Source organism: Sphingopyxis microcysteis, assembly GCF_012274265.1.
In the GTDB taxonomy this organism is placed as follows: Bacteria; Pseudomonadota; Alphaproteobacteria; order Sphingomonadales; family Sphingomonadaceae; genus Sphingopyxis; species Sphingopyxis microcysteis.
The window spans coordinates 223,507-334,242 of sequence record NZ_JAANYY010000004.1; the positions used below are offsets into that span (position 1 = coordinate 223,507).

114 protein-coding genes and 3 pseudogenes (2 of these 117 cut by a window edge) are annotated in these 110,736 nt (G+C 65.7%); 81 read left to right on the forward strand and 36 right to left on the reverse strand.

Translation table 11 applies throughout. The features are described from left to right. Positions 1–808, reverse strand: the 5' end (the start) of a protein-coding gene (locus tag G9408_RS12435; RefSeq protein WP_168454319.1) for a putative bifunctional diguanylate cyclase/phosphodiesterase. It extends 836 nt beyond the left edge of the window; only the first 808 of its 1,644 coding nucleotides appear in the window; its start codon is at positions 806–808; its stop codon lies off the left edge, out of view. A 249-nt stretch (positions 809–1,057) separates the two neighbouring features. Here G9408_RS12435 and ffh point away from each other — a divergent pair, with 249 nt between their 5' ends. From ffh to G9408_RS12455, 4 genes and pseudogenes are all read left to right on the forward strand, one after another. Then, positions 1,058–2,515 carry a signal recognition particle protein gene (gene ffh / locus G9408_RS12440; RefSeq protein ID WP_168454320.1) on the forward strand — a complete coding sequence of 486 codons (1,458 nt, stop codon included), beginning with the start codon at positions 1,058–1,060 and terminating at the stop codon, positions 2,513–2,515. 41 nt (positions 2,516–2,556) lie between these two features. Then, positions 2,557–3,012 (forward strand): annotated as a pseudogene (gene rpsP / locus G9408_RS12445) (30S ribosomal protein S16); the annotation flags it as partial. A gap of 199 nt (positions 3,013–3,211) precedes the next feature. Beyond that, on the forward strand, positions 3,212–3,706 hold the full coding sequence (gene rimM / locus G9408_RS12450; protein WP_235957778.1) for a ribosome maturation factor RimM: 495 nt from the start codon (positions 3,212–3,214) through the stop codon (positions 3,704–3,706). Positions 3,707–3,820: 114 nt separating this feature from the next. Then, positions 3,821–5,329, forward strand: coding sequence for a serine hydrolase domain-containing protein (locus G9408_RS12455; protein WP_168454323.1), 1,509 nt, complete (start codon positions 3,821–3,823; stop codon positions 5,327–5,329). 116 nt (positions 5,330–5,445) lie between these two features. Here G9408_RS12455 and G9408_RS12460 read toward each other — a convergent pair whose 3' ends face one another. Together G9408_RS12460 and G9408_RS12465 are read right to left on the reverse strand one after the other, a co-directional pair. Further along, positions 5,446–6,690 carry a GGDEF domain-containing protein gene (locus G9408_RS12460; protein WP_168454324.1) on the reverse strand — a complete coding sequence of 415 codons (1,245 nt, stop codon included), beginning with the start codon at positions 6,688–6,690 and terminating at the stop codon, positions 5,446–5,448. Positions 6,691–6,911: 221 nt separating this feature from the next. Then, on the reverse strand, positions 6,912–7,091 hold the full coding sequence (locus tag G9408_RS12465; RefSeq protein ID WP_168454325.1) for a hypothetical protein: 180 nt from the start codon (positions 7,089–7,091) through the stop codon (positions 6,912–6,914). A 103-nt stretch (positions 7,092–7,194) separates the two neighbouring features. Between G9408_RS12465 and G9408_RS12470 the strand changes: the two genes are divergently transcribed. The 10 genes from G9408_RS12470 to G9408_RS12515 all read left to right on the forward strand — a co-directional run bounded on the left by G9408_RS12470 (position 7,195) and on the right by G9408_RS12515 (position 14,259). Further along, positions 7,195–8,115 (forward strand): LysR substrate-binding domain-containing protein, encoded by a 921-nt coding sequence (locus G9408_RS12470; protein WP_168454326.1) that lies wholly within the window; start codon positions 7,195–7,197, stop codon positions 8,113–8,115. 46 nt (positions 8,116–8,161) lie between these two features. Continuing rightward, positions 8,162–8,527, forward strand: a complete 366-nt coding sequence (locus tag G9408_RS12475; protein WP_168454327.1) for an AbrB/MazE/SpoVT family DNA-binding domain-containing protein — start codon at positions 8,162–8,164, stop codon at positions 8,525–8,527. After that, complete coding sequence (locus G9408_RS12480; protein ID WP_168454328.1) at positions 8,524–8,901, forward strand: type II toxin-antitoxin system VapC family toxin; 378 nt, start codon at positions 8,524–8,526, stop codon at positions 8,899–8,901. The genes G9408_RS12475 and G9408_RS12480 overlap by 4 nt, the downstream gene beginning before the upstream one ends. After that, positions 8,898–9,635, forward strand: a complete 738-nt coding sequence (trmD, locus tag G9408_RS12485) for a tRNA (guanosine(37)-N1)-methyltransferase TrmD (RefSeq protein ID WP_168454329.1) — start codon at positions 8,898–8,900, stop codon at positions 9,633–9,635. Before G9408_RS12480 ends, trmD begins: the two co-directional genes overlap by 4 nt. Before the next feature lie 5 nt (positions 9,636–9,640). After that, positions 9,641–10,018 carry a 50S ribosomal protein L19 gene (rplS, locus tag G9408_RS12490; RefSeq protein ID WP_120217283.1) on the forward strand — a complete coding sequence of 126 codons (378 nt, stop codon included), beginning with the start codon at positions 9,641–9,643 and terminating at the stop codon, positions 10,016–10,018. 270 nt (positions 10,019–10,288) lie between these two features. After that, complete coding sequence (locus G9408_RS12495) at positions 10,289–10,906, forward strand: DUF1287 domain-containing protein (protein WP_168454330.1); 618 nt, start codon at positions 10,289–10,291, stop codon at positions 10,904–10,906. Between the two features lie 39 nt (positions 10,907–10,945). Beyond that, positions 10,946–11,971 carry an aspartate-semialdehyde dehydrogenase gene (locus tag G9408_RS12500; protein ID WP_168454331.1) on the forward strand — a complete coding sequence of 342 codons (1,026 nt, stop codon included), beginning with the start codon at positions 10,946–10,948 and terminating at the stop codon, positions 11,969–11,971. 169 nt (positions 11,972–12,140) lie between these two features. Beyond that, positions 12,141–12,920, forward strand: a complete 780-nt coding sequence (locus G9408_RS12505) for a dimethylarginine dimethylaminohydrolase family protein (RefSeq protein ID WP_168454332.1) — start codon at positions 12,141–12,143, stop codon at positions 12,918–12,920. 109 nt (positions 12,921–13,029) lie between these two features. Next, positions 13,030–13,650: a DUF2238 domain-containing protein gene (locus G9408_RS12510; RefSeq protein ID WP_168454333.1), complete on the forward strand. Its 621-nt coding sequence runs from the start codon at positions 13,030–13,032 to the stop codon at positions 13,648–13,650. A gap of 3 nt (positions 13,651–13,653) precedes the next feature. Further along, positions 13,654–14,259 (forward strand): hypothetical protein, encoded by a 606-nt coding sequence (locus tag G9408_RS12515; protein ID WP_168454334.1) that lies wholly within the window; start codon positions 13,654–13,656, stop codon positions 14,257–14,259. Positions 14,260–14,483: 224 nt separating this feature from the next. On the opposite strand, the gene G9408_RS12520 is transcribed toward G9408_RS12515, so the two are convergent. Then, positions 14,484–15,329 carry a hypothetical protein gene (locus G9408_RS12520; protein ID WP_235957780.1) on the reverse strand — a complete coding sequence of 282 codons (846 nt, stop codon included), beginning with the start codon at positions 15,327–15,329 and terminating at the stop codon, positions 14,484–14,486. Between the two features lie 224 nt (positions 15,330–15,553). Here G9408_RS12520 and G9408_RS12525 point away from each other — a divergent pair, with 224 nt between their 5' ends. After that, positions 15,554–15,922: a hypothetical protein gene (locus G9408_RS12525; RefSeq protein WP_168454335.1), complete on the forward strand. Its 369-nt coding sequence runs from the start codon at positions 15,554–15,556 to the stop codon at positions 15,920–15,922. A 34-nt stretch (positions 15,923–15,956) separates the two neighbouring features. Here G9408_RS12525 and G9408_RS12530 read toward each other — a convergent pair whose 3' ends face one another. The 3 genes from G9408_RS12530 to G9408_RS12540 form a co-directional block, all read right to left on the reverse strand. Further along, complete coding sequence (locus tag G9408_RS12530) at positions 15,957–17,546, reverse strand: MDR family MFS transporter (RefSeq protein WP_168454336.1); 1,590 nt, start codon at positions 17,544–17,546, stop codon at positions 15,957–15,959. Between the two features lie 277 nt (positions 17,547–17,823). Next, a complete protein-coding gene (locus G9408_RS12535) occupies positions 17,824–18,942 on the reverse strand; it encodes an HlyD family secretion protein (protein ID WP_168454337.1) in 1,119 nt (372 codons plus the stop codon). Next, entirely contained in the window at positions 18,942–19,388 is a 447-nt protein-coding gene (locus tag G9408_RS12540; protein ID WP_168454338.1) for a MarR family winged helix-turn-helix transcriptional regulator, read from the reverse strand. The genes G9408_RS12535 and G9408_RS12540 overlap by 1 nt, the downstream gene beginning before the upstream one ends. 147 nt (positions 19,389–19,535) lie before the next feature. Here G9408_RS12540 and G9408_RS12545 point away from each other — a divergent pair, with 147 nt between their 5' ends. The 4 genes from G9408_RS12545 (at position 19,536) to G9408_RS12560 (ending at position 23,734) form a co-directional block, all read left to right on the forward strand. Beyond that, positions 19,536–20,183, forward strand: coding sequence for a 2-hydroxychromene-2-carboxylate isomerase (locus G9408_RS12545; RefSeq protein WP_168454339.1), 648 nt, complete (start codon positions 19,536–19,538; stop codon positions 20,181–20,183). Positions 20,184–20,225: 42 nt separating this feature from the next. Continuing rightward, on the forward strand, positions 20,226–20,978 hold the full coding sequence (locus tag G9408_RS12550; RefSeq protein ID WP_168454340.1) for an alpha/beta fold hydrolase: 753 nt from the start codon (positions 20,226–20,228) through the stop codon (positions 20,976–20,978). A 75-nt stretch (positions 20,979–21,053) separates the two neighbouring features. Further along, positions 21,054–22,901, forward strand: coding sequence for a M2 family metallopeptidase (locus G9408_RS12555; protein ID WP_168454341.1), 1,848 nt, complete (start codon positions 21,054–21,056; stop codon positions 22,899–22,901). Continuing rightward, on the forward strand, positions 22,898–23,734 hold the full coding sequence (locus tag G9408_RS12560; protein ID WP_168454342.1) for an arylamine N-acetyltransferase family protein: 837 nt from the start codon (positions 22,898–22,900) through the stop codon (positions 23,732–23,734). The genes G9408_RS12555 and G9408_RS12560 overlap by 4 nt, the downstream gene beginning before the upstream one ends. Here G9408_RS12560 and G9408_RS12565 read toward each other — a convergent pair. Beyond that, positions 23,713–24,075 (reverse strand): ArsR/SmtB family transcription factor, encoded by a 363-nt coding sequence (locus G9408_RS12565; protein ID WP_168454343.1) that lies wholly within the window; start codon positions 24,073–24,075, stop codon positions 23,713–23,715. The genes G9408_RS12560 and G9408_RS12565 overlap by 22 nt on opposite strands. A gap of 48 nt (positions 24,076–24,123) precedes the next feature. Between G9408_RS12565 and G9408_RS12570 the strand changes: the two genes are divergently transcribed. Further along, complete coding sequence (locus tag G9408_RS12570) at positions 24,124–24,606, forward strand: SRPBCC family protein (RefSeq protein ID WP_120217271.1); 483 nt, start codon at positions 24,124–24,126, stop codon at positions 24,604–24,606. 105 nt (positions 24,607–24,711) lie between these two features. Beyond that, complete coding sequence (locus tag G9408_RS12575) at positions 24,712–25,533, forward strand: hypothetical protein (RefSeq protein WP_168454344.1); 822 nt, start codon at positions 24,712–24,714, stop codon at positions 25,531–25,533. A gap of 234 nt (positions 25,534–25,767) precedes the next feature. Here the strand turns inward: G9408_RS12575 and G9408_RS12580 are convergent, their stop codons facing one another. Further along, positions 25,768–27,249 carry an AMP nucleosidase gene (locus tag G9408_RS12580; RefSeq protein WP_168454345.1) on the reverse strand — a complete coding sequence of 494 codons (1,482 nt, stop codon included), beginning with the start codon at positions 27,247–27,249 and terminating at the stop codon, positions 25,768–25,770. Positions 27,250–27,424: 175 nt separating this feature from the next. Next, entirely contained in the window at positions 27,425–27,907 is a 483-nt protein-coding gene (locus G9408_RS12585; protein ID WP_120218317.1) for a peroxiredoxin, read from the reverse strand. A 334-nt stretch (positions 27,908–28,241) separates the two neighbouring features. On the opposite strand from G9408_RS12585, the gene G9408_RS12590 reads away from it, so the two are divergent. After that, a complete protein-coding gene (locus G9408_RS12590; RefSeq protein WP_168454346.1) occupies positions 28,242–28,673 on the forward strand; it encodes a hypothetical protein in 432 nt (143 codons plus the stop codon). 73 nt (positions 28,674–28,746) lie between these two features. After that, positions 28,747–29,757, forward strand: a complete 1,011-nt coding sequence (locus tag G9408_RS12595; RefSeq protein WP_168454347.1) for a ParA family protein — start codon at positions 28,747–28,749, stop codon at positions 29,755–29,757. On the opposite strand, the gene G9408_RS12600 is transcribed toward G9408_RS12595, so the two are convergent. After that, on the reverse strand, positions 29,758–30,726 hold the full coding sequence (locus G9408_RS12600) for an IS1595 family transposase (RefSeq protein WP_408021882.1): 969 nt from the start codon (positions 30,724–30,726) through the stop codon (positions 29,758–29,760). It abuts the gene before it with no gap. 92 nt (positions 30,727–30,818) lie between these two features. On the opposite strand from G9408_RS12600, the gene G9408_RS12605 reads away from it, so the two are divergent. Then, entirely contained in the window at positions 30,819–31,058 is a 240-nt protein-coding gene (locus tag G9408_RS12605; protein ID WP_168454349.1) for a DUF6471 domain-containing protein, read from the forward strand. Positions 31,059–31,108: 50 nt separating this feature from the next. Here the strand turns inward: G9408_RS12605 and G9408_RS12610 are convergent, their stop codons facing one another. Continuing rightward, the gene (locus G9408_RS12610) at positions 31,109–31,978 is read right to left on the reverse strand and encodes a hypothetical protein (RefSeq protein ID WP_168454350.1); all 870 of its coding nucleotides are present in this window, start codon (positions 31,976–31,978) and stop codon (positions 31,109–31,111) included. Between the two features lie 194 nt (positions 31,979–32,172). On the opposite strand from G9408_RS12610, the gene G9408_RS12615 reads away from it, so the two are divergent. After that, entirely contained in the window at positions 32,173–32,736 is a 564-nt protein-coding gene (locus G9408_RS12615) for a YqgE/AlgH family protein (RefSeq protein WP_168454351.1), read from the forward strand. Between the two features lie 51 nt (positions 32,737–32,787). Here the strand turns inward: G9408_RS12615 and G9408_RS12620 are convergent, their stop codons facing one another. Further along, the gene (locus G9408_RS12620; RefSeq protein WP_137870565.1) at positions 32,788–33,063 is read right to left on the reverse strand and encodes a hypothetical protein; all 276 of its coding nucleotides are present in this window, start codon (positions 33,061–33,063) and stop codon (positions 32,788–32,790) included. Between the two features lie 99 nt (positions 33,064–33,162). On the opposite strand from G9408_RS12620, the gene G9408_RS12625 reads away from it, so the two are divergent. Further along, positions 33,163–34,338 (forward strand): DUF481 domain-containing protein, encoded by a 1,176-nt coding sequence (locus G9408_RS12625; RefSeq protein ID WP_328804455.1) that lies wholly within the window; start codon positions 33,163–33,165, stop codon positions 34,336–34,338. On the opposite strand, the gene G9408_RS12630 is transcribed toward G9408_RS12625, so the two are convergent. From G9408_RS12630 to G9408_RS12665, 8 genes are all read right to left on the reverse strand, one after another. Beyond that, positions 34,335–34,793: a VOC family protein gene (locus G9408_RS12630; protein ID WP_168454352.1), complete on the reverse strand. Its 459-nt coding sequence runs from the start codon at positions 34,791–34,793 to the stop codon at positions 34,335–34,337. The two genes, G9408_RS12625 and G9408_RS12630, sit on opposite strands and share 4 nt — an antisense overlap. Then, positions 34,790–36,325 (reverse strand): M20/M25/M40 family metallo-hydrolase, encoded by a 1,536-nt coding sequence (locus G9408_RS12635; RefSeq protein ID WP_168454353.1) that lies wholly within the window; start codon positions 36,323–36,325, stop codon positions 34,790–34,792. Before G9408_RS12635 ends, G9408_RS12630 begins: the two co-directional genes overlap by 4 nt. A 170-nt stretch (positions 36,326–36,495) precedes the next feature. Further along, a complete protein-coding gene (locus G9408_RS12640; protein WP_168454354.1) occupies positions 36,496–36,786 on the reverse strand; it encodes a GIY-YIG nuclease family protein in 291 nt (96 codons plus the stop codon). Between the two features lie 272 nt (positions 36,787–37,058). After that, positions 37,059–38,582: a fumarate hydratase gene (locus tag G9408_RS12645; RefSeq protein WP_168454355.1), complete on the reverse strand. Its 1,524-nt coding sequence runs from the start codon at positions 38,580–38,582 to the stop codon at positions 37,059–37,061. Positions 38,583–38,654: 72 nt separating this feature from the next. Next, a complete protein-coding gene (locus G9408_RS12650) occupies positions 38,655–39,425 on the reverse strand; it encodes a hypothetical protein (RefSeq protein ID WP_168454356.1) in 771 nt (256 codons plus the stop codon). 34 nt (positions 39,426–39,459) lie between these two features. Further along, positions 39,460–39,924, reverse strand: a complete 465-nt coding sequence (locus G9408_RS12655) for a Fur family transcriptional regulator (RefSeq protein ID WP_168454357.1) — start codon at positions 39,922–39,924, stop codon at positions 39,460–39,462. Between the two features lie 123 nt (positions 39,925–40,047). Then, positions 40,048–40,482: a MerC domain-containing protein gene (locus G9408_RS12660; RefSeq protein WP_328804456.1), complete on the reverse strand. Its 435-nt coding sequence runs from the start codon at positions 40,480–40,482 to the stop codon at positions 40,048–40,050. 86 nt (positions 40,483–40,568) lie between these two features. After that, complete coding sequence (locus G9408_RS12665; protein WP_168454358.1) at positions 40,569–41,021, reverse strand: RrF2 family transcriptional regulator; 453 nt, start codon at positions 41,019–41,021, stop codon at positions 40,569–40,571. Positions 41,022–41,105: 84 nt separating this feature from the next. On the opposite strand from G9408_RS12665, the gene G9408_RS12670 reads away from it, so the two are divergent. Genes G9408_RS12670 through G9408_RS12680 form a run of 3 tightly spaced genes read left to right on the forward strand, consistent with a single transcriptional unit; the run spans position 41,106 to position 42,326 of the window. After that, a complete protein-coding gene (locus G9408_RS12670; protein ID WP_168454359.1) occupies positions 41,106–41,573 on the forward strand; it encodes a group III truncated hemoglobin in 468 nt (155 codons plus the stop codon). After that, positions 41,563–42,006: a hypothetical protein gene (locus G9408_RS12675; RefSeq protein WP_168454360.1), complete on the forward strand. Its 444-nt coding sequence runs from the start codon at positions 41,563–41,565 to the stop codon at positions 42,004–42,006. Before G9408_RS12670 ends, G9408_RS12675 begins: the two co-directional genes overlap by 11 nt. Further along, the gene (locus G9408_RS12680; RefSeq protein WP_168454361.1) at positions 42,003–42,326 is read left to right on the forward strand and encodes a DUF1971 domain-containing protein; all 324 of its coding nucleotides are present in this window, start codon (positions 42,003–42,005) and stop codon (positions 42,324–42,326) included. The genes G9408_RS12675 and G9408_RS12680 overlap by 4 nt, the downstream gene beginning before the upstream one ends. Here G9408_RS12680 and G9408_RS12685 read toward each other — a convergent pair. Beyond that, a complete protein-coding gene (locus tag G9408_RS12685; RefSeq protein ID WP_168454362.1) occupies positions 42,323–43,993 on the reverse strand; it encodes a long-chain-fatty-acid--CoA ligase in 1,671 nt (556 codons plus the stop codon). The genes G9408_RS12680 and G9408_RS12685 overlap by 4 nt on opposite strands. 134 nt (positions 43,994–44,127) lie before the next feature. Here G9408_RS12685 and G9408_RS12690 point away from each other — a divergent pair, with 134 nt between their 5' ends. The 12 genes from G9408_RS12690 (at position 44,128) to G9408_RS12745 (ending at position 58,378) form a co-directional block, all read left to right on the forward strand. After that, complete coding sequence (locus tag G9408_RS12690) at positions 44,128–44,682, forward strand: hypothetical protein (protein WP_168454363.1); 555 nt, start codon at positions 44,128–44,130, stop codon at positions 44,680–44,682. Between the two features lie 36 nt (positions 44,683–44,718). Continuing rightward, complete coding sequence (gene pabB / locus G9408_RS12695; RefSeq protein WP_210423360.1) at positions 44,719–46,539, forward strand: aminodeoxychorismate synthase component I; 1,821 nt, start codon at positions 44,719–44,721, stop codon at positions 46,537–46,539. Between the two features lie 223 nt (positions 46,540–46,762). Then, positions 46,763–47,974 carry a pyridoxal phosphate-dependent aminotransferase gene (locus G9408_RS12700; RefSeq protein WP_168454364.1) on the forward strand — a complete coding sequence of 404 codons (1,212 nt, stop codon included), beginning with the start codon at positions 46,763–46,765 and terminating at the stop codon, positions 47,972–47,974. A 423-nt stretch (positions 47,975–48,397) separates the two neighbouring features. Further along, positions 48,398–49,087, forward strand: a complete 690-nt coding sequence (gene msrA, locus G9408_RS12705; protein WP_168454365.1) for a peptide-methionine (S)-S-oxide reductase MsrA — start codon at positions 48,398–48,400, stop codon at positions 49,085–49,087. Between the two features lie 127 nt (positions 49,088–49,214). Further along, the gene (locus G9408_RS12710; protein WP_168454366.1) at positions 49,215–50,372 is read left to right on the forward strand and encodes a serine hydrolase; all 1,158 of its coding nucleotides are present in this window, start codon (positions 49,215–49,217) and stop codon (positions 50,370–50,372) included. Between the two features lie 6 nt (positions 50,373–50,378). After that, positions 50,379–50,684: a hypothetical protein gene (locus G9408_RS12715; protein WP_168454367.1), complete on the forward strand. Its 306-nt coding sequence runs from the start codon at positions 50,379–50,381 to the stop codon at positions 50,682–50,684. 215 nt (positions 50,685–50,899) lie between these two features. Beyond that, entirely contained in the window at positions 50,900–52,108 is a 1,209-nt protein-coding gene (sucC, locus tag G9408_RS12720) for an ADP-forming succinate--CoA ligase subunit beta (protein WP_120217253.1), read from the forward strand. Between the two features lie 268 nt (positions 52,109–52,376). Next, positions 52,377–53,126 carry an electron transfer flavoprotein subunit beta/FixA family protein gene (locus G9408_RS12725; RefSeq protein ID WP_168454368.1) on the forward strand — a complete coding sequence of 250 codons (750 nt, stop codon included), beginning with the start codon at positions 52,377–52,379 and terminating at the stop codon, positions 53,124–53,126. 117 nt (positions 53,127–53,243) lie between these two features. Then, the gene (locus G9408_RS12730) at positions 53,244–54,173 is read left to right on the forward strand and encodes an electron transfer flavoprotein subunit alpha/FixB family protein (protein WP_168454369.1); all 930 of its coding nucleotides are present in this window, start codon (positions 53,244–53,246) and stop codon (positions 54,171–54,173) included. A 13-nt stretch (positions 54,174–54,186) separates the two neighbouring features. Then, positions 54,187–55,539, forward strand: coding sequence for a TIGR00341 family protein (locus G9408_RS12735; protein ID WP_168454370.1), 1,353 nt, complete (start codon positions 54,187–54,189; stop codon positions 55,537–55,539). A gap of 112 nt (positions 55,540–55,651) precedes the next feature. Further along, positions 55,652–56,995 (forward strand): phosphotransferase family protein, encoded by a 1,344-nt coding sequence (locus G9408_RS12740; RefSeq protein ID WP_168454371.1) that lies wholly within the window; start codon positions 55,652–55,654, stop codon positions 56,993–56,995. A 93-nt stretch (positions 56,996–57,088) separates the two neighbouring features. Further along, positions 57,089–58,378 (forward strand): acyl-CoA dehydrogenase family protein, encoded by a 1,290-nt coding sequence (locus tag G9408_RS12745; RefSeq protein WP_168454372.1) that lies wholly within the window; start codon positions 57,089–57,091, stop codon positions 58,376–58,378. A 151-nt stretch (positions 58,379–58,529) separates the two neighbouring features. On the opposite strand, the gene G9408_RS12750 is transcribed toward G9408_RS12745, so the two are convergent. Then, positions 58,530–58,841: an alkylphosphonate utilization protein gene (locus tag G9408_RS12750; protein ID WP_168454373.1), complete on the reverse strand. Its 312-nt coding sequence runs from the start codon at positions 58,839–58,841 to the stop codon at positions 58,530–58,532. A 4-nt stretch (positions 58,842–58,845) separates the two neighbouring features. Further along, positions 58,846–59,595: a class I SAM-dependent methyltransferase gene (locus G9408_RS12755; protein ID WP_168454374.1), complete on the reverse strand. Its 750-nt coding sequence runs from the start codon at positions 59,593–59,595 to the stop codon at positions 58,846–58,848. A gap of 125 nt (positions 59,596–59,720) precedes the next feature. On the opposite strand from G9408_RS12755, the gene G9408_RS12760 reads away from it, so the two are divergent. Continuing rightward, entirely contained in the window at positions 59,721–61,460 is a 1,740-nt protein-coding gene (locus tag G9408_RS12760) for an N-acyl-D-amino-acid deacylase family protein (RefSeq protein WP_168454375.1), read from the forward strand. Between the two features lie 151 nt (positions 61,461–61,611). Further along, a complete protein-coding gene (locus tag G9408_RS12765) occupies positions 61,612–62,619 on the forward strand; it encodes a zinc-dependent alcohol dehydrogenase family protein (protein WP_168454376.1) in 1,008 nt (335 codons plus the stop codon). 96 nt (positions 62,620–62,715) lie between these two features. On the opposite strand, the gene G9408_RS12770 is transcribed toward G9408_RS12765, so the two are convergent. From G9408_RS12770 to nhaA, 3 genes are all read right to left on the reverse strand, one after another. Further along, positions 62,716–63,480 carry a tryptophan 2,3-dioxygenase family protein gene (locus G9408_RS12770; RefSeq protein WP_168454377.1) on the reverse strand — a complete coding sequence of 255 codons (765 nt, stop codon included), beginning with the start codon at positions 63,478–63,480 and terminating at the stop codon, positions 62,716–62,718. A 246-nt stretch (positions 63,481–63,726) separates the two neighbouring features. Further along, positions 63,727–65,082 (reverse strand): hypothetical protein, encoded by a 1,356-nt coding sequence (locus G9408_RS12775; RefSeq protein ID WP_235957782.1) that lies wholly within the window; start codon positions 65,080–65,082, stop codon positions 63,727–63,729. Next, positions 65,079–66,365: a Na+/H+ antiporter NhaA gene (nhaA, locus tag G9408_RS12780; RefSeq protein WP_168454378.1), complete on the reverse strand. Its 1,287-nt coding sequence runs from the start codon at positions 66,363–66,365 to the stop codon at positions 65,079–65,081. Before nhaA ends, G9408_RS12775 begins: the two co-directional genes overlap by 4 nt. A 133-nt stretch (positions 66,366–66,498) precedes the next feature. Here nhaA and G9408_RS12785 point away from each other — a divergent pair, with 133 nt between their 5' ends. The 6 genes from G9408_RS12785 (at position 66,499) to G9408_RS12810 (ending at position 73,416) form a co-directional block, all read left to right on the forward strand. After that, positions 66,499–67,923, forward strand: a complete 1,425-nt coding sequence (locus tag G9408_RS12785; protein WP_168454379.1) for a glycosyl transferase family protein — start codon at positions 66,499–66,501, stop codon at positions 67,921–67,923. Further along, positions 67,920–69,056, forward strand: coding sequence for a hypothetical protein (locus G9408_RS12790; protein WP_168454380.1), 1,137 nt, complete (start codon positions 67,920–67,922; stop codon positions 69,054–69,056). Before G9408_RS12785 ends, G9408_RS12790 begins: the two co-directional genes overlap by 4 nt. Before the next feature lie 104 nt (positions 69,057–69,160). Next, on the forward strand, positions 69,161–70,069 hold the full coding sequence (locus G9408_RS12795) for a sulfite exporter TauE/SafE family protein (RefSeq protein ID WP_120217240.1): 909 nt from the start codon (positions 69,161–69,163) through the stop codon (positions 70,067–70,069). Next, complete coding sequence (locus G9408_RS12800) at positions 70,066–70,839, forward strand: TIGR02186 family protein (RefSeq protein ID WP_120217239.1); 774 nt, start codon at positions 70,066–70,068, stop codon at positions 70,837–70,839. The genes G9408_RS12795 and G9408_RS12800 overlap by 4 nt, the downstream gene beginning before the upstream one ends. Positions 70,840–70,910: 71 nt before the next feature. After that, a complete protein-coding gene (locus tag G9408_RS12805) occupies positions 70,911–72,623 on the forward strand; it encodes an ATP-binding protein (protein WP_210423361.1) in 1,713 nt (570 codons plus the stop codon). Between the two features lie 130 nt (positions 72,624–72,753). Beyond that, entirely contained in the window at positions 72,754–73,416 is a 663-nt protein-coding gene (locus G9408_RS12810) for a hypothetical protein (RefSeq protein ID WP_168454381.1), read from the forward strand. On the opposite strand, the gene G9408_RS12815 is transcribed toward G9408_RS12810, so the two are convergent. Both G9408_RS12815 and G9408_RS12820 read right to left on the reverse strand, forming a co-directional pair. Next, on the reverse strand, positions 73,413–73,799 hold the full coding sequence (locus tag G9408_RS12815; RefSeq protein ID WP_168454382.1) for a VOC family protein: 387 nt from the start codon (positions 73,797–73,799) through the stop codon (positions 73,413–73,415). The two genes, G9408_RS12810 and G9408_RS12815, sit on opposite strands and share 4 nt — an antisense overlap. A gap of 42 nt (positions 73,800–73,841) precedes the next feature. Continuing rightward, positions 73,842–74,990, reverse strand: a complete 1,149-nt coding sequence (locus G9408_RS12820; RefSeq protein ID WP_235957784.1) for a cell wall hydrolase — start codon at positions 74,988–74,990, stop codon at positions 73,842–73,844. 188 nt (positions 74,991–75,178) lie between these two features. Here G9408_RS12820 and G9408_RS12825 point away from each other — a divergent pair, with 188 nt between their 5' ends. Further along, positions 75,179–75,685 carry a hypothetical protein gene (locus tag G9408_RS12825; protein ID WP_168454383.1) on the forward strand — a complete coding sequence of 169 codons (507 nt, stop codon included), beginning with the start codon at positions 75,179–75,181 and terminating at the stop codon, positions 75,683–75,685. A gap of 73 nt (positions 75,686–75,758) precedes the next feature. On the opposite strand, the gene G9408_RS12830 is transcribed toward G9408_RS12825, so the two are convergent. Beyond that, positions 75,759–75,965 carry a cold-shock protein gene (locus tag G9408_RS12830; protein WP_168454384.1) on the reverse strand — a complete coding sequence of 69 codons (207 nt, stop codon included), beginning with the start codon at positions 75,963–75,965 and terminating at the stop codon, positions 75,759–75,761. A 412-nt stretch (positions 75,966–76,377) separates the two neighbouring features. Between G9408_RS12830 and G9408_RS12835 the strand changes: the two genes are divergently transcribed. The 16 genes and pseudogenes from G9408_RS12835 to gp17 all read left to right on the forward strand — a co-directional run bounded on the left by G9408_RS12835 (position 76,378) and on the right by gp17 (position 90,978). Then, positions 76,378–76,908 carry a hypothetical protein gene (locus tag G9408_RS12835; RefSeq protein ID WP_168454385.1) on the forward strand — a complete coding sequence of 177 codons (531 nt, stop codon included), beginning with the start codon at positions 76,378–76,380 and terminating at the stop codon, positions 76,906–76,908. A 174-nt stretch (positions 76,909–77,082) separates the two neighbouring features. Further along, complete coding sequence (rimP, locus tag G9408_RS12840) at positions 77,083–77,628, forward strand: ribosome maturation protein RimP (RefSeq protein ID WP_168454386.1); 546 nt, start codon at positions 77,083–77,085, stop codon at positions 77,626–77,628. After that, positions 77,628–79,253 (forward strand): transcription termination factor NusA, encoded by a 1,626-nt coding sequence (gene nusA, locus G9408_RS12845; protein ID WP_168454387.1) that lies wholly within the window; start codon positions 77,628–77,630, stop codon positions 79,251–79,253. The genes rimP and nusA overlap by 1 nt, the downstream gene beginning before the upstream one ends. After that, entirely contained in the window at positions 79,234–80,004 is a 771-nt protein-coding gene (locus tag G9408_RS12850) for a DUF448 domain-containing protein (RefSeq protein WP_235957785.1), read from the forward strand. Before nusA ends, G9408_RS12850 begins: the two co-directional genes overlap by 20 nt. A 17-nt stretch (positions 80,005–80,021) precedes the next feature. Then, complete coding sequence (gene infB / locus G9408_RS12855) at positions 80,022–82,544, forward strand: translation initiation factor IF-2 (protein ID WP_168454388.1); 2,523 nt, start codon at positions 80,022–80,024, stop codon at positions 82,542–82,544. A 36-nt stretch (positions 82,545–82,580) separates the two neighbouring features. Beyond that, positions 82,581–83,138: a DUF1697 domain-containing protein gene (locus G9408_RS12860; RefSeq protein WP_168454389.1), complete on the forward strand. Its 558-nt coding sequence runs from the start codon at positions 82,581–82,583 to the stop codon at positions 83,136–83,138. Then, complete coding sequence (gene rbfA, locus G9408_RS12865) at positions 83,135–83,545, forward strand: 30S ribosome-binding factor RbfA (RefSeq protein ID WP_168454390.1); 411 nt, start codon at positions 83,135–83,137, stop codon at positions 83,543–83,545. Before G9408_RS12860 ends, rbfA begins: the two co-directional genes overlap by 4 nt. A gap of 167 nt (positions 83,546–83,712) precedes the next feature. Continuing rightward, positions 83,713–84,189, forward strand: coding sequence for a hypothetical protein (locus G9408_RS12870; RefSeq protein WP_168454391.1), 477 nt, complete (start codon positions 83,713–83,715; stop codon positions 84,187–84,189). After that, positions 84,186–85,505: a DNA-packaging protein gene (locus tag G9408_RS12875; protein ID WP_168454392.1), complete on the forward strand. Its 1,320-nt coding sequence runs from the start codon at positions 84,186–84,188 to the stop codon at positions 85,503–85,505. Before G9408_RS12870 ends, G9408_RS12875 begins: the two co-directional genes overlap by 4 nt. Positions 85,506–85,718: 213 nt before the next feature. After that, positions 85,719–86,618, forward strand: coding sequence for an SDH family Clp fold serine proteinase (locus G9408_RS12880; protein WP_168454393.1), 900 nt, complete (start codon positions 85,719–85,721; stop codon positions 86,616–86,618). Between the two features lie 48 nt (positions 86,619–86,666). Then, positions 86,667–87,785 carry a phage portal protein gene (locus G9408_RS12885; RefSeq protein ID WP_168454394.1) on the forward strand — a complete coding sequence of 373 codons (1,119 nt, stop codon included), beginning with the start codon at positions 86,667–86,669 and terminating at the stop codon, positions 87,783–87,785. Positions 87,786–87,895: 110 nt separating this feature from the next. Beyond that, positions 87,896–88,204: a DUF6127 family protein gene (locus G9408_RS12890; protein ID WP_168454395.1), complete on the forward strand. Its 309-nt coding sequence runs from the start codon at positions 87,896–87,898 to the stop codon at positions 88,202–88,204. Between the two features lie 140 nt (positions 88,205–88,344). Further along, a complete protein-coding gene (locus G9408_RS12895; protein WP_168454574.1) occupies positions 88,345–88,800 on the forward strand; it encodes an HK97 family phage prohead protease in 456 nt (151 codons plus the stop codon). A 17-nt stretch (positions 88,801–88,817) separates the two neighbouring features. Continuing rightward, positions 88,818–89,183, forward strand: a pseudogene (locus G9408_RS16755) (phage major capsid protein); the annotation flags it as partial. Positions 89,184–89,218: 35 nt separating this feature from the next. Continuing rightward, entirely contained in the window at positions 89,219–90,589 is a 1,371-nt protein-coding gene (locus G9408_RS16760; protein WP_456242928.1) for a phage major capsid protein, read from the forward strand. Then, positions 90,586–90,978 carry a tail completion protein gp17 gene (gene gp17 / locus G9408_RS12910; RefSeq protein ID WP_168454397.1) on the forward strand — a complete coding sequence of 131 codons (393 nt, stop codon included), beginning with the start codon at positions 90,586–90,588 and terminating at the stop codon, positions 90,976–90,978. Before G9408_RS16760 ends, gp17 begins: the two co-directional genes overlap by 4 nt. Before the next feature lie 86 nt (positions 90,979–91,064). On the opposite strand, the gene G9408_RS12915 is transcribed toward gp17, so the two are convergent. Further along, a complete protein-coding gene (locus G9408_RS12915) occupies positions 91,065–91,394 on the reverse strand; it encodes a hypothetical protein (protein ID WP_168454398.1) in 330 nt (109 codons plus the stop codon). Positions 91,395–91,441: 47 nt separating this feature from the next. Here G9408_RS12915 and G9408_RS12920 point away from each other — a divergent pair, with 47 nt between their 5' ends. From G9408_RS12920 to G9408_RS12970, 11 genes and pseudogenes are all read left to right on the forward strand, one after another. After that, positions 91,442–91,849, forward strand: a complete 408-nt coding sequence (locus G9408_RS12920) for a phage major tail protein, TP901-1 family (RefSeq protein WP_168454399.1) — start codon at positions 91,442–91,444, stop codon at positions 91,847–91,849. Continuing rightward, positions 91,846–92,160, forward strand: a complete 315-nt coding sequence (locus G9408_RS12925) for a gene transfer agent family protein (RefSeq protein WP_168454400.1) — start codon at positions 91,846–91,848, stop codon at positions 92,158–92,160. The genes G9408_RS12920 and G9408_RS12925 overlap by 4 nt, the downstream gene beginning before the upstream one ends. Before the next feature lie 216 nt (positions 92,161–92,376). Continuing rightward, positions 92,377–92,607, forward strand: coding sequence for a phage tail assembly chaperone (locus G9408_RS12930; protein WP_168454401.1), 231 nt, complete (start codon positions 92,377–92,379; stop codon positions 92,605–92,607). Continuing rightward, on the forward strand, positions 92,594–93,163 hold the full coding sequence (locus G9408_RS12935) for a tail tape measure protein (RefSeq protein ID WP_168454402.1): 570 nt from the start codon (positions 92,594–92,596) through the stop codon (positions 93,161–93,163). The genes G9408_RS12930 and G9408_RS12935 overlap by 14 nt, the downstream gene beginning before the upstream one ends. Before the next feature lie 62 nt (positions 93,164–93,225). Next, positions 93,226–95,549, forward strand: a pseudogene (locus tag G9408_RS12940) (phage distal tail protein, Rcc01695 family). Between the two features lie 113 nt (positions 95,550–95,662). Next, positions 95,663–96,493 (forward strand): DUF2163 domain-containing protein, encoded by an 831-nt coding sequence (locus tag G9408_RS12945; RefSeq protein ID WP_235957786.1) that lies wholly within the window; start codon positions 95,663–95,665, stop codon positions 96,491–96,493. Beyond that, positions 96,462–96,911: an NlpC/P60 family protein gene (locus G9408_RS12950; protein ID WP_235957788.1), complete on the forward strand. Its 450-nt coding sequence runs from the start codon at positions 96,462–96,464 to the stop codon at positions 96,909–96,911. Before G9408_RS12945 ends, G9408_RS12950 begins: the two co-directional genes overlap by 32 nt. Before the next feature lie 3 nt (positions 96,912–96,914). After that, entirely contained in the window at positions 96,915–99,092 is a 2,178-nt protein-coding gene (locus G9408_RS12955) for a phage tail protein (protein WP_168454403.1), read from the forward strand. 11 nt (positions 99,093–99,103) lie between these two features. Beyond that, positions 99,104–99,556, forward strand: a complete 453-nt coding sequence (locus G9408_RS12960; RefSeq protein ID WP_168454404.1) for a DUF2793 domain-containing protein — start codon at positions 99,104–99,106, stop codon at positions 99,554–99,556. 130 nt (positions 99,557–99,686) lie between these two features. Then, positions 99,687–100,766 carry an OmpA family protein gene (locus G9408_RS12965; RefSeq protein WP_168454405.1) on the forward strand — a complete coding sequence of 360 codons (1,080 nt, stop codon included), beginning with the start codon at positions 99,687–99,689 and terminating at the stop codon, positions 100,764–100,766. A gap of 286 nt (positions 100,767–101,052) precedes the next feature. Further along, positions 101,053–101,475: an ExbD/TolR family protein gene (locus G9408_RS12970; protein WP_168454577.1), complete on the forward strand. Its 423-nt coding sequence runs from the start codon at positions 101,053–101,055 to the stop codon at positions 101,473–101,475. 351 nt (positions 101,476–101,826) lie between these two features. On the opposite strand, the gene G9408_RS12975 is transcribed toward G9408_RS12970, so the two are convergent. Together G9408_RS12975 and G9408_RS12980 are read right to left on the reverse strand one after the other, a co-directional pair. Next, a complete protein-coding gene (locus G9408_RS12975; protein ID WP_168454406.1) occupies positions 101,827–102,363 on the reverse strand; it encodes a DUF1993 domain-containing protein in 537 nt (178 codons plus the stop codon). 29 nt (positions 102,364–102,392) lie between these two features. Beyond that, complete coding sequence (locus tag G9408_RS12980; RefSeq protein ID WP_168454407.1) at positions 102,393–104,192, reverse strand: ABC transporter transmembrane domain-containing protein; 1,800 nt, start codon at positions 104,190–104,192, stop codon at positions 102,393–102,395. 222 nt (positions 104,193–104,414) lie between these two features. Between G9408_RS12980 and G9408_RS12985 the strand changes: the two genes are divergently transcribed. Next, positions 104,415–105,635 carry a polyhydroxyalkanoate depolymerase gene (locus tag G9408_RS12985; RefSeq protein ID WP_168454408.1) on the forward strand — a complete coding sequence of 407 codons (1,221 nt, stop codon included), beginning with the start codon at positions 104,415–104,417 and terminating at the stop codon, positions 105,633–105,635. Between the two features lie 271 nt (positions 105,636–105,906). Here the strand turns inward: G9408_RS12985 and G9408_RS12990 are convergent, their stop codons facing one another. Beyond that, entirely contained in the window at positions 105,907–106,302 is a 396-nt protein-coding gene (locus G9408_RS12990; protein ID WP_168454409.1) for a YkvA family protein, read from the reverse strand. A 138-nt stretch (positions 106,303–106,440) separates the two neighbouring features. Between G9408_RS12990 and G9408_RS12995 the strand changes: the two genes are divergently transcribed. Further along, on the forward strand, positions 106,441–107,427 hold the full coding sequence (locus tag G9408_RS12995) for an enolase C-terminal domain-like protein (protein WP_168454410.1): 987 nt from the start codon (positions 106,441–106,443) through the stop codon (positions 107,425–107,427). Between the two features lie 159 nt (positions 107,428–107,586). On the opposite strand, the gene G9408_RS13000 is transcribed toward G9408_RS12995, so the two are convergent. Both G9408_RS13000 and G9408_RS13005 read right to left on the reverse strand, forming a co-directional pair. Further along, entirely contained in the window at positions 107,587–108,051 is a 465-nt protein-coding gene (locus G9408_RS13000; protein WP_168454411.1) for a pyridoxamine 5'-phosphate oxidase family protein, read from the reverse strand. Positions 108,052–108,117: 66 nt separating this feature from the next. After that, positions 108,118–109,164, reverse strand: coding sequence for a type 1 glutamine amidotransferase domain-containing protein (locus G9408_RS13005; RefSeq protein ID WP_168454412.1), 1,047 nt, complete (start codon positions 109,162–109,164; stop codon positions 108,118–108,120). 153 nt (positions 109,165–109,317) lie between these two features. On the opposite strand from G9408_RS13005, the gene G9408_RS13010 reads away from it, so the two are divergent. Beyond that, complete coding sequence (locus G9408_RS13010) at positions 109,318–110,004, forward strand: response regulator transcription factor (protein ID WP_235957789.1); 687 nt, start codon at positions 109,318–109,320, stop codon at positions 110,002–110,004. Beyond that, positions 110,001–110,736, forward strand: partial view of a sensor histidine kinase gene (locus G9408_RS13015; protein WP_168454414.1) — the 5' portion only. The gene runs 536 nt beyond the window's last position; the window shows 736 of its 1,272 coding nt (coding positions 1–736); the start codon lies at positions 110,001–110,003; its stop codon lies off the right edge, out of view. The genes G9408_RS13010 and G9408_RS13015 overlap by 4 nt, the downstream gene beginning before the upstream one ends.

The window sequence follows — 110,736 nt, forward strand, 5'->3', positions numbered from 1 at the left end:
TGCGGACCTGCACCGCCATCTCCATGCCGGCCTCGAACCAGCAAAAGCGGTTCCGTCCCTCGTCCTTGCAATGATACATCGCGATATCGGCCTGGCGGACCATGGTTTCCATCGTCACGCTGGCATCGTCGGCAAGCGCGATGCCCAGCGACGCGCCGATGCGGATCTGCTGCGCATCATGGGCGACCGAATTTTCGAGCGCGGCGACCAGTTCGGCGGCGAGCGCGTCGATCGTCGCGCGGGCGGACGGCTCGAACGCCAGCATCGCGACAAATTCGTCGCCGCCCAGCCGCGCCTTGGTGGCATTGGGGGGCAGGATCGCCGAAATTCGTTCGGCGGCGACCTGCAGGACGCGGTCCCCCGCGGCGTGGCCGTGGATGTCGTTGACGGTCTTGAAATGATCGAGGTCGAGCAGGAACAGCGCGACGTGGCGCTTGCCCGCGATCGCATCGACGATCTGCTGCTGGCCGGTGGCGAGCAGCGAACGGCGGTTGAGGAAGCCGGTCAGCGGATCGGTATCGGCCAGATAGCGCGCGCGCTGCTCGGCTTCGGTCCGTTCGCGAATCTCGCGGTGCAGATCGTCATAGCGGCGCCACCCGAACAGGATCAGCGCGACGTTCAGCACCATCGCTGCGGCCAGCGCGCGGTCGGGGCCGCCGCCGATTCCGACCATCGTGTTCACGACCGCCTGCATCACCGTGCTGCCGGTGCCGACGAACAGCAGGATCGCGGCAACGACGATGCCGCCGGCGACGATGTCGCGTTTGGCCCCGGTGCTGCGGTCCGGCTGTTTCGGCGTATCGATCATTTGGCTTTTCCCCACCATCCCGGCTGTAATGCACGCAAAGCGGTGAAATTTGGGTTAAGTCGGACCCGGCGTCGCTTGCTTGCCTTTGCCGGGTGATCGGTGTAATGGCGCGCCGTTCGACCGCGTCTTGCGAGCGAACATATCGATGTCCGCGACGGAAAGTCTGTCCACGGATAGCCGCTGGTTGGCGAGGTTTCGCTCACCGGCGTCTTTTGCGTTGCGGGCCTCGAAAACAAGGATTTGAGGCGCATGTTCGACAGTCTGAGCAATCGGCTTGGCGATGTTTTCGGGAAGCTCCGCGGCCGCGGCGCGCTGACCGAGGCCGACGTGCGCGCCGCGATGCGCGAAGTGCGAATCGCCCTGCTCGAGGCCGACGTCGCGCTGCCCGTCGTGCGCAGCTTCGTCGATCAGGTCACCGAACTTGCGATCGGCCAGAACGTCCTGCGCTCGGTCACCCCGGGGCAACAGGTGGTCAAGATCGTCAGCGATGCGCTGACCGAAATGCTCGGTTCCGAAACCGCCGAGCTCGACCTCAATGTCGCTCCGCCCGCCGTGATCATGATGGTCGGCCTGCAGGGCTCGGGCAAGACGACCACGACCGCGAAGATCGCGAAGCGGCTCAAGGACAAGGAGCGCAAGAAGGTGCTGATGGCGTCGCTCGACGTCAATCGCCCCGCCGCGCAGGAACAGCTCGCCGTGCTCGGCAGCCAGATCGACGTCGCGACCCTCCCGATCGTCGCAGGCCAGCAGCCGGTCGAAATCGCGCAGCGCGCCATGCAGGCGGCGAAGCTGCAGGGCTTCGACGTGCTGATGCTCGACACCGCGGGCCGCCTCCACGTCGACCAGCAGCTGATGGACGAGATGCAGGCGGTGTCGCGTACGGCGAACCCCGCCGAAACCCTGCTCGTCGTCGACAGCCTGACCGGTCAGGACGCGGTGCAGGTCGCGCAGCGCTTCACCGATCAGGTGCCACTCACCGGCGTCGTGCTCACCCGCATGGACGGCGACGCGCGCGGCGGTGCGGCGCTTTCGATGCGCGCGGTCACCGGCAAGCCGATAAAATTCGCGGGCACGGGCGAGAAACTCGACGGGCTGGAACTCTTCCAGCCGTCGCGCATCGCGGGCCGCATCCTCGGCATGGGCGATGTCGTCAGCCTCGTCGAACGCGCCGCCGAAACGATCCAGGCCGAAGAGGCCGAGGCGATGGCGGCGAAGATGGCCAAGGGCCAGTTCGACCTCAACGACCTCCGCACCCAGCTCAATCAGATGCGCCGCATGGGCGGCCTCGGCGCGCTCGCTGGCATGATCCCCGGCATCAAGAAGGCGCAGGCCCAGATGGCTGCGGGCGGCGCCGACGACAAGATGCTCATTCATTTCGACGCGATCATGGGGTCGATGACCCCCAAGGAACGCGCGAAGCCCGAAATCCTGACCGCGAAGCGCAAGATCCGCATCGCCAACGGGTCGGGGACCACCGTGCAACAGGTCAACAAGGTGCTGAAGATGCATCAGGAAATGGCCAGCGCGATGAAGAAGATCCGCAAGATGGGCGGCCTCAAGGGGCTCGGCGCGCTGTTCGGCAAGGGCGGCGGCATTCCCGGAATGGGCGGCCCAGGCGGTTTGGGCGGCAGCGGCGGCCTCCCCGGCCTTGGTGGAGGCGGATCGATCCCGCCCGAACTCGCCAATTTGATGAATAAAAAGAAGTAATTACACCCGAATTTGAACACTAAACTCTGAAGGAAAATATCATGGCAACCTCCATTCGCCTCGCACGCGGCGGTTCGAAAAAGCGTCCCTATTACAAGATCGTCGTTGCTGACTCGCGCAGCCCGCGCGATGGCCGCTTCATCGAACGTATCGGCAGCTACAACCCGCTGCTCGCCAAGGATAATCCCGAGCGCGTCAAGCTCGACGCTGACCGCGCGAAGCATTGGCTGAGCGTCGGCGCCCAGCCGAGCGACCGCGTTGCCCGCTTCCTCGACGCCGCGGGCGTCAAGGAACGCGCCGCGCGCAACAACCCGAACAAGGGTGTCCCGGGCGAAAAGGCGAAGGAACGCGCCGAAGAAAAGGCCCAGAAGATCGCTGATGCCGCCGAAGCGGCTGCCGCTGCCGCCGCCGCTCCGGCGCCGGAACCCGAAGCTGCTGAAGAAGCCGCTCCGGAAGTGGCCGCCGAAGAAGCTGCTGCGCCCGAGGCCGCAGAATCGGACGCGACCGGTTCGGTGAAGAGCGAAGAAACCGCCGAAGCCGTTGCCGAAGCCGTCGCCGACGAAGTCCCCGCCGACGCGACTGCCGAAGATGCGACCGCGATGGCCGAACAGGCAGCTGAAGGTGGCCCGGCCGAAGAAGCTCCGGCTGCCCCCGCCGCCGAAGAAGCTGGCGAAGAAGAAGCCAAGGCCTGAACCCTTGGCTGACGCAAATCGCCCCGTCACCTTGGCCGCCATCGCCGGCGCGCATGGGGTGCGGGGCGAGGTGCGGCTGAAACTGTTCGGCGAAGGCGCGGAGTCTCTCCGCGCCTTTTCCGTTTTCAACGCGGGCGACCGCACGCTGACCCTCAAATCGGTGCGCCCGGCCAATCAGGGCGCGGTCGCGACCTTTGCCGAGGTGGTTGACCGGAGCGCCGCCGAGGCGCTCCGCGGCACCGTCCTCACCGTCCCGCGCTCGGCGCTGCCGCCGCTCGGCGAGGGCGAATATTATCACCACGACCTCATCGGCCTCGCCTGCGTGTCGACCGACGGCGCCGCGATCGGCCAGGTCGTCGCCGTCGAGAATTTCGGCGCGGGCGACATCCTCGAAATCGAGAAGCCCGGCGGCAAGCGCTTCATGGTGCCGATGAATGCGCGCGCGGTCCCGGTGTGGACCGACCATGGCGTGACGATCGACGCGGCGTTCGTCGAATAGAGCCACTCCTTAACGAAATCCGTTCGTCCTGAGCTTGTCGAAGGGCCGTTCTTCCTTTCTATGTTGCAAAGAAAGAACAGTGCTTCGACAAGCTCAGCACGAACGGAGGTTTGAATGCGCGCAAGATTGGGTATGCTTCTGGCGGCAGCATTGGCTGCACCGCTTCCCTCCATGGCGCAAGAAACTGCTCCCCAAACCCTCGGACAAATCACCCCCGAAATCGATGCGCTGTTCGCCAAATATCAGGCCGACGCGCATATCCCCGGCATGGTCTATGGCGTCGTGCGCGACGGCAAGCTCGCCTATGTGAAGGGCATCGGGGTCCAGAACCTCGACGACAAGAGCGCCGTCACCGCCGACAGCCGCTTCCGCATCGCGTCGATGACCAAGGCGTTCACCGCGCTCGCGATCCTGAAACTGCGCGACGATGGCAAGCTGCGCCTCGACGACCTCGCCGAGGACCATGTTCCCGAAATGAAGGGCTGGGTCTATCCCACCAAGGACAGCCCGCGCATCCGCATCCGCGACCTGCTCCACCATGTCGGCGGGCTGGTCACCGACGATCCATGGGGCGACCGCCAACAGATTTTGTCGCAGGATGCCTTCACCAAGATGATCGCCGCCGGAGTGCCGTTCAGCCGCGTCCCGCAATCCGCCCATGAATATTCGAACTACGGCTATGCGCTGCTCGGCCGGATCATCGCCAATGCATCGGGCATGGCGTACACCGACTATATCCAGCGAACGATCCTGACCCCGCTCGGCATGACGAGCAGCGGCTTCGACGTCACCAAGACGCCAAAGGCGGTCTATGCGCGCGGCTATCGCTGGGAAAATGACGCGTGGTCGCCCGAGCCCGAGATGATCGACGGCGCCTTCAACGCCATGGGCGGGATGCAGGTCAGCGCCAGTGACTATGCCAAATGGGTCGCCTTCCTGCTCGCTGCATGGCCCGCGCGCGACGACGCCGACACCGGTCCGGTCAAGCGCGCGACGGTACGCGAAATGGCGCAGGGGCTGAACTTTGTGACCGTCGCGAACCGTATCGGCGCGAGCGGCGCCACCGCGTGCAAACAGGCCGCCGCTTACGCCATGGGCTGGCGCGTCGCGCAGGATTGCGATCTGGGGCTGACGCTCGCGCATGGCGGCGGCTATCCCGGCTACGGCAGCCATGTGATGCTGATGCCCGATCATGGCGTCGGGGTGTTTGCGCTGTCGAACCGCACTTACGCCGGACCGTCGGCGCCCGCGTGGGACAGCGCGGTTGCGATGGACAAGGCGGGCCTGCTCACCGGGCGCGCGGTGCCGATCACTCCCGCGGTGGCGGACGCCTATGCCGCAGCGCGCGCCGCCTATGCGGCGGGCAATCTGGCTCCGCTCGACGGCAAGCTCGCGATGAATTTCCTGCTCGACCGGTCGGCGGCAAACTGGGCCGCCGAATTCGCGCGGCTGAAGTCGGAGGTCGGCGACTGCCCGACCGCCGAGCCGCTGAACCCGACCGGCGCGATGTCGGCGACCTTCCGCCTCAATTGCAGCAAGGGCCAGCTCGACGGGGCGCTGCTGCTCGCGCCGACGACCCCGGCTACGGTGCAGGCGCTGCGCTTTCGTGTTGTGACGCCATAGCTTGTGCTCCGTTCCATCGCCGTAGCCCTAAGCTTGTCGAAGGGCGCTTGTCGACGATAGTCGCCCTTCGACAGGCTCAGGGCTGCGGTTCGATTGCTTTTGCTCGCGTGCGCGGATCACGCCGCCTCAATAAACACCACCCGGTTGCGCCCGCTTTCCTTGGCGGCGTACAGATTGATGTCGGCCGATTTCATCGCCGCGCCAAAGCTGGTGTCGCGGCCGATATGGACCAGCCCCATGCTCGCGGTCACCGGGCGTTCGAGCAGCGGCACCATCTGCGCGACATAGGCGCCGATCCGCTGGCGCAGCCGCTCGGCCTCGATCGCGACCGCGGCGGGGGCGCCGCGGAACAGCAGCGCAAATTCCTCGCCGCCGACGCGCGCCGCCATCGCCGTTCCCGACCCCAATGCGACCCCGGCGGCAAAGATCACCCGGTCGCCGACATCATGGCCATGATGATCGTTGATCGCCTTGAAATGGTCGAGGTCGACCAGCGCGATCGCGACCGGCGGCTCGTCGTTGAAACTTTCTTCGATCGCCCGTCGGTTGGGCAGGCCGGTCAGCGGGTCGGTGTGCGCGATGATCCGCATCGCCTCGGCCTGTGCGCGCGCCTCTTGCCGTTCGCGGCGCAGGCGGACGAGGCGGTCGAGAATGCCAAGCGCGGTGAGCATCACTTCCAGCCCGAGCGCGGGGAACAGCAGGAACAGGAAATTGTCGAACGGCTGGCCAAGGACAAGGTCGTGGAACAGGCTGACCCCGTAAACCCCGCCGATGCCGCTCCACGCCGCCGCCTGATAGCGCGCGGTGCGGCTGCCCCGCGTCAGTGCGATCACCACCGCCGATGCACATAGCGCCAGCATCGCGACCAGCACCGCACTGCGCAGCATCATATAGGTGGTCGCGTCGGGCATGACCGTCGCCGGGGTGGTGAGCAAGATCAGGACCGGCGGCCAGCCGAGCCAGCGATGCAGCCGCGGACCGATCATCCCGGGTTCGAGATAAGACCGCAGGAACACGCCCGACACGACCAGGCTCAGGTCAAAGAATATCGTGATCCAAACCTGCCGCGCAAAACTGTCGGGGGCCAGCCACGCCCCCATGGCGAGCGGCGACAGGCCGATGACGAGCGCGAAATAGGACAGCGCGCGGACGCTCTGCCAGATCAGAAAGCGTTCGCGCAGCAGCCGGTAAAAGACCGCATTATAGGCCAGCGAAAACAGCAGCAGGCCCAAAAAGATGCCGGTGAGCACCCCGTCCCACGTCATGCTGGTCGCATCGGCGAACGACGATTGCGCGCGCGCCGGTGCGGCGGCGGCCAACAGCCCCGCGCCCAACGCCAAAATTCGCGCACCTCGCGCCATGCGATCCCCGTTATGTTTAACGGGGAACGCTAGGCGCAGAGCGGCTGATTTTTGGTTAACGGAGCGTTGGCTATCGGCGGTCTTTTGCAAACCATAGCCGCAAGCTGGACGAAGGGCACCTGTCAGGTAGAGAGGGGGAACCTTCGGGCGGGGACTCCCTTCGGCCAGCTTGCGGCTATGGCATGTCCGTTGTGATCATTAACCAGCCTTGTGCCTGACGGTCATCCGGCATCGCGCTGGGTCACCGGCAAAGGCTGTGCGCCCGACATGGGGGCAGGCCGCGCAACCCGGCCAGTGATACGGCGGAACGACGCGAGCAGCCATGCCAGTCCGCGGTGCAAATCATTGCTGAAATGCGGATGGCCGTCGTTCCACGTCCGCATCCAAAACTCGTCTTTCATCGCTCATCTCCTGCTGATCCGATGGTCAGCAGATGCGCCTTTGCGACGCTCGCCGCCAACAAAAGCTTTGCGCTATGTCATAAGTCTGGCTTATATAATGGCGATGCCCAAGCTGCCGCCTCTTGCCGCGATCCGGACCTTCGAAGCCGCCGGAAGGCTGCAAAATTTCTCGCGCGCGGCCGAGGAATTGGGGCTGACGCAGGCGGCGGTCAGCTATCAGGTGCGCCAATTGGAGGACCGGCTGGGCCGCGCGCTGTTCGTGCGCGAAAAGGGGCGCGTGCGGCTGTCCGAGACGGGCCAGCGGCTGCTCCCGGCGATCTCGGGCGCCTTTGGCGCGATGGGCGATGCGTTCGCCGCATTGGGCAATGACGAGGCCGATGTGCTGACGATCAGCGCGATGACGACCTTTGGCGGCACCTGGCTCAGCGCGAGGATCGGTGGGTTCCAGCTCGCCTATCCCGACCTTGCGGTGCGGATGTTGATGAACAATGACCTGGTCGATTTCAACGCCACCAATGTCGATGTCGCGATCCGGGTTGGGCGCGGGCATTGGCCCGGCCTGCGGGCCGACTTTCTGTACCGCAGCCACATCACCCCGATTTGCGCGCCCGGCTTTCTGGATGTGAACCATATCGCGGCGCCCGCTGATCTGCTCAACGTCGATCGGCTGGCGCCCAACGATCCCTGGTGGGCGGGCTGGTTCGCCGCCGCCGGGGTCGCCACCGTGCCGCCGCCGCGGCGCAGCGGCATCGAACTCGACAGCCAGTTGCAGGAGGCGAGCGCAGTGCAGAGCGGTTACGGCATCGCGTTGATGACGCCGCTGCTATGGCGCGCCGAACTCGACGCCGGGCGGCTGGTCCAGCCGTTCGAGGCGTTGTTCCAACCCGGCACCGCCCACTATCTCGTCCACCGCGAAAACCGCGTCGGCGTCCGCAAGATCGAACGCTTCCGCGAATGGCTGAACGCCGAGTTGGCGAAGGATCGCCACCGGCTGGCGCCTGAACTTTGGGAGCCGCTGGGTTGACCGTGCTGCGTGCCGTATATACATGATGTATATACGGAGATAGGCGATGACGAAGCGCAGTGAAGTAAACGAAGAGCGGCGGACCTTCGCTTTGGATCGAGTATTCGGCTCTGCCCCTTGGTTGAAGCCGTCTGACAAAGCCCGGCACAAGGTAAAGGTGTTCAAATCGGGCAATTCGTTGGCTGTGCGAATCCCAGCAGGAACAAAGTTGGTGGCAGGAACCGAAATGGATCTAATTGTCGAGCACGGGCAATTTCTTTGCTACGAGCCTGCCAATCAGCCGAAACGCAAATTCAACATCGCAAAGGTGGCCGGGTCTGCCACCGACCTGCACCTTATCGCGCCGGAAGACAGGGTGTTCGAGGATCGGGCGCCGCGTTCGGGTGGGGACGATGGGGCTGACGGCGCGTGAAGTATCTGCTGGATAGCAATGCCATCATTGCGCTGGTCATGAACCTCGATGCCCGTCTGGTGTCGCGGGCAGGGGAGTGTGACGAGGGTGACCTGGTCACCTCCGCCATCGCTTATGCCGAGGTTGCGCATGGTTCGACGCGCGGCAAGTCACCCGCCTTCGATCAGTTGCAAGCCTTCGTCGAGGAAGTCCGCGTGCTGGATTTCGACTATAAGGCGGCGCTGGCCTATGCAGCGTTGCCATTCCGGCGTGGGAGCTACGACCGGTTGATCGCAGCCCATGCGCTATCGCACGACATAATACTCGTCACTGCGAACGAAGCCGATTTCACCGACGTGCCGGGCTTGAGGGTCGAGAATTGGACGCTGCCATGACCTTCACCGCCGTCCCACTCACCCTCTATCCCGACATGTTCCCCGGCCCGCTCGGCCACAGCATGGCGGGGCGCGCGCTCGAAAGCGGGACATGGGCGTGTGCGCCGGTGCAGATTCGCGATTTTGCGACCGACAGGCATCGCACCGTCGATGACACGCCCGCGGGCGGCGGCGCGGGGATGGTGCTGAAGGCCGATGTGCTGGGGGCTGCCGTCGACCATGCGGTCGCCGCGCATCCGGGCCTGCCGATCCTCGCAATGACCCCGCGCGGCACGCCGATGACGCAGGCGCGCGTGCGGCAGCTCGCGGCGGGACCGGGGGCGATCATCCTCTGCGGCCGGTTCGAGGGATTCGATGAGCGCATCTTCGACGCGCGGCCGATCGAACAGGTGTCGATGGGCGACATCATCCTGTCGGGCGGCGAGATGGGGGCGCTGCTGCTCCTCGACGCTTGCATTCGGCTGCTTCCCGGCGTAATGGGCGCGGCTTCCAGCGGGGACGATGAGTCGTTCGAAAACGGCTTGCTCGAATATCCGCACTATACCCGGCCCGTCACATGGGAAGGGCGCACGATCCCCGAAGTGCTGCGATCGGGGGATCATGCGACGATCGCCGCCTGGCGGAAACAACAGGCGGAGGAGATTACACGGTTACGCAGGCCGGACCTTTGGGAGCGCCATGAGGGCGCTCGGGCCCGACCTGCCTCTGGCGCGCGGCGAAAAGAAAAGGACTAGAGGACATGAACCTCATCCAGACGATCGAAGCCGAAGAAATTGCCAAGGCTGGCAAGACGGTCCCCGAATTCCGCCCCGGCGACACGCTGAAGGTCGGCGTGAAGGTCGTCGAAGGCGAACGCACCCGCGTCCAGAATTTCGAAGGCGTGTGCATCGCCCGCTCGAACAAGGGCATGGGCTCCAACTTCACCGTGCGCAAAATGTCGTTCGGCGAAGGTGTCGAGCGCGTGTTCCCGCTGTACTCGCCCAACATCGATTCGATTACCGTCGTCCGCAAGGGCGCTGTCCGTCGTGCGAAGCTTTACTATCTGCGTGGGCGCACTGGTAAATCGGCACGTATTGCGGAGCGCCGCGATTACCGGTCGGAAGCCGGCGAAGGCTAAGGAGAGCTTCTCCTCTACAAAGCCGAAACAGCTTTCAAAAACGACCGGTTCCGCCAACAGGCAGAGCCGGTCGTTTTTCGTTTCAGACATAGGCCTTTCATCAACGTCGATCATCGGTTCGTCAGGGAATATTCTCGGCATTGAAAAACCTTGTTCCCCCGCGAAGGCGGGGGCCCATCACCAGCCGGTGCCATCTTGGGTCATCCGGTGATGGATCCCCGCCTTCGCGGGGATACACAAGGTGGTTCAAGCCGGCGGGAAAAGAGGATCATGCAGCAGCAAACGCCTTTCCAGCCAAGCAGGCGCGCCGTTCTCGGCGCGGGGCTGTGCTTTGGGGCGTTCGGGCTGGGGCGCGGCGCATTCGCCGCGCCAAACGCCGAACGGCTCGTCGCCGCGGCGCGGCGGCAGGTGGGGGTGACGCTTTCCTATGACCCCGCCTACAGCGTGCTGCCCTTCCCCGGCGGAGACGTCGACCGGGCGAAGGGTGTGTGTACCGACGTCATCATCCGCGCCTATCGCGACGCGCTCGGCCTCGACCTGCAGGCGCTCGTCAACGCCGACATGAAGCGCGATTTTGCGGCCTATCCCCGCAACTGGGGGCTCCGCCGCCCCGACCGCAACATCGACCATCGCCGCGTACCCAATCTGGCGGCCTATTGGACGCGCCAGCGTGCGCTGCTGCCCGTTTCGACCGACCCCGCCGACTGGCGGCCCGGCGACATCTTCACCTCGATGACCGGCGGACGCTTTCCGCATACCGGCATCGTCTCCGACCGAACTACGGCAGCGGGGCGCCCGCTTGTGATCCACAATATCGGTCGCGGCGCGCGCGAGGAGGACGCGCTCTTCGACCACCCGCTGACCGGCCATTTCCGCTGGAAAGTCTGACCGGAATTTCAAACAAATTTTGTACTGAGGAGTGAGTAGATGGGTTATCGTATCGTTGTCGCCGGGGCCACGGGCAATGTCGGGCGCGAAGTGCTCGCCATTCTCGCCGAGCGCGAATTTCCCTACGACGAACTGGCGGCGGTCGCCTCGTCGCGCAGCCAGGGCGACGAGATCGAAATCGGCGATACCGGCAAGACCGTCAAATGCCAGAATATCGAGAATTTCGACTGGTCGGGCTGGGACATGGCGATTTTCGCGATCGGCAGCGACGCGACCGCGATCCACGCACCGAAGGCCGCGGCGGCGGGCTGCGTCGTGATCGACAACAGCTCGCTCTATCGCATGGACCCCGACGTGCCGCTGATCGTGCCCGAGGTGAACCCCGACGCGATCGACGGCTATACGAAGCGCAACATCATCGCGAACCCTAATTGCTCGACTGCGCAGATGGTCGTCGCGCTGAAGCCGCTGCACGACGCCGCGACGATCACGCGCGTCGTCGTCTCGACCTATCAGTCGGTGTCGGGCGCGGGCAAGTCGGGCATGGACGAGCTGTGGAACCAGACGCGCCAGATCTTCGTCGGCGACGAGAAGGATGTCAGCAAGTTCACCAAGCAGATCGCCTTCAACGTCATCCCGCACATCGACAAATTCCTCGACGACGGTTCGACCAAGGAGGAATGGAAGATGGTCGTCGAGACCAAGAAGATCCTCGATCCCAAGATCAAGGTGACGGCGACCTGCGTCCGCGTCCCCGTCTTCGTCGGCCATTCGGAAGCGATCAATATCGAGATGGAGGACGAACTGTCGGCCGAGGACGCGCAGCGCATCCTGCGCGAAGCCCCCGGCGTGGTGCTCCACGACAAGCGCGAGGACGGCGGCTACATCACCCCCGTCGAATGCGTCGGCGACTTCGCGACCTTCGTGTCGCGCGTGCGCGAAGACCCGACGGTCGAAAACGGCCTCAACCTCTGGTGCGTGTCCGACAACCTGCGCAAAGGCGCGGCGCTGAACGCGGTGCAGATCGCTGAGTTGCTCGGGCGGCGGCATCTGAAGAAGGGCTGAGCCCATACGCCCTCCCCTTCAGGGGAGGGCAGCGAGACTTGCGGACTTGTCCGCTAGTCGCAGCGGGTGGGGGCCGTCGGCCTAGCGCAAGGCTGACGGCCCCCACCCCAACCCCTCCCCCTGAAGGGGAGGGGCTTTATCGTTCGTCTCAAACGGGTAGGGATGGGGCATGACCGCCCCCTACGCCTTCACCCACGCGCTCTGCCGCGCCCCCGCGCCATCGGCCATCCATGGCATCCGCGCGGACGGCGGTCCCGACCCCGATTTCACCGGCCTCCTCGCCGAGCATGAAGCCTATGTCAGGGCGCTGCGCGATCTCGGCCTGATCGTTGACGTCCTCGAACCGCTCGACGCCTTCCCCGACGCGCTGTTCACCGAAGATGTCGCGCTGACCTTTCCCGACGGCGCGATCCTCCTCCGCCCCGGCGCGCCGAGCCGCGCGGGCGAGGTCCAGCATATCCGCGCCGCGCTCGCCGCGCATCACAGCTGCCTTCTCGAAATGACCGGCCCCGGCTACGCCGACGGCGGCGACATATTGCGCCTCGCCGACCGGGTGATCATCGGCCTCTCGGCGCGCACCGACCGTACCGGCGCCGAAGAACTCGCGGGCCTGCTCGGCCAGCTCGGTTATCGCGCCGAGATCGCCGAAACCCCGCCTGGCGTTCTCCACTTCAAGACCGGCTGCGGGCTGATCGACGCAGGCACGATCCTCGCGGTCCCGGCACTCGCGCGCTGTCCGCAGTTCGCCGGGCTGGAGGTTGTCACCATCCCGCCCGGCGAAGAAGAAGCCGCCAACCTGCTGCGCATCAACGACACGATCCTCGTCGGCGATCGCTGGCCCGCGACCCACGCAATGCTCGCGGCGCGCGGCCTCGCGATCCGTCCGCTCGCGACGGCCCAGATTGCGCGCATCGACGCGGGGCTCAGCTGCATGTCGCTGCGCTGGTGAGCGCCGTTCCAAACCCATTTCCCGTTCATGTCGAGCGAAGTCGAGACACCTCTGGGCCCGGCTTCACGTCCCTCGACTTCGCTCGGGACGAACGGAGAGGGGGGCGCGCATGATCCCAGCCTTCGCCGCCCTCGGGCGCGCGCAGAAAGCCCTGCTCGGCCTCCTCACCGCGCTGCTGCTCGCGGCGCAAATCGATCAGCCCTATCCCGAAATCGCGCTGCTTCAGCATATCCCGACGATGCTGCTGCTCGTCGCCGCGCCCGCGTTGCTCCGCCGCTGGCCGCTTTCGACTTCCGCGCTCGCCTGCATTGTCGCCTTCTTCGCCCTCCACACCCTCGGTGGCCGCTATGCGTACAGCAACGTCCCTTATGACGACTGGGCGCGCGCACTCACCGGCACCAGCCTCTCCGACGCCTTCGGCTGGACGCGCAACCATTATGACCGCCTTGTGCATTTCGCCTTCGGCGCGCTGTCGGTCATCCCCGTCGCCGAGATTGCACGCCGCTGGGGCGGGCTGGGGCCGCGCGGCGCGGCGTTAACCGTGCTTGCTTGGGTCTTGGCGATATCCGCGCTCTACGAAGTCTTCGAATGGCTGCTGATCATTGTTGCGGCGGGGGAAACCGCTGACCGCTACAACGGGCAACAGGGTGATATCTGGGACGCGCAAAAGGATATGGCGCTGGCGGCGCTCGGCGCGATATTGGTGATGGCGGCCAGAGGCAGGAGATAGGCGATGCGCAAATTCACGACCCTCGCGATGGTGGCGCTGCTCGCGGCATGCAAACCCGCGGCGGACAAGGCGCCTGCCGCCCCCGAAACGACCGCGCCCCCAATGCCCGCCGCCAAGGCCGACGGCCCCGCCGCCGCGACCACCGCGGTCAGCCTCGACGGCGAGGGGCTGCGCTTTATCGACAAGAGCAGCGGCAAGGCCAGCCTGCTCGCCTTCGGCGTCCCCCGCGCGCAGGCCGAAACCGCGCTCGCCAATGTCGCGGGACAGGCCGACGACCGCAGCACCAATGACGAATGCGGCGCCGGTCCAATGCAATTCACCCGCTACGACGCGATGACGCTGAATTTTCAGAACGACAAATTCGTCGGCTGGTTCCTTGGCAACGAACCCGGCGCCGCCGCCTATTCGACGATGAGCGGCATCGCGATCGGCACAACCCGCGCCAAGGCGGGCGAGTCGGTGTCGATCGTCGACGTCGAGGACAGCACGCTGGGCGAGGAATTCAGCATCGGCACCGGCGACAACACCATCGGCGGCATGTTCGCCGCGCCGGGTGACGCGGCAAAGATCGACGCGTTGTTCGCGGGGGTGAATTGTTTCTTCCGGTGATGGGCGCAGCGATCCTCCCCCAACGGGGGAGGGGGACCACCCGAAGGGTGGTGGAGGGGCACAGGAGGTTACCGCAGCGATAGACTGAAATGGCCGCCCTGTTCCCGGGACCAGCTTGCAGCGCGTTGTTTCACCGGCAAGGTAAGCCGATGGTGCCCCTCCACCATGCTTCGCATGGTCCCCCTCCCCGTGCCGGGGAGGATCGCTCGCGCTCCCCTCAAACCCTACCGCCGCCGCACCCCATAATCGATCCGGATCCGCACCCACGCCCCCACCATCGGCTTGCCGCCCAGCCGCGGCGGGCGCACGCGGAATTGCCAGGCCGCGGCCAGCACCGCGCGCATGATCTGCGATCCGGTCGGATATTCGTCCAGCCCGACGCAGTCCTCGACGCGGAAATCGGGCGCGGTGCGGCACGCGATCAGGCCCCAGCCGGGGCCGTCGGCGGTCGACAGATAGCCGCGCAGCTCGCCGTCGCTCGGCTCGCGGTACCAGGCGGCGGCATAAAGCGGCTCGCCATTGGGTGCCGTTCCGACGCGTTCGGTGTCGCGATATGACGACGAAGACGCGCCCGTGTTGGGCGGCCCGTAAACCTGGCCGCCCGGCGGGCGCACCCCGATGCGTGGCGCGGTCGGCGGCGGCGGCACGGGCTGGGGCGGCGGGGGCGGCGTCGGTGCGGCGAGCGGCTCGGCGGCTTGCGGTGGCACCGGTGCGTCGGGCGTCGGCGGCTCGGGCAGCGGCGGTGTCTCGGCGCGCGCGCTTGCGCGCGGGTTCGCTTCAGCAGCCTCTTCGGCGGCCTGCGGCGCGGCGATGCTCACGACGCTGACCCACTCCTCTTTGACCACCGGCGGCTTTTCGACGCCAAAGGCCAGCAGCATCAACAGCAGCAGCGCCGGGATCAGGACGGCGAGGCCGATCGCCAGCGTCCGCCGCCCCGCGCCGATGCTGAGCTGTGCGACATAGGGGGTGGCGGGAGCAGGGGGCAGCGGAAGCGATCTTTGGTGACTGCACCCGGCAGCGGGTGCGCGAAGGCACGGTCGCGGGATAGGGGGAGGCTGGGGCTTTGACAAGGGCGGGCGGGGGGATGGACGGGGCTGGTGGCTGAGGTGCGCTCGCTTATGGCAAAAGGAACCCGATAGTTGCCGTCAACGATCCTCCCCATCGACTTGCGATGGGGAGGTGGCAGCCCGCAGGGCTGACGAAAATAGGAAATGGCAGGAAACGACCGATTGTGGACGTTGGAAGATTGCGGCACTATTGGCGAATGAAACCCTCGCCGTCCAAATCTGAACGCATGGAGTTACGCAAGGCGATCGGGAATAGGGTCATCGCTGGTCCCTATGTTCCGCCTTATCATCGCGGCCCGGACTATCTTGTAGCTCACGCTTGTTTCGGTTGTCGAAAATCGTGGAAGCTGCCGGAGGAAAGCACCGGAACTTGTCCGCAGTGCGGAAAATCGGCGAACTGGATGGGACGAGCTTTCAAGGCGCCCAAGAAAACTGACGTTGATCAGTGGAAAAAGGTCGAGGCGCTGTGGCGCGCCGGGTTTCGGTTCTTGCCCAATACCGGCTGGCGAGAGGTCGAACCCTATCCGGAACAGTTTCGCGACGTAGCCAAGTTCATCGCTGATAATCCGACCCATCCATTTCGAGTGGAGAGCTGACGGCCGCTTCCCACCCAAAAAAACCACCCAACCCCTAATGCCCCATATCCGCCGCTGACGCCTTCGGCGCCCCCGCCCCCGGCGGGCGCAGCAACAGCACCAATGGCACTGCCGCCAGCGTCATCCACATCATCGCCCAGAAATCGTCGATATAGGCGACCATCGCCGCCTGCCGCGTGATTTCGGCATTGACCAGCGCCAGCGCGGTTTCGCCCGCAATGCCAAAGCGGTCGGCGGTCGACGGGTCGATGACGCTCACCGAACTGCTCGTCACATGCGCCGCCAGGTCGGCGTGGCTCGTCTGGGTGTTCGACGCCAGCAATGTCGTGACGATCGAAATGCCGATCGACGCGCCCAGGCTGCGGAACAGGTTGAGCAGGCTCGACCCGTCGGTGCGAAACTGCGGCGCGATCGTTGCAAACGCCATCGTGTTGAGCGGGATGAAGATCAGCCCCATGCCCAGCCCCTGGATCAGCCCGCTGACGATCACCGGCTGCATCCCCATGTCCAGCGACCAGTGGCTCATCTGCCACAGCGAAAAGGCCGCGATGGAGAGGCCGGTGCCAACCAGCCAGCGGGGGTCGATCTTGCCCAGCAGGCGCCCCGCCACCGCCATGCTCATCAGGATGCCGATCCCGCGCACCGCCAGCGCCAGCCCGGTGTCGATCACCGGCCATCCGAACAGGTTCTGGAGCATCGGCGGCAACAGCGCCATCGACGCGAACATCACCACCCCGACGACGACCATGAATCCCATCGCGGTGACCAGATTGCGGTCGGTCAGCATCGCGCGGCTGAACAAGGGCGCGCGCGCGGTAACCATATGAACGACGAACATCCACAGGCACGCGGCCGCGACGCCGCATTCGATCCAGATTTCGACGCTTTCGAACCAGTCGGCATGCGCGCCGCGGTCGAGCATCAGCTGGAGCGCCGCCAGCCCCAGCGCCAGCATCGAAAAGCCGAACAGGTCGAACCGCCGGTCGGTCTTGCGCGTCGCGGGCAGCAGCGCCCACATCAGCGCCAGCGTCAGCACCCCGAACGGCAGGTTGACGTAAAACACCCAGCGCCAGCTCGCCTGCTCGGTCAGCCAGCCGCCCAGCACCGGCCCCAGGATCGGCCCGATCATGATCCCCATGCCCCAGATCGACATTGCGCGCGCGTGGCGTTCGGGCGGGTTGATGTCGAGCATCACCGCCTGCGACAGCGGCCCGATAAACGCCGCAAAAACGCCTTGGAGGAACCGAAAGGCGACCATCTGTTCCAGCGACTGCGCCGCGCCGCACGCCATCGACGCGACGATGAAGCCGAAAATCGCGATCAGGAACAATTCGCGCCGCCCGATGCGGTCGGCCAGCCAGCCGGTGATCGGCATCGCGACCGCGCTCGCCAAGATGTAGCTGGTCAGCACCCACGTCACCGTCTCGCTCGTCGCGCCCAGCGCCGATTGCATGTGCGGGATCGCGACATTGGCGATGGTGGTGTCGAGGATCTGCATGATCGACGCGCCCATCACCGCGACGGTCAACAGCGCGCGGTGCCGGACGCGTTCGTGCAGCGGCACGCTGTCGTCGGCGGGCAGCGCGGTGGCGGCAGGACGGCGGGGGAGCGAGCGCGAGGCCATGGCTAACCCCAATCCTCCCTGTCGCGCAGCGATGGGGAGGTGGCAGCGCGGAGCGCTGACGGAGGGGCTTTGGCACTACCGTCGCCGCCCCTCCACCCCTCGCTTCGCGAGCGGTCCCCCTCCCCATGGCTTCGCCACAGGGAGGATCGGAATTCAGGCACAGCGCAAACACCCTCGTCATTGCGAGCGAAGCGAAGCAATCCAGAGCGGTTTACGCCACCTCTGGATTGCTTCGCTTCGCTCGCAATGACGAGCTTGGGGAACGCCAAGCCCACCCTTACTTCCCCGCCACAGCACCACCGCCGGTAAACACCCGCACCTCCGCCGACAGCCCGGCGATCATCTCGCGCGATGGCTTTTCGTCGAAGGCGATCCGCACCGGCACGCGCTGCGTCACCTTGACCCAGTTGCCCGTCGCATTCTGCGCCGGCAGCACCGAAAATTCGCTGCCCGTTCCCGCGCCGATCGTCAGCACATGGCCGCGCACCTTCAGCCCCGGATAGGCGTCGAAGCGCACTTCGGCGCGCTGGCCGACGCGCATATTGGCAAGGTCGGTTTCCTTGAAATTGGCCTCGACCCACGGGTGCGCGGTGTCGACCAGCGTGACCGCGGGCAATCCTGCGACCATCATCTGGCCGACCTGCAACCGGTCCGCTTGCGCGACGCGCCCGGCGCTCGGCGCGCGGACGGTGGTGCGGGCGAGATTGACCTCGGCCTGCGAACGCTGCACGCGCGCCGCTTCGACCTGCGGATTGACCCCGCTCGTGGGACCGGCGGCCAGCTTGGTGCGCGCCTCGGCTGCGGCAGCCTCGGCCTGCCGCACCCGCTCGCGCGCCTGCGCGACCGCATGGCGCGATGCGTCATAGGCGGCGCGGGTGGTGAAGCCCTTTTCCATCAGTGCCGCCTGCCGCTGGAAATTGACCTCGGCAAAGGCGACATCCTCACGCGCCGCGGCAATATCGACGCTCGACGTGCGGGCGCTCGCCGCCAGATTGCCGACGTCCACTTGCGCGGCGTCGATCGCGGCATTGGCCTGCGCGACGCTCAGCGCATAGGGTTCGCCGTCGATGCGGAACAGCAATTGCCCCGCGGCGACCTGCTGCCCGTCGCGCACGGCCACTTCGGTGATCCGGCCGCCTACTTCGGCGGCGACCGACACCTTGTCCATCTGGACATAGGCATTGTCGGTCGACACCGATCCGCCGCTGGTCAGCCACCAGCCAGCGCCCCCGGCGATCAGCAAGGCCGGCAGGCCGAACATCAACAGGCGGGTGCGCCACTTCGGCGCATCCTTTTGTTCGGTCGCGGTCGCGGGGCTCGCGGGCGGCAGCGGATCGGCCTTGGGCGCAACCTTGGCCTCATCGGGCGCGGGTCGGGTGGGGGAAAGCTGGTCCATCAGGCGGCCTCTTCTTCTTTCAGGCATTCGCGGCGCGACAAATTGGCACGCACCCGCTCGACCAGCGCCGCGAGCTGGTCGCGCTCCGCCGCGCTCAGCCCCTCGGTCGCTTCGGCGTTCAGCGCGTCGGTGGTGGCGCGCATTGCGGTCAGCAGCTCGTCGGCGCCGGGCGCCAGATAGAGCAGCCATGCGCGGCGATCGCTCGGGTCGGCGCGGCGTTCGACCAGCCCGGCTTCCTCCAGCCGGTCGATCATCCGCGACAGCGTGATCGGCTCGACCTCGATCAGCTCGGCCAGCGGCCCCTGCCGGATGCCCTCGTGGCGGCGCAGATAGATCAGCAGCCGCCATTGCAGCGCGGTGATGCCGCTGTCGCGGGTGCGGGCGTTGAACGCGCGGCGAAACAGCCGCGCGGTGTCGTTCAGCAGGAATCCGATCGTGTCACTCATGGCATGCGATATAATAGCAATTGCTACTAACTGCAAGCGCCCCCGCGCCGTGCGGCACTTTCGCAACCTTCCGCGAAGTCGATCCACCTTGGTGTAAATTTCCCCGACAAAGCTTGCAAAGTGGCGTCATTTCCGCAGGATGGCCCGATGACTCTGACCGCAGACCTCTTCTGGTCGTTCCGCTCGCCCTATTCCTACCTCGCCATCGGCCGCTACCGCGCGCTCGCCGCCAGCCACGACCTGTCGATCAACCTGCGTCCCGTCTATCCGCTCGCGATCCGCCAGCCCGACTTTTTCGAGCGCAACCACCCCAATTGGCTCAGCTACACGATGCGCGACATGATCCGCGTCGCGCAGTTCCACGGCATCCCCTTCGGCCCGCCGCGCCCCGACCCGATCGTCCAGAATGTGATGACGCGCGAAATCGCCGCCGAGCAACCCTATATTTATCGCCTCACCCGGCTCGGCCAGGCGGCGTCGCGCCGCGGCAAGAGCCTGGCGTTTGCGCATGAGGCGGCGCAGCTGATCTGGGGCGGCGCGCAGGACTGGCATCTCGGCGACCATCTGGCGGGAGCGGCGCAGCGCGCAGGTCTCGACCTCGCCGAACTCGACGCCGAGGCGGAGAAGGACGCGCAGCTGCTCGACAATGAGATTGCAGCGAACCAGGTCGCGCTCGAAATCGCTGGCCATTGGGGCGTTCCGACGCTGGTTTTCGAGGGCGAGCCCTTTTTCGGGCAGGATCGCATCGAAATGGCGAAGTGGCGGATGGAGCAAAAGGGGCTGCGCCCGCGCTGAACGCCCTTGCTCAACCGACCGCCGCAGGGGCATAGGCCGGACATGACGAGCGAACCCCAATTTTTCGAGGCGCGCGACGGCGTGCGGCTGGCGTGGCGCGAGATGGGCGAGGGCCACCCGCTGCTGCTGCTCCACGGCCTGTTTTCAAACGCCGAGGTCAACTGGATCAAATTCGGCACTGCGGCGCGCATCGCTGCCGAAGGGTATCGCGTGATCATGCCCGACCTGCGCGTTCACGGCGCGAGCGACGCGCCGCACGAGGAGGAACATTATCCGCCCGACGTGCTCGTCCATGATTTGCACGATCTGGTGGCGCATCTCGACCTTGGCGATTTCGACCTCGGCGGCTTTTCGCTCGGCGCGCGGACGAGCGCGCGCGCGGTGGTTGCCGGCATGAAGCCGCAGCGGCTGATCCTTGGCGGCATGGGCCTTGCGGGGCTCGCAGGCTGGCAGCGGCGCGGGCGTTTCTTCAAACGCGTGATCGCCGAATATGAAACCGCGAAACGCGGCGACGACACCTGGCTGTCGATCCAGTTCATGAAAACCATGCGGGTCGACCGCATCGCCGCGGGCCACCTTCTTGACAGCTTTACCGACACGAGCCCGGAGATGCTCGCGGCGATCACGATGCCGACCCTCGTCGTGTGCGGCGCCGACGATCAGGACAATGGCTCGGCATCCGAACTCGTCGCCGCGCTCGCGGACGCACGGCTTGCGACGATTCCGGGAACGCATATGTCCAGCGTGACGCAGCCCGAACTCGGCGAGGCGATCGCGGCCTTCCTGACCGCTTGACCGGACTCGTCCCAAGCGCCTAGCTGTTGCCATTGCGCCAGAGAGCGCTGCGATAACATCCAGAGGACGCGCCCCATGAAAGCCATGATTTCAAGCCTTTCGCTTGCCCTGTCGCTCGCCGTTGCCGGCCCCGCCGCTGCGGCGGACCCAAAGCCCGCTCCTGCCGCAACCAAAACCGCGAAACCCACCGCCGCCGACGCGGACGCCTTCATCGCCGCCGCCGAAAAGGATTTGTTTGACTATACGGTCGAGGCGAGCCAGGTGAACTGGGTCAACAGCACCTATCTGACCGAAGACACCGACGCGATGGCCTCGCGGATCAACGCCGTCGGGACCGAAAAGGCGGTCAAATACGCCCTCGAAGCCGCCAAATACAAGGATGTGGCGGGGCTGAGCGCCGACACGAAGCGCAAGCTCGACATATTGCGCACCGGCCTCGTGCTTCCCGCGCCGACCAAGCCCGGCGCGGCGACCGAACTCAACCAGATCGCGACCGACCTGCAATCGCAATATGGCAAAGGCCGCGGCACGCTCGGCGGCAAGGAAATCTCGGGTTCGGACATCGAGGCCGAGATGGGCAATCTCGAGCGGACCCCCGCCGAACTCGCCGAGATGTGGACGAGCTGGCACGACAATGTCGGCGCGCCGATGAAGGACGATTACGCCCGCCTCGTCGGCATCGCCAACGAGGGCGCAAAGGAACTGGGCTTCGCCAACACCGGCGCGATGTGGCGCTCCGGTTACGATATGTCGCCCGAAGATTTCGCCAAGACGACCGAGCGCCTATGGCAGGAAGTCAAGCCGCTCTACATGGCGCTCCACACCTACACGCGTTGGAAACTGAACGAGAAATATGGCGACGCGGTGCAGCCTAACACCGGTCCGATCCGCGCCGATTTGCTCGGCAATATGTGGGCGCAGGAATGGGGCAATATCTATCCGCTTGTCGCGCCCGCGGGTTCGGGCGACCTCGGCTATGACGTCGGCGAACTGCTGACCGCGCAGGGCAAGTCGCCGCTCGACATGGTCAAGATTGGCGAGAATTTCTATTCGTCGCTCGGGATGGCGCCGCTGCCCGAAACCTTCTGGAAGCGCAGCATGTTCACCAAGCCCGCCGACCGCGAGGTCGTGTGCCACGCCTCGGCGTGGGATGTCGACAACAAGGACGATATCCGCATCAAGATGTGCATCAAGGTGAATGCCGACGACTTCGTCACCATCCACCACGAGCTCGGCCATAATTATTACCAGCGCGCCTATAACAAGCAGCCGTTCCTGTATCTGAACGGCGCCAACGACGGCTTCCACGAGGCGATTGGAGATTTCGTCGCGCTGTCGATCACCCCGCAATATCTGGTCGACATCGGCCTGCTCGACACGGCCAAGGTGCCGAGCGCCGACAAGGACATCGGCCTGCTGCTGCGGCAGGCAATGGACAAGGTCGCCTTCCTGCCGTTCGGCCTGCTCGTCGATCGCTGGCGCTGGGGCGTCTTCGACGGCACGATCAAGCCCGCCGATTACAACAAGGCGTGGACGCAGCTGCGCACTCAGTATCAGGGCATCGTCCCGCCGGGCGAGCGGCCCGCGAACGCGTTCGACGCGGGCGCGAAGTTCCACATCCCGGGCAACACGCCCTACACCCGCTATTTCCTCGCGCGCATCCTGCAGTTCCAGTTCTACGAGGCCGCGTGCAAGCAGGCGGGGTGGACCGGGCCGCTCCACCGCTGCTCCTTCTACGGCAACAAGGAGGTCGGCGCCAAGCTCAATGCGATGCTCGAAATGGGGGCGTCGAAGCCGTGGCCCGACGCGCTCGAAGCCTTCACCGGCACCCGCGAGATGTCGGGCAAGGCGATGGCCGACTATTTCGCGCCGCTCAAAGCCTGGCTCGACGAGCAGAACAAGGGCAAGCCGCAAGGGTGGTGAGCGGATCGCCGCCGCCCGCCGGGTTCGATCGCGAACGCTATCTTCGCCGGATCGGCGCCGCGACCCCCGCGCGCGCCGATCTGGCGACGCTCGGTGCGCTGATGCGCGCGCATCTGCACCATGTGCCGTTCGAAAATCTCGATGTGCAGCTTGGGTGGGATCCGCTGGTCGCGGTCGATGAGATTTTCGACAAGGTCGTCGGCCAGCGGCGCGGCGGCTGGTGCTATGAAGTCAACACGCTGTTCGGCGTGCTGCTGGCCGACCTCGGCTATGCCGTTACCCGGCTGAGCGGCGACGTGCGGCGCGGCGGCGATGCGATCGAACGGCGGGGCAATCACCTCTGCCTCCGCGTCGATCTCGACCGCCCCTATCTGGTCGATGTCGGCTTTGGCGGCTCGATCACGGCGCCGGTCGCGATTGAACCGGGGACCGGCGTCGACGGCCCCTATGCGATCCATCTGGCGCATGTCGGTGACGACCGCTGGACCTTTGATGAAGTGGTTGGCGAAGGCGCCTCCTTCGGCTTCGACTTCACCACCGGCGCGGCGGACGAAGGCATATTGGACGCGATGCGATCGGCGCTCGCGCGCGAAGACTGGTCGCCGTTTGTCCAGAATCTGGTGATGCAGCTACGCCGCGGCGACACGCATTGGACGCTACGCGGCCGGATGCTGACCCGGCTGACGCCAGCGGGCAAGACGAAACGCCTGCTCGCGTCCGCCGACGAAATGGCCGCAGTCGGGCAGGATATTTTCGGCATGGCAATGCCCGAGGTGGAGCGGTTGTGGCGCCGCGCCGCCGAGCGCCACGATCAGCTGTTCGGCGTCGGCTGATCCGCCTCCGTCGCGGTTTTCGCTTCGACTGTCTGCTTGAACCGTGCGAGCCGCGCGCTCGCCGCGGCGGCGTGCGGGCCGATCCAGCGGTCGTGGATGTCCTGGATCGGCATTGCGTTGAGGTGATTCCACCGCTCGCGGCCGCGGCGTTCGGCGATGACCAGCCCCGCATCCTCCAGCACTTTCAGATGCTGCATCACCGTACAGCGGTCGATATCGGCGAAATGGCTGCACAAGGCCCCCGTGGTCAGCGGCTGATCCTTCAGATCGTCCAATATCTGCCTCCGGATCGGCGAGGCGAGCGCCTTGAAGGTCGCATCGAACTGGTCGGGAATTGACATGTTATATAAATATAACATAAAGAGAGGCGACTCAAGCGGAGAATGATAATGGAACTGAAATTCCGGGTTGCGGCGCGGATCGCGAAGCCAGTGCACGAGGTGTTCGAGGCGGTCGCCGATCCGGCGCAGCTGTCCGAATATTTCACGACCGGCGGCGCCCAGGGGCGGCTGGAAACCGGCGCGATGGTGACATGGGATTTTGCCGATTTCCCGGGCGCCTTCCCCGTCTATGTCATCGAGGTCGTGGCAGACGAAAAGATCGTGCTCGAATGGCAGGCGAGCGAGGGTGAAGCGCACAATATCGAAGGCAGCGAGCCCAAGGATGCCGACTATCGCACCCGCGTGACGATGAGCTTCAAGGCGCTCGACGATGGCCGCACGCTGGTCGAGATCGCCGAGGAGGGCTGGCGCGAAAATCAGGGCGCGCTGGGCGCGAGCTATGGCAATTGCCAGGGCTGGTCGCAAATGCTGTGCGCGCTCAAGGCTTGGCTCGAGCATGGCATCAACCTGCGCGAGGGCATGTATCGCTGAACATCGCGGCGATCCGGCGGCGAGATACCCGGTACATCTTTGCGGTGGCGCGGACGCACCGGCGCGGCGATGATATTTGCCTTTGATGCAAGGAAGGGCAATCGAGTGAAGCGTGTCATGCTGACGGCCGCGGGCCTGTTACTGAGCGCCGGTACCGCGCAGGCCGCGACCTGCGACGACACTTTTGTCAAAAAGGGCAATCCGGTGACCGGTCTGCGCTTTGTTGCGACCACTACCGTGCCGAACATGAGCATGCGGAGCGCGATCGGACAGCTCAACGGCATCGTCGCGGCAAAAGGCTATGCGATCCTGGCGGTCGAGCCCGACGGCGGCGCGATGCTGGTCGAACCGCCGCCCACCGGCAAGTCGCGCCCGTTCCCGATCGAGATTGCCGCTGACGGCGCGGGGACGGTGCGCATGGAGGCAAAGCTGCGCGCCGGAATGGGCATCCCCGATGCCGCGGCCAAGGCCGAAATGTGCGGCATCCTGGCCCAGCTCAAAGGCGGCAAGGCGGGCGAAGCGCTCGCGGCGAAGGGGCTGGGCGCAACCAGTGCGCCCGGCGCTCCGGTTCGCATGAGCGTGCTGCGTTTCTCGCAAGACATCACCGGGCAGGCGGACAAGAATAACGCCGCGGTGCAGAAACGCTATGAGGGGCGGCAGTTCACCCTTTATGGGCCGGTGTCCTATGTGGGACCGGCGCGTGGCAGCTATCGCGTCGAATGGAAATTGCTGTCCAGCGTGCTGACCGACATTGTCCCGGGCCGCGCGTCGGCGGGTTTTTCGGTCAACTGCATCCTCGCCCCGGGGCAAAGTGTTTATGCGCTTCAGCTGAAACCCAACAAGCATGTCGAGCTGACGGGCACCTTCGACGAGCTCGATTATGGGCTGTCGTCGGTGTGGTTGAAGGATTGCCGGCCGGTGAAGTAAACGGATCGGAGCGGCGCGCCTACCTCTTCCTCTGAAGAGGAGGGGCTTTTTGGCCTTTGGCGTCATGCAAGGCGCAGCTCTCAATTTCCGTCATCCCGGCGAAGGCCGGGATCTCTCCCTCCCGTACCAACGCACCGGCGAGATCCCGGCCTTCGCCGGGATGACGATTGTGATGAGATCGGGCTTCGCTCGCCAGCGTTCGTACAGAAGGCCGTCGTGTTGGCAGCGACCGCTTTACCGAAAAGGCGGCTCGTTGAACGCGCGCAATTTGCGGCTGTGGAGCTTGGCGCCCTCGTCGCGCATCGTTTCGCACGCGCGGATGCCGATCTGGAGATGCGCGGCGATCGCTTCTTCGTAGAAGCGGTTGGCCTGTCCGGGCAGCTTGAGTTCGCCGTGCAGCGGCTTGTCGCTGACGCAGAGCAGAGTGCCATAGGGCACGCGGAAGCGGTAGCCCTGCGCGGCGATCGTCGCCGATTCCATGTCGATACCGATCGCGCGCGACTGCGAGAAACGCAGCGCGCTGTCGGTGTAGCGCAGCTCCCAATTGCGGTCGTCGGTGGTGACTACGGTGCCGGTACGCATGCGTTTCTTGAGATCGGCGCCGCTGGTGCCCGAAACACTCTCGGCCGCGGTCGCGAGCGCGACCTGCACTTCGGCGATCGGCGGGATCGGGATTTCGGGCGGCAACACGCCGTCGAGGATATGATCATCGCGCAGATACGCGTGCGCGAGAACATAGTCACCAATACGCTGGCTGGGGCGGAGGCCGCCGCAATGGCCGATCATCAGCCACGCCTCGGGGCGGAGCACCGCCAGATGATCGCAGATCGTTTTCGCGTTCGACGGCCCGACGCCGATGTTGACGAGCGTGATGCCGCCACCATCGGGGGCGATGAGGTGATATGCGGGCATCTGGTGCCGCCGCCACGCGCTGTCGGCGACCAGCGCGCTGGCGTTGACGCCGGGCTGATCGACATACAGCCCCGCCGCGCCCGCGAGCGCGGTGTAGCGACCCTGCCCGACCTGCGACCCCGCCCAAGCGACGAACTCGTCGACATAGCGGTGATAGTTGGTGAACAGGATATAGCGCTGGAAATGCTCGGGCGCGGTGCCGGTGTAGTGGCGGAGGCGTGCGAGGCTGAAGTCGGTGCGCAGCGCGTCGAACAGCGCCAGCGGCTGCGACTTGGCCGGATCGGCGCCGAACAGGCCGTCGGCTAGCTCGTCGCCGATGTCGGCAAGCTCGGTGGTGGGGAAGTGGCGCGCGAGTTCGAGCGGCGTGACCCCGCCCATGTCCGACCCGTCGCTGGCGTCGAGCACATAGGGAAAGGGGATCTGCTGCCCGGTGCGCGTGACTTCCAGCGTGATGTCATAATGGCGCGCGAGCAGGCCGAGCTGGTCGCGCAGATAGTCGGCGAAGAGGTCGGGGCGCGTTACCGTGGTGACGAACTCGCCTGCGCGCTCGAACTGGCCAAAAGCCAGATTATGCCCCTTCTGCCCCTCGCGCTGTTCGCCGGTGGTGGTCAGGCGGATTGCGGGATAGTCGAACAGCCCGGTCGCGGCGGCGTCGGCGGGCGGCAGCGTGCGATCGCGGACATAGGCGGCGATGGCGGATTTAAGATTGGTGACCGAAGTGCGGAACCGGTCCTGCAGTTCGGCGATGATGCCGTCGACGAGGGCGGTGGGATCGGTGGTTTCGTGCGATGCGTTGGACGTCATCGCGACGCTGTTGCACGAAATTGTGACAAAAGGGAAGGGGGTGGGGTGATGCGTAATCAAGCCGTTCGTGCTGAGGAGGGACTGAGCGCGGGCGAAGGCCCGTCTCGAAGCACCTGGGTCCTTCGAGACGCCGCTTCGACTGCGCTCAGCGGCTCCTCAGGACGAACGGACTTTGTTACAGCTGTTCGAGCATATGATCCGCGCTCGACACCTTGAATTCGCCCGGCGCCTCGACGTTAAGCTGTTCGACGACGCCGTCGTTGACGATCATCGAAAAACGCTGGCCGCGCTTGCCCATGCCGAACGCCTTGCCGTCCATGGTCAGGCCAACGGCTTCGGCGAAATCGCCATTGCCGTCGGACAGCATGGTGACCGCATCGCCGGCTCCGGCACTCTTGCCCCACGCGCCCATCACGAACGCGTCGTTGACCGCGGTGCAGACGATTTCATCGACGCCCTTTTCCTTCAGTTCGTCGGCCTTGTCGACGAAGCCGGGCAGATGCTTGGCCGAGCAGGTCGGGGTGAAGGCACCCGGAACCGAAAACAGCGCGACCTTGCGGCCCTTGAAATAATCGGCGGTGCTGACCTGTTCGGGGCCGTTTTCGGTGACCTTTACAAAGGTGGCGTCGGGCAGCTTGTCGCCGGGCTGGATCGTCATGGTCGGCATCCTTTTCCTTGAGGGGATTTCTGGTGGGCGAGACATTGGGTCGGGCAGCGCGGGAGTCAAGGTTGGTGAGCGAGAGGGCGGCGGATTTTGGCGACTGCCGGTTGTGAGCGGTAGCGGATATAGCGAAGAGCCAGCCCCTCCCCTTCAGGGGAGGGGCAACGAAGACTTGGCAGCTTGCTGCCTAGTCGTAGTGGGGTGGGGGCCAGCGGCCATGGACAAGGCCGCTGGCCCCCACCCGCTGCGACTAACGAACAAGTTCGGCATTATGTAGCAAACGCACCAAGCTGCTAGTGGGATTATCCGGCGCTTTGCGGGATAAGGCGGGATGCACGAAAATGTTGTATCCGGCCTAGTGAGGCGGCGGCGTGAACTGACGCTAGAGGCTGACACGGTTCGCGCCCAGTATGAAGCCTTGCTTGCCGATGTTGCTGCGCTGGACCGCGCTATCCTGATATTCAGGCCGGAAGTGGACCTAGCCGATATTCCGCCGCTGAAATTCACCCGCAAGGCGCATTGGGCAAACAGGGGTGAGGTAACGCGCGCCATCATCGACACGCTGCGAACGGCTGGCGAGCCGCTACCGACCCCTGAATTGGTCACGCGGGTGCAAGAGGCGCGCTCGCTGCCAACCGATAGACAAAGCCTTAGGACTGCAACGACGCGCGCTAGGAAGGCGCTGGCGCGGCTACGCGATCAAGGGGTGATCGCCAGCCGCGAGACAGGCGGGCAGTATCTGGAGTGGGAGTTGGCGAGGTAAGCGTTCGAAGTTATTTGTATCATCAAAACCACGTGGCTATGCGGAGGCTTCACAACCGAGGGACTTTAAGAAAATGCGGTACGCGATCTGGAATAACAAAGGCGGCGTCGGAAAGACCTTTGTGTCGTTTATCACAGCTTGCGAGTATGCGCGTCAGCATCCCGACAAGATGGTAATCATCGTCGATATGTGTCCGCAGGCGAACGTGAGCGAGGTTGTTCTGGGCGGTAATGGGAAAGGCTCTGCCCAACTGGACAAGCTTTTGGGTAACACGCCGCGAACCACCGTTGGTGGATATTTCGATGAACGCATTTCGTCTCCACACAAGACCACTGGAAACGAAACGAGCTATCTGATCCCGGCGAGTAAGATTAACAGCAACCTCGACAGCAATGTCTATCTCATCGCTGGCGACCCTTCACTTGAGATTCAGGCCGAAGCCATCAACCAGATTGCGGGCCAGACTCTGCCAAGCGATTCGTGGGCAAACGTGCACAAGTGGCTCCACGATCTGCTCAATGCGTTAGCTCGTAAGCATGAAAACGCCGTTTTCTTCATAGACTGCAACCCTAGCTTTTCTGCTTACACCGAACTTGCTGTTGTAGCCGCCAACAGGATCATTGTACCCTGTACTGCGGACGGATCATCCGCTCGCGCGATAAGCAATATTGGGCAGTTGATCTATGGCATCGATGTGCCGTCCGCATACGCATCTGTCAGCTTTTCGAAGCGGGCATCAAACAGCAACTTAGCGTTACCGACGATCCACGCAATCCCGCTGAACCGGAGCACTCAGTACGAGCAAAAGGCATCTAAGGCCTTTTCGGCTATGTACAGTGAAATTAAAAAGCGGACCGATGGCCTAATGTCAAAGAAACAGGACGCTTTCAGCGCCAAAAAATCAGAACTGTTTCTCGATATTCCCGACGCACATAGCGTTAGCGTGGTTACATCGCACCTTGGTTTGCCGCTTCACAAGATCAAGCTGGGCAAATACGATATTCACGACAAGGATACGCAAGTTCCTAAATCTTCCTTGGAGCGTTACAAGGAGGCGTTCGAAAAGCTTGTGCAGCGCTTGTAATCAGCGCTGCCAATAGCCCTTCCAATCGCGGCTGGCACGCGAAGCCATCGCAGCCGCCGTCACCATCGCAGCCTGATCGCCGTTCGAGACGCGGCGGTTATCTTCGCGCCACGATGCTTCGCGGGCATAGGCGCCGATGTACGGGCCAGCGATATGATGGTGCGTACCGACTTCCATCCGGCGAAGGCGGCTGAAATAGCTTTCGGCCTGATTGGTGCAAACGCCCTTGTCGAAATACTGGACCGAGTGATTGACGCGCTCGGTCATCCAACCGGCGTGAAGGGCATCCCAGCCCGTGCCTTCGTCGGCGTGGAGAACTGCCAGATTGGCAACATGATCGCGAACGTAGGGAACGGCGTCGCCTTCGTTGGCGACAACAAAGGGAAGCGACTTGCCGCCGCGCTCGCGCATCACGACGACGCACTGACGCTTGCCCGAACGGTTGAACGCAAGGCGACGGTCCTTGCGGTCGTCCTTGAGGTTTTCCGGCTTCACGTAGCCACCAAAATACGCACCGTCGATTTCGACGATGCCGTCAAGCTGGCGACCCATTTGTTCGCGGGCCATTGCTTCGCGCAGCTTGTGGGTCAGCACGAAGGCGGTCTTGTACTGCACGTCCAGATCGCGGCTCAATTGCAGCGCGGCAACGCCCTTGGCGCCGTTGACGAAGATCGCAATGGCGGCGAGCAGATCGACGAACGAAAGCTTGCGGCTGGCAAAGATCGTGCCGCTGGTGACGCTGAACTGGTGATGACAAGCGACGCACTTGAACTTGCGGCGCGTGGCAATGTCATAGGTTTCGACACAGCCGCAACGCGGGCAGACCGCTTCGCCGTCCGTTTCGGGCCAGCGCATTTCGCAAAACACCTTGTACGCGGCATCCTCGCCCATCGTGAACACCGTCTTGAGCGACAGCGTGCGCGCCTTTGCCGAGAGGAGAAAATGTTGGCCTTTGCGTTCCATTGTCATCATATCCGGTGATGTTAAGCACTGGATATGATGGTTTACACCACCATTGTCAATGGTCTATATCATCATTTTTGATGATAAAGGATGCGGATATGGCCAAGGCCGACCCTGCCACCGTTGAATACGAGACTCGCGCCAAAAATCTTCTTAAAGGGGAGTTGAAACGGCGGGGGATTACCTATGCACAGCTTGCGGATAAGCTGGCGTCGGTTGGCGTCACAGAGAACGAGCGTAACCTCAATAACAAGATTAGCCGGGGCGGCTTTTCAGCAGCGTTCATGCTGCAATGCTTAGAAGCGATTGGCTCAAAGTCTTTGCAATTAGCGGACTAGCGATACTCACGCCTATTTTCTGGTTCGACTTTTCGCCGCGACCGCCGGATTTACCGACCTATAAGGCTAGCCAAGGCCCAGAACGCGATTATCGCGCTGGCGGCTCCAGATGCTCCCCAGAGGCTCTTGCGCGGCTCGGAGGGGCTGAGGCTCTTGCCGAGAAAGATCGCTGCGCCGAGGCAGCCGAAGAGCATCGCCTCAAGAGCGATGATCTGGTGCAGCAAACTAGGGCGGCGGACGCTGCCCGTGCTGGCGCGATCCTCGGCTACGACGTTGCCATGATGACGCTCGTTGGCGTGCTCTTGGGGCTGTTTACGGTCATCGCCGCTGGCCTCGCCGCCTACTATGCACGGCGAGCCTATCTCGAGGCCGAAAAGTCGCTGAAACATCAAGAGCGAGCGACGCGCCTCCAGTTGCAGCCATTTCTCTACTGGAAATCGACATCCTGCGAGGCTGAGCAGCTTGCGGATGGCAAATGCTTTGTGGAGATACGGATCGATGTTCAAAATGCTGGACAAACACCCGCTCTGAATGTGCGCTGGAATGCTCAAATGTGCATCCGTGACGCAGGGGATCGGACCGTTAGGCCGATTCTGGGAGAGCCTGATGGAAGCTTGATAATACCGCCTCAGTCCAGTCGGCAAAGCGTCTTTGGCATTGTAATCCCCCAGTCCTACTGGGACGACGTCTTGAATTACAAAAAGGACATTTGCGTTGCGAGTCACATTATATTCGATTCCCGGTGGGCCAAGGGAAAAACTTTGATTGAGTATCGGTGCTCCAGAGGAAACGCTATAGCCCAAGGTATGTTCTTCTACGACGAAGAGATCTCGGATGTGGTTCAGCCGTCGTTCGACTTCGACGCTCCCAACGATAGCGGTCAAGGCGAGCCCGACGGTTAAAATCGAACGATTAATCACGCTCTACGCCCCTTGTCGGAGCGACAATGCAGCTTGGTGCGTTTGCTACATAATGCCGAACAAGTTCGTAAGTCTCGCTGCCCTCCCCTGAAGGGGAGGGCGTGTCTTTTCCGCTACGTCCGCTCCCCACCCCAAACCAGACAACAAAACCAAAGATGCTGGACCACCCGGTCCCGCCGCGCCATGATGGGGCGATGGACACAGACCCCATTTGGTTCACCGGCCAGCTGCTGCTTGCGCTGCCCGGCATCGGCGATCCCCGTTTCGAACATTCGGTGATTGCGATGATCAGCCATGACGACGAGGGCGCGATGGGGATCGGCATTTCCGATCCGATTTCGGGGATGACCGTCGGCGCGGTGCTCGATCAGCTGGACATCGCGCACGACGATCCGCTCGACCAGCCGGTGTTTCTGGGCGGCCCGGTCGAACCATCGCGCGGCTTTGTGCTGCACAGCCGGGATTGGGGCGGGCAGGAAGCGGTGCAGGTCAGCGATCGCTGGATGGTATCGAGTTCGCACGACATCTTGCGCGCGATCGGCGCGGGGCGCGGGCCTGCCCAATGGCTGGTCGCGCTGGGCTATGCCGGATGGTCGGCGGGGCAGTTGGAGGGCGAGATGGTGCGTCACGGTTGGCACGTCACCCCCGGCAGCGATGCGCTGTTGTTCGACACACCGCCCGCCGAGCGGTGGCAGGCGGCGTTTGCCGAAGCGGGCGTGGACGCTCGGTTGCTGACAACCGAAGGCGGCCGGGCATAGTCGTCATCGGCGCCGCGCCGAACGCGGCGCATGCACCCCAACCGCCGCGCTTCAATCGCGCCGCTGCATGATCCAGCTGAACGCCATCGCGTTGAAAATCGTGTAGAGCCCATAGAGCATCAGCGCGGTAAACCAGGCGCGGGTCGCAATCGCCATCGCGCCGACGAGCAGCAGGAATTCGAAGATATAGGTGATGTGCGGCCCCGCCTTGTCGGCGAGCGGCTTGACCATTTGCTGGATCAGCGGGTCGTCGCTTTCCATGAAGGCGCGGTGCATCGCGAAATTGGCGATACCGGCACAGAAAATAGCGATGAGGGCTATAACCATAGGTTCGCAAATGGGGGAGGCGGGGTGGAAATGCCAGCCTCTTTCGGGTTATAGCCGCGCCTCGCCCGCACTTTCGTTCCCCCAGGAAGGACGTCATCGGTGATCGCTCTCCCCCGTCCGGCCGTGCTTTGCCTGTCGTTCGCCCTCGCGGTGCCGCCCGCGTCCGCCGCGCAGGAACCGGCAAACCCGCCGCAGCCCAATCCCGCGCTCGCCGATCCGGTGCTGGCCAACCCGATCCCGACCGCGCTGGTGCCGCTCGATCCGCCACTGCCCGATGCGGTCCGCGCGATGATCGACGCCGCCTTTGCCAGCGGCGAGACGCAGGCGGTCGAAGCGGTCGCGCGCTTTGCGCGGCAGACCCATCCCGCCAATGTCGGCGAAATCGACGCATTGCTCGCCTATTATCGCAGCGGCAATCCGCCGCCGCCCGATCCGATCGGCCAAATATTGGCCGCCGCGATGGCGAGCGGTCGCGACGCCGATGTCGAGGCGGTCGGGCAGCTGGCGAAGAATACGCGGCCCGCCGATGCGGATGACATCGAGACGCGGCTGGCCGCCTATCGCGCCGAACGCCAGCGATTGAAGGACGAGGCGGCGGCGGCGGCGCGCGCCAAGCTGGCGGCGGCGCGTTTCTGGCAAAACTGGAAGGGCGAGGGGCAGATCGGTGCGTCGCAGAGCAGCGGCAACACCAAATCGGCGGGGCTGAGCGCCGGGATCGCGCTGGCGCGGCAGGGGATCGACTGGACCCACAAGCTGCGGGCGCAGGCCGATTATCAGCGCACCAACGGCCGCACCTCGGTCGAACGCTATGTTGCCGAGCTGGAACCGCAGCACCGGATCGACGACCGCAGCTTCGCCTTTGGTCTGGCGCGGTGGGAGCATGACCGGATCCTGGGTTATGACACGCGCTGGAACCTGTCGGGGGGATTGGGGTACAAGCTGCTCGACAAGCCGAAGCTGTCGCTCAGCCTGAAGGGCGGCCCGGCGTTCCGCCATACGCAGTTCGTCAAGGGCGGGAAGGACACCGAATTGACCGCGCTCGCGGGCGTTGATTTCGGCTGGCAGATTTCACCGACGCTGCGGCTGACCCAGGTGGCCTCGACGATAATCGGCGAAGCAAATAGTTCGACCAGCTCGCTGACCGCGCTCAACGCCAAGCTGACCGGCGCGCTGTCGGCGCGCGTCGCCTATTCGGCGCAGATCGACACCAGCCCGCCGCCGGGGATCGAAAGCGTCGACACCCAGACGCGCTTCACTTTGGTGTACGGCTTTTAATCGAAGGCTTCGGCGCCGCCGATTTCGCGTCCTTCCGCGAGCAGTCCGGTACCGGGGACATGGTTGAATTCGATGCGGATGCCGTCGGGATCCTCGAACAGTATCGAATAATAGCCGGGCGCCCACGGCTCTTCCTGCGGAGCGTGAACGATCTGGATGTCGGTCCGGTCTTTCAGAAACGCATGGAGGCGATCGACCGCAGCACGGTCGCGCATCCGGAAACAGGCGTGATGCAGCCCCGGCGCACCCTGGTCGAAGCGCTTGCCGACATTGTCGGGGCTCGGCGTGCGGATGCCGATCGCGGTGCGGCCGCCGACGCCATAGAGCATCGCATCGCTGTCGAGCACGCGCTTGAGCCCCAGATAGCCGATCATGTCGCGCCAGAATGCGGTCGAGCGCGCGAAGTCGCCCGCGGTCAGGATGACATGCGCGACCCCGTTGAGGTCGCCGCTCATTTGATCGCGGCGAGCGTGTAGAGAAATTCGGCAAAGCCCATCGTCGCGTCAACGAGCCCGGCTACCTTCGGATTGGTCGAATCGATCAGATAATATTCGTCGGGGGCGTGCGCACCCGACCCGTGGCCGGTGCCGAAATGGCCCGCCGGGATCGACACCGGCGGCGCGGTGAACGTCGCGCCGGGCCAGCTGCCCGCGAGCCGCGCGTTGAGGTTGGTCGCGACGCCCATCTGTTTGTAGGTTGCGAGCGCGGTGCGGATCAGGCGGCTGTCCTCGGCGACCTCGGTCGGATCATAACCGCCCGACACATTGACCTCGACATCCTTGAAACCATGTTTGTCGAGATGCGCGCGCAGTTTCTGTGTCGCTTCGGCGCGCGTCTGGTTGGGGACGAGGCGCAGGTCGAGCTTGGCAACCGCGCGACCGGGCAGGATCGTCTTGCCGCCGGGGCCGGTATAGCCCGCGACGAGCCCCTCGATATTGACCGTCGGTTCCTGCGCGAGGCGGATCAGCGCGTCGTCATAGGCGAGATTGTCGATCCAGTGGGTGACGCCGAGCGCCGCCTTTTGCTGCGCCTCGTCGCCTGCCTTCGCGGCTTCGCGGATCAGGCTCTTTTCGCGGTCGGTGAGCGGGCGGACATTTTCGAACCAGCCTTCGATCGCGGGTTTGTTGCCATCGGGGGTGACGAGCGTCTGGAGCGCCTGCACCAGCCGCCAGGCGGGCGAGTCGACCATCGCCTTGAGGCTGGAATGAACGTCGCCCTTCGGCCCGCGGCCCCATTTTTCGCCGCTGGCGACGAGCTCAAGCTCGATGATCCCCTTTGAGCCGAGGTTGACCGTGACGTTGCCGTTCTGCCCCTGCGAAGCGAAAGGGATGAAGATGCCGTCGCATTTGCGGAGCGCAGCGAGGATGTTGGGTTTGGTCGCGATCTGGCGGAAATGCGGCGATCCGATTTCCTCTTCGCCCTCGCACACGAGGACGATGTTCACCGGCAGCTTGGCCTTGGCAGCGCGGATCGCGTGGAGCGCGGCAAGGAAGGCCGCCTCGGGTCCCTTCTGGTTCACCGCGCCGCGGCCCATGATCGCTTTCCCGAAACCGGGGCGCTCGACCATGCGCCCTTCGAGCGGCGGGGAGGACCATTCGGCGGGGTCATATTGTTTGACGTCATACATGAAATAAATGCCGAGCGTGCGCGGGGCGCCGACGTCGATCGTGCCGAACACACCGGGATGGCCGTCGGTGGGCACAATCTCGACATTGCTGAACCCCGCGTCGCGTGCGAGCTCGGCCATATAGGCGGCGCCTTCGGCCATGTTGCGGTTTTCGGCGGCGATCGAGGGGAGCGCGATCCAGTCGCGGATGCGCTTGATCGAGGCGTCCTTGCCGGCCTCGGCGGCCTTGCGGATCGCGGCGCTCTGGCTGCTCGCGGCGAGCGCGGGGAAGGGCGCCATGACCGCAGCGCCCGCGCCGAGCATGGCAGCGCCGCGAATCAGGTCGCGGCGGTTCGGTCGGTCGGCGTTGCGGAAATCCATGGCTTGTCCCCCTGCGGTGATAACGGTGGGGAGTGTTCTTTAAATCGAACGACATGGCAAGGAGGCACCGGCGAGATCCCGGCCTTCGCCGGGATGACGGGTCAAACTTACGCCATTTCCCATCGTCACCTCGGCGAAGGCCGGGGTCTCGCCGGTAAAGTCGTGAGCCGTCAGTTCAGAATCGTCTCGAACAGGTCGTTCCACTCCGGATTGCTCTCGGTGATCAACCGCCGCTTCCAGTCGCGATGCCATTGTTTGAGCGCCTTCTCGCGCGCGATGGCATCCGCCATTGTGGCGTGAAACTCGACATAAACGAGCTTCCAGATGTTGTAGCGTCGGCAATGCGCCGACCCTTCTCCGGCGCGATGCTGCATCATGCGCGCGGCGATGTCGCTCGTCACGCCGATGTAGAACAGCAGGTTGCCGCGATTGGTCAGGATATAGACGCAGGGTTGGCGCATTGCGCGACCCTACCCCACATCGTCATCCCGGCGCAGCCCGGGATCTCGCCGTTTCGGAGATTTCGGATCGAGAGGGCGAGACCCCGGCCTGCGCCGGGGTGACGGAGAGGGGAAGGTGAGGCCGCGACCTTGAATGCGGTGTAACAGTCTGGCTATCCGGCTTTTATCGCACATAGAGATGATCCCTTGGTTTGCGGGATCATCTCAATAGCGACACATTTTTCGGCGCTCAAAATTACAACCTTGTAAGATCCGGCCTTACAAAGGCAGCCTCACACCCCCGCCAGCAACCCCTCATCCCTGATCCGCTGCTGCCACAGCTTCGGCGCGTTGACGTGGACGTTCTGGCCTTCGCTATCGACCGCGACGGTGACGGGGAAGTCGCTGACCTCGAATTCGTAGATCGCCTCCATGCCGAGGTCGGCGAAGCCCACCACCTTGCTGCCCTTGATCGCGCGCGCGACGAGATAGGCCGCGCCGCCGACCGCCATCAGATAGGCGCTCTTGTGCTTGGCGATCGATTGGGTTGCGGCGGGGCCGCGTTCGGCCTTGCCGACGCAGGCGAGCAGGCCCTGCTCGAGCATCATGTCCATGAACTTGTCCATGCGCGTCGCGGTCGTCGGACCCGCGGGGCCGACGATTTCCTCGCCCACCGGATCGACCGGGCCGACGTAATAGATGACGCGGCCCTTGAATTCGACGGGGAGCGGCTCGCCCTTCGCGAGCATGTCGGCGATGCGCTTGTGCGCGGCGTCGCGACCGGTGAGCATCTTGCCATTGAGCAGCAGGCGGTCGCCCTGTTTCCAGCTCGCGACGACTTCGGGGGTCAGATTGTCGAGATCGACGCGGATCGCCGCCTTGTCGGGTGCCCAGTCGATTTGCGGATAATCGGCGAGCACCGGCGGTTCGAGGAAAGCGGGGCCGCTGCCGTCGAGCGTCACATGCGCATGACGCGTCGCGGCGCAATTGGGGATCATTGCGACGGGCTTTGACGCTGCATGGGTCGGCCAGTCGGCGATCTTGACGTCGAGTACGGTGGCGAGACCACCGAGGCCTTGCGCACCGATGCCCAGCGCGTTGACCTTTTCATAGAGCTCGATGCGCAATTCCTCGGTCGGATTGCTCGGACCGCGCGCGAGCAGTTCGGTCATGTCGATCGGGTCCATCAGCGATTGCTTGGCGAGCAGCATCGCCTTTTCGGCGGTGCCGCCGATGCCGATGCCGAGCATGCCGGGCGGGCACCAGCCGGCGCCCATCTGCGGGACCATTTCGAGCACCCAGTCGACGATCGAGTCCGACGGGTTCATCATCTTGAACTTCGACTTGTTCTCGCTGCCGCCGCCCTTTGCGGCGACGTCGATCACGACCTTGGCGCCGGGCACCATTTCGACGTTGAGCACCGAGGGCGTATTGTCCTTGGTGTTCACACGGCTGAACGCCGGGTCGGCGAGGATCGAGGCGCGGAGCTTGTTCTCGGGATGGAGATACGCCTTGCGGACGCCTTCATCGACAACCTGTTGCAGGCTGCGCGGGCTGTCGAGGCGGCAGTCCATGCCCCATTTGATGAACACGGTGACGATGCCGGTGTCCTGGCAGATCGGGCGATGCCCCTCGGCGCACATGCGGCTGTTCGACAGGATCTGCGCCATCGCGTCCTTCGCGGCGGGCGACACCTCGCGCTCGTACGCGGCTCCCAGTGCGCGGATATAGTCCATCGGATGGAAATAGCTGATATACTGGAGCGCGTCGGCGATGGTCTCGATCAGGTCGTCTTCGCGGATGATGACGCTATTCATGGGTGCAGCCTTTCGCCCTGTTCGCGGGATTCGGGGGTTTCCCTAGACCCGCAGGCCCGGAGTGGAAAGGGGTCAGGCGTGGTCCAAATCGACGAGCGGGCGTTTGCCGACCAGCGCGCGCCAGCTTCCCACCGCAGCGAGCGCGAGCAGCAGGATCCAGCCGCCCGCTACCGAGGGGATCAACGCCCATGCAAAGGCGGCGGGGGCGATGATCGCCATCACCGTCGGGATCGCGGCGAGGATCGCGACGGTACCGAGCAGCGCCCACCAGCGGCCGAGCTGGGTCGCCGCGGCACCGATCGCGACATTGGTCGCTGCCAGCAGCAGGAATTTCGCCGCCACCGGATAGGGGAGGCTGGCCATGGCGGGCGAATAATCGCCCGCGGTAAAGGCGGCCTGGATGTCGAACAGCAGCCAGTTTTCATACGCATCGCACAGCGCTGCGGCGACGGGGAGCGCCGCCGCAGCAAGCAGCGGGCGGACGCGCAGTTCGCGCCACAGCGCAAGGCAGCCGCTGGTGAGGAAGCCGGCGTAGAGCAGCATGTAGAGATAATCCTGCTCGTTCCCCGCGCGCATCGCGGCGAGGGGGGTTACCTGCTGCGGGTCGGTGAAAAAGCCGAAGATCGCCTCGAGATCGGCCTGGCTCCCGGCAAATTCGAACGCCAGCACCGGCGCGCCATAGCCGGGGGCGATGTCGTGGCCGCTTTGCGGAAAGACCTGCGTCAGGTGGAGGCCGAACAGCAGCACCGCGATGCCGAACGCCAGCGTCCACAGCCACGCGCGCGTCGGTGCGGGCGGGCGCTCGCGCTGTGCCTCGATCCAGTGCTGAAGCCCCCCGACCATCGCTCAGATGTCCGGCGGAGCGCGGCGGCTCACCTTATTGGCACTCGGCGCATTTGCCGCGCACTTCGATCACCGGGCGCTCGGCGGCGAAGCCGGTGGCGTTGGCGGCGGCGCGAACCCCGGTCGAAAGCTTGTCGTCATCGACATGCACCGCGGTGCCGCATTCGTCGCAGATCAGGAAGATGCAGTCGTGCAGGCAGCCGGGATGGCTGTTCGCGACAAAGGCGTTGGCGCTCTCGACGCGGCGGACGAGGTTGTTCACGACGAACAGGTCGAGGATGCGATAGACGCTGTTCGGCGCGACGCGCTTGCCGCGTTTCTGCGAGACGATATCGGCGATTTCATAGGCGCTGGCGGGCTTGCCGATCGCGGCGACGGCTTCGAAAATCTGCGCGCGCATGTCGGTCCATGCTTCGCCCGCGCCCTCGAGCGCGGTCTGCGCCGCTTTGGCGAGCGAGGCGCCGCTAGCCTCGACGTGCGGATGATCATGCTTGCCCATGGGCGCTTCCTTGTGCTGCGCGCTGGTTCGCGCCAACTCGTCGAAAGAATGTAGGCTGTTTGAGGGGTGTCCGCAAGTTGCGGACCGGTCCATTCCGGCGCCAGGGTCGCGGGCGTTGCGCTATTAGTGTCGCGCGCGGCGGTTGAGGTCGTGGCCCAGCGCGACGACGGCGACGCCGATCATCGTCGCGAGCACTTCGCTGCCGTCGTGCGGCCGCGACAGCGCGCCCGCCATCATGCCGAGCCCGAAGCTGCCGACCGCGAACGGCATCATATAGCCGTGGCTGAGCACGCCCGAGACGAGGGTGATCAGCGCAAAGCCGATCGCGATGATCAGCCCGATTTCGTGGAACAGATGATTGTCGAGAAATACCCCGCCGACCGACGCGACCGAGGCGAAGAAAATCGTCGTCGCGAGGCAATGGACGAGGCACAGCCCCGACAGGCCCATCGCGAGCTGGTCGCCCGAAAGCGAGGTCAACGGTCGTGCGCCGCGCGCAGCCCGAACCATCGCGCCGAGGCGCGACTGGACAGGGGCAGGGCTGGCGACTTGGGTCACCCGATTCTCCGTTGGGGCAATTGCGATGCCGGATATGGCATAACATGACAAAGGTTACAATGTCACATCGTCCTTATCGCGCATTTTTAGGGCGGTGACGTCGACGGCGAGGTCGGGGCGAGCCGCTCGGCAAAGAGCTGGCGACTGGGGATCAGGTCGGTCAGCGCGTAGCGGTCGAGACGCGCAAGGAAATCGCCGACCGCCAGCGACAGCGCGCCTTGCAGTCCGCAAACCCCCGCGACCGGGCAGCCATTGGATCCTGCATCGAAACATTCGACAAAGCCGTCGAGCGTTTCGATGTCGCGGACGACCGATCCGACGTTGATTTCTTCGGCCGGGCGCGCGAGCGAGAGCCCGCCGCCGCGTCCGCGCCGGGCGACCACATAGCCAAGCTCGGCCAGTCGGCCCGCGACCTTCATCAGATGGTGCCGCGAAATGCCATAGGCGTCGGCAATATCGTCCACCGCCAGCTGACCGCCATGGGTGGCCAGCATCATCAGGGTGCGAAGCGCATAGTCGGTTTGAAGGTTGAGCCGCATATAAGGTGCATATGAGATATTGCTTTAAAAGGCAAAGCGCTTTAAAGGGTATTTCATATACCACTTAGCACCGGAACGATCCCGATGACGACCAGTCCCCATGCCACCGCGGCGCGCCAGTCGAAACGCGAAGCCGCCGAGGCGTTGCAAATCGACCCCGGCTTCATCCGGCAGATGGTCGAAGAATTTTACGCGACGATCCGTAGCGACGCCCGGCTGGGGCCGATCTTTGCCGCGCGCATTGCCGATTGGGACGAACATCTCGATCGCATGACCGCCTTTTGGTCGTCGGTGCTCCACGAAAGCGGCGGGTTTCGGGGCAATCCGATGGCCAAGCATATCGCGATCCCGGGTGTCGAGCGCGATGACTTCCTCCACTGGCTCGCGCTGTTCGGCGCGACGCTCGACCGGCTCGAACGCGACCCGCGCGCGACGCAGCTGATCGCCGCGCGGGCGCGGATGATCGCCGACAGCCTGCTGACCGGAATTCGCATCCACCGCGACGGTCGCACCGACGCTGACGCTCTGAAAGGACTGGAAGATGCTGGATGAAATGAACCTCTATGCCATGACCGACCCGCCGGGACGGAGCGCGCCCGACCCGCATGCGTATCGACCGGTATCGATCCCGGCTCATCCGGCGCATAATGCGTTGCAGGTTCCCGCGGCGATCTGGCGGGTGATGTTCGGCTGTTACGGCATCTTCCTCGGCGGGCTGCTCTATGCCACCGGTCGCGATGGCGAGGCGCTGTTCATGATCGCGATCAGCATCGGCTACACCATCCTCTATTTCGGATTGAGCGGGGTGTTGATCGGCCTCGACGGCCATGCCGCGCGGCCTGACCAGATCGCTGTGCGCGGCGACCTCGATACGTGGACCGGCCCGATGTCGCCGGGCGCGGTCGCGGGGCAGATCCTGACCATTCCGGTCTGTCTTGCCCTGTTCGGGGTCATCATTGCGGTGATCCGGGCGACGGTGGGATGACGGCCACGCGCTTGCCGGATGATTGCGAAGCCTATCGGCGGCTTGGCCCCTTTACTGCGGCGACGCTGCCGCTCGGTTTGCTCCGCGCGCACGCGCTGAAGCAGGGATGCTGGGGCGTGCTGGCGGTCGAGGCCGGTTCGGTCGGCTTTGTCTGGGAGGATGCGCCCGACGGGCCGATCCGTCTTGACGCGGGTGACAGCATCGTGATTCCCCCTGAACGGCGCCACCACCTCGCCGTCGACAGCGAATTCATGCTGGCGATTGGGCTCTACCGCCAATCGATACGATCGGCGGAGGAACCCTTCGTGGCTAGTTCTTAGCCGGCGCCCTCTTCGGCGCGCAGCGCCTTGCGGTCGAGCTTGCCGATCATCGTCTTGGGCAGGTTCAGGCGCACTTCGACCGCGATCACGCGCTCATGCTTGCCGAGCTGCGGGTTGAGCCAGGCGGCTAGTGCTTCGCCCGACACGTCATATCCTTCCTCGAGCGTGACAAAGGCCTTGGGCGCTTCGCCGCGATAGGCGTCGGGAACGCCGAGTACGATCGCTTCCTTGACCGCGGGATGCTCGTAGAGATGCGCCTCGATCACGCTTGGATAGACTTTGAAGCCGCCGACTGCGATCATGTCCTTCAGCCGGTCGACGATGCGGATATAGCCGCCGTCCTCGACCACCGCGACGTCGCCGGTGCGCAGCCAGCCGTCGGCGGTGAAGCTGTCGAGATCGGCGTCTGGGCGATTCCAATAGCCCTGCATGATCTGCGGCCCCTTGACTGCGAGCTCGCCGGGCTCGCCGTCGGGTGCGTCCTTCGACGGGTCTTCCTTGTCGAGCAGGCGGATGTGCGTCGCGGGGAGCGGCTGGCCGATCGTGCCGGGGCGGACCGGGCCGTCATAGGGGTTGGTCGCGACCACCCCCGAACTTTCGGTGAGGCCATAGCCCTCGACCAGCGAGGCGCCGGTCGCCGCGGTGAATTTTTCGCGTAGCTCGGCGGGCATCGGCGCGCCGCCCGAGATGCAGATGCGCAGCGAAGAGAAGTCGGTCTTGGCGAGGTCGGGATGGTCGAGCAGCGCCTGATACATCGTCGGCACCCCGGGGAGCGCCGTCGTCCGCGTCCGGGTGATCGCGGCGAGCGCCTGTCTGGCGTCGAAGCGCGGCAGCATGGTGATCGTGCCGCCGTTGAGGACAGTGCGGTTGAGTACGCAGGTGTTGGCAAAGACGTGAAAGAAGGGAAGGACGCCGAGGATGCGGTCGTCGGCCTGATGGTCTGGATCGATGGCATTCACCTGCCGCGCGTTGGCGGTCAGATTCTGGTGCGTCAGCTTCGCGCCCTTGGGCGTACCGGTGGTGCCGCCGGTATATTGGATCAGCGCGATGTCGCGCTCGGGATCGATCGCGACCGGATCGGGGCGACCGCCGTTGGCGATCAGCGCCGAAAATCGGACGATGCGCGGATCGGTGGGCAGGGGCGCGATCTCGGCGCGCTTGAACAATCGGTAGAGCGCGGACTTCGCGGCGGAGAGGCCGCCCGCGACCGAGCCGACGACGAGCCGCTGGAGGCTCGACCCGTCGAGGACTTTCAACGCGGTCGGCAGCAGCGCCGCGGCGCTGACGGTGAACAGCGTATCGGTCCCCGAATCCTCGACCTGATCCTCGAGCTCGCGCGCCGTGTACAGCGGCGAGAAATTGACCACCGTCGCGCCGATTGCCAGCGCGCCATAATAGGCTGCGACATAGTGCGGCACATTGGGCAGGAACAGCCCGACCCGGCTGCCCTTGCCGATCCCCAGTTGTTGCAGCCCGCGCGCGACCCGCGCGGCACCGCGGGCGACCTCGGCATAGCTGAAGCGGCGACCCATGAAGTCGAGCATGGCGGCATCCCCGCGCCGCGCCACGCTGGCGGCGAGCATTTCGGGAAGCGAAAGCGGCGCGAATGTCTGATCCCAGGCCGTCGGATGCTGATAGTCGGTCGACCAGGAATATTCGCTAGGCATCGCCGGTAAAAATCCTCTCATCCTGTTGGCATTCCTGACACTAGGGTCAGTAAGCCGACATCGCAACCGGGCGTGCTTGCGGCGCGCGGTCGGCGCCGCTAGGCAGGGCCATCTTTCTCGCCAGGGGTTTTGCCATGTTGCAGCTGTCGTCGCGCATTGCCGTATCACTCGCCATCCTTGCCGGTGCCGCGGCGCTGCCTGCGGCCGCGAAGGACAAGGCGCCGCCGCCGCGCCCGGCGCAGATCCAGGAACTTTACGCCTGCCGTGACATCGCCGATGCAGCGGCGCGGCTGGCCTGTTTCGACCGCGAGGTCGGCGAACTGTCGGCTGCCGATACGGCGCGCGAGATCACCTTTGCCGACCGCGCGACGATGAAAAAGGCGCGGCGTGGGCTGTTCGGCTTTTCGCTGCCCAATCTTGGTAGCCTGTTCGGCGGCGATGATGACGACGATAGAGACGAAGACAAGATCACCGCGATCGACACGACGATCGAATCGGTGTCGATGGATCGATCGGGCAAATATCGGCTGACGGTCGAGGGCGGCGCGGTGTGGGTGCAGATCGACGGCGTCGGATCGGTCCGCGAACCGCGCGTCGGCGACAAGATCAACATCAAGGCGGCGGCGATGGGCAGCTATTTTGCCAAGATCGAGGGACAGCGGCCGTTCCGCATGCGCCGCGAACGCTGACGCCGATCGCCCATAGCTGCGATTGGCCGGGCGCCGATGCCGGATAGTGCTGCCATCCCCACGCCGGGTGTCGGCGCGTCGCCGTTCGTGCTGCTCGACGATGCCCGGACGCGCGGCGCCGCGCCGGCGCGGCTGTTCACCAATCCGGTCGATCTATTGACCGCCGAAAAGCCGCATGACGTCCCGGCGCTGCTGGGCGCGATCGAGCGCGCGACGGCGCGGGGTCTCTATGCCGCCGGTTATCTGACGTATGAAGCCGGGCAGGGGCTCAGCACCGCGTGGCGGGGACCGCAGGTTGAGGGCGCGAGCGACGGGCCGCTCGGCTGGTTCGGATTGTTCGAGACGGTCGAACGGATCGATGCCGATGAAGTGCCGGGGCGGCTGCCTGATCCCGCCAGCGCCTGGATCGGCGCGATGGCGCCGCGGGTGGCGCGCGCCGACTATATCGCGGCGGTCGAAGCGGTGCTCGCCTATATCGCCGCGGGCGACATTTATCAGGCGAACCTGACCTTTCGCGCCGACGTGCCGGTGCTGGGCAATCCACTGGCGATCCATGCGCGGCTGCGGCAGACGGCGCGCGCGGGCTATGGCGGGGTGATCTGGACCGGCGACCGTGCGATCGTGTCGCATTCGCCCGAGCTGTTCTTCGCGCTGCGCGACGGCCAGGTGATGGCGCGGCCGATGAAGGGCACCGCGGCAAGGCTGCCCGATGCCGATGCCGACGCGGCGGCGGCGCGCACGCTGGCCGAGGATCCCAAGCAACGCGCCGAAAACCTGATGATCGTCGATCTGATCCGCAACGATCTGTCGCGCGTCGCGGTGCCGGGTTCGGTGGCGGTCCCCGACCTGTTTCGCGTCGAAAGCTTTCCGACGATCCACCAGCTGGTGTCCGACGTCAGCGCGCGCCTTCCCGAAGGCATTGGCGCGGTCGATGTGCTGCGTGCCGCCTTTCCGTGCGGGTCGATCACCGGCGCCCCCAAGGTCCGGGCGATGGAGATCATCGACGAATTGGAGGTGGGTGCACGCGGGCTGTACACCGGGTCGATCGGCTTTATCGAACCGGGCGGCGACGCGGCGTTCAATGTGGCGATCCGCACGCTGGTGTTTCCCCGCGCCAATGGCTTGCCAGAAGGCGCAAATCGCGCCACGCTGGGATTGGGTTCGGGAATTGTTGCCGACAGCGGGCCGGCTGACGAATGGCGTGAATGTCTGGCAAAGGGGGAGTTTGTGGGGGCAGCGGGGGCGCATTTCGACCTGATCGAAACCATGTTCTTTGATCCCGTCGAAGGGGTTCAGCGGCTGGAAGGGCATTTGGCGCGGATGAAGGCGAGCGCCGAAACGCTGGGCTTCCGGTTCGACCGGCACGGCGCGCGCAACAGCCTGCAATCGGCGACCTTTCGCTTGCGCAGCGCGGCGCGGGTGCGGATGCGGCTGGCGCCGTCGGGCGCGCTGGCGGTCGAGGTGTCGCCGCTGCCGCGACTGGCCGAACTGCCGGTGCCGGTGGCAGTGTGCCCGGCGCCACTGGCGGCTGACGATTTCCGCCTGAATCACAAAACCAGCCAGCGTGCCGCCTATGACGATGCACGCAAGGAAAGCGGCGCCGTCGAGGTCGTGTTTGTCGACGAACCGGGTTTTGTCACCGAGGGCAGCTGGAGCAATATCTTTGTCGAACGCGACGGCCAGCTGCTGACCCCGCCGCTGGCATTGGGGCTGCTTCCCGGCGTGCTGCGCGCCGAGCTGATCGACAAGGGGCGCGCGGTCGAATCGCATCTGCGACTGGCCGATCTGGCGAACGGCTTCTTTATCGGCAATTCGCTGCGCGGGCTCATCCCGGCGCGGCTGGTCGACTCGACCTGACGTTTCCATTTGCCGTCACCCCGGCGCAGGCCGGGGTCTCGCCGGTGCGTCAGGTAGCTAGGGCGAGATCCCGGCCTTCGCCGGGATGACCGCATCTTGAGTAGTGCATAGGTAAATTATCAACCAGCGCGCTTGCGAATTCGGGGCGGAGGCTTTAGGCGCGGCCCCGCGCAATTTCCTGTCAAATCGCCGCCTGTCCGCGCAAGCCACGGAAAGAAGTCTGATGTCGCTGAAGCCGCATATCTCCGCTGCCCTCAACCGTATCCAGCCCTCGGCGACGCTCGCGATGACCGCGCGCGTGTCGGCGCTGAAAGCCGCGGGCGTCGATGTGATTGGCCTCAGCGCGGGCGAACCCGATTTCGATACCCCCGATTTCGTCAAGGAAGCCGCGATCGAGGCAATCCGTAATGGCCAGACCAAATATACTTTGGTCGATGGCACGGTGGCGCTGAAGGAAGCGATCCGCGGCAAGTTCCGCCGCGACAACGGGCTCGATTTCGGGCTCGACCAGATTTCGGTCAACGTCGGCGGCAAGCACACACTGTTCAACGCGCTGGTCGCGACCGTCGACAAGGGCGACGAGGTCATCATCCCCGCGCCCTATTGGGTGAGCTATCCCGATATTGTCGCTTTCGCGGGCGGCAAGCCCGTGGTCATCGAGGGCAGCGCGGCGCAGAATTACAAGATCACCCCGGCGCAGCTCGACGCCGCCATCACCCCGAAAACGCGTTGGGTGATGCTCAATTCGCCGTCGAACCCGTCGGGCGCCGCCTATTCGGGTGAGGAACTCGACGCGCTGGGCGAAGTCATCCGCCGCCACCCGCATGTGATGGTGATGACCGACGATATGTACGAGCATGTCTGGTACGCCGATTTCGAATTTTCGACCTTTGCCCAGCGTTGCCCCGACCTGATCGACCGCATCCTGACCGTGAACGGCTGTTCGAAAGCCTATGCGATGACCGGCTGGCGCATCGGTTACGCGGGCGGTCCGGCCTGGCTGATCAAGGCGATGGGTAAATTGCAGTCGCAATCGACGTCGAACCCCTGTTCGATCGCGCAGGCCGCCGCCGCCGCCGCACTCGGCGGGCCGCAGCAGTTCCTCGACGACCGCAATGCGGCGTTCAAGAAACGCCGCGACATGGTGGTCGCGATGCTCAACGACGCGCCGGGCCTCAATTGCCCGACCCCCGACGGCGCCTTTTACGTCTATCCCGACGCCAGCGGCTGCATCGGCAAGACGACGCCCGACGGCAAGCTGATCGACAGCGACGAAGCGCTGATCGACTATTTCCTCGACAGCGCCAAGGTCGCGGCGGTGCATGGCGCCGCCTTTGGCCTGTCGCCCGCGTTCCGCGTCTCCTATGCGACGTCGGAAGCGGTGCTCAAGGAAGCGTGCGTGCGGATCCAGCAGGCGTGCGCCGCGCTGCGCTGACGCTACCCTTTTCGTCATCCCGGCGAAGGCCGGGATCTCGACATCTGCGGTAATAGTGGGCCGTTAGGGCGAGACCCCGGCCTTCGCCGGGGTGACGGTGATAGAATGTGGACGCATTTATGTACCGACCGGTCTTGTAATGCCGGTGGCGGAGCCTATCTGCACCTGAACGGCGGTTAAGCACCCGGTTCACCGGATAGTAAGCCATCCTGTTTAGGGTGACGGACATCACTGCACGGCTGGTCGGGGCGCGCCATATCGTCGGTGTAACCAAAGCGGCGTTGGCCGCGAACGCTATAAATGAAAAAAGAGGCTCCCCATGCTCAACCTTTTCCGCTCCGACTGGTTTTTGTCGATGCTCGCCGGCTTTGCGATCGGCGCCACCTACATCGTGCTGAATCAGCCTGCGTTGCCCATCCCGGCATGAAGCAAGCGGGCGGCGTACCCTTCCATCGGATCGTTGCGGCGCTTGCAGCGGGCGCGCTCGTCGCCCAATGCGCCCCGGCGCAGGCCGAAAGCGTCGTCAAACTACCCGCCGCTGTCGTCGACCCTGCGGTCAAGGGCAAGCGTGCCACCGCCGTGCTGGCGGGCGGCTGTTTCTGGGGCGTCGAGGGCGTGTTTGCCAACGTCAAAGGCGTGATCTCGGTCGAATCGGGCTATCATGGCGGCAGTGCCGCGACCGCGAAATATGAACTGACCCACGACGGCAAGTCGGGCCATGCCGAAGCGGTGCGGATCGTCTACGATCCAACGCAGGTCAGCTATGGCAGCTTGCTGCGCGTGCTATTTTCGGTGATCGCCGACCCGACCTTGAAGAACCGTCAGGGGCCTGACGTGGGATCGCAATATCGTGCCGCGATCGTCCCGCTCGATGCGACCCAGCGCCAGGTCGCGACCGCTTATCTGGCGCAGATCGGCAAGGGCAAATATTTTGCGCGGCCGATCGTGGTCCCGGTCGAAAGCTACAAGCGTTTCTATCGCGCCGAGCCCAATCATCAGGATTTCATGCGCCGCAACCCGTCGAACGGCTATATCATGCGCTGGGATGCGCCCAAGCTGGCGGCGTTCAAGCGGTTGTTTCCGGCCATGGTGCGCGCCACCCCCGCGCCCTGACGTCCCCGTGGTTCCGCCACTCGTCGCGCGGGAGGAATCATTCGTCGCAAACGACTAGCCCCCCTTGCCCGCCTGCGAGACCAGTTGGTTCGGGGATTTTGTACAAGTCGCAGGTTGCGGGGTTTTCATGAAGTTTGCGTTCTCGGGTCGGCCGCTTCTCGCCATGACGATGAGCGCCGCGGTGCTCGCCGGTTGCGTCAGCAGCGCGGCGGTGGTCCCGACGCCGCGGACCCAGGCCGCCACACCGCGCCCGGCGGCCACGCCGCGACCGGCGGGATCGGTAACCGTGCCGATCGGCCAGCCGGTGCGATCGACGATGCCGCGCCCCGCGGGTCCGCTCGATCCCGGCTTTCGCCGTCCGCCCGCAGGGCTTGCCGAACGTATCAATTTCCTGTGGCGCGGCTTTCCGGGCAAGACCGGGATCGCGGTCCAGCGCATCGACGGCGAATGGGCGATTGCCGAGCGCGGTGGCGAGCTGTTCCCCCAGCAGAGCGTATCGAAATTGTGGGTGGCGCTGACCGCGCTCGATGCCGTCGATCAGGGCCGGGTGCGGCTCGACCAGCAGGTGCGGATCGGCCCCGAGGATCTGACGCTGTTTTACCAGCCGCTCGCGGCGCGTGTCCGCGCCCAGGGTTCGGTCACTATGACGCTTCGACAGCTCATTGAAACCGCGATCACCCAAAGCGACAATACCGCGAACGACAGCGTGCTGCGCACGGTCGGCGGTCCGGGTGCGGTGCGCGCCTATATGGCGAAGAAGGATCTGGGCGCGATCCGCTTCGGCCCCGGTGAACGCTTGCTGCAAAGCGGGATTGCCGGGATGGGCTGGCAGCAAAGCTATTCGGTCGGGCGCAATTTCGAAACCGCGCGCGGCGCGCTGGCGCCGGCGACGCGCCGTGCGGCGATGGACAATTATCTCGCCAATCCGATCGACGGGGCAAGCCCGACGGCGATCGCCAGTGCGCTCACCCGGCTGGCGCGCGGGACGTTGCTCTCGCCCGAATCGACCGAATATCTTCTGGATGTGATGAGCCGTACGAAGAGCGGGCCGAAGCGGCTCAAGGCCGGGCTGCCACCGGGCTGGAAATTCATGCACAAGACGGGAACGGGCCAGAATCTGGGTGGCATGACCGCGGGCTACAACGATATCGGCATCGCCACCGCGCCCGACGGCACCCGCTATGCCATCGTCGTCATGATGGGGACCACCACGTCGCCGATCCCGGCGCGCATGGCGTTGATGCAGGCGGTGTCGAGCGCGGTCGCCGAATTTCATGGAAGATAATCGCTGATGCGCCTTGCTGTTCTATCGCTGTCGCTGTTTGCCTTGGCGGCTTGCGCCACGCCCGAAGCGCGGCTGCGTACCGGGCTGGTCAACGCCGGGCTGTCGCAGCCGATCGCGTCATGCATGGCCGAACGCATGGTCGACCGGCTGTCGCTGCTCCAGCTGCGCCGCCTCGGTTCGCTGTCGACGTTGAAGGACAAAAGGATGAGCGATTTGTCGCTGAACCAGTTCCTCCACAAGGTTCGTGCGCTGAAAGACCCGGAGATTTTGACGGTGACCACCAGCTCGGCGGCGCTCTGCGCTTTTCGCTAAAACCGCTGTCGTCATCCGGGCGGCGGTCGGGATCTCGACCTCGCGATAGGGCGCAACGATGAGATCCCGGTCTTCGCCGGGATGACGAAGGGATAAGCTTGCTCGCCGCGGCGGATAGAATCTCTTGCCGCCCCGGGACTAGCCTTGCCCGCCGACTTGTGCTTAGGCGGCGCCAATTCTCCCCGCCCCAAGACTCGAAAGGCCCGGCAGACCTCATGAACATCCACGAATATCAGGCGAAAGAACTGCTCGCGAAATTTGGCGTCGCCGTGCCCAAGGGCATCGCCGCGATGAGCGTCGAGGAAGCCGTCGCGGCGGCGAAGCAGCTGCCCGGGCCGCTCTATGTCGTGAAATCGCAGATCCACGCCGGTGGCCGCGGCAAGGGCAAGTTCAAGGAACTTGGCCCCGATGCAAAGGGCGGCGTCCGGCTGGCCAAGTCGATCGAAGAGGTCGAAGCGCACGCCAAGGATATGCTGGGCAACACGCTGGTGACGATCCAGACCGGCGAGGCCGGCAAGCAGGTCAACCGCCTCTACATCACCGACGGCGCCGACATTAAGCAGGAATTTTACCTCGCGCTCCTCGTCGACCGCGCGACCAGCCGCATTGCGGTCGTCGCCTCGACCGAGGGCGGGATGGACATCGAAACCGTCGCGCATGACACGCCCGACAAGATCCACACGATCACGATCGATCCCGCGACCGGTCTGATGCCGCACCACGGCCGCAGCGTCGCCGCGGCGCTCGGCCTGTCGGGCGATCTGGCGAAGCAGGCGGCGAAGGTTCTGGCGGGGCTCTACGCCGCGTTCCTTGGCACCGATGCCGAACAGATCGAAATCAACCCGCTCGCGGTTTGCGAAGGCGCCAATGGCGACGAGTTGCTGGTGCTCGACGCCAAGGTCGGTTTCGACGGCAATGCGATGTTCCGTCACAAGGACATTGCCGAGCTGCGCGACCTGACCGAAGAAGACCCCGCCGAGGTCGAGGCGTCGGAATATGACCTCGCCTATATCAAGCTCGACGGCAACATCGGCTGCATGGTGAACGGCGCAGGGTTGGCGATGGCGACGATGGACATCATCAAGCTGAACGGCGAATTCCCTGCCAACTTCCTTGACGTCGGCGGCGGCGCTTCGAAGGAAAAGGTCACCGCAGCGTTCAAGATCATCCTGAAGGATCCCGCGGTGAAGGGCATCCTCGTCAACATCTTTGGCGGCATCATGAAGTGCGACATCATCGCCGACGGCATCGTCGCGGCGGCGAAGGAAGTGAATCTGTCGGTGCCTTTGGTCGTCCGCCTCGAAGGCACCAACGTCCAGCAGGGCAAGGACATCCTCGCCAATTCGGGCCTGCCGATCGTCGCGGCAAACGATCTGGGCGACGCGGCAAAGAAGATTGTCGCCGAGGTTCGCGCGGTCGCGTGATAAAGCGCACCCTCTCCCCCCGGGAGAGGGATGCGAAGACTTGGCGGCTTGCCGCCTAGTCGAAGCTGGGTGAGGGGTATGCGAGCCGAAGGCTCGCGCGGCGCCAAGGCGCCGCCCACCCTCATCCAAGTTCGCCTAATCGCCTGCGGCGATAAGGCTCCCTATCCTTCTCCCATCAAGGGAGAAGGTATGCCGGGACTAGGTTGACGTTTACGTAAGCGCGAATTATGGCGCAGTGCACAAATTTGCTGAGAGGAGCTTTGAGCCCATGAAAATCCTCGTCCCCGTGAAGCGGGTGCTCGATTACAACGTGAAGCCGCGGGTGAAGGCCGACGGCACGGGCGTTGACCTTGCGAACGTCAAAATGTCGATGAACCCGTTCGACGAGATCGGGGTCGAAGAGGCGATCCGCCTCAAGGAAAAGGGGGTTGCGACCGAGATCGTCGCCGTGTCCGTCGGCCCGGCGAAGGCGCAGGAAACGCTGCGCACCGCGCTCGCAATGGGCGCCGACCGCGCGATCCTGGTGCAGACCGATGACGAAGTCGAACCGCTGGCGCTCGCGAAGATCTTCAAGGCGATTGCCGATGCCGAAGCGCCGGGTCTCGTGATCCTCGGCAAGCAGGCGATCGACGGCGACAACAACCAGACCGGCCAGATGCTCGCAGCCCTCACCGGCTGGGCGCAGGGTACCTTTGCCAGCGCGGTCAATGTCGAGGGCGATCATGTCAGCGTGACGCGCGAAGTCGACGGCGGTCTCGAGACGGTGAAGCTCAAGCTCCCCGCAATCGTCACCACCGACCTGCGTTTGAACGAGCCGCGCTACGCCTCGCTGCCGAACATCATGAAGGCAAAGTCGAAGCCGCTCGATACCAAGACCCCGGCCGATTACGGCGTCGATACCGCGCCGCGCGTCAAGACGGTCAAGGTTTCGGAACCGCCCGTCCGCTCGGCGGGTGTCAAGGTCGCCGATGTCGATGATCTGGTCGCCAAGCTGAAGGCGATCGGCGTCCACAGCTGATTGATTTCGACCCCCGTTCGTGTCGAGCGAAGTCGAGACACCCATCGTGAGAGCGTCAAGCCGAGGGGCATCTCGACTTCGCTCGATGCGAACGGGAAGGGATGAAGGAACAAGATTATGAAAACTCTGGTTTGGGTCGAACATGATGGTTCGTCGGTCAAGGACGCCACGCTTGCGGTCGTGACCGCTGCATCGAAGCTGGGCGAGGTTCATCTGCTCGTCGCCGGTTCGGGCGTCGATGCGGTGGCCAAGGAAGCCGCGCAGATCGCCGGTGTGGGCAAGGTCCACGTCGCCGACAACGCCGCCTTCGGTCATAATCTGCCCGAAAATGTCGCGCCGCTGATTGCCGAGCTGATGGCCTCGCACGATGCGTTCCTCGCGCCCGCGACGACCACCGGCAAGAATATTGCGCCGCGCGTTGCCGCGCTGCTCGACGTGATGCAGATTTCGGAAATCCTGTCGGTCGAGGGTCCGAAGACCTTCACCCGCCCGATCTACGCCGGCAACGCGATTGCGACTGTCGAATCGTCTGATGCGAAGCTGGTCCTGACCGTGCGCGGCACCGCGTTCGACAAGGCCGCGACCTCGGGCGGTTCGGGTACGGTCGAAGCCGTGGGTGCGGGCAGCGATGCCGGCATCTCGAGCTTCGTCGGCGCCGAAATCGCCAAGCAGGACCGCCCCGAACTCACTTCGGCGAAGATCATCGTGTCGGGTGGCCGTGCGCTCGGTTCGAGCGAAAAGTACGAAGAAGTCATCGTGCCGCTCGCCGACAAGCTCGGCGCCGCGCTCGGTGCCTCGCGCGCCGCGGTCGACGCGGGCTACGTCCCCAACGACTATCAGGTCGGCCAGACGGGCAAGATCGTCGCGCCGCAGGTCTATTTCGCGATCGGCATCTCGGGCGCGATCCAGCATCTTGCCGGGATGAAGGATTCGAAGACCATCGTCGCGATCAACAAGGACGAGGACGCCCCGATCTTCCAAGTCGCCGACTTCGGCCTCGTCGCCGATCTGTTCAGCGCCGTCCCCGAACTGACCGGCAAGATCTAAAACGGCCCTGCCGATGGCCGGCGACCATCCCGGAGTGCCTGGACTCGGCGACGCCCCGTTTAATGCAGGGGGTCGCCGGTCCACGCGCGCCGCGCCGGGCGGTTTCGACGACGAAGATCCGTCCGCCGAGGACGAAACCCACGGCCGGTCGCTGACGCTGGCCAGCGTCGCGCGCGATGCACGGCTCGACAAGAAATTCCTGCTGCTCATCACGCTATCGTCGGCGATCGCCACGCTGGGCCTGCTGCAAAGCTCGGCGGCGGTGGTGATCGGGGCGATGCTGGTGTCGCCGCTGCTCGGCCCAATCATGGGCGTCGGCTTCGGGCTGGCGACGCTCGAAACCAATCTGATCAAACGGTCGCTGGTGACGATGGCCGCGGGCATGGCGGTCGCGATCATCGTCGCGATGCTGATCATCTGGATGTCGCCGATCCAGGACGTCACGTCCGAACTGCGCGCGCGGACGCAGCCAACCCTGCTCGACCTCGGCGTCGCGGTCGTCGGCGGTATTGCGGGCGTCTATGCGATCATGCGCAAGCTGTCGGGGGTGATGGTCGGGGTCGCGATCGCGACCGCGCTGGTGCCGCCGCTGTCGACCGTCGGTTTCGGGCTGGCCACCGGCCGCTTCGACTTTGCGCTGGGCGCCGCGCTGCTGTTCCTGACCAACACGCTGGCGATCGCCTTTGCCGCCACCGCCGTGGCGCGGCTCAACCGTTTCGGGCCGTCGCTGACCCCGCAACATACCGCGATGCAGGTGATCGGGATCATCGTCACGCTGGGCATATTGTCGATCCCGCTGGCGCTGTCGCTGAACAATATCGCCCGCGAACTGCGCGCGCGCACGACGGTGCAGGCGAAGCTGGATGGCCTGCTGGGCGACGGCGACCGGATCGATACGCTGACCGTGCGGGTCGACAATGACGATATCGCGGTCGATGGGGTCGTGCTGGTCGATCAATATGCCGCGCGCCTGAATCAACGGCTGGCCAGTAACGTCCGCAGCGAGCTCGACCGCGATGTGCGCGTCAATATCGTCCAGCTGCGCCAGCAGACCAATGCCGCGGTGCAGTTTGAAGAGCGACTCAACCAGCGGATTGCAACGCTGGAACAGCGCGAGGCCGACAGCCGCAATATCCTGTCCGGGCTGACCGTTGGCGAACTGGTCCGCCGCGACCGGGTGCTGATCGACGCGCAGGCGCGCCGCGTCGTCGTCCAGCGCGATCGCGAGGCGGAGGGCGAACAAGTTGCCGCCGCGATCGATCGGATCATCGCGTCGGTGCAGGCGGATTTTCCGCAATGGCTGATCCAGAATGGCGCCCTGACGGCGGCCGAGAGTCCGCCAGCCGCGGAGGCGGTAGCCGAGTAGCGCCGCGCGGGCGCGCTGTTCGCGCCAGGGCCGCCATCGTCTTTGGGCCGAAGCCGATCCTTGGCACAAATGGCAGCTTGCCGTTTACGTAAACTGTAAGCACTATTGCCCGATGATCGACCTGAGTCACGCGCTGTCGGGCTTCATGCGCCGCATTGCCGGTCCCGGTGAATTGGCCGGCCTCGTTCGCCTGTCGGGCGGGGCGAATATGGAAAGCTGGGCGTTCGAGTGGGCGGGCGGCGCTTATGTGCTGCGGCGCGCGCCGTCGGCGGATTATATGGCGGGGCGCCCCTATGGCCATGCCGACGAGGCGGCGCTGGTGATCGCCGCCCATGCGGCAGGGGTGAAGGCGCCCGAGGTTGTCGGCGTGTTGTCCGAGGGTGACGGCATGGGCACCGGCTATGTCATGCGGCGGGTAATCGCCGAGGTGAGCCCGGCAAAGATATTGGCGAACCCGCCGCCGTCGCTATTGGCCGATCTTGGGCGCGAGCTGGCGCGCATTCATGCCATTCCTGCCGAGACCATTCCCGCTGCGATCCCGCTGATGGACACCGCCGCAGCGCTCGCCGAGCTGAAAGCGCGCTTTGCTGACTATGGTGGCGACCGGCCGGTGATCGCGCTCGCGATCAAATGGTGCGAGGATCATCTGCCGCCGCCCGCCGACCCGGTGCTGGTGCATGGCGATTACCGGATGGGCAATGTCATGGTTGACGCGGACGGGCTGGCCGTCGTGCTCGACTGGGAACTCGCGCATCGCGGCGATGCGCATGAGGATCTGGCGTTTGGGTGCATGACGGTGTGGCGGTTTGGGCGGATCGATCAGGCGGCGTTCGGGGTCGGCAGCCTCGACGATTATTTCGCGGCCTATGAAGCAGCGGGCGGGGCGCGGGTCGATCGCAACCGCTTCCATTTCTGGCTCGTCTATCGCACCCTGTGGTGGGCGCTCGGCTGCTTGCAGATGGGGCAGGCTTGGCGCAGTGGCGCCGATCCGACGGTCGAGCGTGTCGTCGTCGGGCGGCGCACTGCCGAACAGGAGCTGGACCTGCTGCTGTTGCTGGAAACCGAGGCGCCCGCGGCGGAGCGCACTCGCGCCTTGCCGCCTGCGCCGCCGCCAGCCGCAGCGCCGACCGGCGAGCCGGCCAATCGCGAGATGGTGCAGGCGGTGCGCGACTGGCTGGCCGAGGAGATCAAACCGGCGGCAGAGGGGCATGCCAAGTTTCAGGTCGCGGTCGCGATGAATGCGCTGGGGATCGTGATGCGCGATCTGGACGCGGGCGTGCGCGCGGAGGACAGGGCGCTCGCTGATCGCTTGCTCGGCGGCGCGGTGACGCTCGCCGAACCGGGCCTGCTTGCCCGACTGCGCCGCGCGGTGCTCGATAAATGCGCGGTCGACAGTCCCAAATATGCTGCGCTCGCGCGGGCCAAAACGCTGTGGGCAGTTGATCTAGCCCCGTAGCCCTGAGCCTGTCGAAGGGCGCTTATCGGATGGGCGCCCTTCGACAAGCTCAGGGCTACGGTGCATTCTTGGAATCGAACAGAGAGGATCGTCATGGACTTCGCTATACCGACCGACCTGCAGGCCTATCTGGACGAACTCGATGCCTTCATCGAGGCCGAGATCAAGCCGCTGGAAGACGCCGACGATAATATCCGCTTCTTCGATCATCGCCGCGAGCATAGCCGCACCGACTGGGACAATCAGGGGCTGCCCCGCCACGAGTGGGAACAGCTTCTCCGCGCCGCGACGCGCAAGGCCGATGCGGCGGGGCATTGGCGCTTTTCGGCGCCGAAGAAATATGGCGGCAAGGACGGGTCGAACCTGTGGATGGCGGTGATCCGCGAGCATTTCGCGGCGAAGGGGCTGGGCCTCCACAACGATCTGCAGAACGAGCACAGCATCGTCGGCAATTTCCCGTTTGTGGAGATGTTCGAGCAGTTCGCGACGAGCGAGGAGCAGAAGCAGGAGTTCATCCTCGGCGGGTTCGAGGGCAAGCGCCGCACCGCGTTCGGGTTGACCGAGCCCGACCATGGCAGCGACGCGACGCATATGGAAACGCGTGCCGTCCGCGAAAACCGTGACGGGGTCGAGGGCTGGCGGATCAATGGACGCAAGATGTGGATCACCGGGATGCACGTCGCGACGCACTGCGCAACCTTTTGCCGTACCGAGGGTCAGGATGGCGATGCCAAGGGCATCACCTGCCTACTCGTGCCGACGGGCACCGAGGGCATGACGGTCGACGAATATATGTGGACCTTCAACATGCCGACCGACCATCCGCGGATGACGTTCACTGAGGTGTGGGTGCCTGACAGCGCACGGCTCGGCCCGGTCGGCGGCGCCCTGTCGATCGCGCAGAGCTTCGTCCACCAGAACCGCATCCGGCAGGCGGCGTCATCGCTGGGCGCGGCGGTGTTCTGTATCGAGGAAAGCGTCAAATATGCGCGGGCGCGCAAGCCCTTCGGCGAAGCGCTGGCGAAGAACCAGGCGATCCAGTTCCCGCTCGTCGAGCTGGCGACGCAGGCCGAGATGCTGCGGCTGCTGATCCGCAAGACCGCGTGGGACATGGACAACACCCCGCACAAGGAGATCGAGCACACGCTGTCGGACAAGGTCAGCATGTGCAATTACTGGGCGAACCGGCTGTGCTGCGAAGCCGCCGACCGCGCGATGCAGGTGCATGGCGGCATCGGCTATTCGCGCCACAAGCCGTTCGAGCATATCTACCGCCACCACCGGCGGTATCGGATCACCGAGGGGGCGGAGGAGATCCAGATGCGCAAGGTCGCGGCGTATCTGTTCGGCTATCTGGGGCCGCGGCGGGGGACGTTGGGGTAAGGAAAATCCTCCCTGTGGCGAAGCCATGGGGAGGGGAACCGTCGCCGTAGGCGATGGTGGTGGGGCGGCGACGGTTGCGCCAAAGCCCCTCCGTCAGCCCTTCGGGCTGCCACCTCCCCATCGCTGCGCGACAGGGAGGATTGTTTTCGCTTTACCGCTTCCGCACAAACTCCGCGCGCAGCACCAGTCCCTTGATCCCTTCATGGCGGCAGTCGATTTCCTGTGCATCGCCGGTCAGGCGGATCGATTTGATCACCGTGCCGACCTTCAGCGTCTGCCCCGCGCCTTTGACGGCCAGATCCTTGAAGAGGACGACCGAATCCCCGTCGCTCAGCAGATTGCCGACCGCGTCGCGGACCTCCGGCCCCGCGGCGTTCGCGGCATCGCGCGCCGCGACGTCGGCGGCGGACAACCATTCGCCGCTCGCCTCGTCATAGACATAATCATCGTCGTCGCTGGTCATTCCATCATCCCGGTTTGCGGAAGCGCAGCGCGAACTGGTCGGTCTTGCCGCGGATCGCGGGGTTGAACACATTCATCGTGCGCGGATCGTCGGCGAGGCGATAGAGATCGCTTTCGGCCTCGAGTTTGAAGCCGGCCTTGGTCAGCGTGGCGATCACCGCGGCCTTGTCGATGCGGTGCAGGCTGTCGGCCTGCGTCGTGCCGGTCCCGTCGGCGGCGCTGTGATCGACGATGACCAGCGTCCCGCCGGGTTTCAGCGCTGCAAACAGCGCCGCGCTCGCCTTGTCGCCGGTGCCTTCGGGAAAGGGTTTCAGATACAGGTCGTGGAAATTCTGCACCGTGATGATGGTGTCGAGCGGTGCGGCAAAAGCGGGCGCCGCGAACGGTCCCGCGACCGCATCGACATTGGCGTAGGCGGCATCGACTGCGGCCTGATCGTCGCCATATTGTTTGCGGAAGGCGATGAACTCGGCGGGCTGAAAGGCATGGACCTTGCCCGCGGGACCGACCGCGGCGGCGAGCAGGCGGGTGACATAGCCGCCGCCCATGACAAAATCGCCAACCTGTTCGCCGGGCGCGATCTCGGCAAAGGCGAGCAACTCGGCGGGTTTGCGCGCGGCGTCGCGTTCGCGGTCGGCGGCGGGGCGCGCGGGATCGGCGAGCGCGGCGGCATAGTCGGGGGCGGCGGCCTCCTGCGCGGCAACCGGCGGTGCTGCCATTGCGACGAGCAGGGCGAGGGTAAGCGGACGGATCATGGCATCGACTCCCTTAGTGTATGGCACCGCTATAACAGCATCGCGCGTCCGTCGCCGGTTTATTTGCATCTCGCAATTTTGATGATAGGTTTCTTCGTGAAACTAAAAAATTCAGGAGAGCGGACATGCATGATCTGGTGATTCGCGGCGGCACCGTCGTCGATGGTTCGGGCGGTAAGCCCTTTGTCGCCGACGTCGCAATCGACGGCGACCGCATCGTCGCGGTGGGTGACAGCCTTGGCGTGGGCCGCGAAGAAATCGACGCCAGCGGCAAGATCGTCACCCCCGGCTTTGTCGACGTCCACACCCATTATGACGGGCAGGCGACGTGGGATGCCGAAATGGCGCCGTCGAGCTGGCACGGCGTCACCACCGTCGTTATGGGCAATTGCGGCGTCGGCTTTGCGCCTGCCAAGCCCGACCGCCACGACTGGCTGATTTCGCTGATGGAGGGGGTCGAGGACATTCCCGGCACCGCGCTCGCCGAAGGCATGTCGTGGGACTGGGAGACCTTCCCCGAATATATGGACGCGCTCGAAAAACTGCCGCGCACCGTCGATGTCGCGTGCCACGTGCCGCACGGCGCGGTGCGCGCCTATGTGCTCGGCGACCGTGAAAAGCCCGGTGCGATCCCGACCGACGAAGACATCGCCGAAATGTCGCGCATTGTCGAGGAAGGCGTGCGCGCGGGCGCGCTCGGCTTTTCGACCAGCCGCACCGTGCTGCACAAGTCGATCGACGGCGAGCTCGTCCCCGGCACCACCGCGACGGCTGAGGAGCTGATTGCGATCGGCCGCGCGATGGGGCGCGTCGGTTATGGCGTGTTCGAAATGGCGAGCGACCTCAAGCGCGAATGGAACGAATTTCAGTGGATGGGCGATTTGAGCCGCGAAACCGGGCTGCCGGTGACCTTCGCCGCGTTGCAATCGATCGCCAAGGAATTGCCGCTCGAGGAGCAGATCGAGGAAATGCGACGCCAGAATGCGACCGGCGCGAACATCGTCGCGCAGATCGCGCTGCGCGGCAATGGCGTCATCATGGCGTGGCAGGGGACGGTGCACCCCTTCCGCTTCAAGCCCGCGTGGAACGAGATCATCGATCTGCCGTGGGAGCAGCAACTCGCGAAGCTGAAAGACCCGGCGTTCAAGGCGCGGATGATCGGCGAGGAGAATGTCTGGCCCGAAAGCGACATCCTCGACTTCCTGCAGATCGTCGCGCTCGGCTGGCCGGTGCAGTTCGAAATGGACCCCGATTTCAACTACGAGCCGAAGATGGACGAAAGCATCGCGGCGCGCGCCGCGGCGGCGGGGGTCTCGCCCGACGAATATGCCTATGATTTGCTGATGAAGGACGAGGGCAAGGGCTTCATCTATTTCCCGATTTTGAACTACCGCGACGGTAACCTCAATTTCCTCGAGGATTTGCAGGCCGCCGACGACACGGTGAACAGCCTGTCCGACGGCGGCGCGCATTGCGGGACGATCTGCGACGCGGCGTCGCCGACCTTCATGCTCCAGCATTGGGTGCGCGACCGCGCGGGCCACCGCATCGCGCTCGAACATGCGATCAAGCGCCAGTGCCGTGATACGGCCTTGCTCTATGGGTTGGAGGACCGCGGCGTGCTCGCGCCGGGCTATCTCGCCGACCTCAATGTCATCGACATGGACAAGCTGAAGCTCGGCAAGCCCTGGCTCGCCTTCGACCTGCCCGCGGGCGGCAAGCGTCTGCTGCAAAAGGCCGACGGCTATGTTGCGACGGTAAAGTCGGGTCAGGTGACCTTCCGTGACGGCGCCATGCAGGGGCCGACCCCCGGCGGCGTGATCCGCGGTCCGCAACGCGTCGAGATGGCGATGGCGGCCGAATAAGGCGGGTCGTCCTTCACCGTAGCCCTGAGCCTGTCGAAGGGCGCTTCACCGAGGAGCGTCCCCTTCGGCTGCCTTGCAGGCGCTCAGGACAGGCTTCGACAGGCTCAGGGCTACGGTATTGAATGCATCCCATCCTGTACGGAGACACCCGATGAAAGCCATCCAGCTTCGCGCCCCCGCCTCGCTCGACAATCTGACGCTGGTCGATCTCGCCGACCCCGGGGATCCGGGGGCGGGCGAGATTCGCGTGCGGCTGGCCGCGTCGTCGCTCAACTTCCACGATTATGCCGTGGTGATGGGGATGATCCCCGCTGCCGACGGGCGCATCCCGATGTCCGACGGCGCCGGGACGGTCGAAGCGGTGGGCGAGGGGGTAACGCAGTTCAAACCCGGCGATACCGTGGTGTCGATCTTCTTTCCCGACTGGATCGACGGCGCGCCGCCCGCGACGGCGTTCCGCGGCGTACCCGGCGATGGGATCGACGGCTACGCGCGCGAGCTTGTGGTGACGCCGCAGCATTGGTTCACGCGCGTGCCGACCGGCTATAATGCTGCCGAGGCGGCGACGCTGACCTGCGCCGGGCTGACTGCGTGGCGCGCCTTGTTCGTCGATGGCGTGACGCAGCCGGGATCGACGGTGCTGGTGCAAGGCAGCGGCGGGGTGTCGGTGTTCGCGCTGCAATTCGCCAAGGCCGCGGGCGCGCGGGTGATCGCGACCAGCTCATCCGATGCGAAGCTCGAACGGCTGAAGGCGCTCGGCGCCGACGAGACGATCAATTACAAGGAGGTGCCCGCGTGGGGCGCCAGGGCGCTGGAACTGACCGGCGGTGCGGGGGTCGATACCGTGGTCGAAATCGGGGGCGCGGGCACGCTCGACCAGTCGATGATGGCGACACGCGTCGGCGGCCATGTCGCGCTGATCGGCGTGCTCGCGGGCTTTGCCGGGCCGGTGCAGACTGCGTTGCTGATGGCGAAGAATCTGCGCGTTCAGGGGCTGACCGTCGGCAGCCGCGCGCAACAGCTCGACATGATCGCGGGGATCGAGGCGAACGGTATCCGCCCGGTGATCAGCGACAATTTCCCGCTGGCAAAACTCGCCGACGCGTTCCGGCATCAGGCGGCCAATGCGCATTTCGGGAAGATTGTCATCGACATCTAGGCTTCGTCATTGCGAGCGCAGCGAAGCAATCCAGAGCCTGCGTAGACCGCTCTGGATTGCTTCGCTGCGCTCGCTGACGACTGCTGGTGGGAGCCTTTAAACCCCGCTGCCGTGTCCCGCGTCGCCGTGGCGGATGCTGTCGCGTTTCACACCATATTCGGCGCCCCAGCGGTCGGTCATCTGGGCGCGGATCGCCCAGAGTTCGGGGAAGAAGCGGTGCCGCGCGCCGGCGTCGAGCAGGTCGACGGCGCGGCCGCTGATCGCTTTCGAGCCCATGCCGATCGAGCGGTGGACGAGATAGATGTGGTGGGCGCGGAATTTCTGGAACAGTTCGTCGAATTCGATCAGAGCCTCGGCAACGACATAGGCTTCGTCATGGGCGTAGCCGGTGTCGTAGATGTCGGTGAGCGTCCGTCCTTGCGGCTCCAGATAGAGCGAGCGATAGCTGTCCCATAGCCCCGCGGGCAAGGTGAGCAGCATCTGGAAGCCGGGGCTTTCCTGCCCCGACCCGTTGCCGAGCTGGAGCCGGATCGCCTGATAGTCATAGGGGCTCATCGTTTCGATCAGCGCCAGCTGGTCGGTCATCATCCGGAGCAGCATATGGACGCGCCCGAACAGGGTGATCGCGCGCATGATCTGGCCGTCGCGCAGATGCTGGTCGACTTCGGCGAGAGTGAAGGCGGCAAGCTTCATCCACAATTCCTCGACCTGGTGGACGATCTGGAATTGCAGCTCGTCGGGGGTGACGAGGTCGGCGAGCGGTTTCTGGCAGGCGAGCAGGCGGTCGACCGATAGGTAAACGCCATAGTCCTTGAGGACCGGGGCTTCGAGGCGGGTGTGAATGTCGGTTTTGTCGAGCATGGGGGTGTCCCTTGGGAATTGCTTAGCCCCTCCCCTTCAGGGGAGGGGTTGGGGTGGGGTTGCGCGGCGTCAAGCAAGGCCGATGGACCCCACCCCGCTGCGACTAGGCAGCAAGCTGCCAAGTCTCGCTGCCCCTCCCCTGAAGGGGAGGGGCTTGGCCTGTCCCTCACCCCCGCGGATACACCCCCGCCGGAGGACGCCGCGGCGATCCCGACTGGCCGAGCCAGAGCAGGGTCGCGGCGCGCTTCATTTGGTGAGCAGGTCCGACGGCAGCGTCGGTTCGCTGACCAGCTTTGCCATGCGGCGCCACATTTCGTCGCGGCTTGGCCGACCGCGTTCGACATGCGCGCGGACCATCGCCTCGCCGAGGCCGTAGTTGATCACATAGCTGCGATACTGGTCGGTAAAGCTGACCGATTGTTCGGCGCGCTTTTGCGACACGAGCAGATATTTCTGGGTGAAGGCGACGGCGGTGGGGCGGTCGATGACGCCGTCGAGATATTGCTGTGCGATGGTCAGCCGCGCACCGCCCAACGCCTCGATCGCTTTCAGCAGCTGCCAATAGCGGTCGTCGGCCGGCACCGCGATTTCGGCGAGCGGCATCAGCACGTCGCGTTCGGTTTCGGCCTTGCTGGCTTCAGGAAAGGCAAGGTCGATGCCATAATTGGCGGTCCCCTCGGCAATCAGGCTTTGCGGACTGTAGAGCGGATAGACGCTGAACTCGGTCCAGCCGCGCTCTTTCACCAGCTTTTCCTCCAGCTTCATGTTGAGGAGGTGATGGCCAGGATAGCCTTCGTGGCAACCGAGATCGAGCGCGCGCGACAGCCGGATCGGCAGGTCGGTGTTGACCTGAATCAGGCTGTGATAGGCGCCCTGGTAATAATTATAGCCGCTCCAGCTTTTGCCGGTGACGAATTCCAGCCGGAAGCTTTCGCCGTCGGGCATCGGGATATGCGGGAGGCTGCGGCCGCGGCAGCGCGCGATCGCGACGTCGAACACCTTTTGCAGCCGGTCCTTGGGGATGGTGAAGCGGTCGAGATAGGCCTCGACCCGCTCCGCCAGCGCGCCGTCGCCGGGGACGAGCGCCTCGACCGCGGCGAGGTGCCGGTCGTAGTTGGCGAGGGGTTTCAGTTGCGGGCGGACGCCGAACAGCCGCTCGGCCTCGTCGGCGAAGGCGAAGCGCGTGCCCTGCATCATCATCAGCCGCGTTTCGGCGGCGCGCAACTGCGCGCGCAGAAAGGTGGCGCGGCGGCGATCGACCGGGTCGGACAGGCGGCGCGCGATGGTGGCAAGCCGAGCGGTCAGCTCGCGCGTTGCAGCCAATAGCGCCGCCTTGTCGCGCGGCGCCGCCTCCGCCGCGGCCTTGAGTTCGGGCGGTCCGTAATAGGCGTCGATATAGCCCGCTTCGTGGGTGCCGATCTCGAGAGTCAGCTTGAGGTAGGTCGCGGCGATGTCGTTCAGCGCCTGCGCCGAGGCCGGGGCGCGGCGCACGTCGATCGCGGCGACGTCTGTCGTGTCGCGCGGCCCCGCGGTCTGGCTGGTTGCGCAACCCGCCAGCAGCGTGGCGGCGACCAGCGCCAATGACATCGATTTGGGCATCATGCGCGCACCGGCTCCCTGTCTTCGGAGGTGTCATCGACATCGCCGTCGGCGGCGATCTCGGCATTGGTTTCGGTTTCGACCGCGTCATGATCGGGATGTAGCGGCGCAAGGCGGAGGACGGCAAAACCGACCAGCGCCGCGGCGAGCGATCCCATCAGGACGCCGATCTTGGCTTCTTCGATCAGCAGCGCATTGCCGGGGAAGGCGAGGCCACCGATGAACAGGCTCATCGTAAAGCCGATCCCGCACAGCATCGCAACGCCATAAATCTGGAGCCATGTTGCGCCGCGCAGCTTGCCTGCGATACCGCATTTGACTGCGAGCCAGACGCTGCCGAAAATCCCGATCTGTTTGCCGAAGAACAGGCCCGCGGCGATGCCGAGCGGCAGCGGCGCAAAAATCTGTTCGGCGGTCAGCCCGCCGATGTCGACCCCCGCGTTGGCAAAGCCGAACAGCGGCACGATCGCAAAGGCGACCCAGGGGTGGAGGGCGTGTTCGAGCCGGTGGAGCGGCGAGGTCTGGCTGTCGGGCGTGCCCGGCGTGCGCTCGAACGGGATCGCCATCGCCGCGAGCACCCCGGCGATCGTGGCGTGGACGCCCGACAGCAGCATCGCATACCAGAGGAGGAGGAACATCAAGAGGTAGAGCGGCAGGCTTTTGACTCCCCGCCGGTTCATGACGAACATCGCGCCCAGGATCGCGGCGGCGGCGGCGAGCGCAAGCAGGTTGATCTTGGCGGTATAGAATAGCGCGATGATCGCGACCGCGCCCATGTCGTCGACGATCGCGACGGTCACCAGGAACAGTTTGAGCGAGGTCGGCGCGCGCTTGCCGAGCAGCGCGAGGATGCCCATCGCAAAGGCGATGTCGGTCGCGGCGGGGATCGCCCAGCCTTGTGCAAGGCCGGGGGTCGATCCGGCGAAGATCAGGTACAGCAGCGCCGGGACGGCCATTCCCGCCGCCGCTGCGATAAAGGGCAGGCGCCGCCGGTCCCAACTGGCGAGGCGCCCATCGACGAACTCGCGCTTGATTTCGAGCCCGACGAGCAGGAAAAACACCGCCATCAAGCCGTCATTGATCCATAGGTGAACGGTCATCGGGCCGAGCTTGTCGGTGAGCACCGGACCCGTCACCGCGTGGATCGCATGGTGATAGGCATCGCCCAAGGCGGAATTGGCGACAATCATCGCCAAAATGGCGGCGAAAATCAGCAGCATTCCGCCCGCGCTTTCGCTCGCAAGGAAGTTGCGTAGCGCGGAAGGCGGCGGTTTTCTGCCGTTCATCGGTCGATCGTTCCTTTGGTTGCCCCGGGGATTGCCGGTGTCCTAGCTCGTGGCGCGCATCTTTACAAATTCACCCCGGGATTTAGCACTGCGGGGTGGGTGGCGTGACGCCACGGTGGCACGAGGCAGGTGGGTGGCGCTATCGTCCGCATGGCTGGAATGGCTGGTGTTGGGGGCCAGCCACGAACTGATGCTGTTCGCTTCGGTGGGCATCCTGCTGATCGGCCTCGACGACCTGTTTTTCGACGCACTGTGGCTGGCGACGCGCGGCGAGCGTCGCGGGGGTGCGGCGGCCAAGCCGCGGCTCGACGGGACCATCGCCGTCTTCATTCCCGCTTGGGACGAGCATCGCATCCTTGCGGCGATGCTGCGCCGCTCGCTGGCGGCATGGCAGGACGAGGACGTCCGCATCTACATCGGCTGTTATCCGAATGATGCCGCGACGCTGTTTGCGATCTCGCCGCTGGTTGCCGCCGATCGCCGGTTAAGGCTGGTCGTCAATGAGCGCGACGGGCCGACGACCAAGGGCGACAATCTCAACCGGTTGTGGGCCGCGCTGGGCGAGGATGAGCGCGCCGAGGGGATGCGCTTTGCGGCGATCGTCCTTCACGATGCCGAGGATCATGTCCATCCGGGCGAGATCGCGCTGTATCGGCGCTATCTGGTCGATCATGCGATGGTGCAAATTCCGGTGGTGCCGATCATCGCGCGCGGCGCGCGGTGGATCGGCGGCCATTATGGCGATGAATTTGCCGAGGCGCATGGCAAGGAAATGGTCGTGCGGTCGCGGCTGGGGATGCCGCTGCCCTCGGCCGGGGTCGGTTGCGCGCTGACGCGGCATACGCTGGCGCTGCTGGCGATCGAGCGTGGTGGCGATCCGTTCCGCTGCAACAGCCTGACCGAAGATTATGAGCTGGGCATGGTGATCGGCGCCTATGGGCTCAGCGCGCGCTTCGTCGACGAGGCGGGGGCGACCGGTGAGCGCGTCGTGTCGCGCGGCGCCTTTCCGGATCGCGCCGATGCCGCCGTGCGGCAAAAGGCGCGCTGGATCGCCGGGATTGCATTGGCGGGATGGGATCATCTCGGCTGGCCCGGGTCGCGGCGCGGCGCGGTGGCGGAACCGCCGGGCCGCACCTGGCTGGCCCGCTGGATGTTGTGGCGCGATCGCCGGGCGCCGCTGGCCGCGCTGGTCGTGCTGGCCGCCTACGTCGGGTTGCTGCTGACCGCGCTTGGCTGGGCGGGACGCGCTATTCTGGGTTGGGATGCGACGATCGTTGGCGATACGATACAGATGCTGCTGGCACTGAACGCGATGCTGCTCGTCTGGCGGCTTGGTATGCGCAGCCTGTTCGCTGGGCGGTGCTATGGCTGGCGCGAGGCGGCTTGGGCGGTCCCGCGCGCCTTTGTCGCCAACATCATGGCGATCCTCGCGGCGCGGCGCGCGCTGGTGATTTACGGGCGGATGCTGCGGTCGGGCGAGGTCGTCTGGGACAAGACCGAACATCGGGAAAGCGACATGGCGGTCGAGGTCGTCCCTGCGCCGGTGGCGGCGCGGTGAGCGAGCGGGGCTTCGCCATCGGACGCGATGCGCGGCCGCTGCGCTTCTTGTTGCTGTGCGTCGGCGGCTGGACGGTGTTGCGGGTGGCGGCGCATTGGGCTCCGGATCCGCCGCCGCCGGACGCCATGGCGCCACCTTGGTCGGCGCCCACCCCCTTTGCCGCGGCCGACTGGTCACTGGCGCCGCCCGTACCGGCCCCCAGGGCCGTGGCGCCGCGACCATCGCGAATGGCATCGCTGCCCCCTATTCGTGTGGCGGATAGGGGCGGGACAAGCGATGCCGCGATCAGAGACGCCGATGCGGTGGGGACGGGCGGTGCCGACCGTCATGCCCTTCGCGCCGCGTTGCTGACGCGGCTGCTCCCGCCCTCCACAGGCGGTACCGCACGGTCGGCGTTGCGGCGCGGCGCGGGGGACTGGTTCCCGGCCGCGGCTCCCGCCGCGGCGCCGCCCGGGCAGGGCAAACCCTTCTGGATGCGGCGGCAGATGGCGGGTTGGTCGCTCGGCGGCTGGCTTTATGTGCGCGACGATGCGCGGGCGGTTCCCGGCGGCATCGCGGCGCGAAGCCAGCTTGGCGGCAGCCAGGCCGGATTGCGGGTCGCATATGGATTTGGCGATACGGGTCGTACGCGCGCCTATGGCCGCGCAACGATTGCGGTGCGCCGCCCCGCGCAGCGCGAGGTCGCCTTCGGCCTGGCGTTGGCACCGCTGGCGCATTGGCCGGTCGACGTCGCGATCGAACATCGCCTTGGCGTGGGACGCGAAGGGCGCAGCGCGCTTGCGGCGATGGTCAGCGGTGGGGTTGGCGATGTCGCACTGCCGCACGGATTTCGGCTGGAAGCTTATGGACAGGCGGGTGTGGTCGGGGCGCGGCGGCGCGACGGCTTTGCCGATGGCGCGATCGTGATCGACCGGCGCCTCGGACCCGATGAAGCGTCGCCGCTTAGGCTTGGTGCGTTAGCGGCGGGGGCCGTCCAACCGGGGGCGGGGCGCGTCGATGTCGGGCCGCGATTGACGCTGCGCCTGCCGCACGTCGGCGAAGGCAGCCGGATTGCGCTCGATTGGCGCCAGCGCGTCGCGGGCGATGCGGCACCCGAAAGCGGCGTGGCGCTGACGCTCGCGAGCGACTTCTGAACCGCCGCAAAAATAGCGGCCAGCCGATTCCCCGTTCTGCAAAAATGGTCTAGGGTCGTGGGACTCGGCGCAGTTTTTCGCCGCAGACGCATGTTTCGAGGCCCATGGACCTTTACCTTCCCGTCGCCAATCTGTCGGTCAATGCGCTGGTCATCGTGCTGCTGGGCGGCGGGGTGGGGTTCCTGTCGGGCATGTTCGGGGTCGGCGGCGGGTTTCTGACCACACCGCTGCTGATCTTTTACGGCATTCCGCCGACGGTTGCCGCGGCGTCGGCCGCGACGCAGGTGACCGGGGCGAGCGTGTCGGGGGTGATGGCGCATCTCGAGCGAGACGGCGTCGATCTGCGCATGGGCGCGGTGCTGGTCGCGGGCGGCCTGCTCGGGTCGCTGATCGGCGCCGGCCTGTTCGAACTGCTGACCGCCTGGGGCCAGATCGATACGGTGATCTCGATCCTCTACGTCGCGCTGCTCGGCACCGTCGGGACCTTCATGGGGCGCGAGGCGTGGGGGAGCTTTCGCGCCGCGCAGGCGGGATTGCCCGCCCCGGCGCGCAAGCGGCGTCACCATCCGATGGTCGCCAACCTGCCGCTGCGCTGGCGCTTCTATCGATCTGGCCTGTACATCTCGCCGCTGGCGCCGCTGCTGCTGGGCATGGTCGGCGGCGTGCTGACGATGTTGCTGGGGGTTGGCGGCGGGTTCATCATGGTCCCTGCGATGCTATACCTGCTTGGAATGGGGACGCAGGTTGTCGTCGGTACGTCGCTGTTCCAGATCCTGTTCGTGACGATTGCGACGACGATGGTACACGCGCTGACCACGGGCGCGGTCGATATCGTGCTGGCGGCGTTGCTGCTGCTCGGCAGCGTTGTGGGGGCGCAATTCGGCGCGCGGTTCGCGCAAAAGGCGCGCCCGGAATATCTGCGGCTGGCGCTTGCGGCGATCGTGCTGCTGGTGGCGCTGCAAATGGCGGCCGGGTTGTTCATCCGCCCCGACGAAATTTACTCGGTCCAATGACGCGCTTCGCGGCCTTGATCCTGTGGCTGGCGGCGCTGTCGCTGCCGGTCGGCGCCGCCGAGGCCGCCGATCCGCGGCTGGTTCCCGATGTGTCGAGCCGTGCGATCGACATCCAGTACAGCTTCACCGGCGAGGAATTGCTGCTGTTCGGCGCGATCCTCTATCCTGGCCAGCGCCTGCCCGACGACCGCGCCGACATCGTCGTGGTGCTGAAGGGGCCAGTGCGCCCGATCGTGCTGCGCGAAAAGCGTCGGGTGGCCGGGATCTGGGTCAATGCCAGCAGCATCCGCCTGCGCACCTCGCCCGGCTTTTATGCGATCGGATCGTCGCGGCCGATCGACAAGCTGGTCGACGAGCGCACCGCGGCGATTTTTGAACTGGGGCTTGCCAATCTGTCGATGTCGCCGACCGAATTTTCCGAAGCGACCAAGCTCGAGCGGTTCGAGGCGGGCCTGACCGACCTCTATCGCCGCCTCGGGCTATTCTATGAAAATCCGGCGGCGGTCGAGATTACCGAAGGGGTGCTGTACCGCGCGCGCATCCCGGTGCCCGCGCGGGTACCGGTCGGCACCTATCGCGCCGAAACCTTTCTGATCAGCCGCGGGCGCGTGCTGGCGGTCGCATCGCGCGACGTCCAGATCCGCAAGGCCGGGTTCGAACGCTTCGTCGCGCTGGCGGCGGAACGGCATGGTTTTCTTTACGGGCTGACCGCGGTGATCCTGTCGCTGCTGCTCGGCTATGCCGCGTCGGCGATATTTCGCCGCCGCTGAGCAGCCTTTAGCCAATATTTACCCTGACCTGCGATACCGATTGTCGGGACCATTTCAGGCGGGGCATTTTGATGGATATGCAGGGTGGCGGATTTCCCGCCGGAGATTCGACGGCGGCGCAGCATGTTCGGCTGGCTGGTGGTGGCGCCGCGGCGTCGGTGGCACCGGTGATCAACCATCATCGCGACGACCTGATGATCGGCGAGGTGATCGATATTTCGGGTTCGGCCTCGCGCATCCTGCTCGACGCGGTGACGATCGGCAAATTGTCGACGTCGAGCGACGCGGCGGTCGCGATGGCGGGCCAGGTCGGCGCGCAGGTCAAGGTCCGCGTGGGCAACATCTGGCTGATCGCGAGTATCCGCGACCAGCAACTGCATGAGCGCGGCGAAGGGCTGATCGTCGCAACCATCGACTTTCTGGGCGAAGGCGAAGAGGAAAAGATCACCGGCCGGATTTCCAATTTCCGTCGCGGCGTCACTCGCTATCCGATCCCGGGCAGCCAGGTGTTTGCAGCGACCAGCGCCGACCTCAAACAGATTTATGCCGCCGACGAGCGCGCGCATGTCGAAATCGGCACCGTCTATCCGACCAAGGATATTCGCGGGTCGCTCTATGTCGATGCGATGCTGGGCAAGCATTTTGCGCTGCTGGGGTCGACCGGTACGGGTAAATCGACCAGCGCCGCGCTGATCCTGCACAAGATTTGCGAACTCGCACCGCAGGGCCATATCGTGATGATCGATCCGCACGGCGAATATTCGGCGGCTTTCAAGGGCACCGGGGCGCTGTTCGACGTCGACAATCTGGCGATGCCCTATTGGCTGATGAATTTCGAAGAACATTGCGAAGTCTTCGTCACCGCCGAGGGGCGCGACCGACAGGCCGACTGCGACGTGCTGTCGCGCTGTCTGCTGCAGGCGCGCACCAAGAACCGGCTGGCCGAAGGGATGACCAAGATCACGGTCGATTCGCCGATCCCCTATCTGCTTTCCGACCTGCTGAGCATCCTGACCAACGAGATGGGCAAGCTCGACAAGGCGACGTCGAGTGCCCCGTTCATGCGGATCAAGGGCAAGATCGAGGAAATGCGCGCCGACCCGCGCTATAATTTCATGTTTTCGGGCATGCTCGTCGCCGACACGATGGCGAATTTCCTTGGCAAGATTTTCCGCCTGCCGTCGGACGGTCGCCCGATTTCGATCATCGACGTGTCGGGGGTGCCGTCGGACATCACCGGGGTGGTCGTCGCGGTGCTGTCGCGCCTGACCTTCGACTATGCGATCTGGTCGCGCGGCGAACCGCAGCGCCCGATCCTGCTCGTCTGCGAAGAAGCGCATCGCTACATCCCGTCGAAGGACGTCGGCGGCGGGCAGGCGGTGCGCAAGATCCTCGAGCGGATCGCCAAGGAGGGCCGTAAATATGGCGTCTCGCTGGGCCTGATCACCCAGCGTCCGTCGGACCTTGCCGAAGGCGTGCTGTCGCAGTGCGGCACGATCATCTCGATGCGCCTCAACAACGAACGCGACCAGCATTTCGTGAAGGCGGCGATGCCCGAAGGCGCGCGCGGCTTCATCGATTCGATCCCGGCGCTCCGCAACCGCGAGTGCATCGTGTGCGGCGAGGGCGTGTCGATCCCGATCCGCGTCTATCTCGATACGCTGGAAGAGGAAAAGCGCCCCGCGTCGAGCGATCCGCTGTTTTCAAAGCTGTGGCGCGAAACCGGCGGCGAGGCGGAAATCCTGGAGCGTGTGGTCAAGCGCTGGCGCAGCCAGGGGCGTTGATCGCCGCCGCCGGGTTCGTTAAACCCGCGGTATGGCGTGTCGGTTGGTTCCTGGTGCCGCGGTCGCTTTCCTGGCCATGGCGTTGTCGTCGCCCGCATCTGCGGCCGATGCGCGGGGTATTCCTGACGCCGTGGCCGAAAAATACCAGCTGAGCGACCCTTGGTACGCCCAATATTCGGAGGTGCGCGGCATCCCTGTCGTCGGGTCGGCGGCGGTCGATGACCGGACGCTGCGGCTGGCGCGGCGCACCGTGGCGCGCGTGCTGGCGACGGTGCCGCGCGATACAGTCCGGCGGTTGCGTCAGGCGAATTTCCACATTGCGATCATCGCCCGCGGCGAGATGATCAGCGCTGTTCCGGGCGCCCGCGATCGCTTGGGCCCGGACGCCGACAGTCGGTATTGGGGCGGCTTTGGCGCCACGCGGCACTGGCCGCTGTGCGTCGCGACCGAAGCCAATCTGGCCGACCGTGCCGGTGACGAGAATATTCTGGTGTACAGCCTCGCTACCTCTATCGCTGAGCTGGCGTTACGGCCCGGCAAGGACTCCTTCACGGCTGCGCTCGACAAGGCCTATGCCCATGCGGCAACAAATCGCCGGTGGGCGAACACCTATGCCGCGACCAGCACGACCAGCTATTGGGCCGAGGGCGTCCAATCCTATTTCAACGCCAACCGCGAGGGCCGCCGCGGCGGCGATGGCATCCACGGGCGCATCAACACCCGCCGCGAACTACGCGCTTATGATCCGCTTCTCTATCGCCTGATCGCCGACGAATTCGGCGCGGGGCGCTAGCCCTTCGGCGGTTCCCACAGTTCGATCGGATTGCCCTCGGGATCATGGACGCGCGCGAAGCGGCCGACGGCGGGGTCGTCCCATTCGGGCTTGGTGATAATCTCTTCGCCCGCGTCGCGAAACGGCGCGAGCACCGCGTCGAGATCGTCGACGCGCAGGTTCAGCATATGCTGTTTGTCGGCGGCGAAATAGTCGGTGTCGCCTTTGAACGCGCTGAACACCAGCGGGCCGGCGGTGACGTTCCACACCCATTCGTTGACCGGCACGCTGTCGTCGGCGCTGCAGCCGCCGCCGATGCCCAGCCGTTCCTTGTACCACGCGTTCAGTGCGTCGGGATCGCGCGCCCGGAAAAACAGCCCGCCAATGCCTTTGACATGTCCCATATCCGCCTCCTTGCTGTCCGCAAGGAAGCTAGGCCGATTGGGTCAGCGTTTCCACTCCCCGCTGCCACGAAATTCTTCGCGGATCTGCCCCGACTGGTTGAGCCGCGGATCGGCGTAGGTCGGCGGTGCGGGGGTGGCGACCTGCGGCGGCGCGGTCGGTGCGGCGGGCGCCAGCGTTCCGGGCAGCGGCGCGGCGGCGACATCGGGTAGCGGTGCGGCGGGGCCGACAAGCAGCGGCGCCGGACCGGCGCCGGGGGCGATGCCCTGGCCCTTCAGGATCGCAAGTTGCTGCGCGAGCGGCAGATAGGGGCCGGGGACGGGTTCGCGGCCCGGATAGGGCGCGCGGAACGCGTCGGGCATCCCCCAACGGCCGCGCCAGCGGTGAAAGATATGCGCGCCGACGATGTTGGTCATCACCAGGCTCTTGCCCCAGCGCGGCCAGATCGCCTGCGTGTGATAATGGGTGGCGAGGCCGACTTTCGGGAACACATAGCCGCCTAGCGCCGCCGAGGCGATGCGGCTGGCGCGCAGCCAGTTGGGTTTGCTGGGCGTCCGGGCCATCGCGCCGTCGCAGCTGAAGGTGAACTGGCACACCCCGGCGCGCTGCGAGCCTTGGAAGACGACACCGCAGACGGTGTTGGGGAAGCTTGGGTGGCGAACGCGGTTGATGACCGTCTGGGCGACGCCGCGCATCCCGTCGTCGGTTTCCGATGCGGCCTCGTAATAAATGGCGGCGGTCAGGCAATAATGCGCGCGCTCGCGGTCGAGCGCGGTCAGCCCGCGAAAGACATAGGGTTTGGCGGGCGGCCCGGCAAAAGCTTCATCGCGCAGCAGCGCGGGATCGGTCGGCGGCAGCGCGGCGGCGTCACCATAGCCGATGCTGGCCGGATCGGGCAGCGTCGGGTCAATCTTGAGCGCCGCCTCATAATCCTCGGCATTCATGATCGCCCAGCGCGCGGGGTCATAGGCGCGGAAATCGAGCGGCACCGAGACGCTGTACGGCCCGAACACCGCGGGCGGGCGCAGCTGGCCGCTCGACAACAGGAAGGCGAGGCAGGCGACCGTCACGACCGCGATGATCGCCGCCCAGAAGCCGCGCCCCGGCCCCACCGGCTTTTCCGGTACCGGGTCGCGCCACGTCGAGCGGGCGGTCAAGGTCAGTTCGGGCTTCATGCGTGTTTCAAATTCCATCGGCGCGCCCCGCAATGATTCGCGCGGTGCGCCGCCGATCCGCCTTATACGCGCAAACGCCAACAAAATGTTGCAGCGCATGCGGAATGTCCCGCAGCGGTACGGGAGGCGGTTTCAAGACGCGATCCGGATCGGTGCGCGGGCGGGGCGTTAGCGACCTGTTGACGCCGTTCGGGTAAGGCCGCGGCATGACCGACGTCGACATCCCATGCTATCGGCGTAGCGCCCGCACCGACTGGCGCATGTGGTTGCTGCTGGCAGTTGGGTCGGTGTTTCTATGGGCAGGGTCGGTCATCGATCCCGCCGACAATTGCAGCGAGGATGGCCGTGAGTGCGCGCCGTGGCTGGTGCCGCTGGCGCAGGGGTTCGGGGCGCTGATCGCGCTGGGTGCCGGACTGAACATGCTTGCCAATCCGAACCGCGGCAGTTTCATCGACCCCGCGACCGGCGACCTGATCTGGTGGAAAGGCCGGATCGGCAGCAGCGGCGGCGACGAGGGGCGCATCCATCCGTCGCAGATCAGCCGATTGCGGATCGTGCGGCAGGAGGACAGCGATGATGCGGTGCATCTGTACGACCAGTCCGGCGAGCGGCTGTTCTGGTTCGACGAGGAGGTGATCCCGTGGCCCTATTACCGCTGGGCGGCGCGGTTGGCGGCACGGTGGCCGCACATCGTGGTCGAACAAGAGGGCTGACGCCCTCGATCGCGGCGCGAAGACTGCCGCGATGACCCGGCCCGGCACCCCAGGGCACCGGACCGGAGATCATTCAGGCCGACTGGAGGTTGACGGCCGAGGTCTTGCCGCGCTGGTCGGTTTCCAGTTCGTACGAAACGCGCTGGTCCTTGTTCAGCGTCGACATGCCGGCGCGTTCGACGGCGGTGATGTGGACGAAGCTGTCGCCCGAGCCGTCCTCATTGGCGATGAAGCCATAGCCTTTGTCGGTGTTGAAGAATTTTACGGTGCCGATGGGCATGGGTGTTTCCTTTCACGAAAACAGGGAATCAACCGGCAAAAGCACCGGAGGAGCTGGTAGCGCGTGAAGGGAAGTATCAGCCTGAGGCATCAAATTTCCGTCGCAGGCGACGTTAGCTCGATTACATCACCGGTATTTTGACGAAAAGTCAAGTTTTTACGCAAAACATGAGCTTTTTGGGGGCTGTCCATCGCGCAATATCAGCGAACAATTTTTTCATGGGATATGTATTTCGGCAAGGGCGGGCTTCGCTGGTCGGCCCAAGGCGTGCACCTCCTTCCCGCCAGCCTGAAGTTGTACCGGTTGCTTCCAAAATCCTGCGCGCGCGTCATGAAGCGGTAGCGGGTCGCCGGATTTGGGCGCCGTAGCTCTGCGAATTTGTTCGGCATCAATGTGGGGGGGGGGGGGCAGTATGAACGAGGAACGCACGCTCGAGCGAAAATTCTGGCGTTTCTGGCTGGGCGGATTGCTCATCCTTGCCGCCATGGTCGTGATGAATAGCTGGTTCGTGAACGACGTGTCGCCGTGGGGAATCAGGGATCATCAGTCGGCCGGTAGCGCGGCGCGGGTCGATGCCATCCAGGCGGCATGGCAGGCGGCGGGGGTGATGGATCTCGCGCGGTGGGCGATCGCGCTCGATCTTGTCTATATCGCGGTCTATTCGTTCGGCGCCTATTGCGGCGGACGAATGTTCCGGGCCGCGGGCGCGCCGGTGCTGCGGCGGCTGGGCTGGATGATCATGGCGGCGGCGATCGTCGTTTTCGTCGGCGACTATATCGAGACCATCTGCCAGTTCATCCAGGCGCTGCGCTTTGCCGGCGACGACCGGCTGGCAGAAATCGCCGCCGCAGCGCAGCCGATCAAGTCGACGGCGTTCCTGATCAGCCTGCTGGGCATATCGGTCGCGCTGTTCATCCGGCGGCGGGCGCAGCGTTCGGCATAGGCTGGATTCGCGACACGCCTGTTTCCGCTTCTGTCATTCCCCCTTGCCGACTCACGCTGCCAAGCCTATATGCAGCGCACTTCTTGACATGGTTAGCCAGTTGGGACGTCGGGGCCGCGGGCCGCGGCGGCTGTACCCACATGCTTTCCGGTCATCCGAAACGGAAAGACAGACTTGGCCGACCTCGACGTCCTGAATGCGATCATTGCCCCCGAAGCCGAAGCGATGGGCCTCGCGCTCGTGCGCGTTGCCTTTTTCGGGGGTGAAAGCGATCCGACGTTGCAGGTGATGGCCGAACGCCCCGAGACGCGCCAGCTGACGATCGACGATTGCGCCGACCTGTCGCGCCGCATCTCGGACCGGCTCGACGCGCTGGAGGAAGCGGGCAAGGACCCGATCGAGCAGGCGTATCGGCTGGAAGTGTCGTCGCCGGGCATCGACCGGCCGCTGACCCGCCGCGCCGACTTCGCCGACTGGGCGGGGCATGAGGCGAAGGTGTCGCTGAAGGAAAAGCGCGACGGGCGCCAGCGCTTCAACGGCGAGCTGGTCGGCATCGACGGCGATACCGTCACGATTTTGGATAAAGAGGGTGTGGAGCACAAGCTGCCGTTCGATGCGATCGACACGGCGAAGCTGGTGCTGACCGACAAATTGATTGCCGCAACCGTCCCGCTTTCAGCCGAAGGCGCCGACGAACTGGAAGAAGAAGGACAGGACTGATGGCCACTGCCATTTCCGCCAACAAGGCCGAGCTGCTCGCGATTGCCAACAGCGTCGCCAGCGAGAAGATGATCGACAAGGGCATCGTCATCGAGGCGATCGAGGAAGCGATCCAGCGCGCCGCGCGTGCGCGCTACGGTGCCGAGAACGACATTCGTGCGAAACTCGATGCGCAGACCGGCGACCTGCGCCTGTGGCGCGTCGTCGAGGTCGTCGAGGCGGTCGAAGATTATTTCAAGCAGGTCGATCTGGCCGCGGCGCAGAAATTGCAGAAGGACGCCAAGATCGGCGACTTCATCGTCGACCCGCTGCCCGCGGTCGACCTCGGCCGTATCGACGCGCAGTCGGCGAAGCAGGTGATTTTCCAGAAGGTCCGCGAAGCCGACCGGGCGCGCCAGTATGAAGAATTCAAGGATCGCGCCGGCGAGCTGATCACCGGGGTCGTGAAGTCGGTCGAATTCGGCCACATCGTCGTCAACCTCGGCCGCGCCGAAGGCGTGATCCGCCGCGACCAGCAGATCCCGCGCGAATTGATGCGCGTCGGCGACCGCGTCCGCGCGCTGATCCTGTCGGTGCGCAGCGAAATGCGCGGGCCGCAGATTTTCCTGTCGCGCGCGCACCCCGATTTCATGAAGAAGCTGTTCGCGCAGGAAGTTCCCGAAATTTACGACGGGATCATCGAGATCAAGGCCGCTGCCCGCGACCCGGGTTCGCGCGCGAAGATCGGCGTCATCAGCTATGACGGTTCGATCGACCCCGTCGGCGCCTGCGTCGGCATGAAGGGCAGCCGCGTTCAGGCGGTCGTGCAGGAAATGCAGGGCGAAAAGATCGACATCATCCCCTGGTCGGAAGACACCGCGACCTTCGTCGTCAACGCGCTCCAGCCCGCAACGGTCCAGCGCGTCGTCATCGACGAAGATGACAGCCGTATCGAAGTCGTCGTTCCCGACGACCAGCTGAGCCTGGCGATCGGTCGCCGCGGCCAGAATGTCCGTCTGGCCAGCCAGCTGACCGGCAGCCAGATCGACATCATGACCGAAGCCGACGCGAGCGAGAAGCGCCAGCGCGAATTCGTCGAGCGTTCGACGATGTTCCAGGAAGAGCTGGACGTCGACGAAACGCTGGCGCAGCTGCTGGTCGCCGAAGGGTTCAGCGAGCTGGAAGAAGTCGCGTACGTGGGCATCGACGAGCTGGCGAGCATCGAAGGGTTCGACGACGAACTGGCGCAGGAACTGCAGAGCCGTGCGCTCGAAGGGCTGGAACGCCGTGAGGAAGCATCGCGCGCCGAACGCCGCGCGCTGGGCGTCGAGGACGATCTGGCCGAGATACCGCACCTGACCGAAGCGATGCTGGTCGTGCTGGGCAAGGCGGGGATCAAGACGCTCGACGATCTGGCCGACCTCGCCACCGACGAGCTGATCGCCAAGAAGCGCACCGACAACCGCCGCGGCCCGCCGCGCAGCGAGCGCGCCGAGGACAAGGGCGGCGTGCTGGGCGAATATGGCCTGTCGGAAGAGCAGGGCAACGAGATCATCATGGCGGCGCGTGCGCACTGGTTCGACGACGAACCGGCTGCGGAAGCGCCGCAAGCCGGGGAGGCCGCCGATGCGGACCCCGCGCAATGATCAGCTGACCGAAACCGACCGCGCAAAGGGGCGCGGTAGCCATGTGCCCGAGCGGCGCTGCGTCGTAACCGGCGAGGTTTCGTCGGCGGAGCAGCTCGTGCGCCTGGCGCTTGGCCCCGACGGCAGCATCGCGCCCGATGTCCATGGCAAGGCGCCGGGGCGCGGCGCGTGGATCGGCGTCGACCGGGCGACGCTGGAGGCCGCACAGGCGAAGGGCAAGCTGAAAGGCGGGCTGGCGCGCGCGCTGCACGACGGCAATTTCACCATCCCCGACGACCTGGGGGAGCGGATCGAGGCGCAGCTTCAGCGCGCGACGCTCGACCGGCTGGGGCTGGAATCGCGCGCGGGTACGCTGCTCAGCGGCAATGAAAAGATCGAGACCGCGGCGCGCAAGGGGCAGGTACGCCTGCTGCTTCACGCCAGCGACGCGGGCGAGGATGGGCGCAAGAAACTGGCGCAGGCGTGGCGCGTCGGCGAGGATGCCGAAGGGTCGGGGCGCGAAGGCCTTGTCTTGCCGGTGGACCGCGGCACCCTATCTATGGCATTGGGGCGCGAGAATGCGGTGCATCTGGCGCTAACCGATGCCCGCGCCGCGGACCGGGTGCTGGCGCATTTGAGCCGCTGGCAGTTTTTCACCGGATGGAGTAGGGACGCGGCCAACCGCGATTCCGACCCGCATGTCGCGCCAGTTTCTGGCGAGCAAAAAATCGGGACGGCGCCGACAGGCTCCGCCGCTTCGGACGCGTTTTGAAGGAATGATGAGTTTCGATGAGTGACGAACAGGACAAACCGACGCTGACCCGCAAGCCGCTGGGGCTGAAGCGGACCGTCGAGGCGGGGCAGGTACAGCAGCAATTCAGCCACGGTCGCCGCAACACGGTGGTGGTCGAGGTGAAGCGCCGCCGCGTGCTCGGTCGTCCCGGCGAGGCCGCGCCCGAGCCGGTGGTCGAAGAGGTCGAGGCCGCTCCGGCGCCCGCGCCGACCCCCGCGCCTGCCCCGGCACCGAAGCCCGCCGCGCCGCGCGCGAGCGAGAATGACAGCCTGATGTCGCGTCAGGAACGCCAGGCGCAATTGCTGCGCGAGGCCGAAGAAGCGCGCATGTCGTCGCTGGAGGAAAATCGCCGCCGCGAAGAGGCCGCGCGCGCCCGCGCCGCCGAGGAAGAGAAGCAGCGCGCCGAGCGGGCGGCCGCCAAGGCGGCCGAACCCGCGCCGACACCCGCCGCCGAACCGGTCGTCGAAGCCGCCGCGGCCGAGGCACCGCAGGCCGAAGCCGCCGCGCCGCGCGCGGCGACCAGCGCCGCCCCGGCCCCGCGCCGCTTTACCCCGGTCGAGGCGCCGAAGCGCCCCGAACCCAAGCGCCCCGAGCCCAAGGCCAACCGCGGCGCCGACACGCGCCGCCAGTCGGGCAAGCTGACCGTCACGCGCGCGCTCAACGAAGACGAAGGCGCGCGGGCGCGCAGCCTGGCGGCGTTGAAGCGCGCCCGCGAAAAGGAAAAGCGTTCGCACACCGCAGCGTCGGGTCCGCGCGAGAAGCAGGTCCGCGAAGTTACCGTGCCCGAAAGCATCACGGTCACCGAACTGGCGAACCGCATGGCCGAAAAGACCAACGACCTGATCAAGGCGCTGTTCAAGATGGGCGTGCCGTCGGCGAGCGGCGACCTGATCGATCAGGATACCGCCGAATTGCTGGTGGTCGAATTCGGGCATCAGATCATTCGCGTCAGCGAAGGCGATATCGACATCCGACATGACGAAGATGTCGACGATGCCGAACATCTGAAGCCGCGCGCCCCGGTGGTGACGATCATGGGCCATGTCGATCACGGCAAGACCAGCCTGCTCGACGCGCTGCGCGGCGCGAATGTGCAGGCGGGCGAGGCCGGCGGCATCACCCAGCATATCGGCGCCTATCAGGTGAAGACCCCCGACGGGTCACTGGTGACCTTCCTCGACACCCCGGGCCACGAAGCCTTTACCGAGATGCGCCAGCGCGGGGCGAACGTCACCGACATCGTCATCCTAGTGGTCGCCGCCGACGACGGTTTGAAGCCGCAGTCGATCGAGGCAATCAGCCATGCGAAGGCGGCGGGCGTGCCGATCATCGTCGCGATCAACAAGGTCGACAAGGAAGGCGCCAACCCGCAGCGCGTCCGCGAACGCCTGCTCGAACATGAGCTGGTGGTCGAGGAAATGGGCGGCGACGTCCAGAATGTCGAAGTGTCGGCGCTGAAGAAGACCGGGCTCGACAAGCTGCTCGACGCGATCGCGTTGCAGGCCGAGATCATGGAGCTGAAAGCCAACCCCGACCGCGCCGCCGAAGGCACGGTGGTCGAGGCGAAGCTGGACAAGGGCCGCGGCCCGGTGGCGACGATCCTGGTCCGTCGTGGTACCTTGAAGGTCGGCGACATCTTTGTCTGCGGCGCCGAAAGCGGCCGCGTCCGCGCGCTGATCGACGATCAGGGCAAGCAGATCAAGCTGGCGACCCCGTCGATGCCGGTCGAAGTGCTGGGTCTGGGCGGCGTGCCGATGGCGGGCGATACGCTGACGGTCGTCGAGAATGAAGCGCGCGCCCGCGAAGTCGCGGCCTATCGCCAGGAACAGGCAACGCGCAAGCGCACCGTGCAGGCGCCGGTCAGCCTGGAGGGCATGTTCGAGGCGCTGGCCGACAAGACCAACGTCATCCAATACCCCGTCATCATCAAGGGCGATGTGCAGGGGTCGGTCGAAGCGATCGTCAACGCGCTCAACCGCCTGTCGACCGACGAGATCCGCGTGCGTGTGCTCCAGTCGGGGGCCGGCGCGATCACCGAGAGCGATGTGACGCTGGCGGCGGCGACCAAGGCGCCGATTATCGGGTTCAACGTCCGTCCGAACGCCAAGGCGCGCGACATCGCGAAGCGCGAGAATGTGCGCTTCATGTACCATGACGTGATCTATCACCTGACCGACGAAATCCGCAAGGAAATGGCGGGCGAGCTGGGTCCGGAACGGATCGAGACCGTCGTCGGCCGCGCCGAGGTCAAGGATGTGTTCCCGGCCGGCAAGCGCGACAAGGCGGCGGGTCTGCTGGTGCTGGAAGGCGTCATCCGCAAGGGGCTGCACGCGCGGCTTACCCGCGACGACGTCATCGTGTCGGCGACCACCATTGCGTCGCTGCGCCGTTTCAAGGACGACGTCGCCGAAGTGCGCGCGGGCCTCGAATGCGGTGTCGTGCTGTCGGACACCAACGACATCAAGGCGGGCGACAATCTGGAAGTCTTCGAAGTCGAAATGCGCGACCGGACGCTGTAACGGGCGTCCGCCGCGCGCGGATCAGGAGGCGCAGCTATGCCGCGTTACGTCGCCCTGTTCGGCAGCATCAATGTCGGGGGCAACCGGTTGACGATGGCCGACCTGCGTTCGGCGTTCGAGGCCGAGGGCTTTTCGGACGTCGAAACGGTGGTGGCGAGCGGCAATGTCATCTTTTCCTATCCCGCGCGGCCGACGCGCGGGCTGGAGGAGAAGCTGACGTTGATGGTTGCCGACCGGTTCGACATGCGTTGTGCGGCGCTGGTGCGCAGCCGCGACGAGCTGGCCGCGGCGATCACCGACAATCCGTTCGCGGGAACCAATGAGGACAAATTCGTCCACACGATGTTCCTCGGTGGTCAGCCGACACCGGCGCAATTCGCCGCGCTGGCCGCGGACAAGTGGATCCGCCCGAACGAACGGATCGCGCCGGGCGACCGGGCGCTGTATATCGATTATGGCGATGGTGCCGGCGACAGCAAATTGACCGCGCGGATGATCGAACGGCGACTTGAGCATAAGGGCACCGCGCGCAACATGCGGTCGATCGCGCGGATCGTCGCGAAACTGGACGAACTGGAGAAGGGTGCGGCATGAAGGCGGCAGAAACCAAGGGGCCATCGGTTCGCGTGCTGCGCGTCGGCGAACAGGTGCGCCACATCCTGTCGGAGATTATCGCGCGCGGCGATGTCCATGACGATGTGCTGGCGCGCCAGCCGGTGAGCATCACCGAAGTGCGCATGTCGCCCGACCTGCGCCACGCGACGGTGTTCGTCAAATCCTTGCTGGGGAAGGACGAGGAGGCGGTGCTGAAAGCGCTGCGCACCAACACCGCCTGGCTGCAAAAGAGCGTCGCCGAACGGATGGCGATGAAATATGCCGCAAAGCTGAAATTTTTGGCCGACGAAAGTTTCGACGAGGCGAGTCACATCGAAAAATTGCTGCGCGATCCGAAGGTTGCGCGCGACCTGGGGAGCGATCGGGCGGGCGACGAGGGCGAATAGCGCCGCGCATATCGCGTGATGAGATAACCATATAGGTTATTTCACTTGACATCGTCACGCTGATATGGCACAAGTGTCACATCATGAAGAATTGCGAGTCGGGCCGGTGGCCTTCCGTTTGGCGGGAGGCTGTTCCGGCCCGACTGGCGTTTGGGAAAGGATGATCGATGGCGCAGATCGGCAAGGCGGCGACCCGCGCAGCGCGCAGCGCGCGGCCGGGGGCGGCGCAGATGACGCAGTTTCTGGAAGCGCTGGCGGAGTCGTCGAATGTTGCGGCGTCGGCGCGCGCCGCGGGGGTAACGAGCAACGCAATGTACCGCGAGCGGCGACGCAATGAAGGGTTTGCGGCGCGCTGGCACGAGGCGCTGTGCGAAGGCTTTGCGCGGCTGGAGGCCGAATTGCTGTCGGAGGCGCTGGTCGCCCCGAGCGGCAATGTGAAGGAGGCGACGCTGAAATCGCGGGCGCAGAAATATCGGCTGGGGCTGGCCTTGCTGGCGGCGCACCGGGCGGCGGTACGCGGAGCGAAGCTGCCGGGCGGTGGCGCACCGATGCGCGGGAGCGCGAAGGACCGGCTGCGCGCCAAGCTGGATGACATCCGCGCCAACGCCGCCGCCGAGTGCGGCGAACCGGGCGACGGTTTTTGAAGCGCCTGACCGACGTTCGCGACCTGCCGGACAAGGACTATGACGCCTGGTTCAAGCGGCTTCGCGATGACCGATATGAAAAGCTGCTGACCGACTGGTCGTGGTGGCGGCGCGACGACCAGCAACCTCCCGCGGGTGACTGGCATGTGTGGATGCTGCTGGCGGGACGCGGGTTCGGCAAGACGCGGACCGGCGCCGAATGGGTGCGCGCCTTTGCCGAAGCGACGCCGGGGGCGCGGATCGCGCTGGTCGCGGCATCGCTGCACGAGGCGCGGCAGGTGATGGTCGAGGGCGAGAGCGGCTTGCTGGCGATCGCGCCCGATGCGCGGCGGCCCGATTATGAAAGCAGCCTGCGGCGGCTGACCTGGCCCAATGGCGCGGTCGCGACGCTCTATTCGGCGGCCGAGCCCGACAGTTTGCGCGGGCCGGAACATGAAGCGGCGTGGTGCGACGAAATCGCCAAATGGCCGCAGGGCGAGGCGGCGTGGGACAATCTGATGCTGACGATGCGGATCGGCGCGCGGCCGCGGGTGGTCGCGACGACGACCCCGCGCGGGGTGCCGCTGGTGCGGCGGCTGATCAAGGAAAAGGGCGTCGCGGTGACGCGCGGGACGACGGCGAGCAACCGGCTGAACCTGTCGCCGCGCTGGATCGCGACGATGGGGGCGATTTACGGCGGGACGCGGTTGGGGCGACAGGAACTGGACGGCGAATTGCTGGAGGATGTGGAGGGGGCGCTGTGGACGCGGGAATTGATCGAGCGGTGCCGGGTCGATGCGGACAGCATCGGTAAACCGGTGCGGGTGGTGATCGGGGTCGATCCGCCGGCGAGTGCGCAGGGCGATGCGTGCGGGATCGTGGTCGCAGCGCTGCTGCGCGATGGCCGGGTCGCGGTGGTTGAGGATGCCAGCGTCGAGAAACCGCCACCGCATGTATGGGCGCAGGCGGTCGCGGCGGCTACGGCGCGCTGGGGCGCCGACCGCGTGGTCGCCGAAAGTAACAACGGGGGCGAAATGGTCATGAACACGCTGCGGCAGGCCGACCTGACGCTGCCGGTGGCGCCGGTGCACGCGCGCGCAGGGAAGGTACGCCGCGCCGAGCCTGTGGCGATGGCCTATGAGTGCGGCAAGGTGGTTCACGCGGGAGTGTTCAGCGGCCTCGAGGACCAGCTTTGCGGGTTGCAGATCGGCGGTACTTATGTGGGACCGGGACGCTCGCCCGATCGCGCCGATGCCTGCGTTTGGGCCGTGACGGAGGTATTGAAGCTATCCAATCAAGGAACAATTCCGCGCGTAAGGAGGTTTACCAAACTGTAAGAAGAATATTGCATTCCGGTGCGAGATTCGTAGATACAGCCTTTCGAGAGGGATGGGCCATGCTTTCGCCAGAAATGAACGAGCGAGTGAACGCGCTTCGCCACCTGATGTCGGATGACAGCGGAAAGGGTGACTTCGTTTTTCCGACCTTGCTCAAAGAAGTACCGTCTATTACTTCTCCCAATACGGTTTATCGGGGGGTAGACAGCGAGTATGGCGAACTGGGAAGACGTCCTAAACGAGATCGCTGAAGAGCAACGGCGTGCCCAACGATCATTCGATACGGTTCGAAGAAAATACCTAAAGCAGCTGTCTGACCACACTGGTCGCAACGCCATAGCCTATTATTCAGGGTGGCAATCCAATCCAAATGTCAGCGGCACGGAAATTCGCGACGAAGATCGCGATGGTTTTATGCGCGCCCTCCATGGACTTGATACGTCCAAAGGGCTTGATCTCATACTTCATACTCCCGGCGGGAGTATTGCTGCCACGCAAGCTATAATTACGTATCTTAGGGAAAAGTTTGGCCGGAATATTCGAGCAATTGTTCCTCATACAGCGATGTCTGGAGGGACCATCATGGCATGCGCGTGCAAAGAAATAATCATGGCGCGGCATTCCAGCATCGGTCCGATTGATCCACAGATACGGGGAATACCTGCGCAGGGAGTGCTCAAGGAGTTTGAGAGAGCATTCAAAGAAATTTCAGAAGATCCGAACAAGCAGGTGGTTTGGCATCCCATCCTGGCGCAGTATTCTCCTACCTTCCTTGGAACGTGCGAGAATGCCGTCAATTGGTCGGAAGCGTTTGCTCGGCAGCAGCTGGCAGATAACATGTTCTATCGTCAGAAGAACTCGCAAAAGAAGATAGACCAAGTCATTAGTGCTTTGACCGCATTTGATGAGGTCAAACTTCATGAACGGCAAATCGGGTACCAAGAAGCTCGAAAAATCGGCTTGAAAATCAAACTATTGGAAAACCATCAAGGGCTTCAGGATGTCGTCTTGCCGCTTCATCATTGCTACGTGCACACTCTTTCTAACACGGGCGCTTTCAAGCTCATCGAGAACCATGATGGAGCGAGCTTCATCAAGATGATGCGTGAATGAGCGATGGCTAAGACGTAGGTCTCAGCCTCACTAAATCGGAGGATTCTCATGAACTGGTTTGGCCGGAAGGCTGCGCAGTCCGCTGCGCGGCCTGCTTTGTCGCGGGTGTATGGGGCATATGGGGTGATGGGCGGTGCGCCCGCGCCCTTGTCGTTCGAGGCGCAGGTGCGCGAGGGGTATCTGTCCAATGCGATCGTGCAGCGGGCGGTGCGGCTGGTGGCCGAGGCGGCCGGAAGCGCGCCGATCGTTGCGAGCGATCCGGCGCTGGGGGCGCTGGTGGCGGCGACGTCGGGCGGGCAGGGGCTCGTTGAGACGCTCGCGTCGCAGCTGTTGCTCCACGGCAATGGCTATGTGCAGATCTTGACCGATGGCGCGGGGGCGGCGGCGGAGCTGTTTGCGCTGCGTCCCGAGCGGGTAACGGTCGAGGCGGATAGCCGCGGGTGGCCGGTCGCCTATCGGTACAAGGCGGGCGGGTCGGCGGTGGTGCTGCCCGCCGAGGATGGCGCGGGGCGGACGGCGGTGGTGCATGTGAAGGCGCTGCACCCGCTGGACGATCATTATGGCGCGGGGTGCCTGGGCGCGGCGGCGGGCGCGATTGCGGCGCATAATGCCGCGGCGAAATGGAATGCGGCGCTGCTTGAGAATGCGGCGCGGCCGTCGGGGGCGCTGGTGCATGATCCGGGCGACAAGGGGATGCCGTTGTCGGCGGAGCAGGTCGAGCGGCTGCGCGAGGAGCTGAGCGAGAGTTTTGCGGGCGGGGCGAATGCGGGGCGGCCGTTGCTGCTGGAGGGCGGGCTCAAGTGGCAGGCGCTGTCGCTGACGCCTGCCGAGATGGATTTCCTGGCGCTCAAGGAGTCGAGCGCGCGCGAGATTGCGATGGCGTTCGGGGTGCCGCCGATGCTGCTCGGGCTGCCCGGCGATGCGACCTACGCCAATTACCGCGAGGCCAATCGGGCGCTTTGGCGGCTGACGGTGCTGCCGCTCTGCGCGAAGATTTTGGGGGCGGTGGCGCAGGGGCTGCGCGGGTGGTTCGACAGGGCGGAGCTGCGGGTCGACCTGGATCAGGTGCCGGCGCTGGCGGAGGACCGGATGGCGCTGTGGCACGAGGTGTCGGCGGCGGACTGGTTGAGCGCGGACGAGAAGAAGGCGTTGTTGGGGGTGGCGTAGCGTTTGCGGGCGACGGCCCACCCCCACCCAGCTTCGCCTAGGCAGCAAGCTGCCAAGGCTGCGCAACCCTCCCCCATCCCAGGGGGAGGGATTTTTGTGAGGACATCGACATGGATGAGGAAGAGGCGCTGGCGCGGTTGATCGCGCTGGCGGGGACGAGTGCGCCCGATGCGGCCTTGCTGCGCGCGGTGGTCGAGGAGGCAAGCGAGCTGGGGGCGCGGCGGGCGCTGGCGCGGCTGGGGCTGGCCGATGCGGCGGCGCGCGACGACATGGCCGACCTGCGCCAGCTGCTCGGCGCGTGGCGCGACGCCAAGACGAGCGCGTGGAAGGCGGCGGTCGACTGGGCGGTGCGCGCGATGCTGGCAATGCTGGTCGTGGGGCTGGCGGTGAAGCTGGGGCTGCCGGGGCTGTTGCGGTGAGGGTGCACGCGGTGCTGGATAGAGGTTCACGCGGAGACGCGGAGGCGCGGAGGGAAGAAAGAGATTCGCGCAGAGGCGCAGAGAACGCAGAGGCGTTGGCGTGGAAATCGGCGGCGCAATCCGGTGTACACGTTGGGGAAATGAGGGCGGCTTTGCCGCCTTTTTCTTGCTCTCCGTCCTCTGCGTCTTGGCGCGAACAATCCGTCGTCCGCTTTGCTGGCTATGCGGCGGTGTTCGATCGGGTCGATCGTGGGGGCGATGTCGTGCGGGCGGGGGCGTTTGCGGCGAGTTTGCGGGAGCGACGGGCGGTGCCGCTGCTTTGGCAGCATCGGCCGGGGGCGGTGATCGGGGTTATCGAGCGATTGGCGGAGGATGCGCGCGGGCTGCGGGTGGTGGCGCGCCTGACGCATCCGACGCCGGCGGGGCTGGTCGCGCGTGGGGCGCTGACGGGATTGAGCTTTGGCTATCGGGTGACGGCGGCGCGGGGGGCGCGCCCGCGCGAGTTGCTGGGGCTGGAGCTGGCCGAAGTGAGTCTGGTGGCGGTGCCGATGCAGCCGCTGGCGCGGGTGATTGCGGTGGATTCAACGAAGGAGTGACGGGCATGGAAGTGGAAATGGAAGTGAAAGCGGATGCGCTGGACGGGGCGTTCGATGCGGTGCTGGCGGCGGAAGCCGTTGATGATCTGAAGGCGTCGGTCGCGGCGTTGAAGGCGCAAGTCGATGCGCAGGCGGTCGCCGCTTCGCGGTTGCCGCTCGACGGGGCGAAGGCAGCCGATCCGGCGCGTGATGCCTTTGTCGAGCGATACCTGCGGCGCGGGATCGATGCGGGCGTCGAGATGAAAAGCCTGTCGGGGGCGACCGGCGGCGAGGGCGGCTTTGCGGTGCCGCGCGAGATCGACGGCAGCATTGCCGAAACGCTGAAATCGCTGTCGCCGATCCGTAGCATCGCGACGGTCGTGCAGACGGGAACGAGCGGGTATCGCAAGCTGGTCGCGACGGGCGCGATGGGGGCGCGATGGGGGCGGGCTGGGTCGGCGAGACCGCGGCGCGGCCCGAAACCGCGACGCGCGCCTTTGCCGAAATTGCGCCGCCGTCGGGCGAGCTTTACGCCAATCCGGCAGCGAGCCAGGCGATGCTGGACGATGCGATGTTCAACGTCGAGGACTGGCTGGCCGACCAGCTGGGGCGCGAATTTGCGGTCGCCGAGGGCAGCGCGTTCGTGACCGGCAACGGCACGAACCGGCCCAAGGGGTTCCTGACCTATGCGACCACGAACGAAGTCGACAGCGTGCGGGCGTTCGGGACGTTGCAGCATCTGGCGACGGGGACGGCAGGCGCGTTTCCGGCGGCGAACCCGCAGGACAAGCTGGTCGAGCTGGTTCATTCGCTGAAGGGGCCGTACCGGCAGGGCGCGTGTTGGGTGATGAATTCGGACACGCTGGCGCGCATCCGCAAGTTCAAGACGAGCGACGGCGCGTTCATCTGGCAGCCGGGGCTGGTCGAAGGGCAGGCGGCGACCTTGCTGGGTTATCCGGTGGTCGAGGCCGAGGACATGCCCGACGTGGCGGCGAACAGCCTGTCGATCGCGTTCGGCAATTTCCGCGCCGGTTACCTGATCGCCGACCGCGGCGAGACGCGCATCCTGCGCGATCCGTTCCTTTGTGCATTTCTATGCAACCAAAAGGGTCGGCGGTGCGATCATCGATTCACAGGCCATCAAGTTGATGAAATTCGCCGCCAGCTGATTTTTACGCTGGCGCGATGGGCGCCCGGTCCATGCTCCCTACCCCCTTTCGGGGCGGACCGGGCGCTGACTTTTCTTGATGGAGACATGGCGATGATGATGAGCCTGGTTCCGGGGGCATCCCCGGTGAGCCTGACCGAGGCGCGCGGGTGGTTGCGGCTGGGCGGTGCGAGCGACGATGCGGTGGTCGAGCCGCTGCTGCGTGCGGCGACGGCGATTTGCGAAGCCTTTGTCGGCCAGTGGCTGGTGCGGCGATCGGGCAGCGAGCTGGTGCCGGTGGTACAGGGCGCGGCGCGGCTGAGCGTGCGGCCGGTGGTCGCGGTCGACGAAGTACGGATGCTGGCGGCGGACGATAGCGAGACGGTGCTGGCGGTTGGCGATTACCGGCTGTCGCTGGCGGCGGATGGCGCGGGGCGGCTGATGATCGCGTCGCAGCATGGCGCGGTGCGGGTGCGCGTAACCTATCGCGCCGGCATGGCGGAGGCGGGCGCGGAGGTGCCCGAGGCGATCCGCCACGGCATCGTGCGGCTGGTGCAGCATCTGTACGAGGCGCGCGACGCGAAGGAGGTACCGCCGCCGCCCGCGGCGATCGCAGCGCTGTGGCAGCCGTGGCGGGCGCTGCGCCTGGGCAGCCGGCGATGAGCGGCGCCGAGCAGGCGGTGCGCGCGAAGGCGCTGGCGCTGCTGGGGGATGACGCGGAGCTGGCGGGGCTGGTGCATGGGGTTTTTGACGGCACGCCGGTGCGGGTAAACGCGCCCTATATGTCCGTTGCCGGTGCCGAGGGGGTCGATTGGGGGACCAAGGATCGGGCGGGGCGCGAGGTGCGGTTGACGCTGGCGCTGGTCGGGGTCGGTGGCGCGGTCGATGATGTGGCCGCAGGACGGATCGAGGCGGTGGTGGCGGGGCTGCGCGGGGTGGCCGATGGCTGGTCGGTGGTCAGCGCGCGGGTGGTGCGGACGCGGTTCGCGTTCGTGCGTGACGGCGGGTGGCGGCACGAGCTGGTGGTGCGGTGCCGGTGTTTGGTGGGGTAAGGCCGTCGCCCCGCGACGGCGGGGGTCGTCTGCGACCATGGGCTAGGCCGCTGGCGGCCCCCGCCTTCGCGGGGGCGACGATGCGATCACTCGCCCGGCATCGTGTTGTTGGATTTATAGTCCTTGAACTTGTCGGTGAAGTTCGCGTGGTAATCCTCGATCTGCATATCGGCGTCTTCGGTCGCGACGGCGAGTGAATCGCCGCCCGAGCGGCCGAGCGCGATCACCGCCTTGCGGAAGGCGTCGCGTTCGGTGCTGCAATTGGCTTTCAGCGCCATTTCATATTCGACCTCTTCGACCTTGGCCTCGAGCGCCTTTTTCATGTCGTCGCGCAGGCATTTGGTGAAGGCGGCGCGCGTCGTGTCGACCGCGGGCGACTGGATCATGGCGGCAAAAATCAATGACGTAATCAGCATCCTGCGACTCCCCGTTCCGCATGTTTTTCTGATGAGGAGATTAGACGATGGCAATTGAAAATGGGAGCGCTTTTCTGCTCAAGGTCGGTGATGGCGCCGCGCCGCCGACTTATGCGACGGTCGCCGGGCTGCGCACGACGCAATTGTCGGTGAACGGCGAGGCGGTGAACGTCACGACGAAGGATTCGGGCGGCTGGCGCAGCTTGCTGTCGGGTGCCGGGGTGCGATCGGTTTCGGTGAGCGCTGCGGGGATCTTTACCGGGTCGGCCGCCGAGGTGCGCGTGCGCGGCCATGCGCTGGCGGGGACGATCGACGATTATGAGCTGAGCTTCGAAAGTGGCGAGCGGCTGCGCGGGCGGTTCCTGGTGACGCGGCTGGACTATGCCGGCGATTACAACGGCGAGCGCAATTATACGCTGAACTTGGAATCGAGCGGCGCGGTGGTGAGCCTGTGAGTGCGGCGGCGAATGTCCTGCGCGGCGAGGCGGAGCTGCTGGTCGGCGAGCGGGCCTATGTGCTGCGCCCGAGTTTTGCGGCGCTGGTCGCGGCGGAGGCCGAGCTGGGGCCGCTGTTCGCTTTGGTCGAACGGGCGGCGGACGGGCGGCTGGGGCTGGGCGAGCTGGCGTCGTTGTTCTGGCATTGCGTGCGCGACCGGCCCGAGGCGTTGACGCGCGAGGCGGTGGGCGAAGCGGTGGTGGCGCAGGGGCTGGCGGCGGTGACCCCGGCGCTGCGCGTGCTGCTGGGGCAGATTTTGGCAGGGCGGTGAGCGCTTTCGTTCGAGCAGGAAGAAAGCAGGATCTCACACAAAGACACAAAGGCACAAAGATGTCGCGTTGGGCGATGTGTCATCCGGTCGCGTGGCGGTCGTGCTAGGTCGCGGCGATACGGGCTTGGCTGCGGCTTCGCCGCAACTGCTTCTTCTTCGTGCCTTTGTGTCTTTGTGTGAGATTCCTTTGAACCGGCGCTTGGGGAGTGGGCAAGGATGAGTTCCCGAACCGAGGCGGCTAGCGGGCAGGCTTTTGGTCCGTGCGCCGTGCGGCTGCTGGGCGTCATGGCGCGGGTCGCGGGGTGGTCGCCCGACATTTTCTGGAATGCGACGCCCGCCGATGTGCGGGCGGTGCTGGCGGGGTGGGTCGAGGCGGGCGGCGATGCCGGTTTCGACGGCGCCGCGCTGGAGGCACTGATGGAGCAATTTCCCGATGGACGAGATTGACGAGATGGTGGTGGCGGTGCGCGCCGACACCGGGGCGTTCCGGCGCGACATTGCGGCGCTGCGCGCCGAACTGGGCGGCGAACTGGTCGGTGAGGCCGAGCGCGCCGGGCGCGCGATCGACCGGGCGCTGAGCCGCGCGATCGTCAATGGCAAGCTGGGGTTCGAGGATTTGAAGCGGCTGGCGCTGTCGGTGATGGCCGACATCGCGCGCGCGGCGGTGACGAACGGCATTGGCGCGGCGACCGGTGGCCAGGGCGTTGGCGGCGGGTTGCTGTCGCTGGGCCAGAGCCTGCTGCTCGGGCTGTTCGGGGCGCCGGGGCGCGCGACCGGCGGGCCGGTAAGCGCAGGGCGCGCGTACCGGGTCGGCGAGCGCGGGCCGGAGTTGTTCGTGCCGACCGCGAGCGGGCGGGTCGAAGCGGCGGGCGGCGCAGCGCGCGATATTGCGATTACCGTGAATGTGCGGGGCGAGGTCGGGAGCGAACCGCAGCGGCTGGCGCAGACCGGGCGGCAGCTGGCGCGCGCGGTGCGGCGGGCGGTGGTGAGCGGCGAGGATTAGGCGCGCCTGTAAGCCCCTCCCCTTCAGGGGAGGGGATGTCGCAAGCTGGAAAGGCGGTTGTGATGGGCTGGGCATTGGTGGCGGCCGGTGAGCCGCATCATCGCAAGGGGTGGGTCAAGCGGTTCGATCCGCCGTATTGGACGGTCGATTTTGCGCGGCCGATGATGGCGAGCGTGACCAATCCGGCGCCGCGGGCGCTGCGCGTCGAGGCGGTTTTTTATCGCAAGCAGGATCTGGCAGGGCTGATCTGGGAGAGCGCGGATCGCTGGGATCATCCGCTGCTTGCCTATGAGACGAAGCGCGATTTTCGGCGCACGCGGCTGAAATTCCGCTGGCGGTCGGATGGGGTCAAGCCGCTCGATGCACTGCACGGGCCGACGCTGACGATCGAGGGGCGCGACGCGGCGGGGAGCCCGCGCGCCTGGTATGTGCGGCTGTGGAATTATGCCGTGGGCAGCGCCGAGGATGCGGTCGTCACGCTCGATTTCGGTGCGCTGGATGGCGGGTTCCTGCTGCCCGGCGAGGCCGATACGGTGTGGGCGGGCGACGTGGACCGGATGTTCATCTCGCTGGTGACGCCGACTTACGACGGCGGCGAGGGTGCGCTGGCGGCGCCGGTCGAGGGCTGGGCCGAGATGACCGATATTGTTTGTTCCGGGTCGGGGTCGGTGCTGGCGATTGGCGATGCGGTGCTGCCCGAAACGGCGCTCGGCATGACCAATGGTTATGACGATTGCTATCACCTGACCCCGGCGCGGGTCGTGCGGCAGATTGTGCAACTGGGGTACCGCGGCGACGTCGTCCATTATGTCGGGATGAGCCATTATATGCGGCTCGAGGCGCTGGGCGGCGGTTTTTATGTCAGCCTGGCCGGCGGGGTGCTCAACCGACCGACCGCCGAATGGCACCGCGCGCTGGCGGCAGCGTGCGCGGCGGCGGGGCTGGGGCTGATCTGGTCGCTGTCTTACGAACTGTTCGACGCTTATTGCTGGAACGACTGGAAACAGCGGGGTGCCGATGGCGCGCCTGCGCTGACCGGCTGGGTGCCGCCGTCGACCTTGCTGTCGCCCGCCAATGCGGCGGCGATGGGATATTTGCAGCTGGTCGCGCGGGCGTTTGTCGCGATCGGGCGCGACGCCGGATTGCCGCCGAAGTTTCAGGTCGGCGAGCCATGGTGGTGGGTCAATCCGGGCGGCAAGCTGTGCGGTTATGATGGCGCGACGAATGCCGCGCTGGGATCAGCGAGCGTGGCGATTGCCGATGTGCGCGGGCCGCTCGATGCGGCGCAGCGCGCGATGCTCGATGCCTTGGGGGCGTTGCTTGCGACCTCGACCGCGGCGCTGGTCGCGGCGGCGCGTCACGAGGCAGGGCGGCGGGGCTGGATTCGCTGCTGCTGGTGTTCCTGCCGACGGTGCTCGATCCGGCGGCGCCCGAATTGCGGCGGGCGAATGTGCCGCCGGGGTGGGCCCGGCCCGCCTTCGATGTCTTGCAACTGGAAGATTATGACTGGGTGACCGCGGGGCGCGGCGCCGAGACGGTGCCGGCGCGCGCGGCGATGGTGCAGCGGCTCGGCTATCCGGTTCACGAACAACATTATTTTTCGGGCTTCGTGCTGAACGCGGAGGACCGCGGCCAGTGGCGGGCGATTGCCGATGCCGCCGATGCGGCGCGGCGCGCGGGAGTGGCGCGGACATTCGTGTGGGCGCTGCCGCAGGTCGCGCGCGACGGCTTTGTGGCGTTTGACGGGGAGGATGCGGTGCAGGCTTTCGATGCGGTGGATTTCCCGCTGGCGATCGGGCGCGAGGCGATGGTCGCGACCGAATTTTCGACCCAGATCGTGAGTTCGCCGTCGGGGCATGAGCAGCGCGCGAGCGAATGGGCCGAGGCGCGGATGCGGTACGACGCGGGGCCGGGGCTAAGGTCCGAGGCCGATGTGCGGACGCTGGCGGAATTTTTCCGGGCGCGGCGCGGGGCGGCCCGGGGGTTCCGCTTTCGCGATCCGTTCGATGCGAGTTCGGCGGCGGATGGGGGCTTGCCGGCGGCGGGGGATCAGATGCTGGGGACGGGTGACGGGGTGCGGCGGCAGTTTGCGCTGGTGAAACGCTATGGTGCTGGGGATGCCGAGCAGGTGCGGACGATCCGGCTGCCGGTGGCGGGCAGCGTGCGGGTGTCGGTCGATGGGATCGAGACGGCGGCGTTTGTGGTGACCGGCGACGGCGAGGTGTTGCTTGACGCCGCACCCGCGGTCGGGGTGGCGGTGCGCGCGGGGTTTCGCTTCGACGTGCCGGTGCGTTTTGCCGAGGATCGGCTGGAAGCGAGCCGCGCGACCTTTTTGGCGGGCGAGATCGCCAGCGTGCCGCTGGTCGAGGTACGCGCGCCGTGGTGATGGCCGCAGTTGGTCGTTTTTCACCGTAGCTCTGAGCCTGTCGAAGGGCGCCTATCCGAGAAGCGCCCTTCGACAGGCTCAGGGCTACGGTGTTTGGGTGAGGCGGAAGCAGAATGATGCCGGAAAGTTTTACTACGGCGCCTGACTGGCTGCGCGCGGAAGTGGTGACGCTGGCGTGGTGCTGGCGGCTGGCGCGGCGCGACGGGGTGGTGATCGGGCTGACCTCGCACGACCGCGACCTGATGGTCGGCGGGCTGCTCTATCGCGCCGCGCCGGGGATGAAGCCGTCGGCGCTGGAGACAAGCGACAGCCTGGAGGCGGCGACGATGGACCTGGAGGGCGCGATCGCGAGCGATGCGATTGCGGCGCGCGACCTGGATGCGGGGCGGTGGGACGGGGCGGAGCTGGAGCTGTTCGTGACCGACTGGACCGCGGCTGACGCGGCGCCGGTGACGGTGGCGCGCGGATCGCTGGGCGCGATCGAGCGGCGCGGCGCGGCGTTTGCTGCGGAATTGCAGGGCGTGACGCGGCTGCTCGACCGGCCGGTGTGCCCGGCGACGTCGCCGTCGTGCCGCGCGATGCTGGGCGACCGGGCGTGCCGGGTCGATCTGGCGCCGTTGACGCATGTCCGGCGGGTGGTGGCGGTCGATGGGCGCGCGGTGACGCTGGATAGCGCGGCGCCGAACATTGCTTTCGGCGAGCTGTTGTGGATCGAGGGCGCGAATTGCGGGCTGGGAAGCCCGGTGATTGCTGCCGACGGCGCGGTGTTGCAACTGGCCGAGGGACCGGTGTTTGCGGTGGCGGAGCCGGTGCGGGTGCGGCTGACCCAAGGCTGCGACAAGCAGCTCGCGACGTGCCGCGAGCGGTTTGGCAATGCGATCAACTTTCGCGGCGAGGCGCATCTGCCGGGCAATGATCTGCTCACACGGTATCCCGGTGGGTGATCGCTCGCGACAGGATGTGGGCGCCCGCGCCTTTGTCCGCGCCCGGCGGCTGGTCGGGGTGCGGTTCCGGCCGCAGGGCTATGATCCCGCGACCGGGCTCGACTGCGTCGGGCTGGTGTGGGCGGCTTATGCCGCGGCGGGACGGCGGCTGGTGCGACCGCGCGATTATCCGCTGCGCGGTTGGTCGCGCGAGCGGATTGTCGCGGCGCTAGGGCGCGCCGGTTTCGCCGCCGTCGACGGGCCGCGGCAGAGCGGCGATGTGGCGCTGGTGGCGCTGGCGGCCGGGCAATTTCACCTGGTCCTGATGGGCGCCGATCGCTGCGTCCACGCGCATGCCGGGCTGCGGCGGGTCGTCGAGACGCCGCTCGACGCCGGGCTGATGGCGGCGCCGCGCTGGCGGCTGACACAGGAGGCGTAAGCGATGGCAACTTTGGTGCTGACGGTGGTCGGCGGCTTTATCGGCGGTCCGGTCGGGGCGGCGATCGGCGCGAGCCTGGGGCAGCAGGTCGATGCAGCGATTTTCAAACCCAAGGGACGCGAGGGACCGCGGCTGGCCGACCTGAAGGTGCAGGCGTCGACCTACGGCCAGCAGATCCCGCAATTGTTCGGGACGATGCGCGTCGCGGGCAGCGTGATCTGGGCGACCGATCTGATCGAACGACGGACCAAGAGTGGCGGCGGCAAGGGGCGGCCGTCGGTGACCGAATATAGCTATGCGGTGTCGCTGGCGGTGGCCCTGTCGTCGCGGCCGATCCGCGCGATCCGGCGGATCTGGGCCGACGGCAATCTGCTGCGCGGGACGAGCGGGACGTTTCAGGAGCGCTGTATCTTTCGCTGGCACGATGGCAGCGAGGATCAGGCGGCCGATCCGCTGATCGCGTCGGCGATCGGCCCCGCGTCGGCGAGCGGCTTTCGCGGGCTTGCCTATGCGGTGTTCGAGGAGCTGGAACTGGGCGCGTTCGGCAATCGCATCCCGTCGCTGACCTTTGAGGTCGAGGCCGATGCGGGGAGTGTCGATGCCGGGATGATCGGCAACGCGCTGCTCGGAGAGGCCGGGCGCTGTGCGGGCGAATGGCCCTTTGCGGGCTATGCGGCGTCGGGTGACCGGGCGCGCGATGCGCTGGCGCCCCTGTTCGAGGTCGACGGCGTGCGGCTGGCGAGCGGTGCGGACGGTTGGCGGCTGGTCCCCGCGACGCGGACCGGGGCGCCGCTGGCTTTGGCCGGCTTTCGTGAGGCACGGCGCAGCGAGGTGGAAAGCGATGCGATCGAGCGGCAACGCGCGCCGCTGGCGGCGTTGCCGGGGTCGATCCGGCTACGCCATTATGAGCCCGAGCGCGACTATCAGCTGGGTCAGCAGGGCAGCGCGGTGGCGGGCGGCGGGGTACGCGAGGAGCGGATCGACCTGCCCGCGGTGCTCCCGGCATCGTCGGCGCGGGCGCTGGCGCAGCGACTGGCCGCGGCGGCGGCCGACGGGCGCGAGACGTTGGTCTGGCAGGGCGATCTGGCGGCGCTGGCGCTGCCCGTTGGACGGACCGTCGAGCTCGCTGATGGCAGCGCGTGGCGGCTGGCGGGGCGGAATGTGCGGGCAAACGAGATCAGGCTTGAGCTCAAGCGATACCAGCCCGTGCCGATTGCCGAGCTTCCCGCCGCACCGGGGACGCCGGTGCGTCCACCCGACTGGCCCGATGCGACCGGAACCGTGATGCTGTTCGATCTGCCCAATTTGGGGAGTCCGGGCGCCGCGGCGGCGCGGATACTGATCGCTGCGGCGGGGAGCAACGATGGCTGGCGCGGCGCCGATTGCTGGTTCGTCGCTGCGGCCGATGCCGAACCGGTCGCGATCGGCACGGTGCGGCCGGCTGCGGCGCTGGGACATCTGGCCGAACCGCTGGCGCCGGGCAGCGAATATCTGGTCGATCGCGTCCATGCGGCGCTGGTGACGCTGGTCAATCCGTCGATGACATTGGAATCGGTCGACGACGCCGCACTGCTGAGCGGCGCCAACCGGGCGATGCTGGGCGCGGAAATGCTGCAATTCGGGACGGCGGAACCCGTGGGGGCAGGTGTCTGGCAGTTGTCGCGGCTGCTGCGCGGGCGGGCGGGAACCCGCTGCGCGGAGGTGCATGCGGCCGCGACGCCGTTCGTGCTGCTTGACGATAGCGCGCCGATGCTGCTGCCCGAGGCGCTGGCGCATGTCGCCGAAAACGGTGCTGCGCGGTTGCAGTGGGCACCGCGCGGGGGGGCGGCGATGACCGAGGTGGCGATCGCCGCCGCGGGTGCCGCGCTGGTACCGCTGGCGCCCATTCACGGGCGGATAACGCCCGACGGCACGGGGGGCGTGTTGCTTGGTTGGCGGCGGCGCAGCCGCGTCGACACCGGCTGGCGCGACCATGTCGACCTGCCGGTCGGGGAGGGGCGGGAGGCGTGGCGCATCAACTTGTCGCCCCCGGTCGCGGGGATCGGGCCATGGGAGTGCGCAACGCCCGATCTGCATATCGGCGCGGACATCTTGGCCGTTTTGCCGCCGGGAACGAGCATCGCGATCCGCCAGGTTGGTGACTTCGCGCCGTCGCCGCCCCTGTTGTTGCCCGTGACATAGAGGAAGAAACCATGAGCGAATTGCCGATGACGCCGCGCTTTGCCCTGCCGTTGCTGGGCGTGGCGCAAGCACAGAAAGAGATCACGCATAACGAGGCGCTGACGCTGGTTGACGCGCTGGTTCACGCCGCGATCGAGGCCGGACCGCTGAACGATCCGCCCGCCGACCCCGAGCCGGGGCAATGCTGGCTGGTCGGCGCCGCGCCGACCCACGGCTGGGAAGGGCAGGTCGATGCGGTCGCGATCTGGAGCGGCGGCGGCTGGCGATTTGCCCCGCCGCGCGCCGGGATGGCGGTGGTGCGGCTGACCGACGGCGCGCGGCTTCGATTCGACGGGGACGCATGGGTGGTGCCCCCGACCATCGCCGCCCCGTCTGGCGGCTCGACAATCGATGGCGAAGCGCGTAGCACCCTGAGTGCGCTGATCCTGCACCTTGCGGCGCAGGGTCTTCTGATTTCAGGCTGAATTTCCTCTCGCTGGCTTTGAAAGTGCGACTTTTTGGCAACAGATTGACGATTTGTTCACTTGCACGGAACCAAAGCGACGAGTAGGACGTCTGCCGAGACGTATATCTCAAATTGAAAGGGGAATTACTATGAGGAAGCTTGCCGTAGCTGTGGCGTTAGCCTCCACTGCCCTGGCGTCGCCTGCTTTGGCGCGCGACGACTCTTGGTATGTTGGCGTGGGCGCCGGCGTGATGATCGTCGAAGATCTCGATCTCGACATCGGCACTGCCGCGAATGCCGCCGCTATCGACCACCGCAAGGGGTATGATTTCGAAGGTGTCGTGGGTTATGACTTCGGCGGTTTCCGCGCTGAAGTCGAAGTTGGTTATCGCGAAGCCGACATCAAGTCGGGCCGCTTTGCCGCCCCGGGTATCCCGCAGTCAGTGTCGGGCGCAGGCCCGCTGTTCGTTGGCAACACCGACCTGAACGGCGACACCAATGCGCTGAGCTTCATGGTCAACGGCATGCTCGACTTCGGTGACGACGACGGCCTGCAGGGCTTTGTCGGCGGTGGCGCCGGTGTGGCCCGCGTGTCGGTCGAACCCGTGTTCGCTGGCGCGTTCCTCGACGATTCGGACACCGGCTTTGCCTGGCAGGCGATTGCTGGCGTTCGCGCGCCGATCAGCAGCAACTGGGACGTCGGCCTGAAGTACCGCTTCTTCAACGTCGACAATCTCGACCTGGTCGATCAGCGTGGCCGCGACGTTTCGACGCGTTTCCGCTCGCACTCGATCCTGGGGACGCTGACCTACAACTTCGGTGGTGCACCGGAGCCGGTTGTGGCACCGCCGCCGCCGCCCCCGCCGCCCGCGGTGTGTGAGCCTGGGCCGTACATCGTGTACTTCGACTGGGATCAGTCGAACATCACGCCGGAAGCGGCTTCGACGCTCGACAACGCGATCAGCGCCTACAACCGTGGTTGCACGGGCACGCAGGTCATGCTCGCCGGTCACGCCGACCGTTCGGGTGCAGCGACGTACAACGTCGGCCTGTCGAACCGTCGCAACGACGCGGTTCGCAGCTATCTGACCGCTCGCGGTATCTCGGATGGTGCGATCAGCGCGCAGGGCTTCGGCGAAAGCCGCCCGGCCGTTGCCACCGCCGACGGCGTCCGCAACGACCAGAACCGTCGCGTGGAAATCACTTACGGTCCGAACTCGGGCATGTAAGACCGGTTTCCATTCCCGACCGGGACTGGAAGAAACAAGCGAGGGCGGTACCGCAAGGTGCCGCCCTTTCTTTTTGTGCGCGCCGCGCAGCCGTATCCCGGCGGTGCGATGCTTGGCGAATGGCGCGAGATCGTGATCGGATTTCGCTTGCTCTCACAAATTTATGATATACCATCACGTCAAGGGTGCTGGATCGTCCGAGTTCCCTTGTCAAAGGGGCGGACGCCCGTCATCGCGGCGCGACCGGCCCCAAACCGGGAGAGAGACGATGCGCCGACACCGAAGCATGTTTCATCGCAGCATTTTTCGCGCCGATCCGAACGGCGATCCCGATATCAACACCACGCCCTTGATCGACGTGATGCTGGTCATGCTGGTGATGTTCATCATCACGATCCCGCCGCCGACGCATAGCGTCGACGTCACTCTGCCCGGGGTTGACCCTGGCCCCGCCGAAGTGCGGGATGAAAATCGCATTACCATCGACACGAGCGACATCATCCGCTGGAATGGCGAACCGGTCGATTTGGCCGAGCTCGGCCAGCTGGTCAAAATGGCGTCGGATCGTCCCGAGGTGGCGACGCTGATGTTCGAGCCCGAAGCGCGGGCGCGCTATCTGCGGGTCGATGAGGCGATCGGTGCGATCCGGCGCAACGGCGGGTCAAAAATCGCCTTTCCCGGTATTCACCAATATCGCGAGCTGATCTGAACGGCGGGCAGAGTGGCCGGGGCGGCTTGAAGCCGGGGGTGGCTCAATTGTGCTGGCATGGCGAGGGATTGTCCCGAGCCTGCCGCGCAGGCGACACGGGACTGCACAAGCGCGACTCTGGCTCGATGCCGCGATGTCGGTCAAATTTGTTTCACACAAAGACGCAAAGGCACGAAGATGTCGTGCTAGCCGCAAGGCCGTCTCTTTTGTTCAGCCGCTGCGCCGGACCACCGCGGCTGACAGGAGGATGGCCTAGCGGCCGCAAACCACCATTTTCATGTCTTTGGGTGAAAAAATCCAGACCTGCCTGGCCTGAACGACGCGCTGTGCGTCGATCGGCTTCCCGCTCCGTCAGGCGGCGGGCGCGGTACCGGGGCGGAGATAGGCCATCATATAGCCGACATAGTCGGCCTTGCCGAGCGGGACACCCATGTGGCGGAGGATCGAATAGGCGGCGACGAGGTGAAAATAAAATTGCGGCTGCGCCCAGTCGCGGACGTAAGTGAGCGCGGTCATGTCGAACGCCATGCCGTTCGGCAGGTCGAACCCGACCGCGCGGCCCGGATCGGTATCGAGCGCGGCCGCTTCGACCGAATCGAGCCAGGTCAGCGTCGCAGCGATCTGTGCCTGAAGACCAGCAAAATCGGTCGCGTCGTCGGTCAGTTCGGGTGCGCCGGTGGCACCAAGGCGCGCGAGCGGCTGTACCGCCTGGAGACAGCTGAAACGCACTTGGGCGGCGAGCGGGAACATGTCGGGGGCAAGGCGCGCGACGATGAGTTGGAGTTCGCCGACGTCGTTTTCGGCGCCCCAGGCCAGCGCCTTGTCCAGCTGCGCCGATAACGCGCGCAGGCCGTTCTGATAGGCGGGAACGGTCATGTCGTAGAGCATCGTCACATCCTTGGCAGGGTAGGGGGTGGTCAGGCGGTCGCGAGATTGTCCTGGAATTGCAGCCGCGCAAGGCGGGCGTAGAGGCCATCGGCGGCGACGAGCGCGTCATGCTTGCCCTCCTCGACGATCCGGCCATCGTCCATGACGATGATCCGGTCGGCGGCGCGGACCGTGGCGAGCCGGTGCGCGATGACGACTGTGGTACGGTCGTGCATCAAGGTTTCGAGCGCGTCCTGCACCAGCTTTTCGGATTCGGCGTCGAGCGCCGAGGTCGCCTCGTCAAGCAGCAGCAAAGGCGCGCGGCGCAGCAACGCGCGGGCGATCGCGACGCGCTGGCGCTGGCCGCCCGACAGGCGCGCGCCGCCTTCACCCATGAAGGTGTCGAGGCCGTCCGGAAGCTTGCGCAGAAACTCCTCGGCATTGGCGGCGCGCGCGGCGTCCCAAAGCTCGTCGTCGGTCGCGTCCCAATTGCCGTAACGCAGATTGTCGCGCGCCGAGGCGGCGAAGATCACCGTTTCCTGCGGCACCATCGCGATGCGCGCGCGGATGTCGGCGGGATCGGCGTCGGTGAGCGCGACGCCGTCGAGCAAGACCTGTCCCGCCTGCGGATCGTAGAAACGCTCGGCGAGCTGGAACAGGGTCGATTTGCCCGCGCCCGAGGGGCCAACGATGGCGACGGTTTCGCGCGGCTGGATCGCGAGGCTGAAATCATGCAGCGCGGGGGCGTCGGGACGCGTCGGATAGTGAAATTCGACATGCGCGAATTCGAGCGTGCCGCGCGGAGGTTCGGGGAAGGCGCGCGGCTGGGCAGGCGGCGCGATGCTCGCTTCGGCATTGAGCAGCTCGGAAAGGCGCTCGGCGGCGCCCGCGGCGCGCAGCAGGTCGCCATAGACTTCGGTCAGCGCGCCGAACGCGCCCGCGACGAGGCCGCCGGTGAGGACAAAAGCGGCGATCGTGCCGCCGGTGATCGTCCCAGCGGCGACGCCTTCGGCGCCGTACCACAGCAAGGTGGTGATCGCGCCGAACAACAGTCCGATGACGATCGCGGTCATGATCGCGCGGAGGCGAATGCGGCGCTTGGCGGTCGCAAAGGTCGCCTCGACGGCGCTTTCAAAACGTGCCGCTTCGCGGTCTTCCTGCCCGAACGCCTGGACGATCTTCATCGCGCCCAATTGTTCGGAGGTGGTGGCGCCGATGTCGGCGACACGGTCCTGGCTCGACCGCGCGACCTTCTGCAGGCGGCGCCCCAGCAGGACGATCGGCATGATGATCACCGGAATACCGAGCAGGATGCCGCCGGTCAGTTTGGGTGACAGGGTGAACAGATAGGCGATGCCGCCAATCCCCATCACCAGGTTGCGCAGCGCCACCGACACGGTTGTGCCGACGACCTGTTCGATGATCGTGGTGTCCGACGTCATCCGCGAAGCGATTTCGGACGGGCGGTTTTCCTCGAAAAAGCCGGGCGCGAGCCGCAGCAGGTTGCGCTGGACCGCCTGACGGATGTCGGCGACGGTGCGTTCGCCCAGCCAGCTGACGAAATAGAAACGCAGCGCAGTGGCCAAGGCGAGGGTCAGCACGATCGCGTAGAACAGGCGGAAATGCGGCGCGACGTCGCCGCCGCCAGCGACGAAGCCGCTGTCGATCATTTCCTTGAATTGCCAGGGGATCGCCAGCGTGGCGAGCGCGGCGACGCCCAGCGCGACCGCCGCGATCACCAGTTGCAGCGGGTAGGCGCTGGCATAATGCCAGATCATCCGCAGACTGCCGAGCTTGCGGCGCGGTTCGGCGGGGGTTTTCGCGGCGGAAGGGTCGGAAGCGCGTGCCATCGCAGCGGCCCTAGCAGCGGCGGCGCTTCCGCTCAACGACGCAAAAATGGTGCCGCGCTTCATGGATTATGAAGCGGAACTGCAAAGCCAGCGATGCGATTCCGGACAAGGATCGCTTGCAATCGCGTTTATGATGCATTGCACAATGGAACGGATGCCCTAGACTGGTGCCAACGACAGACGCCCAAAGAGCGTCGGGGCTTGCCAAGGAACGTATCGAACATGCTGTATCATGCCTTTGAAATGCAAAAGAGTTGGCTGGCGGGCGCGAGCGCGCTCGCGACCGCGGGCGCGCAGGTGATGCAGCATCCCGCGAATCCGCTCGGCTATTTCGGCGGCAGCCCGATGTTCGCGTCGGCGCTGGAGGTGTTCGCCCACGCCGCGGCGCCGCGCGGCAAGCCGGGTTTCGAGCTGTACGAGACGATCGTCGATGGCGAAACGGTACGCGTGACCGAAGCGATCGAAGCGCGCAAACCCTTTGGCCAGCTCAAGCATTTCAAACATAAAGGTGCGAAGGACGCCCCCAAGCTGCTGATCGTCGCGCCGATGTCGGGCCATTATTCGACGTTGCTGCGCGGGACGGTCGAGCGGATGCTGCCCGGCCATGACGTGTGGATCACCGACTGGCGCGACGCGCGCAACGTGCCGCTGGAGGCGGGCAAGTTCGACCTCGACGATTATATCGACTATCTGATCGGCTGGCTGGAGCATATCGGCCCCGGCGCGCATGTGCTGGCGGTGTGCCAGCCGTCGGTCCCGGCGCTTGCCGCGGCGGCGATCATGGCCGCCGACAAGCATGAATGCCGCCCCAAGACGCTGACGATGATGGGCGGGCCGATCGATACGCGCAAGGCACCGACCGCGGTCAACCAGCACGCGATGACCCGCCCGCACGCCTGGTTCCAGGAAAATGTCATCGCAACGGTGCCGGCCTATTATCCGGGTGCCGGGCGCCGCGTTTATCCGGGCTTTTTGCAATTGGCGGGCTTCATGTCGATGAACCTCGGCAATCACATGATGAGCCATTGGGCGATGTTCAAACATCTGGTCGATGGCGACGGCGAGGAAGCCGACAAGACCAAGGAATTTTACGACGAATATCGATCGGTCTGCGACATGACCGCCGAATTCTATCTGCAAACGGTCGATGTCGTGTTCCAGCGCCACGCGCTGCCCAAGGGCGAGATGCTGCATCGCGGCAAGCCGGTCGACCTCAATGCGATCGAGGATATCGCGCTGCTGGCGATCGAGGGCGAGCGCGACGATATTTCGGGGATCGGGCAGACCAAAGCGGCGCTCACGCTGGCCAAGTCGCTGCCCGCGGAGAAGAAGAAATATCTGATGGCCAAGACCGTCGGCCATTACGGCATCTTCAACGGCCGCAAATGGCGCGAGGATATCGCGCCGGTGGTCGAGGGGTGGATCTGCAGCAACGGGGGGTGAGGCGGCTGGACGCGACTGATTGGGGACATAGCCGATCCTCCCCCAACGGGGGAGGGGGACCACCCGAAGGGTGGTGGAGGGGCACGGGCGGTTTACGCAGCGCCGGGCCTAAAGCACTGCGCTTTCCGGGAGCCTTGCGGTGGAGTACGACCTCAGCGGCAAGGCAAACCGATGGTGCCCCTCCACCAGCTTCGCTGGTCCCCCTCCCCGTTCCGGGGAGGATCGCTTCGTCCGCTCCTCACCCCAAACCAGACAACGGCTGGTCGCCCGCTCAGTGCATCGGCGACGTGCGCACCGCCCAATAGACCAGATAGAGCAGCCCTGCCCATAGCAGCAGGATGAACGCCATGCCTGCGCGGCTCGACGGGCGGGCGCTGGCCGCTTCGGCGGCCGTGTGCAGTTCGGCCCATAGCGGGTCGGGGATCAGACGGCGCACCGCCCACAATCCCAGCGGCACGATGATCAGGTCGTCGAGCCAGCCGAGCACCGGTATGAAATCGGGGATCAGGTCGATCGGTGACAGCGCATAGGCGGCGACCGCCACCGCGAGCAGGCGCGCGAGCTTCGGTACGCGCGGGTCGCGCGCGGCGAGCCATGCGGCGTGCGCCTCGACCGCGAGGCGGTGACCGAGGTCGCCGATGCGTTCGGAAAGGGATTTGCCGGTCATCCTTTACTCCATAGACATTTTGTTGGTCATTGCGAGCGAAGCGAAGCAATCCAGGGCGGTCTGGCACCGCTCTGGATTGCTTCGCTTCGCTCGCAATGACGATGTTGTGGGACGGCTGTCTTCGCTTATGATCGCGCGATGGCGATCCAACTGAAAAGCGCGCGCGTCGAACGCTGGCCGATCGCGGCGGATTTCGCGGTGGCGCATGGCGCCCATGTCGATGTCATCGTGGCCGAGGTGGCGGGTGCAGGCGCGATCGGGCGCGGTGAGGGGACGCCCGTCGCGGCGCTGGGCGAGGATGCCGCGACGTGCCGCGACCAGATCCTGCGCGCCGCGGCGCACATCGGCGGTCTGGGCGCTGCGGCGGCGCGCGCGGCGGTGCAGGAGCTGTTGCCGCCGGGCGCGGCGCGCAACGCGCTCGATTGCGCGCTCTGGGAGCTGGAGGCCAAGGAAAGCGGGTTGCGGCTGTGGCAGCTTGCCGGGTGCGACGCGGCGCCGACCGCGCGGGTAACCGCGTTCACGCTGTTGCCGGGCAGCCCCGGCGCGATGGCCGAACAGGCGGCGACGGCGGAGGCCGACGGCTATAGTCTGCTGCGGATCGAGCTGACCGGCGGCAACGACCGGCTCTGCGTCACCGGCGCGCGCAAGGGCGCGCCGAACGCCCGGCTGATCGTCGATGCCGCCGCGCGCTGGGGTGAGGCGGACATATTGAGCGAGGCCGAAGCGCTCGCGGATCTGGGCGCCGAAATGATCGTCCAGCCGGTGCCGGTCGGCGCCGATGCGCTGCTCGACCCCGTCTATGCGCCGGTGCCGTTCGTTGCAGGTGACAGCTGTCAGACCGCCGCCGATGTGGCGCGGATCGGCGCCTTTTACGATGGGGTCAATATCCGGCTCGACCACGCGGGCGGGCTGACCGAAGCGTTGCGCATTGCCGACGCCGCCGATGCGGCGGGGCTGGCGATCATGGTCAGCGGCGCGGTATCGACCAGCCTCGCGATCCTGCCCGCCTTCGTCCTCGCGCAGCGCGCAAAATGGGTCGATCTGGGCGGTCCGGCGCGTCTCGCCGAAGACCGCGATGGCGGGTTCGAATATCGCGGCGGACGGATCGGGCCGCCGGTGAGATAGAGCATACGCCATATTATGGAACCGTAGCCCTGAGCCTGTCGAAGGGCGCCTCACGGAGAAGCGCCCTTCGACAGGCTCAGAGCTACGGTTTGGTGTTCGCGCCTGACAAACATCGCCTAGCTGCAGGCGCCGCCCCCGCCTTCGCGGGGGCGAGGAAAGTTACAGCGCCACCTCGGCGTGCTGGCCGAGCTCACCTTCTTTCATCGTCATGCCCGTCATCAGCTTGAAGATGCCCTTGATCCCGGGATCGGCGGTCCACATTTCGGCATCGCCCAAGTCAAAGCGGAGCAGGAGCAGCTTCGGATCGTCCTTGCCGCCCTCGTACCAGGCGGCGACCCCGTTGCTCCACAGCTTGTTGAGAACCGCGCGGTCGTTTTCGCGGACCAGCGTGCCCGAAATGCAGGCGAACAGGTCATGCCCCTTCGATGCGAACTGCGCCATCGCGGGGCCGCCGCCGGCCAGCCGGTTGTCGGTCGAGGTAAAGAACCAGAAGGCGCTGTCGGCGTCCTTGTCGAGCTGCGCATTCATCGGGATATGATGCGTCCGCTCGCCGGCCCGGCCGACCATCACATAGGGGCTTGCGGCCAGCGCTTTCCAGAACTGCTGCTTGATGTCGTCGCTCATTGGGGGGCTCCTTTTTGGGGTGTGGATGGTCCACCAACGCACCACGGCCCCCCAATGTTGCGCCGGTCAGCTTGCGGTCGCGAGCTTCGTCCGCGCCTCGGCGATCGCGGCGGCGAGCTGCGGCTCGTCATAGTGCGGCAGCGCGGTTTCCATGATCGCGATCGCGCCTTCGATCATCTTGCGATCGGCGCCGGGCGTTTTCGAGCGGTACAGCCCCCACGCCGCGATCAACGGCACGTCATATCGGGCGGGATTGGCGTTGAGCGATTGCTGCGCCGCCTTGGTGTCGCCCGCCAGCATCTGGCTGATCAACGCGATGCTGTGTTCTTCGGCCAGCAGCTCGCGCGGCGCGACCTTGCGGCCCATCGCGCGCACGACGGCTTCGGCGGTGCTGAAGGTCGAATAGGGGTTTTGCCCGGTAATGATGCGGCCGTCGGTCACGACATGGTTCAGCATCATCGGCGCCTCGCTGAATCGCGCTCCGGCGCCGCGCAGCCCGTCTTCGAGCAACACCGGAAAGGCCGGCAGCCATTTTTTGCCGAACAGCAATTCTTCCTCGTTCGACAGCCCGGTCACCGCCCGCCCGGCGATCAGCGACGTTCCGTCCTTCATCGGCACGTTCATCAGCGCAGCCGGTCCGTGGCACACGGCGCTGATCACACCGCCGCGTTCATAGGTCTGGGCGAGCAGGCTCTTGAGGTCGACATCGACGGGCAGATCGAACATCGCGCCCTTGCCGCCGACGACGAAGACTGCGGCGTAATGCTGGTCGCGCACGCTGGCCAAGGTCAGCGTCGCGTTCAGCTTGGCGCTGGCGACCCGATCGTCGGCGAAGCGGCTGTTGAAGGATTTTTTGGGGTTGAACTTGTCGGCAACGACGATGCCGCCTTTGGGGCTCGCGATATCGACGGTGAGCCCGTTGTCGGCGAATACGGCATAGGCCTGCGACAGCTCGTCCATCTCAAAGCCCGGACGCGTCTGGCCCTGGTCCACGCCGTTGCTGCTGATGACGAGCAGCACGCGGTCCGGCCGGGCGCCGGTATCGGTGCTGGCCTGCGCCGGAATGGCGGCGGTGGCCAGCAGCCCCAGCGCGACGCTTGCCAATATTTTCATTCTCTTCTGCATATCCTTACTCCAAACCGTTCCACGATGCGGCACGGTCTGTCACAAGGGCGGTCGGGGCGATGTGAAAGGGATTTTGACGCAAATTTGATCCGGCATCGCCAAGGGCGGACAGCCAAACAGCGTCGCGGCAAAGGATTTCGCTTGAACAATGCGTTGGACATCCTGCTGGTCGAGGACAACGCCGATCTCGCGGACAATATCATCGACTATCTGGAAACGCTCGGTCATCGGCTGCACTATGCGGCCGACGGCGAAGCGGGGCTGCGCGAGGCGCTGACGCGGCCGATCGACGTCATCTTGCTCGATCTGGCACTGCCCCGCCGCGACGGCCTGGACGTGTGCGCCGACATCCGGCGCCGCGCCGATCATCACCTGCCCATCCTGATGTTGACCGCGCGCGACACGCTCGACGACAAGCTCGCGGGCTTTGCCAGCGGCGCCGACGACTATCTGGTCAAGCCCTTCTCGCTTGCCGAACTTGCTGCGCGGATTACGGCGCTCGGACAGCGGCCGCAGCTCGGGCGATCCTATCAGATCGCGATCGGGCCGCTGACCATCGATCGCCAGCTGCGCACCGCGACGCGCGCGGGTCAGCCGCTACGGCTGTCGCCGCTGCTCTGGGACATTCTGTTGTTGCTCGCCGAAGCGTCGCCGCAGCCGGTCGTGCGCAGCGAGATCGCGCGCAAGCTGTGGGGAGACGAGCCGCCGCCGTCGGATGCGCTGCGCAGTCATATCCACCTGCTGCGGCAGATCGTCGACAAGCCGTTCGATCGCGCGATGATCGAAACGGTGCACGGCGTTGGCTTTCGCCTGAGCGTGCCGCAATGAGGGTGCGCCGCCATAGCCTGCGCCGCCGCGTCATCGCGGCGCTGGTCGCCGCCGTGCTGGCGACGAGCGCGATCTTCGGTCTGGCGACCTTCATCTTTGCCTATACGCTGGAGGATCGCCTGTTCAGCAACGCGCTCGACGGCGAAATCGCGCGGCAGCAACAGGGCTGGCGCCGCGACGGCCAACTGCCGACCCCTGAAATCGCGTATATCAAAGTCTATCCGAGGGCGGCCGGCCTACCCGCCGATCTGGCGCCGCAGGTTGCGGCCAACCCGCAGCAGCGCGAATTTTACGGTGCCGCGGGGCGCCATTATCATGTCGCGCCCTTCGCGCTCGACGCGCACACCCCTGCCGTCGCGGTCGCCGAGGTCAGCCGCTACCTGCTCGTCCGCCCGGTGCGCGACGGGATGATCCGGTTCCTGATCGGGCTTGGCCTGTTCATCGCCTTGTCGATGGCGCTGCTCGGCTGGTGGCTTGCCAGTCGCGCGATGCGCCCGCTCAGCCGCCTTGCGAGCGATGTCGCGGGGGGCGACTATGCGGTGCCCGTCGTGCGGGCGGAGGACTATCCGGCGAATGAGATCGGCGTGCTGGCAGGCGCGCTGGGGCAGGCGTTTCAGCGCATCCGCGGCTTCGTCGATCGCGAGCGCAGCTTTACCCGCGATGCCAGCCACGAGCTGCGCACGCCGTTGGCCGTCGTCCGCGGCGCTGCCGAAGTGATCGGCCTGCAAGCGG

What these genes read in the sequence shown, in the direction of transcription:
- rbfA (WP_168454390.1), top strand. Translation starts at nt 83,135, where the DNA reads ATGAAGGCGGCAGAAACCAAGGGGCCATCGGTTCGCGTGCTGCGCGTC.
- G9408_RS12895 (WP_168454574.1), top strand. Translation starts at nt 88,345, where the DNA reads ATGAGGGCGGCTTTGCCGCCTTTTTCTTGCTCTCCGTCCTCTGCGTCT.
- G9408_RS12595 (WP_168454347.1), top strand. Translation starts at nt 28,747, where the DNA reads ATGCGGTACGCGATCTGGAATAACAAAGGCGGCGTCGGAAAGACCTTT.
- G9408_RS12505 (WP_168454332.1), top strand. Translation starts at nt 12,141, where the DNA reads ATGACCGCCCCCTACGCCTTCACCCACGCGCTCTGCCGCGCCCCCGCG.
- G9408_RS12860 (WP_168454389.1), top strand. Translation starts at nt 82,581, where the DNA reads ATGCCGCGTTACGTCGCCCTGTTCGGCAGCATCAATGTCGGGGGCAAC.
- G9408_RS12985 (WP_168454408.1), top strand. Translation starts at nt 104,415, where the DNA reads ATGCTGTATCATGCCTTTGAAATGCAAAAGAGTTGGCTGGCGGGCGCG.
- G9408_RS12805 (WP_210423361.1), top strand. Translation starts at nt 70,911, where the DNA reads ATGGATATGCAGGGTGGCGGATTTCCCGCCGGAGATTCGACGGCGGCG.
- G9408_RS12585 (WP_120218317.1), bottom strand. Translation starts at nt 27,907, where the DNA reads ATGACGATCCAGCCCGGCGACAAGCTGCCCGACGCCACCTTTGTAAAG.
- G9408_RS12540 (WP_168454338.1), bottom strand. Translation starts at nt 19,388, where the DNA reads ATGAGTGACACGATCGGATTCCTGCTGAACGACACCGCGCGGCTGTTT.
- G9408_RS12775 (WP_235957782.1), bottom strand. Translation starts at nt 65,082, where the DNA reads ATGATGCCCAAATCGATGTCATTGGCGCTGGTCGCCGCCACGCTGCTG.
- G9408_RS12930 (WP_168454401.1), top strand. Translation starts at nt 92,377, where the DNA reads ATGAGTTCCCGAACCGAGGCGGCTAGCGGGCAGGCTTTTGGTCCGTGC.
- G9408_RS12740 (WP_168454371.1), top strand. Translation starts at nt 55,652, where the DNA reads ATGATCGACCTGAGTCACGCGCTGTCGGGCTTCATGCGCCGCATTGCC.
- G9408_RS12630 (WP_168454352.1), bottom strand. Translation starts at nt 34,793, where the DNA reads ATGAGCGGCGACCTCAACGGGGTCGCGCATGTCATCCTGACCGCGGGC.
- G9408_RS12890 (WP_168454395.1), top strand. Translation starts at nt 87,896, where the DNA reads ATGGATGAGGAAGAGGCGCTGGCGCGGTTGATCGCGCTGGCGGGGACG.
- G9408_RS12770 (WP_168454377.1), bottom strand. Translation starts at nt 63,480, where the DNA reads ATGCTCGACAAAACCGACATTCACACCCGCCTCGAAGCCCCGGTCCTC.
- G9408_RS12760 (WP_168454375.1), top strand. Translation starts at nt 59,721, where the DNA reads ATGCATGATCTGGTGATTCGCGGCGGCACCGTCGTCGATGGTTCGGGC.
- G9408_RS16760 (WP_456242928.1), top strand. Translation starts at nt 89,219, where the DNA reads ATGGGGGCGGGCTGGGTCGGCGAGACCGCGGCGCGGCCCGAAACCGCG.
- msrA (WP_168454365.1), top strand. Translation starts at nt 48,398, where the DNA reads ATGAAGCAAGCGGGCGGCGTACCCTTCCATCGGATCGTTGCGGCGCTT.
- G9408_RS12515 (WP_168454334.1), top strand. Translation starts at nt 13,654, where the DNA reads ATGCGCAAATTCACGACCCTCGCGATGGTGGCGCTGCTCGCGGCATGC.
- G9408_RS12975 (WP_168454406.1), bottom strand. Translation starts at nt 102,363, where the DNA reads ATGCTCTACGACATGACCGTTCCCGCCTATCAGAACGGCCTGCGCGCG.
- G9408_RS12850 (WP_235957785.1), top strand. Translation starts at nt 79,234, where the DNA reads ATGCGGACCCCGCGCAATGATCAGCTGACCGAAACCGACCGCGCAAAG.
- G9408_RS12980 (WP_168454407.1), bottom strand. Translation starts at nt 104,192, where the DNA reads ATGGCACGCGCTTCCGACCCTTCCGCCGCGAAAACCCCCGCCGAACCG.
- G9408_RS13005 (WP_168454412.1), bottom strand. Translation starts at nt 109,164, where the DNA reads ATGAAAATATTGGCAAGCGTCGCGCTGGGGCTGCTGGCCACCGCCGCC.
- G9408_RS12915 (WP_168454398.1), bottom strand. Translation starts at nt 91,394, where the DNA reads ATGCTGATTACGTCATTGATTTTTGCCGCCATGATCCAGTCGCCCGCG.
- G9408_RS12795 (WP_120217240.1), top strand. Translation starts at nt 69,161, where the DNA reads ATGGACCTTTACCTTCCCGTCGCCAATCTGTCGGTCAATGCGCTGGTC.
- G9408_RS12470 (WP_168454326.1), top strand. Translation starts at nt 7,195, where the DNA reads ATGCCCAAGCTGCCGCCTCTTGCCGCGATCCGGACCTTCGAAGCCGCC.
- G9408_RS12715 (WP_168454367.1), top strand. Translation starts at nt 50,379, where the DNA reads ATGCGCCTTGCTGTTCTATCGCTGTCGCTGTTTGCCTTGGCGGCTTGC.
- G9408_RS12580 (WP_168454345.1), bottom strand. Translation starts at nt 27,249, where the DNA reads ATGACGTCCAACGCATCGCACGAAACCACCGATCCCACCGCCCTCGTC.
- G9408_RS12960 (WP_168454404.1), top strand. Translation starts at nt 99,104, where the DNA reads ATGAGCGAATTGCCGATGACGCCGCGCTTTGCCCTGCCGTTGCTGGGC.
- G9408_RS12945 (WP_235957786.1), top strand. Translation starts at nt 95,663, where the DNA reads ATGATGCCGGAAAGTTTTACTACGGCGCCTGACTGGCTGCGCGCGGAA.
- pabB (WP_210423360.1), top strand. Translation starts at nt 44,719, where the DNA reads ATGCCGGATAGTGCTGCCATCCCCACGCCGGGTGTCGGCGCGTCGCCG.
- G9408_RS12830 (WP_168454384.1), bottom strand. Translation starts at nt 75,965, where the DNA reads ATGCCCATCGGCACCGTAAAATTCTTCAACACCGACAAAGGCTATGGC.
- G9408_RS12550 (WP_168454340.1), top strand. Translation starts at nt 20,226, where the DNA reads ATGACGAGCGAACCCCAATTTTTCGAGGCGCGCGACGGCGTGCGGCTG.
- nhaA (WP_168454378.1), bottom strand. Translation starts at nt 66,365, where the DNA reads ATGAACGGCAGAAAACCGCCGCCTTCCGCGCTACGCAACTTCCTTGCG.
- G9408_RS12545 (WP_168454339.1), top strand. Translation starts at nt 19,536, where the DNA reads ATGACTCTGACCGCAGACCTCTTCTGGTCGTTCCGCTCGCCCTATTCC.
- G9408_RS12970 (WP_168454577.1), top strand. Translation starts at nt 101,053, where the DNA reads ATGTTTCATCGCAGCATTTTTCGCGCCGATCCGAACGGCGATCCCGAT.
- G9408_RS12475 (WP_168454327.1), top strand. Translation starts at nt 8,162, where the DNA reads ATGACGAAGCGCAGTGAAGTAAACGAAGAGCGGCGGACCTTCGCTTTG.
- G9408_RS12750 (WP_168454373.1), bottom strand. Translation starts at nt 58,841, where the DNA reads ATGACCAGCGACGACGATGATTATGTCTATGACGAGGCGAGCGGCGAA.
- G9408_RS12615 (WP_168454351.1), top strand. Translation starts at nt 32,173, where the DNA reads ATGGACACAGACCCCATTTGGTTCACCGGCCAGCTGCTGCTTGCGCTG.
- G9408_RS12820 (WP_235957784.1), bottom strand. Translation starts at nt 74,990, where the DNA reads ATGGAATTTGAAACACGCATGAAGCCCGAACTGACCTTGACCGCCCGC.
- trmD (WP_168454329.1), top strand. Translation starts at nt 8,898, where the DNA reads ATGACCTTCACCGCCGTCCCACTCACCCTCTATCCCGACATGTTCCCC.
- G9408_RS12525 (WP_168454335.1), top strand. Translation starts at nt 15,554, where the DNA reads ATGGAGTTACGCAAGGCGATCGGGAATAGGGTCATCGCTGGTCCCTAT.
- G9408_RS12530 (WP_168454336.1), bottom strand. Translation starts at nt 17,546, where the DNA reads ATGGCCTCGCGCTCGCTCCCCCGCCGTCCTGCCGCCACCGCGCTGCCC.
- G9408_RS12800 (WP_120217239.1), top strand. Translation starts at nt 70,066, where the DNA reads ATGACGCGCTTCGCGGCCTTGATCCTGTGGCTGGCGGCGCTGTCGCTG.
- G9408_RS12745 (WP_168454372.1), top strand. Translation starts at nt 57,089, where the DNA reads ATGGACTTCGCTATACCGACCGACCTGCAGGCCTATCTGGACGAACTC.
- G9408_RS12700 (WP_168454364.1), top strand. Translation starts at nt 46,763, where the DNA reads ATGTCGCTGAAGCCGCATATCTCCGCTGCCCTCAACCGTATCCAGCCC.
- infB (WP_168454388.1), top strand. Translation starts at nt 80,022, where the DNA reads ATGAGTGACGAACAGGACAAACCGACGCTGACCCGCAAGCCGCTGGGG.
- G9408_RS12455 (WP_168454323.1), top strand. Translation starts at nt 3,821, where the DNA reads ATGCGCGCAAGATTGGGTATGCTTCTGGCGGCAGCATTGGCTGCACCG.
- G9408_RS12590 (WP_168454346.1), top strand. Translation starts at nt 28,242, where the DNA reads ATGCACGAAAATGTTGTATCCGGCCTAGTGAGGCGGCGGCGTGAACTG.
- G9408_RS12500 (WP_168454331.1), top strand. Translation starts at nt 10,946, where the DNA reads ATGGGTTATCGTATCGTTGTCGCCGGGGCCACGGGCAATGTCGGGCGC.
- sucC (WP_120217253.1), top strand. Translation starts at nt 50,900, where the DNA reads ATGAACATCCACGAATATCAGGCGAAAGAACTGCTCGCGAAATTTGGC.
- G9408_RS12690 (WP_168454363.1), top strand. Translation starts at nt 44,128, where the DNA reads ATGTTGCAGCTGTCGTCGCGCATTGCCGTATCACTCGCCATCCTTGCC.
- G9408_RS12995 (WP_168454410.1), top strand. Translation starts at nt 106,441, where the DNA reads ATGGCGATCCAACTGAAAAGCGCGCGCGTCGAACGCTGGCCGATCGCG.
- G9408_RS12870 (WP_168454391.1), top strand. Translation starts at nt 83,713, where the DNA reads ATGGCGCAGATCGGCAAGGCGGCGACCCGCGCAGCGCGCAGCGCGCGG.
- G9408_RS12680 (WP_168454361.1), top strand. Translation starts at nt 42,003, where the DNA reads ATGACGGCCACGCGCTTGCCGGATGATTGCGAAGCCTATCGGCGGCTT.
- G9408_RS12635 (WP_168454353.1), bottom strand. Translation starts at nt 36,325, where the DNA reads ATGGATTTCCGCAACGCCGACCGACCGAACCGCCGCGACCTGATTCGC.
- G9408_RS12685 (WP_168454362.1), bottom strand. Translation starts at nt 43,993, where the DNA reads ATGCCTAGCGAATATTCCTGGTCGACCGACTATCAGCATCCGACGGCC.
- G9408_RS12535 (WP_168454337.1), bottom strand. Translation starts at nt 18,942, where the DNA reads ATGGACCAGCTTTCCCCCACCCGACCCGCGCCCGATGAGGCCAAGGTT.
- nusA (WP_168454387.1), top strand. Translation starts at nt 77,628, where the DNA reads ATGGCCACTGCCATTTCCGCCAACAAGGCCGAGCTGCTCGCGATTGCC.
- G9408_RS13000 (WP_168454411.1), bottom strand. Translation starts at nt 108,051, where the DNA reads ATGAGCGACGACATCAAGCAGCAGTTCTGGAAAGCGCTGGCCGCAAGC.
- G9408_RS12655 (WP_168454357.1), bottom strand. Translation starts at nt 39,924, where the DNA reads ATGGGCAAGCATGATCATCCGCACGTCGAGGCTAGCGGCGCCTCGCTC.
- G9408_RS12990 (WP_168454409.1), bottom strand. Translation starts at nt 106,302, where the DNA reads ATGACCGGCAAATCCCTTTCCGAACGCATCGGCGACCTCGGTCACCGC.
- G9408_RS12605 (WP_168454349.1), top strand. Translation starts at nt 30,819, where the DNA reads ATGGCCAAGGCCGACCCTGCCACCGTTGAATACGAGACTCGCGCCAAA.
- G9408_RS12965 (WP_168454405.1), top strand. Translation starts at nt 99,687, where the DNA reads ATGAGGAAGCTTGCCGTAGCTGTGGCGTTAGCCTCCACTGCCCTGGCG.
- G9408_RS12665 (WP_168454358.1), bottom strand. Translation starts at nt 41,021, where the DNA reads ATGCGGCTCAACCTTCAAACCGACTATGCGCTTCGCACCCTGATGATG.
- G9408_RS12555 (WP_168454341.1), top strand. Translation starts at nt 21,054, where the DNA reads ATGAAAGCCATGATTTCAAGCCTTTCGCTTGCCCTGTCGCTCGCCGTT.
- G9408_RS12460 (WP_168454324.1), bottom strand. Translation starts at nt 6,690, where the DNA reads ATGGCGCGAGGTGCGCGAATTTTGGCGTTGGGCGCGGGGCTGTTGGCC.
- G9408_RS12755 (WP_168454374.1), bottom strand. Translation starts at nt 59,595, where the DNA reads ATGATCCGTCCGCTTACCCTCGCCCTGCTCGTCGCAATGGCAGCACCG.
- G9408_RS12765 (WP_168454376.1), top strand. Translation starts at nt 61,612, where the DNA reads ATGAAAGCCATCCAGCTTCGCGCCCCCGCCTCGCTCGACAATCTGACG.
- gp17 (WP_168454397.1), top strand. Translation starts at nt 90,586, where the DNA reads ATGAGCGGCGCCGAGCAGGCGGTGCGCGCGAAGGCGCTGGCGCTGCTG.
- G9408_RS12955 (WP_168454403.1), top strand. Translation starts at nt 96,915, where the DNA reads ATGGCAACTTTGGTGCTGACGGTGGTCGGCGGCTTTATCGGCGGTCCG.
- G9408_RS12600 (WP_408021882.1), bottom strand. Translation starts at nt 30,726, where the DNA reads ATGACAATGGAACGCAAAGGCCAACATTTTCTCCTCTCGGCAAAGGCG.
- G9408_RS12620 (WP_137870565.1), bottom strand. Translation starts at nt 33,063, where the DNA reads ATGGTTATAGCCCTCATCGCTATTTTCTGTGCCGGTATCGCCAATTTC.
- G9408_RS12935 (WP_168454402.1), top strand. Translation starts at nt 92,594, where the DNA reads ATGGACGAGATTGACGAGATGGTGGTGGCGGTGCGCGCCGACACCGGG.
- G9408_RS12570 (WP_120217271.1), top strand. Translation starts at nt 24,124, where the DNA reads ATGGAACTGAAATTCCGGGTTGCGGCGCGGATCGCGAAGCCAGTGCAC.
- G9408_RS12495 (WP_168454330.1), top strand. Translation starts at nt 10,289, where the DNA reads ATGCAGCAGCAAACGCCTTTCCAGCCAAGCAGGCGCGCCGTTCTCGGC.
- G9408_RS12920 (WP_168454399.1), top strand. Translation starts at nt 91,442, where the DNA reads ATGGCAATTGAAAATGGGAGCGCTTTTCTGCTCAAGGTCGGTGATGGC.
- G9408_RS12730 (WP_168454369.1), top strand. Translation starts at nt 53,244, where the DNA reads ATGAAAACTCTGGTTTGGGTCGAACATGATGGTTCGTCGGTCAAGGAC.
- ffh (WP_168454320.1), top strand. Translation starts at nt 1,058, where the DNA reads ATGTTCGACAGTCTGAGCAATCGGCTTGGCGATGTTTTCGGGAAGCTC.
- G9408_RS12465 (WP_168454325.1), bottom strand. Translation starts at nt 7,091, where the DNA reads ATGAAAGACGAGTTTTGGATGCGGACGTGGAACGACGGCCATCCGCAT.
- G9408_RS12645 (WP_168454355.1), bottom strand. Translation starts at nt 38,582, where the DNA reads ATGAATAGCGTCATCATCCGCGAAGACGACCTGATCGAGACCATCGCC.
- G9408_RS12710 (WP_168454366.1), top strand. Translation starts at nt 49,215, where the DNA reads ATGAAGTTTGCGTTCTCGGGTCGGCCGCTTCTCGCCATGACGATGAGC.
- G9408_RS12815 (WP_168454382.1), bottom strand. Translation starts at nt 73,799, where the DNA reads ATGGGACATGTCAAAGGCATTGGCGGGCTGTTTTTCCGGGCGCGCGAT.
- G9408_RS12640 (WP_168454354.1), bottom strand. Translation starts at nt 36,786, where the DNA reads ATGCGCCAACCCTGCGTCTATATCCTGACCAATCGCGGCAACCTGCTG.
- G9408_RS12835 (WP_168454385.1), top strand. Translation starts at nt 76,378, where the DNA reads ATGAACGAGGAACGCACGCTCGAGCGAAAATTCTGGCGTTTCTGGCTG.
- G9408_RS12735 (WP_168454370.1), top strand. Translation starts at nt 54,187, where the DNA reads ATGGCCGGCGACCATCCCGGAGTGCCTGGACTCGGCGACGCCCCGTTT.
- G9408_RS12880 (WP_168454393.1), top strand. Translation starts at nt 85,719, where the DNA reads ATGGCGAACTGGGAAGACGTCCTAAACGAGATCGCTGAAGAGCAACGG.
- G9408_RS12725 (WP_168454368.1), top strand. Translation starts at nt 52,377, where the DNA reads ATGAAAATCCTCGTCCCCGTGAAGCGGGTGCTCGATTACAACGTGAAG.
- G9408_RS12650 (WP_168454356.1), bottom strand. Translation starts at nt 39,425, where the DNA reads ATGGTCGGGGGGCTTCAGCACTGGATCGAGGCACAGCGCGAGCGCCCG.
- G9408_RS12675 (WP_168454360.1), top strand. Translation starts at nt 41,563, where the DNA reads ATGCTGGATGAAATGAACCTCTATGCCATGACCGACCCGCCGGGACGG.
- G9408_RS12565 (WP_168454343.1), bottom strand. Translation starts at nt 24,075, where the DNA reads ATGTCAATTCCCGACCAGTTCGATGCGACCTTCAAGGCGCTCGCCTCG.
- G9408_RS12885 (WP_168454394.1), top strand. Translation starts at nt 86,667, where the DNA reads ATGAACTGGTTTGGCCGGAAGGCTGCGCAGTCCGCTGCGCGGCCTGCT.
- G9408_RS12670 (WP_168454359.1), top strand. Translation starts at nt 41,106, where the DNA reads ATGACGACCAGTCCCCATGCCACCGCGGCGCGCCAGTCGAAACGCGAA.
- rplS (WP_120217283.1), top strand. Translation starts at nt 9,641, where the DNA reads ATGAACCTCATCCAGACGATCGAAGCCGAAGAAATTGCCAAGGCTGGC.
- G9408_RS12950 (WP_235957788.1), top strand. Translation starts at nt 96,462, where the DNA reads ATGATCTGCTCACACGGTATCCCGGTGGGTGATCGCTCGCGACAGGAT.
- G9408_RS12825 (WP_168454383.1), top strand. Translation starts at nt 75,179, where the DNA reads ATGACCGACGTCGACATCCCATGCTATCGGCGTAGCGCCCGCACCGAC.
- G9408_RS12510 (WP_168454333.1), top strand. Translation starts at nt 13,030, where the DNA reads ATGATCCCAGCCTTCGCCGCCCTCGGGCGCGCGCAGAAAGCCCTGCTC.